We start from the raw sequence: 115,343 nt of genomic DNA on the forward strand, positions 1-115,343 counted from the left end.
TTGTTACGGGCAAATACTGCGATGCCTTACCGCTTTATCGTTTCGTTGACATACTGGGCCGTGGCGGCCTTGAACTATCGCGCGGAACATTAGCTAATTGGTGTATTAAAGCGGGCCTGCTAATCAGCCCCTTAGTGGCAGCCATGCAACGTCACTTGCTTAGTGAGCACAGTTTATGTGCCGATGAAACCCGTACACAAGTGTTAGATGAAGGTGACAACCCTAGCAGCAATTCCTACATGTGGGTTTATCGCAGCAATGAGGTCAGCCGTGAGCCTGTCGTGATTTACGATTACCAAGCAGGTCGAAGTCGCGCTTGCGCAAAAGAATTTCTTGCCGGTTATCAAGGCTATTTACAGTGCGACGGTTACCGTGTTTATGACGGTATTGAAGGCATTACCCCTGTTGGTTGCTGGGCACACGCTAGACGCAAATATAACGATGCCTTAAAAGCAGAGTCGAAAAACAAAGGTCGAGCGCATAAAGCCATCAGCTTTATCAGCCAATTATATAAACTGGAAACCCACGCTAAAAACAAACAGTTATCTCCTCAAGCGCGGTATCAGTTACGACAAGAAAAAGCCTTACCCATATTAATGCACTTTAAAGCGTGGCTTGATGAAGCCGAAGGTAAAGTAACGGCGGGGAGTTATATTGGCAAAGCGATAAAATACACGCTTAATCAATGGCCGAAATTAATGCGGTATAGTGAAGATGGCGAACTAGGGATTGATAATAATATTACTGAGCGAGATATTCGGCCGTTTACCACTGGTAGAAAAAACTGGCTATTCTCAAAATCGGTTAATGGTGCTCAGGCCAGCGCGATACTTTATAGTATTGTGATGACGTGTCGTGCTAATGACATCAATCCGTATTACTACTTTGTGCATTTATTTAAAACGTTGCCGAATCGAGATGAGGGTGATGATGATTTTACCGACCTAATGCCGTGGAATGTGCAGCTAGACTTCGATTATAGCTAAGCGCACTGCTTAAATGCGCGCTTACGTTACTACTATATTTTTGCGCCTGCGGGTGGGGTAGATTTAGGTTGGCAATCGGTATTTAGAGCAAAAAAAATTACCGGTCCCTATGAAGCCAAAGTAGTAATGGCGCAAGGTAATTCAGTGATCAACGGTCCTCATCAAGGTGCGTGGGTTCACACCCAATTTGATGAGGACTGGTTTATTCACTTTCAAAGCAAACAAGCGTATGGTCGAATCACCCATTTACAACCTATGCGCTGGGACAATGATTGGCCAATCATAGGCATAGATAAAAATGGTAATGGAACTGGGCAACCGGTTTTACAGCACACTAAACCTAGAAGCAAAATTAACCCACAGCCCACCAGCATAGTGGACAATGATGAATTCAACAGCGCTGAGCTAAGCTTATTATGGCAATGGAATGCAAATCCAAGTAACAGCTGGTATTCACTGACAGACAACCCCGGCTTTTTACGCTTATACTCGCAGCCAATTACAGCACAAAACAATACTAATTTATGGTCAACGCCTTCATTGTTACTACAAAAAATTCCCGCAGAGCAATTTGCTTTTACAACCACATTGCAGGTCAACAAAACAAGCTCAGCGAGTTCCTCAGGACTAATTTTATTTGGTGAAGACTATGCATGGATTGGTATCAAAACATCTACTACTGGCGAACAACAGCTAGTCTATGTGCACTGTTTTAATGCGAGAAAAGGCTGTAAAGAAAGTATCGTAGAACAACAACCACTGACACAACCCTATCTTGAACTAAAAGTCGTTCTACAACCAGGCGCCACAGCCATTTTTAGTTATAGAACCGCTGCAAGTGCTGAGTTTCAAATTATTGGTGAACACTTTCAAGCTAAAAAAGGCCGCTGGGTAGGTGCTAAGTTAGCCTTATTTAGCCTGTCGCAAACTCCTGGCGCTAGCAACTATGCCGATTTTGACTATGCCCGTTATGACACTTTGGATTAAAATGAATATGTTTAAATATCAAAAGTTGAACTTTTTTGCCGTATTATTGCTATGTGTTCAGCCATGCATAGCAGCTGATTACACCGTTGAAAATACTTATAAAAAACTAATCAAACACTATCCACACATGCAGGTGCCCGCAACGACACTTCCTGACTCTGTCATCGCTCATAAAGCACTGGTTTACAAGCAAACTAAAACCAGTGCACAGACTTTAGATATTTATCAGCAAAAGCAGCAAACGCAAACAGCGCCTTTGATCATATTGATCCACGGGGGTGGTTGGCAATCAGGCACCCCCGCATTAATGACAGCACTTGCAATTGCGCTGGTAGACCGTGGTTATATTGTTGCTGCGCCCAGTTACCGCCTCAGCGAGGAAGCGCCTTATCCTGCAGCAGTTGAGGATTTAGTTGATGCGTTTTATTGGCTTAAAAATAATGCTGATCAGTATAATATAGACAGCACTAAGATTGCTTTATCGGGCGGCTCTGCGGGTGGCCAATTAGCTGCGTTATTAGCCTACAGCGGCGGGGTTATTGATAATGCCGATACTGCCTCGAAGCGAATTAATGTCCAAGCGCTGATAAATATAGATGGCTTAAGTGATTTCACCTCAGCTGAAGCATTACCATTTGAAAACAATCCAGCTAAAGCCGTCACTTCAGCCAGTAAATGGTTAGGAGGCCGTTATGAAAGCATCCCACAGCGTTGGCGCGGTGCATCACCTATTTTCTATATTGATAAAAACGCGCCTGCGACACTCTTTATTAACAGCTCAGTGCCACGCTTTCGCGCAGGTCGAGACAGCGCAATATTAAAGCTAAAAGAGCTGCATATAACCAGCCAAGTTTATCAATTCGAAGACGCACCACATTCCTTTTGGTTATTCCAGCCGTGGTTAACGCCAACGACTGGTGTTATTGATGACTTTTTAACAGCACAATTCGCTAACAATCGTTGAACACTATTGAAGTTATAATCGAAAGCCATTTTGACTTAACAATTCTATTTAAGTCTTAAAGTGGCTTTTACTTTATTAGTTGCTAAGTGAGTTTAAATACGCCACTAAAACCTGCTCTTTAGTGGCATTTTTAAATTGTGGCTGATGTTGTTTTAGCCAGTCATCATCCACACCATCTTGATCTGTATCAGAGATTGCTGCAAAGCCTAAAAATTGCTTTTCATAAGTATCCCAATCACCTATTAATTCAAATTCGTGGTCAATTAAACCGTTTTTCTTGATTGACACAGCGTCTGTTAATTGCTGATAAACTAAGTTATCAACATTATCAATAAATCGACCATGTGCATTGCGACTTGCACCTATATCTTGCCCCTTAATGGCATCAGTAAATGCCTGCTCAGCACTAACATAAACCAGCGTTGTTTGCATAGGTGATGTAATGATTGCTTTATCACTTAACCACTGACTATTCTCATTACTGATGGTGCGTTTTGCTTTAACTGCTTTGCGATAATTTACACCTAAGTAATTATGCTCAGTAAGTTGTGGATTGTTCTCAAGTACATTCCCCATAATATAGGCTTGATTTTCTTTGATCTCCGGTGAGTACCAAATATCAGCAAACTGCATTCTCTTACTTGCTTTACCTGGCTTGTAGTAATTATTGATCAGGTTAAAACGACCATTTTCAGATCCATACACATTATTATGCCCCCAGTTAAAAATAATATTATTGATAAGCTCAACAAACTCTTCATTTTGTGGGTACGGTGATTTAAGCCGATGACCATTGATCCTTGGTGTTCTACTGGCATGATTGGCAATTATATTATTAATAAAGCTGGCATTTACGCCGCCCCAAATACCACCATAACCATGATCGCCTTTAGGGTGAATTGAATGGCTTAAACTGTGCGAAATCATTGAGTTTTGTAACGTAAAGTTACGGTTATTATAAAAGCTCGCAGTTTCATCCACGGACCAACTCAATGAACAATGGTCAATAATCACATTTTCACTGTTACGTACCGTTAAAGAATCATCGGCATAGCCAAAAGTACCTAAGCGAAAGCGTAAATAACGAATAATCACATTATCAGCGGCAGATACCGTAACCGGAGCCCCGACAATTGCAATCCCACCTGGCGAACTTTGCCCTGCAATGGTTATATTACCGTGTGATATTTTAAGCTCCCCTGCCAATTTGATCACACCCGATACCGCAAATACGATAGTGCGAGGATGTTTTTGTTTAATTGCATAGCGAAGACTGCCTGGCTGTGGCTTTTCAACGTTATCTTCTAATGTAGTCACTCTATAAACGGTGCCATCAACGCCGCCGGTCGCGTACTTACCAAACCCTTTTGCAGTTGGAAAAGCCAATGGCGTGTTAACTTGTACAGCGTATAAATTAGTCGAAACAAAAATCGTCAACACAGTAATGATGCTTATTAATACGATATTGAGATAGTTTAAATTATTATTCTTCAGAACTTGCATAATGTTCCTTGGCTATTTCGTTTTTAATGCTGGTTAAAATAAAAATTGTCAATATGTAAATTGACAGTTTCATTAATACAGTGTTAACTTCATGTTATTTCATTTTGCCACCGGTGGCAAGTTGGGATTTGAATCAACGGGAATCGCATATCTTGCACACACAATTAAAAGCCTGGAAAAGGAACAAAGATGAAGAGCATGAGATTAAGCACGATCGCAGCAGCATTAATGGTAGCTATGCCACTTTATGCGCAAACAGCTGATCCTGTACAGCCAAAGGTAGAAAGTGACAAACCAACAACAAACGCCGAAATAACAGCAGATAAAAAAAACGTAGAAGCTGAAGATGATATTGAAATCATTGCTGTAACAGGCGTTTATCAAGCAGATTTAAAAGCACGTGCTATGGAGCGCGATGCAAAAGCATTTAGCTCAGTGATTGCCACGGATGACATGGGAAATTTTGTTGACCAAAATGTTGCAGAATCACTGCGTCGAATTCCAGGTGTGACACTTGAACGCAGTGAAGGAGAAGGAAAATACATTGCGGTGCGTGGTTTAGGCCCTAAATTCGTATCAGTGAGCATGAATGGTGCAGAACTCTCTGGCGCGGGTGATGACCGTAAAATTGGCCTTGATGGCATCACCAGTGATTCACTCGGTGCCATTGAAGTATTTAAAACCCTTACCCCAGATATGAACCTCAATTCAATTGGTGGTGCAGTAAACGTTAAAGCCATCTCTGCGTATGATCGTGGCAAAAACACATTAAAAATGAAGCTTCAAGATTCATACAGTGAATTACGTGAAGAGCAATCGCCTAAATTTAGCATTGATGGCACACAACTATTTTTAGACGAGAAAATAGGGGTTGGTTTTGCTCTATCCTATGAAGATAGAAAAACCCAAGTAGATGAAGTACGCCATCATAGCACCCGCGAATTAAACTTTTTACAAGGGGGAATTGGTCTAAGCGAAGAAGAACTCAGTGTCGCGCCAGAAATTTTGATCCCCGCGCAACTCGAAAACCGCCGTGAAATAGCCGACAGAGAACGTACCACTGCAACACTTAATGTTGAGTTTAAACCAACCGCAGACAGTTTTTATTACATTCGTGGTAACTACTCAAATTACACCGATAATGACGTCGCCCAAAGAGAGTTTTATAACTTTTATAATGGCGACCAAGCAGATGAGATTATCTATGTAAATGCTGATACAAAAGAGTTTGCACTGTCTGATATCGATATTTACAACCAATTTTTCATTCAAGAAGGTGAAACAACTACAACCAATTACAGCATCGGTGGTGAAAACTATATTACCGATACTTTACGTGTAGATTATGAATACGCGTATTCTAAAACAGATGATAAATCTGTGGGTGATCGCCGCGTGCAATTTCGTGAGCGCGAAAATATTGTCTACGGTCAAGGTAGTAAAAATAATATTGTTGCGAAAGTGCTTACTCCTGAAGAAGCAGCTGCCTTAGGTGGTTTTGCGTTAGATCCAGATAATGATGTTTTTGCCGGTGAAGCCGATGGTGATATCAGCGATTTATCAAATATGGAATACGACAACTTATTTATGGAAGACAGTGTCCGAACAGACGAAGTCACGAGTATCAAGTTAAACTTACAAAAAGACTTTGATTTTGAGTACCTGAATTTCATTAAAATTGGTGGCACTTATAACGAACGCGAACACTTTCGTGATAAAGATCGCTGGAGCTATGCAATAAATCCACTGGACTGTGGCACAGATGAAACCTGTATTACCGTCGCCAACTCAAATGTGACAGATTATAACTTCGCGGTGCCTGAAGGTGGCTTATTTACCTACCCTTTTGTTAGCAACGAAGACCTTGAGTACATGGTTGACTCAACAAAAATTACACGCGACAGTGCCACCGGTGGCGAGGTATCAATCGACAGCACTAAAGAAGACTATACCTTATACGAAGATACCTACGCAGCCTATATTATGGCTGAGCTGCAGCTATCAGAGCAGGTAAGTGTTATTACCGGTGTTCGCTATGCACATACCGAGTTTTCATCAACCGGTTATATGTCATTATCAAATGATGATTGGAATTTTGGCGGAGATCACACCTTAGATATTTCGGTGCCTTTACCTGAAGCATCTATTACCTACAGTGAATTTTTTCCAAGTATGCATATACGCTACGAACCGAATCCTGAAATGTTAGTGCGTACGTCACTTTGGACTAGTTATACTCGCCCTTCATTTAAACAAGCCCGTGGTTTTGCACGTTTTGATAGTGATATTAGCTTATGTGATCCAACAACCAACGAATGCTACAGCACCCCTGACGGGCAAAGTGCCATTGATTTACAAGGCTATATTTTAGGGCCTGACAATGCGCTACAAGTAGGTAACCCAAATTTAGTGGCCATGACCTCAGATAACTTTGATGCCTCATTTGGCTGGTATCCATCCAAAGAGTTATTTATGGAAGCAGCGGTATTTTATAAAAATATTGATAACTTCATCGTCGATGTCACCGGTATTCAAATGAGCATCGATGAGCTACCGCTTACTTTACCTGTAAACCAAGTGTCTGATTTTGCTATTCCTCAAGATCTAGCTCTCAATCAGGTTGATATCACCCTCAATGGTGATAAAGCCACTGTGTACGGTGTAGAGCTCAGTTACAACCAATTCTTCGAAAATGGCTTATTTTGGCAAAGTAATATGACCTTTGTAAAAAGCGAAGCCGAACTCGACGCCACTATCCGTCAAGACAAAATGCAGTTACCTGGCCAAGCAGATATCACCGGTAATGTTGCTGTTGGTTGGGAAAATGAGACTTTCTCGTTCCGCCTAATTAGTAATTATCGCTCAGATATTCTTGAAGAGGTTGGCTCTTGTCCCGTATCAGCTTCCGTATCAGACCCCCACACCTGTAAGTCATGGGCTGATATATACCAAGACGATATCTTAACCTTTGATATGAAAGTGAAATATGACTTCACAAAAAGCCTCAGCGTGTACTTTGACGCGATTAACTTAACCGATGAAGCGGATTTACGTTACTTCAAAGGGAATGATTTAGCCGGTGGTGAAATTCTCTACCAACGAGAAGATTATGGCCGTACGTTCCAGTTGGGTATGAACTATAAATTTTACTAATAATAAAAAACTAACTTATTAATACCACACACAATTAACGCGTATAAAACACGCTTCATCCTTGGAGGGATGCATGAATAATACAATAAGAATACCATCGTGTTTGCTGATCAGCTTGATCTTAGCAGGCTGCGGTGAAGAAAGTTCAGTTAATGTCAAAGAAGCACCGCTGCCACCTATTCAAGGGGTGTTTGTTGACAGTCCAGTTGCCGGTTTAACTTACAATAGTCCGTCGGTCAGCAATGGCGTGACGACTGCTGAAGGTCAGTTCGATTACTTTAGAGGTGAAGCTATCGATTTCTCTATCGGTGCACTTACCTTCCCTACGGTTTCCGCTGCCAACGTACTTACTCCACTGGCTTTATTTTCAACAGATACCGTGTTTCACCCTGCTGTTATAAATAGCTTACGTTTATTGCAGTCACTCGATGTTGATGGCGATCCTAGTAATGGCATCACCATTAGCGCGCAAGCTGCGCAGGCAGCTCAAATGACGCTTAGTGAAGGTCAAACAGTGACTGATTATTTCAGCAGCGATGAATTTGAGGCTAACGTTAATGCATGGCTCGCTGATGCAGGCTCAGCCAACAGTACTTTAATTCCAGCTGATCAAGCTATTGTGCACTTTGTCGATTTTATTTTTAAGCAATACAACAGCACTCAGCCTTTAGCATTTAATACTGCTGATTTTACCGGCACCATTTACAACCCACTAGTACAAGGCAGTGAAGCAAGCATTGCACAGTTAGTGTTAACACCAGACGATGAAGCAAACCTTGCAGGTATTTTTAGTCATGTTGTAGATGGCAGTGAGACTACAACCGGTAGTTATACATTTTTATTCGGTAATCGTGTACTTGCATTAACATCTGGTGAAGGTGAGTCTGCTACCACTGAGTATATTATTTCTCGCTCCCACAATACGGTTAATAATACTTACAGCGTTTGTGCCACCAGCGATCCGGCAGAATTGGCAACACTGGTGCTTACTTGTGATAGTAATGATGATGCTAAAAACAATATTTTAGTGTTCTCCGAGCAGCAAGCGCAAGAAGAGCTCATAAAGCTTAACGATCTCGCAGAGCAAGCAGGCTTAGCCCTAATTGAAGAATTTGATACTGACACTGAAACGTTTTTCTCATCAAGCTATAAAAGCTTATCTGATGAGCAAGGCAGCGGCCCATTGTATTTTAAAAGCGGTGGTAGCGCAGAAATTGACGACATTGCAGGCCAACTAATTCTCGAAGGCGACCGTATTACCATCGGTAATACCCTGCCTGGTAAAGAATCAACAGCGGCTGATACCTCAGGTGTGGGGATTTATAATTTAAGCGAAGGATTTACCATCAGCTTTGATGTTATTTCTCACAATGGAGCCGGTGGCCTTTCGTTGTATGTTGATAATAATACCGCCAGCCAAAGTAATTCAGTGCATGGCGGTGCTTCAAAGTTTTATGGTAAAGACATAAACGAAACCAACACCCCTGCAGGTCAACGGTTTTCATATACCTACATTCCAGGCGAAGATATAAATACTGGCCCAGATCTGACTCATGTCGATGCCCGCGGTATTTTAAACCCAGATATTAAAAATTCGTACTTTCAAATACGCACTGATTCAGCTGCCATGATGGTCATTGATAACTTAACCATTGAAACTGTCGCTACAGATGTTCCTGATGTTGAACCGCCGGTTGAGCCACCCATTGTTCCTCCTGTAGAAGGTGAGATCCCAACAGTAGAATTACCAATCACCACTGACTTTACCACACTCACTGCAGATATTTTCTCTGTTGATCATCAAAAAATTATTGATGCTAACGGCGATGAAATACCCATGTTTAGCAAAACGGGTGGCTCAGTCACTGTGATTGATACCGGTTTAGAGCTCGATGGTGGTCGTTTCACATTAGGTAATACTACGCCAGGTATTGAAACCGCCGCAACAGATACCACCACCAGTGGTGCTTTAGATTTGTCTCGTCCGTATCAAGTGGTGATGGATATCGTCAGTGTGAGCGACCCTGAAGGGGATAATAAATTCCAAATCTATGTGGATAACAACTCATCAAGCAGCTCTAAATCAATCCATGGTAATTACTCTCGCTTTTATAATGAATTAATCAACTCGCTTACTGCTGGCCAAACTTTAACAGTCCCAGGTCAACTTGCGACTAAAAATTCATTTTTACAGCTACGTACTGAAACAGGTGGCACTGTGGTTATCAATAACCTCAGAGTTGAGTATGTTAAAGATCCATCAGTATTTAGCTGCGCAGATGCGCCAGAGCTGTATTTTTGTGATGACTTTGCCAATGGTGATTTAACTAATTGGCAAATTTTAGCCAAGCCAGATAACACTGAAGCCCCAATGGGTGAGTTTGATGTACTCGACATTATGGGCAATAGCATGATGCGTTACACAGCAGGTGGTGCTGGTGGTGAGCTGATTTTAGCCACTGAAGAAGCGATGGCTAACGTGCCGACTACAGGTAACTACTTTGTTGAAGCGAAAATCCGTCCACGCCAAAATAGCACCACGGCCAATAAGCAAATTTACTTAATGGCACGCTATTTAAATGCCGGTAACTGGTACGCTGGTGGCTTAAATGTGCAAAACTCATCAAGCAGTACCCAAGTGGAAGTTGCCGTGAGTAGCGAAGGCTCAATTGCGCGTCCAGTGCAAACAAAATCACCCATTTTACTCGGTGAAAAAGGTGCTACAGAAGATGGCGTTTGGTACACCACTCGCTTTGAGATGATTGATGATCAACTAACCGTATACTTAAACGGTGAAATAATGGGCACGGCTAGTGATACCAGCTATACCGCGCGTGGTTTGATTGGGGTGTTTACGAACAATCGATCGTTTGAAATTGATGATGTAAAAGTGGGCGACCCAAGCATCAAACCAATTCAGCTAACCCTTGATTATAAAGAGCCAGCTTGGGATACTAGTACCACTATGGACCCACTTGTGATCAATGTCACAGCAATCAAAAACGATGGCATCACAGCTGATACCTACACTGTCACGTCAAGTAATGATGCAGTGCTAAGTGTAAGCATCGATGCGAATATGATCACCCTAACGCCGATTGCTGCAGGTGACGCAATAGTCACGTTTGTATCAGATTCAGATCCAAGTATTACGCGTACTATTAAAGTATCTGTTGCAGAAGGCTTTGTAATGCCAACTACTGTCTACGGTGACTTAACAACTAAAGTAATGCCAGCGATTGCTAGCGATAATCAATTTGTTGACACTCAGTTATCTATCACTTTTGATAATGCCCCTACCTTTGGCAGTTTAGGTGAAGTACGTATTTATAAACAAAACGACAACACCCTAGTTGATACCCTCAAAGTGGGTAAAAGTGTCGATGTAATTGGCTACACAGGCCAAGATAGACTGCGCTCTGTGTATTACTTCCCGCTTAGCCTTGAAGGTAATACTTTAACGATCAAGCCACATAATAATGTACTTGAATATGGCCATACCTATCGTGTTGTCATTGGTGATGATGTGGTAATAGGCGCACAATTAAACGGAACTGACTTTGTCGGCTTAGGTGATAATAGCCAATGGACGTTCACCACTAAAGTCAATGCACCAGCGGGCAACCAACTATTGGTTGATGACGATGGTGTTGCTGACTTTAGAACCGTGCAAGGTGCCCTCAACTTTGCGATGGCAAGCCTTGGCAAAGACGAACAAACCACTATTTCTATAAAAGATGGTATCTATAATGAGTTGCTGTTCTTACGCAATAAAAATAACGTAACCATACAAGGGCAAAGCCAAGACAATACTGTTATTCAGTACGAAAACTACGAAACACTTAATGGTGGTTCTGGTGGCAGTGCGCCTGTAGGTTCTGGCACACCGGGTGGCGGTCGTGGTGTATTTTTAGTTGAAGGTGCCGATATGTTGACCCTCAACAACCTAACATTAAAAAATACTCACTTGCGTAACAAGGTTGATTCAAACCAAGCTGAAACGATTTACTTTAATAGTAATGGTCGTTTAGTGGCTAATAATGCCAGCTTTATCAGCGAACAAGATACCCTATTACTGAAAGGTTATAGCTGGTTCTATAACAGCTTAGTCGCTGGTAATGTTGACTTTATTTGGGGCTATCCAGTTACTGCGTTATTTGAAAATAGCGAAATTCGCACTATTGGTGACTCTAAAGATAATGATCCAACTAAAGACACCTCTGGAGGTTATGTATTACAAGCACGCGTACCAGTGGCGACTGATCCTGGGTTTATCTTCTTAAACAGTAGTTTTACCCATGGCCCAGGCCCAATTGGTAATGATGTGCTTGATAACTCAACCTATATTGCACGCAGTGGTGGCAGCGATACATATTTTGATAACATTACGCTTATCAATAATAAGTTTGACACTCACATTGCAACCTCAGGTTGGGCAGTGCAAGGGGTGAATGATCAACCGGCTCCAAACCCTGAAGTTGCAACTGCTACCAGTGGCTGGCGCGAGTATGGCAGCATGGACTTAGCAGGTAATGCCCTTGATTTAAGTGCTCGTGTTGGCGGTTACATTATGCAAGACGGCGACGTGATTAACTTACTTGACCGTAACGCTATTTTTGCCAGCTTTAACGATGGCCAAGGTTGGACACCTGAACCACTTGCCATCCCAGTATTACCCGATGAGCCAGTTGCAATAACACCGGTGAATAATAACCTGGGTTTTGCTGGTTATAATTTTAACCTAACCGGTGGCGCAGGAGGCACTGTGGTAACGGTCGATAATGGCACAGCGCTTAAATCGGCTTTAGCACAAGCAAAATCATCTGGTGTTCCAGTGACTATTTATGTGGATGGTGTCATTACTGATGCGAACAGCGGCGGTGACAATTCTTCCATCGAAATTAAAGATATGGATAATATCTCCATCATCGGTGTAGCAGATCGTGGTGAGCTAAGTGGTATCGGCATTGCTATTCGCCGTGCTAATAACATCATTATTCAAAACTTAAAAATCCACGAAGTACTTACCGGCGGTAAAGATGGTATTTCGATAGAAGGTGATGAAAATAAACCAACCGCGAATATCTGGATCGATCATAACGAGCTCTATTCATCGTTAAATGTTGATCAAGACTATTACGATGGTTTAATCGATTCTAAATCAGGAGCTGAAAACATCACTATCTCGTATAACTATATTCATGATAGTTGGAAAACATCGCTACATGGTCACAGTGATGATGACTCAAGTAGCAACAAGAATCGCCATATTACCTTTCACCATAACCGGTTTGAAAACATTGTATCGCGAGTTCCGTTATTTAGATTTGGTCAAGGTCATCTCTTCAACAACTATTATAACAATATCACCTCTAGCGCGGTTAACTCTCGAATGGGTGCAGAGCTACATATTGAGAATAACTACTTTGAAAATACTAAAAACCCTATAGTGTCATTTTACTCAAAAGTAATTGGTTATTGGAATACTTCGGGTAATTACTTAGGTGAAGGCGTGAGCTGGGGCGATGTGGCTGATGGTGATGTGGCAGCAGAAGTAACAGCTTCGGGCATAACGCCAACCAGCTCTTACCAAGCACCTTATGAGTATACTTTGACGCCAGTTATGGATGTTAAAGCCCATGTGATTGCCCATGCAGGTATTGGTAAAATTGATCAAAGCAATTTGGATATTCCAGAGGTTGATACGCCAACTGAGCCGCCAGTACAACAGCCTCTTGGTTTACCATTTACTGAAAACTTCTCAGCAGCGAATACTGACGAATTTTTTAGCAATAGTTACCGTGATTTATCTGGCGTAGCAGGCTCAGGTACCCCACTTTTCCACCGTGTTACTGGCACTGTGGAAGTATCTGCAGGGCAATTAACCATGACCGGTGCGCGTATTAGTATTGCGAATACTACACCAACTGTAAGTACAACCTCAGCAGATGCAAGCACGACGGGCTTACTTGATTTGAGTAACAGCTATCAAGTGAGCTTTACAGTGGCAGATGTAACAGGTAATACCGCCAAGAGCTTCCAGATATATGTTGATAATAATACCTCTGGCAGCGCAAATTCAATCCATAGCGGATCATCAAAGTTTTATTCAGTAAAACTTGAAGAACTCATCCCTGGTCAAACTTATACAGTCGATGGATTGGTAGCCACTGATACTTCATTCATCACTATCAGAACGGAAAGTGAAGCCACTATCACATTGGATGAAATTACCATTCAATAATTGTAATGAGAGCAGCCAAGTGCTGCTTTGAAACAATTTGATAGTTACCAATACCCTTGCCCCGCACAGCAAGGGTATTTTTTTATCCATCTCATTGTCCTAACTTTTAAACAATGAACATCAGATTGAAGGCATCATAAAGTTAAAGTTTTTGAATTGATATTAGAGTCAAACGTGGCAGGACTTGCACCACTCAAAATGTGTCCGAGACATTACAAAAAGTAAACGCCCTACTGTCAGTAAGGCGTATTGTATCTCTGCAAGCAAGAGGTTAAGGGGGTTTATCTATGCTATTTAACGCATCTATTAGTAGATTCACGCTTCACTAAATAGGGAGTGATCACTTCATCAAGCTTTACACGTTCGCTTTGAGTTGACTGACTTTTATTAATTAACTTTTGCACCGCTAAGCACGCCATATTCTGCACAGGCCTGCGAATGGTGGTTAACGATGGAATAATCCGTGAAGCCAAAATGTTATCATCAAAGCCTGCAACCGAAAGCTCATCCGGTACTTTGATATTCAGGTTATTAGCAACACGTAACACCCCTGCGGCCATTTCATCATTATTAGCAACAATGGCTGTTGGGCGCGGCTCGGTGCTTAATAAACTCATCGCACACTCAATACCACTTTCGTAACTGTTTTTACCTTCGACAATACGATGCGCGGGCAATTGCACATTGCACACTTGTAACTCGGCCAAAAAGCCCGCCAAACGCTCAATTGATGAACGATACACTTGCGGACCAGAGATAAAACCAATGTCTTTATGACCAAGCTCAACTAAGTAGCTGGCCATTTCTTTCATCGCCGCGCGCTCATCAGAGACAACAATGTTGTCAGCATCATCTAAATCAACGGATGCTAAACGCACATAAGGACAACCCGCATCGCGAATAGCAGCGGCAAGTTCTTTATTTTCTGATACCGGTGGCAAAATAATGACACCATCGAGTTTAGAACGCGAGATAAATGACAAACAATCATCAATAAATTCAGCGCTTTTAGAGTAACTTGGATGTACAACCAGCTCATACCCCAACTCGGAGCACACACTTAATGCACCACGTTGAACTTGGTCAATGTACAGTGCATCGGGGTTATCGTAGATCAAACCTAATAAGTAAGAACGACTAGATGCTAAGCCACGCGCTTGTTTATCTGGTGAGAAGCCAACTTCTTTTATTATTTGTAAAACCCGCTCACGGGTAGCCTCGCCAACTGCCCCAGAGCGGTTGATCACGCGCGATACAGTGCGTTTCGACACACCGGACAATTTCGCCACATCATTAATCGTTACTGACATAAAAGTTCCTGTTTTAGGATGTAATCAAAGTTTAACACTAACCCTAGGTTCATAAAAGTCTCTAGTCAGCGGTTCTCTCAATGAAAGTAAATAACCTGTACATCTAGATAGTTAATCCCTTAACAGTGTTCCGGTTAAGGAATAAGAATAGTCTGATTATAAAAGTAAAATGGAACTAATTTAGTTCCATTTAGTGCCGTTTTCAATTTCAGTTAATGTTACTCTATTAGCCCAAATAAGCGAGGTAACGTTTCACTAATTGCCGGCACATAGGTCACCAGCATTAACACCAAAAACATCACGCCATACAGTGGTAACATTGGCTTGATGATTTTATGCAGTGATGTTTTTGCCACCGCACAACTGACAAACAATACACTGCCTACCGGCGGCGACACTAAGCCAATTGATAAGTTAAGCACAATCATAATACCAAATTGAATTGGTGACATACCAAACTGCTCAGCTACCGGTAAAAATATCGGCGTAAATATCAACACAGCAGGTGTCATATCAATAAACGCCCCAACCAAAATCAATATCAGGTTGATCAGCAGTAAAATTAATAATGGATTATCACTGAGTGTTAAAAAGAACTCACTGACCAGTTGCGGAATGTGCGTGTATGACAATAACCATGACATGCCCGACGATGCCGCAATAATCAACATAACGATGGCCGTTGTTTCACATGCTTTTAAAAGCAAAGCTGGTAACTCAGCAGGGTTTATTTCACGATAAATAAACACCGACAGCACTAACGCATAAATAACCGCAATAGCCCCGGCTTCGGTTGCCGTAAATACGCCACCAATAATGCCGCCAATAACAATAAAAATAAGCAATAAACTCGGTAAAGCAGCGAGTATTTTTTCAAGCACAATCTTAAATGGTAAACGTGCGGTTACTGGGTAATTATTTTTAATCGAGTAGATTGCACAAACAATCATCAGTGCCAGCCCGACTAAAATCCCCGGTAAGTAACCGGCAATAAACAAAGCAGCAATCGACACCCCGCCGCTGGCAATTGCATAGATAATTAGAATATTACTCGGTGGTATTAGCATACCTGTGGTGGCTGCACTGGCAGTCACTGCCGCCGCAAAACTGGCACTGTAGCCATGTTTTTTCATTTCAGGCACCATAAAGCTACCAATCGCTGAGGTTGCCGCAACGGCCGAGCCTGAAATTGCCCCAAATAACATACACGACATAACATTCACCAGTGCTAAACCGCCAGGTAAAAAGCCGATCATCGCCATCGCACATTCAATTAGCCGTTTCGCAATGCCGCCTTGGCCCATTATCAAACCTGATAGAATAAAAAACGGAATGGCGAGTAATGCAAAGCTATCAATACCCCCTGCCATTTGTTGGGCGATGGTAGTGGTGGCTGGTGTGAAATCGATATGCATTAACAGCGCCGCTAAAGTTGACAGCGCAATACACAAAGAAATAGGCACATTGATAAATAACAATACAAAAAAACAAACGATTAATACAATTGCAGTTAAATCCATTATGCTTGCTCCTTGAATGTTTGCTGAGTGTAATTAACTAAGTTTTCGATGCAGTTTATTACAATCAGCACCCCACTTAGCGGTAACACGATATACACGTAACCCATGTTAATACCTAATGCTGCTGACGTTTGTTCTAACTCAAAGCTCAACATCATTAAACGACTACCACCATAAACCAAGATGCTCAATGCAGTGAATAACACGCAAATTTCAATCACAAAGGAGCATTTATACCTAAGTGATGGGATCATTTTCTGATAAAACAGATCAAGCCCTAAATGAGCTTTGGTGCGATACGCATAGGACGCGCCTAACACCCCGATCCAAATCAGTATAAAGCGGGCTAACTCTTCTGTGTATGAGCTGGGTGCATGTAAAATAAACCGTGAAAAAACTTGCCAACAAACGACGGTTACAATCGCTATCATGGCTAAAATCAGTAATCGCTCGATGATGCGATTTAAGTGTGTGTTTAGTTGTCGCATTGTGTGCCTCTACATGCTTTTTATTTTTTTAATATACTCTGCAACCGCTGTATTAGCGAACGAAGCATGAAAATCAGCCACTTTATCTTGAAACGCTTGCTTATCTGGGTAAGTCACTTCTACGCCTTCAGCAATCACCGCTTTAAGTGCTTCATCGGATGCGTTTTGCCACAGTGAACGTTGATACTCTACAGAATCAGCCATGGCTTGGGTTAACCACTGCTGTTGTTCACTATTGAGCGAATTCCACACATCTAGACTTGCTAAAATAACGTCTGGCACGAAAGTGTGCTCGTCCAGTGAATAATATTTAGCAATTTCATAATGACGAGATAGGTAATAGCTTGGCGGATTATTCTCTGCGCCATCCACGACCCCTTGTTGCAATGCGGCATATAATTCACCCCATGCAATCGGTGCTGCTGCGCCGCCTAACGCTTGTACTGTGGCGACTGCTGTTGGGCTATTTAATACCCGTATTTTTTTACCGATTAAATCATCCGGGGTATTAATCGCACCATTGGTAGTGTAAAAACTACGACTGCCCGCATCGTAATAACCTAAGCCTTTGAGCCTTGCTGTAGCTACTTTATTAAGTAACTCAGTGCCCAAGTCACTTTTTAACACCCGCCAAAAATGCTCGCTATCACGAAACAAATACGGGATACCAAATACTTTCATCTCTGGTACAAAGCCCTCGAGTGGACTTGCCGATACTTTAGTGATGGATAAACTGCCTATTTGCAGTAATTCAATAAGTTCACGCTCTGATCCTAGTTGGCCACCTGGATAAATAACAATTTCCATTGTGCCATTTGAATAAAACGCCAAACGTTCGGCCATATATTCCATTGCTTGATGCACCACATGGCGAGTATCGAGTGTATGCGCCATGGTCAGTCGCAGCGTTTTTTTATCATCGCTACAGCTACTAAGCAAAAATAACGAAAAAACCAGCATTATCTTTATGAGAAGATTTCTATTCATTATTATTTCTTCTTATCGCTATTTGATCTCAAATGAGCTGATTATCTCAGCTCGCTCGGTTGATATTTATCCATATCGTCGTAGTCAAGGTTTTCACCTGCCATACCCCAGATAAAGCTATAGTTTTGTGTGCCAGCACCAGAGTGAATTGACCATGGCGGCGACACCACGGCTTGCTCGTTATGTACCCAGAGGTGGCGAGTTTCACTCGGTTCGCCCATAAAGTGACACACAGCTTGCTGCTTCGGAAGTTCAAAGTAAAAATACACTTCGTTACGACGATCATGCTGATGAGCAGGCATGGTATTCCAGACACTCCCCGGCTTTAACTCGGTTAAGCCCATTTGCAATTGGCATGTTTGCACCACGGTATTGATCAGCATTTGATTAATATCGCGCTCATTGGAGGTTTCAAGCGCACCTAAATGCAATACATTGGCATCATCGCGAGTTACTAACTTGTTTGGGTATTTGTGATGAGCTGGTGCAGAATTAAGGTAAAATTTCGCTGGATGATTACTGTCATCACTTTTAAATACCACATCATTGGTATCTTTACCTAAATACAAGGCATCTTTATAGCCAAGCTCAAACTGTTGGCCATCGGCAGTTACAGTGCCACTGCCACCGACATTAATGACCCCAAGTTCACGGCCAGCTAAAAAGTTTGCGGCTTTTAAATTATCTACCGTCTCTAGTGTCAGAGGCGTACTTGTTGGTACTGCGCTGCCGACCATAAACCGCTCATAATGAGTGTATAGCCAATAAACTTTATTCTCTTGCATGAGTTTCTCGACCAAAAACTCATCTCTTAATTGTTGTGTGTCATAGCCTTTAACTTCATTTGGCCCGACAGCGTAACGTGACTCTATTTCTGTACTCATAACTTGCTACCTAAAATTAAAAATTATCGTGCTAACCAGCCACCATCAACAGCAAGAATATGGCCATTGACATAGTCACTGGCTGTTGATGATAAAAAGATGGCTGAACCAATTAAGTCTTCTGCTTCACCCCAACGCCCTGCAGGAATGCGTTTTTCAATTTCGCTATTACGGGTGGCATCATCTTGTAAGGCTTGGGTGTTATCGGTTCTAAAATAACCAGGGGCAATAGCATTAACTTGAATATTGTGCTGAGCCCACTCATTTGCTAATGCTTTAGTTAAACCCGCCACTGCATGTTTGCTTGCTGTATAAGCCGGCACTGTCATACCGCCGCTGTATGAAAGCATTGAAGCAATATTAACTATTTTGCCAAAGCCTTGTTTGATCATATTAGGTGCAACCGCTTGTGCTAATAAAAAGCTAGCGTCGAGATTTACTTTCATCACGTTCTGCCATTGATCATACGGATAATCTACCGCAGGGCTGCGAAATATTGTGCCGCCAACATTAACCAAAATATCAATACCGCCATGATTAGCTAAGGCTGTAGCTGCTAAGGCATTCACTGAATCCGCATTACTTAAATCAGCTGCATAATCATACGCCTCACCACCGCGCTCTTTGATCATTTGACACGTTGCTTGGCAGCCGTGCTCTTTACTACTACTGCAAATAACCTTGGCGCCAGCAGCAGCTAAGCCCACTGCGATTTGTTGCCCTAGTCCACGGCTTGCACCGGTCACCAACGCTGTTTTTGAAGTAAGATCAAATAAAGTGGCTGTCATTTTAAGTTCCTGTAAATTTATTTATTGCTTAATTACTAATTCAATGTAAATCGAATTAACCAAACTTGTTAACACCCATTCTTCGCTACCGGTGGCAATTTGTCAAATATTATTTGCCACCGGTGGCAAATTTAGCTAAGATGTAAAAATCAATCAGCCCATATCACGTTTATAGGTTCATATTATGCAAGCACTAAATAGAAAAAACTTTAATAAAAACAAATACCCAACAAAAATAATGCAATACGGTGAAGGAAATTTCTTGCGTGCATTTATCGATTGGCAAATTGATAAACTCAATGAAACAAGTGATCTAAATGCCGGTGTTGCAGTTATTCGTCCTATCGATTACGACGCAATTCCTTTACTTAATGTTCAAGATGGCTTGTATACCACCATTATTCGCGGCTTAAATGAGCAAGGTGAAACCGTAGCAGATCACCGTATCATCAGCTCAATCAATGAAGAAATTCCAGTTTATAAAGACTTCCCTCGCTATATGGCGTTGGCAGAAAATCCTGATCTGAAAATTATTTTTTCAAATACCACGGAAGCCGGTATTGAGTACATTGATACAGATAAACTCAATGACGCACCTGCTAAAGCATTTCCAGCTAAATTAACCCAATGGTTGTTTCATCGCTTTAATTATTTTAATGGCTCAACAGACAGCGGCATGGTGATCATCCCTTGCGAGCTAATTGACTATAACGGCGAGAAACTTAAAGAAATCGTATTTCAATACTGTCAGCTTTGGCAACTACCGGAGGCGTTTTCAAACTGGCTTAGTGAGGCTAACCACTTTTGTTCAAGCTTAGTTGACCGCATTGTCACGGGATTTCCACGTGATGAGCATCAACAACTGCAAGAGTCACTCGGTTACTTAGATAACTTTATGGTGACTGCTGAGTACTTCCATTTATTTGTTATTCAAGGCCCACAGCATCTAGCAGAATTACTCTGCCTACAAGACAGTGACCTAAATATAAAAATTGTTGATGATATTTCACCCTATAAACAACAAAAAGTGGGTATTTTAAATGGTGCTCATACCGCGCTAGTGCCGCTGGCTTATATGGCAAACATCGATTCAGTGGGCGAGGCGCTGGCTGATCCTTTGTTTGAAAAATACTTAACCCAGTTAATTTTTGCAGAGATTATTCCTACTCTTGATTTACCGGAAGATGAATTAAAGCGCTTTGCCAATGATGTACTAAACCGTTTTAGAAATCCGTATATTTGCCATTTATTACTGTCTATTTCGCTTAACAGTATGACTAAGTTTAAAACTCGTATTTTGCCGCAGTTACACAGTTATGTAGCAACTAATAACGCGGTGCCAAATATGATGGCATTGGCTATTGCAGGGCAAATTTTAATGTATAAAGGCCTACGTAATGACCAACCGATTGAATTGAGTGACGCACCACAATGGTTAGAATTATTTAATACCCTTTGGCATGACTTTGATAACAATGCATTGTCATTAACAGCCCTTGTAGAACAAGTGTTAGGTGCAAAATGGCATTGGGAAAGTGATTTAAATGAACTTCCTGAATTAACTGCCACCGTTACAACTCACCTACGTACTATGCTCACCGACGGTGTTGCCGCTACGCTTACTAAAGAATTAGGCCAATAACATGAAAGCACTAATAAAATTACATCCAACCGATGATGTTGCTATTGCAATGCGCAATATCAGTGCCGGTGAAATACTGCCCGTTGATAACGAAGAGCTCTTAGTCAATGAGAACATCGATAAAGGCCATAAAGTAGCGCTACGTGATATTAATAAACAAGACAACGTTATTAAATACGGTGCGCCGATAGGCTTTGCTCTAGAGAATATACAAAAAGGCGGTTGGGTGCATACCCACTGCGTTAAAACCACGCTTAATGATGAGTTAGATTATCAATATATTCCTGAGTTTATTGAGCAAAGTGAAGCAACGCCCTCACCTGCTGTTAATATTTACCGTCGTCAAAATGGCGAAGTCGGTATTCGTAATGAAATTTGGTTGATCCCTACAGTAGGCTGCGTTAATGGCATGATCAATCAAATGATCAAAGAGTTTAAACAACGTAACCCGCAGTTAGAGATAGATGGCATTTATGCTTTCCCTCACCAATTTGGCTGCTCTCAGCTAGGCGATGATTTAGACACAACACGGATACTGCTACAAAACATGGCACTGCACCCTAATGCAGGTGGTGCTTTAGTCGTTGGCTTAGGCTGTGAAAACAACCAATTACCTGCCTTTCGTGATGGTTTAGGTGATTACGATGACAGCCGAATTAAATTTTTGATCACCCAACAAGCTGACGATGAAATTGAAGAAGGCGTGGCTTTACTTGAACAAATTTATGCGCAAGTAAAACAAGATAAACGCCAACCAGGCACATTATCAGAGGTGAAATTTGGCCTTGAATGTGGTGGTAGTGATGGCCTATCGGGGATCACTGCTAACCCCATGTTAGGTTATTTTTCTGATTATTTAATTGCCCAAGGTGGTACCACAGTACTGACCGAAGTACCTGAAATGTTTGGTGCTGAAACCCTATTAATGTCGCGTTGTAAAGACGAAGAGACCTTTAATAAATTAGTTAGCATGGTGAATAACTTTAAAGGTTATTACAAAGCGCATAATCAACCTATTTATGAAAACCCATCACCGGGCAATAAAAAAGGCGGTATCACCACCTTAGAAGATAAATCATTGGGTTGTACGCAAAAAGCTGGCACCAGCAAAGTACAAGCGGTATTACATTATGGCGAGCGCTTACAAGTGCCAGGGTTAAACCTCTTGGATGCGCCAGGTAACGACCCTATCGCCACCAGCGCGCTCGGTGCGGCTGGTTGTCATATGGTGTTATTTACCACTGGCCGCGGTACGCCTTATGGTGGCTTTGTGCCAACGTTAAAAATTGCCACTAATTCAGAGCTTGCTAATAAGAAAAAGCGCTGGATTGACTTTGATGCAGGTGTATTAATTAACGATGTCACAATGGAACAAGTGCACGGCGAATTCGTGCAGTTATTAGTTGATATTGTTAACGGTAAACCAACTTGCAATGAAATAAACGATATTCGTGAAGTCGCGATTTGGAAAAAAGGAGTGACCTTATAAATGACCCCTAAGTCCATCGCAATTATTGGCGAGTGTATGGTTGAGCTAAGCGGCCAACCATTTACTGCTATGCAACAAAATTATGGCGGCGATAGCATGAATACCGCCATTTACTTAAAAAAACTCGCAGCCAATGAGGTAAATGTCAATTACGTCAGTGCTATGGGCACTGATCCATTAAGCCGCGCATTAATCGATAAATGGCAAGCTCATCATATTAATACCGATAATGTGCTGCTCAGTCATAACAAACAACCGGGTTTGTATATGATCCAAAATGATGCTTCTGGCGAGCGAACTTTTCAGTATTGGCGCAGTGACTCAGCGGCTAAATACTTAGTGCAACATGCTGACTTTACTAAAGTACTTACTAACCTTTCTGAAGTTGACGCTATTTATTTATCAGGGATCTCATTAGCAATTTTACCTGAGCAAGATTGCCATACCTTGCTCAGCCATCTAGCACAGCTAAAACAGCAAGGGATCATGATTATTTATGACAGCAACTACCGCCCATCACTATGGACAAGCAAAATGCACTGCCACCTTGCTAATAATAAAGCCTATGCGCTGGCAGATTTAGCATTAGTGACCTTTGATGACGAAGCACAATTATGGGGAGACAGCAGTGTTGCACAATGTACCGAACGTTTGCACCAACAAGGCGCTCATGAAGTCATTGTAAAACTCGGGAAAGATGGTTGTCAGTACAGTAAAAAACACCCAGATAACTCTATTTCAGTTGAGCTGTTTAGCACTGTAAAAATAGCAAACGTCGTTGATACCACTGCTGCGGGTGATTCATTTAATGCTGGTTTTTTAGCGCAGTGGCTCACAGATAAGCCCATAGCACAATGTGCGCAAGCGGGTAATTTACTGGCTGCCCAAGTGATCCAAAAGCGTGGGGCTATTGTCGAAATTGACACTGCAACAATCAAACAGACAATAAAGGGTTAGCTTTGACGATGAGAAAACAGTTTATTGTGTATCTTAGTTTAATGATTGCCTGCGCTCACTTAGTGACAGCAGCAATAGCGGCAACGCTACCCATTGGCACTGAATCAAGCAGCATCTTGTATGTAGATAAAAAACAGCCAACAGCGTTTAAAACAATTCAAAGTGCTATTGATGCCAGCAGCCAACTTAAATCTGTAATTATCTTGATTGCTCCAGGGTTATACCAAGAAAAACTGTACATCACCCGTAATAACCTCAGCTTAGTTGGCAGTTCGCTTAGCGATACCCGTATCGAATATGCGCAGCTGCGTAACAACTGGCGTGAAAATCACGACAGTGATTGGGGCGCGGCAGTGATCAATATAGCAGGTAGCGATATTAATATTGTTAATCTGAGTGTTACCAATAATTATGGTCGCTTACATAACACTCATGATCATCAGTTTGCTATTCGCGGTTTTGAAAACGCCACACGGATCATATTGCATCAATGTGATATTACCGCCGATGGTGCTGATACGTTAAGCTTATGGAATAAAGAAAATGGCCTTTATTACCACTCTTATTGCTCATTCACTGGGGCAACAGATATGGTTTGCCCTCGTGGTACAGCGCTTATCGAGCACTCAACGTTTTTCAACCTGAAACAAACAGCAACCTTGTGGCATGACGGTGAACTGGACTCGGAACAAAAACTAGTGGTCGCAAGCAGTACATTTGACGGTGTAGAAAATTTTTGGCTTGGTCGTCATCACTATGATGCGCAGTTTTATTTATTCAACAATCAGTTTTCTGAGCGTATGGCTGATAAGGCTATTTTTAAGAAAACCTATGACGATGTTTCACGTAATCGTAACAACTATTATGGCGCCCGTTATTACTTTTATGCCAACCAGAGCCCAATCAAGTTTCCTTGGCTAGCAACCAATATAACCCAAGCTCAACACACACAGTTTACAGAACCCTCATTAGAGCAATGGGTGTTTAAAGGTAACTGGCAGCCAACTAAAGTGCTTGCAGAGCTGCAAAAAGAGCTTCAAAAAGAAACACAAAACCATAAATTTACAAGCGAGCCGTTTAAGTTATAACACTCTTTAACGCTCGATAACCAAACCTGAGTGCATACCTAAGTATACTTATTTAAAATAAATGCTGTGAGACGCTTATTTTGTTTAAGTATACTTCCTCTCATGGGTATGCACTCGAATTCATCACGGTAGTCATCGCAACTTATTAGCGTTATCACTAAGGCGCTGGTTTACCATCCGCATCAATGCCACGCTTCCAATACGCAGAACACACTATTTTTGCACTCGGCACAGCAAACTGCTCTTTTGCAATACTTTGGATTGTGCGCACCAGTGAACCTTCAAGCCCCATAAAAATTAATGGCGTGTCAGTGTACTGATTTAAATAATTAGTGACTTGTTCCACTAACGCTATTTGTGGCTTGGTTGTAACCAGCCACTTAATACGGTGCTTAGTATGTGCCTCTATGGTATCTAGTGTGATGATATCTTGTGAGTCAGCAACATGGATGATCACATCAACAGCGGCACTTGCCGGTAGTTGCTGCAAATACCCATTAATTGCGTTCACAGAGGTTAAGTCAGCAATCATTAAATACTGAGACTGACTAAAATCAGTTAACTTTTTAGGACCCGGTCCTGCAATAGCTAACTTATCGCCAGGTTTGGCCTGTTTAGCCCAATTAGTTGCTATACCCTTATGTTGATTAACCACAAAATCAAGGGTAATTGTATGGTTAATATTATCTATCGCTCTAATCGTATATGAGCGTTTAGGTGCAGGATTAGTGGCTTTAAGGTCAATTTCGACCTCATCTTTACCATAATGCGGCAGTAATACTTTTACATAAGCACCGAGTTGATCCGCTGGAAAATCATAAAACTCATCAGATCCAACCACCAAACGTCTTAAATGCGGGGCTATATCTGCTGTGCTGATCACAGTTGCACGACGTACTCTTCTCGTCATTTTTGTCTCCTCATACGATTAATTCATTGTTTAATTGCACAACGCCCCATTGGTTGATAAAATCAACTATAACAATTTAATTGACATTGTCAACTACTTGGTAACTACTATGAAATCATCTCTGCCTAATACACTCTTTATGCTAATGCAAAGCTACCGCGTAACAACGCGTGATGCGATTAATGCAAACGACCTTGGTTTAAACGCTATGCATGTACGTTGCTTGCATATTATTGCAGCAACGCCGCAGTGTACTGCTAACGATATTGTGACCCAAACTCAACGCGACAAAGCACAAATTGCCCGTTTAATTAAAGAACTTTTAGCGTTAAATTTAATCAACAAATGTGCCAGTGAGCACGATAAACGCTGTTTTATTGTTTCTTTTACTGCCTCTGGCACTGCGCTTTTTAACAAATTACTAAGTGCCGAGCGCCAGGTTAACGAGCAAATGTGTAAAAATTTAAACTCGACGCAAATCAACGACTTCTTAAATACCGCACAAACAATGATCAAAAACATGCAGTGATCTTTCATTCATTACTTGGCAAAAGTAAAACAAAACGCATATACTGTATACTTGTACAGTGTATGCGTTTTGGTTGATCTTTATGTTTGTTATTCCCATTTATATAGAAGCGGGTGTGTGCGGGTTTGAATCGCCTGCTGCGCCATATAGCGAGCTTGGTGTATCGCTTGATGAGCTATTAATAAAGCACCCCGACGCCACTTTTATTGGCGTTGCCTCTGGCAGTTCAATGCAAGATGTGGGTATTTTTGAAGGCGACTTGCTAATAGTAGACCGCGCAGAACAGGCTAAAAATGGCGACGTTATAGTTGCTAATTTAAATGGCTTATTTGTGTGTAAGCTACTTGATAAAACCAATGCCCGGCTGCTCTCGGCATCACCTTTGTATAAACCAGTACAACTAACATCCTGCGATGAGTTTCAGCTTGAGGGCGTAGTTACACGCTCAATTCGTCTGCATCGCCAAAGCCCTGAGTTACAGCTATGTATGCCCTAGTAGACGCAGTGGCTTTTTATGCCAGTGCCGAAAAAGTATTCGACCCGGTTATTCGCTCAAAACCTGTGGTAGTGCTTACCAATAACGACGGTTGCATATGCGCGGTGTGCCCCATTGCTCGGCGTTTAAACATTCCTAAATTTGTGCCTTACTTTAAAGTTAAGCAGTTACTTGCGCAAAATAACGTAGTAATTCGCTCTAGTAATTATGAATTATATGCAGATTTAAGCGACAAAATGATGAACGTTATTGGCCGCTTTTGCGACGTGCAACACGTATACAGTATCGACGAATCATTTTTACACTTTAACGGTTACACCCCTATTATTAATGACTGGTTTGCATACGGGCACACTATTAGGCGCACCGTATGGCGCGAAACTAAGCTCCCCGTTGGTGTTGGCTTTGGCTCTACGGCTACTTTAGCAAAAGCGGCAAACCATGCCGCTAAAAAATTATCCGGATTTAATGGCGTTGCTGTTATTAACTGCGAAGCAAGCCGTAAAGCTATTTTACAAAGAATGAGTTGCCAAGATATATGGGGTATTGGTAAGCGTTTAGCCAAAAAATTAAAAGTAATGAACATACACACTGCATGGCAATTAGCGCAGCAAAACCCTAACAGTATGCGCCGTGCATTTAGTGTGGTGGTAGAGCGCACTGTAAATGAGCTTAATGGCATACCTTGCTTAAATTGGGACGACGTACGCCAAGATAAGCGCGAGATATTTTCGACCCGAAGCTTTGGTGAGCGTATATACGAGCCAACGGCACTTAAAACCGCGTTAATTAATCACGTTACTGTGGTTGCTAGTAAATTAAGAAAGCAAAAATCGCTTACCAAACAACTTTATATTTTTGCGGCGAGCTCGTCTCACGAAAACGTTTTTTATAAAAAGTCGTATATGTATACATTTGCCAGCCCCACTAACGACACCTGCGTAATGGCTAGTGCTGTATCTCAAGTGTTTGAGCAAATATACCAGCCGGGTATTCGCTATTATAAATGTGGTGTAGGTGCTTTAGAACTTATTGCGCAGCAATTTCAACAAGACGATTTATTTAATGAACGCACCGACAATCCACCATTAATGAATTGTCTTGATGAAATAAATAAACGCTATGGTAAAGGAATGCTAAGTTTAGCAAGCAGTAAATTAAATGAAGGTTGGCATATGAACAGGAATTTTTTATCCCCGCAGTACACCACGCGCTGGCGTGATATACCCAAAATATATTGTGAGTAAGTACAGCTTACCTATGCGTTACTGACTGTCGGGCACTTTTTTAAAAGTGCATGCAACGCTTGGCTGGCTTAAAGTATATTTAAGTGTGTCGTTAGCTAAAAAGTAAATGCTTTGGCTAATTATTTTTTCGTTAGCTGGATTTTCGCAGCGACTCATTCTTAAGCCGTTTTCAATGCCGTCGCTTTTGTATTTTAATGAGCTAGTAACAAAACAAAAATCGGGCTTTTTAACCGTTTGTGTTCCGTTATGTAATGAGTCAAAAATAATTTGCTCACCTAAAGTAAAACCGGCATCTTCATTATCTGGATTAACTAAACTCAATTGGCTATTAACGCATAACGCTGAATTAGCCGACACCACCTCATAGGCACCCAGTTTTGTTTTTAAAAGCGGAATAAAACGGCTTTTATTACTTGGGGTTGCAACTGCATGAGCGCTGGTAAAAGCAATAGCTAATAAAGCAAGTGTTAAGTATTTCATTAAGTGGTTGTATCCTCGAATTAGTGGGTTAAATAATAGCGAAATGCTTGGTTGCTTAATTTTTATAACTTTTATAACTATAACAGAGATTTACTTTAAAAGGAGAGAAGTCGTGTTGCTTTAAAAAGGCGCTACACACCCTAAGCGTCTTTATACGCAGTAAAAAATAAAACGATTAGGGCGTGAAAATATTACTGCCAGTACTTAGCAAATAACAGCGGATAGCTTTGCTTTAAAAACTTAGCTTTGTCTTTAAAGCGTTTGCCTCTTGGCTCGTCACTTCCTGAGGGAATAAATGGCAGTTCGTCATCGTTACGCTCCTCGTAAAGTAAACCAGCAATTAAGTCGTATTCATCAATGTACGGATAAGGCTGCTCGTTAACATGATACACAGGCGTACAGGCGGCAATTGAATCAGGGTTTAGTAAAGCGTTTTCGAACACGTCTGCACCGCGCGATATTAACCAGCATCTAAACTCACTAAAACCATATTCGTCGTTACAACCGGCCATTACAAATGCTGCGCCAAATAAATCCCAGGTGTAGCATTTACGCATACAAATACCAAAGAATTTATCAAACTCAATTAACTGCTGATCGGTTAAATCGTGCAGTTTAAGCTTTAAGTTATCACTCACATTTTGCGGATCGAGCCCTAAATCGGGGGCGGTTACTAAATCCCAAAAAGCCTGTTCTGTTAAAGTGCTCATTATAAGATCTCTTTCACTCGGCCTACTTGGCCATCGTCTAAACGTACTTTAATACCATGAGGGTGGTTTGGTGAATTTGTTAATAAACGCTCAACCACACCTTGCGTTAATGTGCCACTGCGTTGATCTTCTTTTAATACGATATTTACTTTTGTACCAGGGGAGATTTGCGAACGAGTAGGAACAGCCATAATTTATACTCTAAAAAATAATTTGGCCAATTATAGCCTTCAAGCATACACAAACCAACCTAACAAAGGTTAATCGACTAAAAACGAAATGTTCGCTGCTTTAATAGCCAAACCAATTGTTGCAAGCTGTTGTGTGATCTCATTTTTAAGCGCGTCAAAATGTAACTCGCTTTTTTGATACGCTAGGTCATCGTTAAAATAGCATTGGACTTTTAAGGTGTTAGCTTCGTTATTTAAATCAACGGTATGTGTTAAATAAGCAAAGCCAAAATCGGTTTGTTTTATATTTTCACAGGCAATTGTCAGTACTTGGCGTATTTGCTTATCACGCTGTTTTTGAGTTTTTGTCATAATCTTTTAGCCATAGCCTCTTAATTTATTAGTATTTGAAATTAAATAGTAATAACGCTTAATAGCCGTTATTTAATAAGAGTGATTGAATAAGCGTTACTGAGTGTTTTCGGCTCGTTGTTTTTTAAACTCTTCAAAATTAGCCTCTTGTAGTTTAAGGCATTCGTAATATTCTTTGTCTGCTTTGTAGTTACACTCATCAAGACGTGCAGATTGTATTTCATGAAAGCGTGCATCAGAGCTGCAGCCAGCGAGCAAATTCAAACCGGCTACAAACAGTAAACTCGCGTTTAGTTTATTGATAATCATTAAAATTCCTTACACTTTAGAAGGTAAAAACTGTATATTAAGTGCCTCAAAAAACCTTACTTTGTACAGGACTTATTATGATGTTGCCGCAGTTGCAAAAGCAGTTTCAGCGTATAGATAAAAGCAAACTATTTCAATCATTTGTTATTGCTGTAATTGTTGTTTCTGCTCTTACCGTAGGTGCTCACACCTATTCACTTCCGCCAACGGTAGAAATTGTCCTTAATTGGATGGATATAGGCATTACGGCGTTCTTTTTAATTGAACTCGTAATTCGCTTTATTGCCAGTAAAGGTATCAAAGATTTTTTCTCCAAAGGTTGGAATATTTTCGACACCCTTATTGTACTAGGTAGCTTATACCCTGCGGCAGGCTCAAGTATGCTAATTGCACGCTTATTGCGAATATTTCGTGTATTGCGGCTGGTGTCTATGGTCCCCGAGCTGCGCTTATTAGTTAACGCTTTACTTAAAGCTATTCCGCAAATGGGTTACATAGCCCTGCTGATGTTTGTTATTTTTTACATTTACGCCGCTGTAGGCAGTATGATGTTTGCACATATAAACCCTGTATTGTGGGGTGATGTATCAATATCTATGTTGACCTTGTTCAGAATTGCCACGTTTGAAGATTGGACCGACGTAATGTACGAAACCATGCTGGTTTATAAACTTAGCTGGATTTACTACTTAACCTTTATATTTTTAACTGCGTTTGTATTTTTAAATATGATGGTTGGCGCTATTTTAGAAGTGATGTCGCAAGAGCACAAAAATGCCCGCGATGAGCTGGCCGATAACGATTCACTGCCCGCGACACAAGGGCAAGTAAACGCCTTGCAAGCACAAATTGCTGATCTAAAATCATTACTCAAAGAAAAAGAGTATTAAATAAAAGGCTATTAATTATTCACAGCCACCAGCTTAATAGTCCTAAGTTGAAGAATAATTAATTTAGCATTTAAAATAAAAAAGGGTTAGCCAATGGCTAACCCTTTTTTTATAAAACAATGTGAGCGTTTATACGGTTACATTAAATTGCTATTATTCGCTGTCAACAATTATGCGAAGCATACGACGTAGCGGCTCTGCAGCACCCCATAACAGCTGATCGCCAACGGTAAAGGCGCTAATATATTTAGGCCCCATGGCTAATTTACGAATACGCCCAATTGGAATATTAAGTGTACCGGTGACCTTAACTGGGGTTAAGTCGGTAGTGCTAATATCGCGCTCATTAGGAATAACCTTTACCCACTCGTTATGCGATTCTAAAATTTGCTCTATTTTGGCAACGCTAATATCTTCGCGTAATTTAATAGTCATTGCTTGTGAATGACAACGCATAGCACCAATACGTACACATAAACCATCTATTGGAATAGGTTGTTTAGCCGAGCCTAAAATTTTATTCGCTTCAACTTGCGCTTTCCACTCTTCTTTACTTTGACCACTTGGCATAGGCACATCAATCCACGGAATTAAACTTCCCGCGAGTGGCACACCAAACTGATCCTGTGGCAATTGGTTTGAGGCCATTTTTTCACTGACTATTTTATCTATTTCTAAAATAGCAGCACTTGGATTTGCAAGTTGCTCGGCAACACTTTGATGAATTGCGCCCATTTGTGCAATTAACTCTTTCATGTTGCGCGCACCCGCGCCCGACGCGGCTTGATAGGTCATGGGGCTTACCCATTCTATTAAGTCTTGCTCAAATAAACCGCCCAGTGCAAGCAACATAAGAGAAACCGTACAGTTACCGCCTACAAAGGTTTTAACACCTTGTGATAAACCTTGCTCAATAACGTCTTTATTGACCGGATCAAGCACTATAATGCTGTCGTTAGCCATACGCAGTGCCGACGCTGCATCTATCCAATAACCATCCCAACCCGACTCGCGCAATTGTGGATAAACCGCATTGGTGTAATCGCCACCTTGGCAGGTAACAATAATGTCCATTTTAGCCAGTTCGGTAATATTGCTGGCATCGAGTAACGGCTTTGCTTCGCCCGCAATATCTGGGCCTAATTGGCCCGCTTGTGAGGTGGTGAAAAAGGTGGTGTCGATAAGTGCAAAATCACTTTGTTGCTTCATACGCTCTAATAACACAGAGCCAACCATGCCACGCCAACCGACTAATCCTACTTTTTTCATTGTGAGTTCCATTATTTGATTCATAAAAGTTGCCTGAAAAGATTAAAAATTAAAATTCATTGCGTGAGATTTAATTTTCATATCAAGCTTAAGCTAACACTGGTGGTTTAACAAAACTAGTTAATAAGTTACAACTTAAATATATTTCATACTAAGCCATAAAAAAGCAAAAGCCCCATACAAAAGCATGGGGCTATAATAATTACCTTTACGCTAGCGTGGCTAAAATGTGTAGCTGTAACTCACATCAAAGGTCATTCCCACTTCTTTAGAGCGTACTACAATATCTGACTGCGTAACTTGCTGCTCTTCATCAAGTAAGTTTGTCACTTTAAACTTAACGTTGGAGTTAAAGTCGGGGTACCAAGTATAAATTAAATCGAGTGAGTGAAAAGGCTGCTCGTAAGCATCATCACGCCCGGCTATTCCGGCTGCCAATATACGCTCGCCAAATACGTTATATACCAACGAGCTACTGTGCTGGCCATCAACAGAGTCGTAGTTTAGCTGTAAGTTAACCACGTATTTAGAATGCCCGGTCATGCGTTTAGTCGGGTTAGTTAAGTTACTCGCAAGTGCAGGATCGATATCTGCCTCTGAGTCACTTAAAGTAATGTTACCGCTGGTAAATAGCCCTTCGGTTAAATAAGTAAGATCTTTTAGCCATTCGGTTTCTATACCGTACACCTGCGCAGTTTTACCATTTACAAATGAGGCTGAGTAATCTTCATCGCCAATGCGTAATACAGTTTCAATCGGTTTATCTATGTCTTTATAAAAAGCGGCTACAGAGAATGAATCTCCGGTGTTGCCATAATATTCATAGCGTAAATCGTAATTTTTAATTGGGCTACTTTGCAAACCCACACGGCCAAAAGTACGAATGTCGGTTAGCGGATCAAAATACGACACTGGCACTACTTCACGTAAGTCGGGGCGCACTACTGTTTCGCCATACCCTAAACGTACTTGGTAGTTTTCGCCGCCTAAATATGTAAGCGATAGTGCCGAAAAAAAGTCATCTTCATTAATACTGCCTGCGGCTATTTTTTCTGGGGAATAGTAAATATTTAAGTCATCCGCAGTAAAAATTAAGCTTGAGGTGCCGATAGAGGTTTGTTTAAATTCTTCATAACGCACCCCACCACTTAAGCGCAATAAGTCATCATAAATAACATCAAACGAGCCATACGCAGCTGATACTTTTTGCCCAGCTATATAGTCATCGGCATCGGGGGCTGAGGGTTCATTAAAGTCGAGTAAAATACGTTCGCCGTCAATAAATTCATCGGTTAAATAATTGCCCGCATCAAGCGGATTATCTGCCACAGTTAACGCCAGGCCAGTGCCGTTATTTACGGCAAAACTAGAGGTGTTATAAATACGCGCTCGGTCGGCAATATCAAAGCCGGTTTTTAACTCTACCTCAACAGCATTAAAGCTTAAAGGAAGTGTTAAATTACCGCCGTATGAATTTACTCTGTCTTGCATATTTATATACGAGAACAGCGCACGGTTATCATCGCCGGTAATTTGCGAGTTGCTATAGTTACCGCTGTTATCGTAGTTATCTCTAAATTTAAACTCTACATTAGTTGGAATGTCAGTACTGGCTTTAGAGCGAGTATATTGCCAGTCGGCGCCAATACCCCAGTAATCTAAAAAGGTATGCTGACCCAATAACTGATTTACAGTAAGTGTACGCTGCTCTAAATTAAACTCATGAGTACGATTAGCTCGGTTATCATTTACTATGGTAAATACCGAGCTGCCTGCGGGGCTTTGCGACGTGGCTACCTCGGTTTCATCCTCGTTGTCGCGTAAATATAAGCTCATAAATGAAATACTATGGGTATTTAATCTATAACCTAAATTTAGCGTGGCGTTATAACGCTCGTTTTCTGTGGTGGTTACTGAGTCTTTAACTGTGTTAAAACACGATGTACTTACATCTTGCGCTGAATTAAGGGTGGTTGCACAATCATCACCAATATCTTGGGCTATAACAGCGGTTCTTCTTTTTGCCGAGTCCCAGCTTTTATCGTATTCACCTGAGAGTAAAAAGCCAAAAGTGCCGCCTAAAAAGGACTCATCAAAACTATTGCCTAAATGGCCTTTAATATCCCAATTTGGGTCTAGCGATTCATCTTTTAAAGCAAAATTGCGTGGTAGCGATTTTAACAATTGATTGTTAATGGCAATTGCTTGGTCTGAGCGTGACGCCTCGCTGTTATCAACCAAGTTATCTTTAGCAATAATGTTCCCCACATCAAAATTGCCTTTGTATTGCACTATGGCGTTATTTAAAATTTGGGGTATATCGCCATCGTTGCCTTTATAGGTAAAACCGCTGCTAGCCGATGTATCTTTAGATAAACCAACCGCAAATCCGGCAGTAAATTCTGCAGGAATTGATTTAGTACGAATATCGATATTACCGCCGCCAAACGCCGCTGGCATATCTGGAGAGTAGGCTTTTTGTACCGCCATACTTTGAATAATACTGGCAGGAAAAATATCCAACGGCACTACGTTGCGCGTTAAATCTGGGCTGGGAATATAAGCACCGTTTAAACGCGCGCTAGAATAGCGCTCACCTAAGCCACGTACGTAAATAAACTTACCATCTACTAAGGTTAAACCCGTTACACGGCGCAGCGCCGAAGCCGCATCGCTATCGCCGGTTCGCGCAAGTTGTTCAGCACCTAAAATATCGGCAACAAAGGCTTGGTTTTTACGCTCCTCAACTACAGCTGCGGCGCTACCTTGTAGCCGAGTACCAACAGCAACAATCTCTTCTATTTCGCTTTGCTCACTTTGTGCAGCGCTCAAATTAAGCGAGCTTGCTAAAAGCGAGAGACTAATTGCCAATGACAATTTATTCAATCTAGCTTGATTCAACATCTTTACAGATCCCTAATCAGTTAAAAAAGGGGCGCCTAAAATGCACTTTGCAAATGGCGCCCTAACTATTTAATGTGCGTTACTGAGGTATTAGTCTTGAGCTGATGCAGCGAGTGCTGTTTCTACCCACTTGTACCAAGGTGATGTGGTGTCTTGATCAGACACTGCACCAATGTAAGGAGCTGCTTCAAAAAAGCTCGCATCTAAGCCACTTAAGTCGTTAGCGGTAACAGTAATATCGGTTGAGGCAGTATTTGTAGCAAAGCCATTGCTAGCAAATACATCGGCCCCTTCGCCTATACGTTGATTACTGCCGTTATTATCAAACCAGGCAGTAAGTGTAGTGGCCGTTAATGCTGCAGGCTCTTTACCACTATTAAAGGTGCCATCGGCATCGTCAAATTCAGAGGCGCAGGTCATTACTGAGCTATTAAAAATAATTTTATCGGCTTGCTTTTCGCCATCGCTTGAAAAGCTAATACAGCTAGATTGCAAAGCTATGTCTTTGGTCATTAATACGTTATAAAAATTAGCATTAAATGAGTCATCAAATTTAAACGCATTTGAAGGGTCAGTATCGCGAACCGATAGGCCATCGGTGGTGATAATAGTGACATTAGCAATGGTTGGGTTTGATGGTGCCACTTGCGCACTTGATGTACCTTTTACGCCGTCTGACTCAAAGCCGTTATTACCCATATATACTGTGGTGCCTTCGCGGGTAATTACGGTGCCGTGTTTAACAAACAAAAACTGCGCTTTGCCCTGCCAACCTGCATCAAAGTCAAACGAATCATCTTGAGTGTCGGTTACAACAACATGCTTAATGGTGGTTGCGCCACCAAATATTTCAATACCATCATCAAAACCTTGGTGAATATGAATGTAGTCAAACTCTGAACCCGAGCCTACCGCATTGAGGGTTAACGAGTTTAAATCATCCCCTTCTCCGCCTACTTTAGGACCTGATCCGGCATACCAAATTTTGGTCCATTTAATATTACCGCTAGAGTCGCTATTATCATTACCACCAAAGTAACTGGTGATCCCTTCTGAGGGCACATTACACGTTGCCGCGTCGCGCTCTGCTTCAGTACATTGGTCAGTAATGCCATTACCATTAATAATTATGCCGCCCCAATCTGCATAGAGTGGGCCTTTACCTTCGGCATCAAAACGAGGAAACGCCTTAGCAGAGGTAAATACAATCGGTTTATCGGCAGTGCCAACAGCTTGAATTTTTGCACCACGGGCAATGCGCACAATAGCCTCACCCGATTTAAATGCAAGAGTTGCCCCAGGCTTAACCGTTAACGTAGGGCCGTTTGTTGGAATGCTAAAATCAGTAGTCGTGTCGCCATCTGTACCAATTAATAATGCGTCTTCGAATAAGTGAACACCGCCATCAGGTAATTCTTCAAAGGTTAAGTTAGCTGTAATTTGAATATTTTTACTGGCAAACGAGTCATTATATAAACAGTCTTTACCATCAAAAATACCAGCAACCGTGCCCGCATCAGTTTGATACTCGGTACAACTAATATCATCGTTAGTGCCACCGCTATTATTATTTGAATTATTAACACTGTTATCAGTACTGGTGCTGTTATCGTTCACCGTGGGTGTAATTTCGATATCGCCGCCACAGCCTGCTAAAGTCATTGCAGTAGCCACTAGACTAACCTTAAATAAGCCAGATAATTTCATTGTTCACTCCGTTAAAGTATTTAATTATTTTGTTAGCGCATTAAGTAATAACTTAAGTCACTTTAAGGCACGACACTCATGCATTAAGGTCACTTGAGTTATCGAATAGGAGTACAATACGGGAGAGATATGACAGTGCCGTTACATTTTAATAAACACTATGTGACAATAATAAATTAAATATATTCATATGGTTAACTTTACAGAAGTAAAAAAACCGCACTAAATTAATATTAGTGCGGTTTGGCGTTGCGATTATAAACTGTTTTTATGCGCTATTAATTTAGCACCTAGCGCAAAAGTAAAACATTAAAGTAATGCTGTTTTTAGGGTTTCAGCATGTATTTTTTCGCGCTTTACATATTTAATCCATTGCTTGGCTAAGCGCTGCGACTTTTTATGTATTTGCGCTTGTTCAAACGCTAAAATAGAGGCATCAAAGTTTTGTAAATTGAACTGTGCCATGCCCAAAGCTACAAATGCGTTTGATTCAAAATCAAGGTTGCCTTTATCAAGTGCTTTACGCGCAGAGTCGGCAGCTTCTTCATATTGCTCTGTATTTACATACACTTGTGCTAAGCGCTGATCGTAGTTACCACTGCTTGATAACTGCGCCGCTTTTACAAAGTATTTAATCGATTGCGCATCTTCTTTAGCTTGGATCATGGCTTCAGCTACAAAGGCATAGTTTTTAGCGGTTTGCTCTGCTATTCCTGCCTCAATTGCTTTACTCATCACTATGGCTGCTTTATAAGCCAAGCCATTGTATAAATACACCTGGGCTAATTGGCGTAAATCTGACTTGGAGGTTAAAAAGCCTTGCTGATATGCAGCTTCAATAATTGCTAGTTGTTGTTTTTCTTGACCTGTTTCGCCATACATACCTGCTAACTGCACCCAGTATTCTGGTTTGTTATACAGCTTAACCATGCGCTCTAGTACCTTTACCACTTTATCGGACTGATTAAGTGAGTAGTACATAGCACGCTGTAATACTAGCCAGTTCTCTTTTGGTACTTTGCCTTCGCTGTCACTTAGTGTAATAGCTTGCGTTATATAGTTAAGGCCTTGCTGGTAGTCTTTTAGCTGATAATAGGTTTGCGCTCTTAACACATAGTAGCTCTCTGGCTTATCTTTTGTATTAATAGCATCCCATTGGTCTAAAAACGTAATTACTTTGTTGTAGTCACTGTTAGCCATTGCCAATTGAGCCAAACTAAACGTAGTGCTTAAACGTAATGTTTCTGGAATACCCTCCTCAGCGACTACTTTTTCAAACGCGGCTATTGCTTTGGGTAAATCGTTTTCGTTGTAATAAATAAAGCCATAAAAGTTATGCATCATTGCAATTTCGTAGGAGTTCATGCTTGATGCGCGATCTTGTATAGAATCAAGCGCTTCAAGGCCTGCTTTAACATCGCCATCGTCGGCAAGCTTTTGGGCTCGCGCTAACTGGCTATATACTTTTTCACGCAGGGCCGGTACTCGTTTGGTTTTTTGCTCTGCGGCTTGCGCTGTAAAAGCACTCACACCTGGTAATAAACTAAGTGCACTGGGGGTTACAATACTTGCGCTTATTGTTGCGGTGCAAAAAAGTGTTAATTTAAAAATAACTGCTATTGGTTGTAATTTCATCATCGCCTCGCTTTTCTATCCATCGATAGATTGAATTAATAATAGGTTGAATTAATTAATCCAAAAATTAACCGCTTATCTGGAAAGATATTTTGTTCTGTACTCCCGCAACTTCAACGGCTTCACCATTAACTACGCGGGGCTTATATTTAAATTTAAGGGCTGCATCCATCGCCGCTCGGTCAAATAGCGATTCAGGCTCTGCCTTTAATACCTGAGGGTCGCGAACTGTACCTTGTTTGGTTACTGTAAACTCAACAATAACGTAGCCTTCAATCCCACGAGACAGTGCGCGCCTTGGGTACACTGGCGCCACTTTTACAATGGGCAGGTATTCACCATCACTTGATTCAAGGGCTAAACCACCGGCTAAATTCACCTCGGCATCAACATTGGCCGCAAAGTCAAAATTATTAGCTTTTGCATTGGCATCGCTGTTTTGCATTTTTGGTGACTCCATTGGTGGTGGCGGCTCTTTGGGTGTGGGTGGTTTTTGTGGTTTGCGCTGTTTTGTTTGTAAGCTTTCTTCTTTTTTAAGCCGTACAAAGTCAAGCACGTTCCCCTTTGCAGGTTCGCTCATTGCGCCCTCACCACCAGTAATAAGTGCCTGCATGCTTAAAAACAGCATAAAGGTTACTAAAATGGCTATTACAAATGCTATTAAATAACGCATGGCTAACCCTTAGGCTTCTTGGGCCGCAATCGACACATCAAACACACCCGCGGCGCGCGCTGCATCCATTACTTTAATTAAAGTATCCGTGGTCGACTTTTTATCTGCTTGAATAACCACGCTCCCTTGTGGGTTTTCGGCTTTTAAACGCTCAATATTTGCCTGCACCGCACGCACATCTATTTGGCGTTTATTAATCCAAATTTCACCTGTGTCTGAAATAGCGACCAAAATATTAGCGCGTTCTTTTTTAACTGCAGTGGCGGCTTCGGGGCGGTTAACATCAATACCCGACTCTTTTACGAATGAGGCGGTTACAATAAAGAAAATAAGCATGATAAATACTACATCTAGCATGGGGGTCATGTTTATTTCTTCTGCTTCGTCTTCTTGAAATAGGTTTCCTAATGGGGCTCTCATTTTTTATTCTCCTAAAATAAGTGACTATAGGTAGAGCCACTTATTAATAATTGCTTAATGGTCTAAAACCATGCTGTCTTCAAGTAGCGCTACTTCACGTTTAGCGCGGCGCTGTAAGTACGTTGAGGCAAATACCCCAGATAACGCACCGACCATGCCTGCCATAGTTGGAATAGTTGCTTTAGATACACCCGACGCCATAGAGCGCGCACTGCCTGTACCTGTAATTGCCATAACATCAAACACTTCAATCATTCCTGTTACTGTGCCAAGTAGGCCAAGTAGCGGACACAATGCAACCATCACATTGATAAGTGCTAAGTTAGCGTTAAGGCGCATACTGGCGCGTGAGATCATCGCTTGGCGAATTTGTTCTGCATTCCAGCTATTACGCTCGCTGCGGGTAAGCCAACTATTTTTGATGGTTTTTTTGTAACCACGAAAACCATTAAAAAAGTAAATAAATCGCTCGAGTATCAATAACCACATCGCGAAGATTAACACCCCAATGACCAAGAGAACTTGGCCACCAGTGTCGAGAAAATCACGGATAGCATTGATTGAATCAATCAATAGCACCATGGTTTATGCTCCTTTTTCACTTCGTTTTGCAATAATGCCCGCGCTTTGCTCTTGTAAAATAAGCAGTAAGCTTTTTGCTCGGGTGTTGAGTATGGTGTAAATAAATACTGTGGGTATTGCCACAACTAAGCCAAGTACTGTTGTTACAAGCGCTTGAGAAATACCGCCTGCCATGAGCTTAGGATCCCCGGTGCCAAACAAGGTAATGGCTTGGAAGGTATTGATCATCCCGGTAACTGTACCAAGTAAACCAAGCAGCGGAGCCACTACTGAAATAATTTTAATCAGGGTTAAGTTACGGGTTATTTTTGGCATTTCACGCAGTATAGCTTCGCTTAATTTAAGCTCTAGGGTGTCGTAGGCTACATTTGGGTAGTCGTCTTTTACTTTCATAACACGGCCTAGTGGATTATCGTCGCGAGCAACCGTGTCTTTAAGTTGACGGCGAATTTTGCCACCCACTAGCAATAAAGATACAAAACGCTCAATTGCAATTAACAGTGCTAATAAACCCACACCTAAAATAACGTAACCCACAGCGCCGCCTTGGTGAACTTGCTCAGCGGTATCTGGGGCTTGTACTAGTAAACCTAAAATTGAGCCACCGGTTGGGTCTAGTGCAAACTGTACAATACCGTTTTTAGCCTGCTGTAACTCGCCTGCGGTTGATGTATAGCGCGATACGGGCTGGCGAGTAAGCTCACTTAGCGTATTTGTACTTGGGCTGTACTCTAAATATTTACCGTTGGAAATAAGGTTAAAAGCACCAACACGCACAACTTCTTGCTCTGCTTTGTTACCACCTTCAATAATAACCTGAATATTAAAGCGGCTCACTTTGCCTTGCTCGGTCATTTCACGTTGTAGCTCGTACCACACTTTTTCAATATCTTCGATTGAAGCAAGCTGTGAAGTAGATCCCATTTTTTGTGCCAGATCGTCCATAAAAATACTTCGACCAGGTATTTCTGCCGATACCACAGAGGTAGCAAACTTATTGCTTGAATCGCCTGCCACTTGTTGCAACACACCAAACAATTCTTTAAGTGATCCCATACGCTTTGATAGAGTATCGGTTAAATTAGCCAGTTTAATTTCGTTTTCTTCAAACTGTGTTTCTAAACGCTCTGATTCACTAAGCATTTGGCTACGCTTTGCTTGCGTGTCTTTTAGCATTTTTACTTGCTCGTTTTGACGCGCAGTAAACTGTTGTTCACGCTGAGTATTTTGCACACTTTGCGCAGATTTACCTTGTTCAAGGTTTTTAAGTAATGAATCTAAATCCATTGGCTCTGCTGCTACACTTGCGCATGTAAAACTTATACTTGCAGCAAGTACGGCCATTTTTGTCATTTGAGTAAACAATTTCATTTTCGACCTCTTATCGTGCTGCGTGAACTGGCAGAGTTAACATATCTGGGGCAAGTTGCTTACGCGCAATGCGTAAACCTTTATTAATTTGGCTAATGGTTGAGTCTGGAAGTGCTGCAAACGTTTTTGTTTGTGTATCCCAGCTGCCAGCTAATTTACTATCACGGGTTAAGTAAATGAGCTCTAAGCGACCAATGCGTAAAAAATCGACTTCGCGCTCTTTACCATCTACCTCAAGCAGTGCGCTGTAGGCTTCAATAGTACGGCCATAATCAACTTCTACTTGGTAGGCTTCGAGTACGCGGCGGAACTTTTCGCTAGAGGTAATATCGGCACGTTCCATCATGGCTTTTAAAGAGGTTAAACGCTTTTCACGTTCGTCTTTTAAAAATGGTACATCGAGTAATACAAACTGTTCAAGGCCGGTGATCATGCGCATCATTAGTGGCGTAATTTGACGCTCAATAATTGAAACCTGATCCATAGAGAGATTCATCGATTGCATTTCTGCAATTTGGTTATTTAACTGTTTTGTAAGCTGAGCGTTATACACAGCTAAACCATCAATTTCTTTATTAAGAGTTTTAAACTGTTGCAGACGCCCTTGCATTGAATCTGCAATCTTGTCTATTTTTGTTTGTGATTGCGCAGCCGATTTAGTAATTTCACTGCTTTTATCAATAACCTTATTTAAATCGTTTGCGTGTACAGCGGCACTTGCGGCCACAATACCAGCTATAATTAATGGTTTAACGCCTTTCATCGCATACACCTTTACTCGTTAGTTAGCAGATTTGCTAGTTTGTTTTTGTTAGCTTTAAACGTTTGATACAAACAATTAAAAACTAAATATTTTCAATGAGCGAAAGTGTATAGATGAAAAATGACAAGCATGTTGCGCAAAGAAGTCGCTTTTATGACAGCGTTAATAAATAGCCTGTCTAAGGGGGCTGTCTAGGAAGTGCTGTGTAAGGAGTGTTGTGTAACAAGTGTTATAAGGGGAGTGAGTGTTTGGCAGCCAAACACGCATAATTTAGCAATACTTAACCTGAGTTCAGGCTATTTAGCTTAAAATAGCATTAATTTGGTTTAATGTTTTTTGCCAGTCGGTGTAGTTTATTGCTATTGGGTACGCGCTACCCTCATTAATAAGCACTAAAGATGGAAAACCCTGAATGGGTAAACTATGTACATAATTAATCTCTGCAATTAACTCATTATTAAGCTCTTTTGATTGAAGCCTATTTGCAAACTGCGCTTTATTTAAACCTATTTGCTCGGCTAAGCTAATTAATGTACTTTCATCTGAGGGGTTTTGAGCATTTAAATAATAGGCTTGTTGAATGGCTGCAACCATTGCACTTTCTTTGCCCGCTTTACGCGCAATAAGCGCCGCTCTACACGCTGGGTACGTTGAGCGCCTTGGTTTACAGTTGCGCCAAAAGTCAAAATTAAACTCAGTCCCCAATTGCGCTGCTATTTTATGCCAGGTGTTTTGTAGCATATCCTGCATGTTTTGTGGCATAGGATCTTGGCTGTCAGGTGCAAGCCCTCCCACTTTGTATTCAACTACTAGCTTACTCTCAAGAGCAGCTTTTAATTTATGCCAGCTTGGTGCATAACCCCAACACCAACTACACATAGGGTCGTGTACATAAACAAGTTTACTTTGAGCCATTTGCTCCTCCGTATTAACAGCCCGTGCTTAATGTAAGCCACCAGCATTTACACATACTATAATGGTTAATAGCTAAACTGTTGTTAGCGATTGTTTTTAAACTTTAAACTTTAAACTTTAAACTTTAAACTTTTTAACCATGCGCTCTAAATCACTAAATTGTTGTTTAAGCTTGGTGCATTCATCCAAGGTACGGTTTAAATTAGCTTTGCCCTGTATTGAAAGCTCACTAATATTATGAATGTCTGAATCGAGGGATTTAACAACCTGATTTTGCTCATCGGTTGCACTAGCAACAACATGATTCGCATCGCTAATTTTTTGTATTGCATCTATAATCTGTTGCATAACAACACCTACCGCATCGGCTTGTTGCACGCTTGTTTCACTGTCGCTTAAACTGGTTTTCATTAGTTCTACCGCTAAATTAGAGCCTTTTTGTAATTGGCTTACGGTGTCTTCTATTTCTTGGGTTGATTGCTGAGTACGATGCGCTAATTGGCGAACTTCATCGGCAACTACAGCAAAACCTCGCCCAGCTTCACCAGCCCGTGCAGCTTCTATTGCGGCATTCAGGGCAAGTAAATTTGTTTGCTCGCTTACGCCTTTAATTACCTCAAGTACTTGGCCAATACTGGCTGTATGCACATTTAAGCTATTAATAGTTTGCTGTGCCTGTTCCATATTTTTTGATAACTGATGAATACTGGCCACATTATTACTGAGTGTTTGCTGGTTTTGCGCTGAGTGCTGATCGGCATTTTTAGCTAACTTAGAGGCACGCTCAGCACTGTTTGATATTTCCATTGCGGTGGCAGAAAACTGATTAATAGCGGTTGCTACACTGTCGGTGCGTTTAGTTTGGTCTTCGTACATTAATAATGTTGAGTCGGTTTGCGCCACTAAACTCGAAATAGCCACATCTAATGACTCTGTGGTGTGCTTTACTTGCTCAATAGAGTGCTGTATTTTTTCAATGAATAAATTAAAAGAATGACTTAACTCGCCAAATTCGTCTTCATTTTCAACTTCTAATCTACACGTTAGGTCGCCTTCACCTTGGGCAATGTTTTTAATAGCGTCGTTTAATCGCTGCATTGGGCGCATTAAATAGCGCAATAATAGTTGCATCATAATAATGATAACAACGATACCAATAAGCATATATATAGCGGCCGTTTTGCCAAAGGCCGACACACTGGCAAAGGCTTTATCTTTATCGATTACCACGCCTAAGTACCAGTCAACGTTTTCTATACCGCGTATTTTTGTATACGATATAAGCTTACTTTGCCCTGCCACTTGATACTCTGTAAATTCGCTTTGCAAAGCAGTGTGGGTACCAAATAACTCAGTAGTATTTTTTAAATTAAGTGCTCTGTTAGGGTGGCTTAACACTTGGCCGTTACTGTCAATTAAAAAGCCGTAACCTAAGCCTAAAAAATCTATATCGTTAATAATTTTTGTAATAATGCTCATTTCTATATCGGCGCCCGCTACACCAATAAACTGCTCATTTTGCTGCATCGGCACAACCGCAGATATAGTAAGTTCATTGCTGGTTACATCTATATAAGGGGTAGTAAAGGCAGTATTTTCTTTGTTTTCTACTAGCTTGTACCAAGGGCGAGACGTGGCATCAAAATCAGCGGGCAATACTACGCTTTGATCGTTTAATATAAACACGCCATTGGATTTACCAATATAGGTATTTTTAAAGTTTCCGGCCAACTCAGCGGTATTAAGCTGTGTAAGGGTAAGCGTTTTGCTATCACTAGATTGGTGTGTTTTTGCTATGGCTATAACAATTGCCAGTTTGTCGTTTAGCCAATTAGCAATGTTTTGCGAAACAGATTCTGAACTTTGTTGCAGTACAAGAGCAAGTTGCTGCTCGGTTTGATTGCGCATAGATACATAGTTATTAATTGTAAAAACACCAAGTACCAATACTAATATCAGTGATGCAGCAATAGTGACCTTAGAGGTAAATTTTAACGAGCCAAACATAAGTGCCCTTTTTTAATTGTTATTATTAGCACCTACAGTTTTAGCAAATATTTAACTAAATGTCTTAGTTATTAAAGCTTACGAGCAACAAAAGAGCTAAAACAGTAATAAAGGCTTAATTATGATTATTCATGAACTTAGAAGGATCGGGAAGATTAAGGTGTGTTGTTTAAATTGTGTACTTAAAAATACAAGCCCCTTGCGAGGCTTATTACTGATTGGCGCTTAACTGCGGGGGATTTATGTCGTTTTAAAATACGCTGCACAGCGACTAAAGCGCTATGCTTTTTCCCATTTCATTTTATTATTGGTATCGCGCGAATTGATAATTGTAGTATCGCTGCTCTCTACGCCGCCTAGTTTTGCTAAACGGTCGTATAGCACCACGTTACAAGTGGCGGCGAGGTTCATGCAGCCAATAGTAGGAATATACACGACTTCGTCGGCCCACTTTAAAACGTCTTTAGACACTGAGCCATCCTCTGGGCCAAACACATAAAATGCGTTTTCTGGGTGGGTAAACTCAGGCAGTGGCGTTGCACCTTCAATTAGCTCAATAACCACAACCGTGGCACCTTGTGGCTTTACTTTTTCTAAATTATCGGTGGCAGTTAGTGAGATTCGCTCAACCACATTTTTTGTATCGGTATGAAACTTTTGTGCATTTAAATAACGGTTTCCGGTAAAAAACACCTGCTGTGCGTCGTAGCAACCTGCAGCACGTAATACACCGCCCACATTAGTTGGGCTTTTGGGATTTAATAAACCAATAACAGCCTGTTGCTTGCTCATTAATCACTATCCTTGGTTGGCCACTCTGCTATATATAGGTCAAAGTCATCGAGCTTAACGTCGCAATCTTTTACGGTTTTGTCTTTTACCGAAATGCCCTGCTGATGCATTTTTGTTTTGTCGCCATTATTTAACAGCGGATGCCACGAGGCCAACCCTCGCCCTTCGTGCAAACGGCGATAGCTGCAACTTTGTGGCATAAAAAAGATATCTTTGAGGTTTTCTTTGGTAAGTTTTACACAAGATGGTACCAGCGTTTGACGATTTTCGTATTCGCTACAACCACAGGTATTATTATCGAGATACTGACACACAATATTAGTAAATATTAACTGCTCACCTTCGCGTAGCTGATCGGTGGCGGTAAATTCATCTTCATCTTCGCTATCAATAAAGGTATTTAAGCAGCATTTCCCGCAGCCGTCACAAATGGCTTCCCATTCATTTTGGTTCATGTCGCTTAGGCTTTTTTTAAGCCAAAATTGTGTATTTGCTAATTGTTGATCAAACATAATGTACTCGCGCCCCTAAAGAGCGCGCATTCTACCGTATTGCTGCAAATGGCGCAAAGCCAATACCTTGCAGGTAAGGGCTTTGCCTAAGCATTATTGTACTGATTTAACCCAGCGTTTTATTTTCTGTTCTAAAATTGGCATAGGTAATGCGCCATCTATGAGTATTTGCGTGTGAAACGCTTTAATATCAAACTTATTACCTAGCTGTTTATGTGCGTAGTCGCGCAGCTCACTAATTTTAAACTCTCCTAATTTATATGACAGCGCTTGGCCTGGCCATGCTATGTAACGCTCAACTTCGGCTATTACATCACTTTTAGCCATAGACGAATTAGCTAGCATGTAATCAATACCTTGCTCACGCGTCCAGCCTTTTGCATGAAAACCAGTGTCGAGTACTAAACGCATAGCGCGTAATTGCTCATCTGATAAACGCCCATACCACATATACGGGTCGGTAAATAAGCCAAGCTCTTTCCCTAAACTTTCAGCGTACAACGCCCAACCTTCGGCAAATACGGTGTAGCCACCAAATTTACGAAAATCTGGCAGGCCATCTATTTCTTGCTGTAATGCTATTTGAAAGTGATGCCCAGGTGCTGCTTCGTGAATCGATAGTGTTTCGAGTAAAAACTTAGCCTGCGCCTTTAAGTTATAGGTATTAATATAAAAAACACCTGGGCGAGAACCATCGGGTGCTGGAGACGCATAAGATGCGCCCGCAGCCGACTGTGCTCTGTAAGCTTCTACTGCTTTTACAACGTATGGCGCTTTTGGTGCTATGTTAAAAAGCAGTGGCAAACGCGCATCAATTTTTTGTTTTACGTTTTCGTATGCCGCTATTAACTCTTGCGGCGTGTTGTAATAAAATTCGTCCGAATCACGTAAGTGGTCAAAAAATGCAGATAAGTCACCTTTAAAGCCAACTGTTTCTTTTACTTTTTTCATTTGCGATAAAATACGCGCTACTTCACTTAAACCAATGTCATGAATTTCGTTGGCAGATAAACTAAGCGTAGTGTGTTTTTTAATTTGGTATTCGTACCACGCTTTACCGTTAGGTAAATCGCTATAACCAACACTTTCTCGGCTATTAGGAATATATTGATTAGCTAAAAACTCGCTCATGCTGTTATATGCAGGTACTAAACGCTCTATAATCAATTTTCTATATTGTGCTGTAATTTGTTGCTTTTGCTGCGCTGTAAACGACTCTGGGAAGTTTTTAATTGGCGCCCAAAATAGTGAGTCTTCGGCATCAGTTACCACATGGGCTGCAAATTGTGGTTGCAGCTTTTTAGCCAGTGACGTTGGTAATACTACGCCCAGCTTTATGCCTTGCGCCATTGATTCTTGCACACTTACAAGCCAGTTAATAAAGCCCTCACTTCGGGCTAAAAAGTTGCTGTAATCTTCAACTGTATTAAAAGGTTGTGCACTTTGTCCCGAGCCAAAACCAGCAAAGGTATTATGCGCTCCTGCCATTTGATTAATTGGCAATAAATAATCTGGGTATTGTATTCCTTCAAGCTTAAGCGCTAAGTCTTGGGCTAATATTTCAAAGCTTAATAATGCTTGTCCTACTAGCTGCTCTTTATCTATAAGTGATAAGCGCTGTTGATATTTTTCATAAAAAGCGGCTTTTTTATCGCGATTAGCCGATGAAATAACAGGCGTAAATTGGTTATTAAACTCATTACGGCCATTGTAAGTGGCACTAAGAGGGCTAAACATAAGCGATTCATCGTAATATTGCGCTACCAGTACATCAAGCTGTTGCTGCGCTGAAAGCTCTGATACCACTGCTTTGGCAGTATTAGCCATACTTAATTGCACGTGGCTACTAGTGTTGTTACTTTCATACTTACTTTTATTAATATTAGCGCAACCACTTAAAGCAAGCAGTACACCACTGGCTATAACCGCCAAGTTTATTAATTTCATGCTGATACCTTGTTAAAATTTACTTATCGAGTATGCGTAGTTACATCAACTAAATAAAGAAATTACGATAGATAACAGCCATCGCTATTTATTTGCAGTTTGTGCTTAGCTTGGTAAAGTCGAGTTAATTTAAAATACTAATAAAAGACCCCCTAATATGAAAAAACAACTACTGTCTGCTTCTATCGCACTTTTATGTTTAAACAGTATGAATGCCTATGCTGTTACTTATGTATCTGCTAAGGCAATGCTTGATGTTCAAAGTGGTAAGTTAATACAGTCACCCCTTATTACCATAGATAATGGCGTGATCACCGCTATTGATAGCAATAAAACGCCTAAGCTTAATAAAGGAGATGAACATATTAAGCTGCCTGAACTGACACTTATGCCAGGATTAATGGACATGCACGTGCATTTAACCAGCGATCCAACGGTACCTCGCAGTGAGCGTGTAGGACAATCGGTACCGCGTATGGCTGTAAAAGCAGCGTACTTTGCGAAAAAAACCCTTGAAGCTGGGTTTACTACCGTGCGCAACGTAGGCGCAGAAGGTTACAGCGTAATTGCAGTACGCGATGGAATTAACGCAGGCGATATAATTGGCCCTCGTATTTGGGCAGCAGGCCCCTCTTTAGGTATTACCGGCGGCCATTGTGATAACAACCGTTTGCCACCTGAGCTTAAATATACCTCGCAAGGCGTTGCCGATGGTCCATGGGCGGTACGCGTTAAAGTGCGCGAAAATATTAAATACGGCGCCAACGCCATTAAATTTTGTGCCACAGGGGGAGTATTTTCAAAAGGGACTAAATTGGGCGCACAGCAGTACTCGTTTGAAGAAATGAAAGCCATTGTAGATGAAGCGCACCTTCGCGACTTACCAGTAGCCGCGCATGCTCATGGTACAGATGGTATAAAAACCGCAATTAAAGCCGGTGTTGATAGCGTAGAGCATGCCAGTTATTTAGATGACGAGGCAATTAAATTAGCTAAAGATCATGGTACTTGGCTTTCAATGGATATTTACAATACCGAATATACACTGAGTTTTGGTGAGCAAAATGGCGTAGATGAGGAAAACCTAGATAAAGAACGCCAAGTATCTAAAGTACAGCGTGATAGCTTTAAACGTGCAGTGAACGCCGGCGTAAACATGGTATTTGGCACCGATGCTGCTATTTACCCGCATGGCGATAATGCTAAACAGTTTTCTCGCATGGTTGAGTTTGGTATGACTGAACTGCAAGCAATTCAAGCATCTACTGTAAATAGCGCAAAGCTATTAAAAATGGATAAGCAGTTAGGCCAACTTAAAACCGGCTTTGCAGCCGATATTATTGCAGTAAAAGGCAATCCGCTTAAAAATATTGCAACACTTGAGCACATTCCTTTTGTAATGAAGGCAGGGGTAGTTTACAAAAATTAGTAACTCTTTTTAGATAGCTCTACATAAGGCCCGCTTTTAATTTATAGCGGGCCTTTATTTTAAGTCTAAACAATTTATAGCTGAAACTTTGGCCAACTTAGGCTGAAAAAGCTAATCGTACATTTAAAAAGCATAAGTTACGCTTACTAATTTCAACACGCTCAAAAAACCAGCAAACAGATTGTTATTAAAGTTTTTTTTGAACTTTTCATTTATTTTAATAACGATAACTATTATCATTCACGCAGCTTGTTAAATACGAATACTTACCATTATATGCATAACTTTAAATATTCTTTACTTACCCTTGCTTGTTTAAATGCACAATTAGTCTTTGCTAATGATATAAAAGTTGAAGACAACATAGAGCGCATTAGCGTTTACGAAAAACAAAATCGTGTTGTTATGAGCTCTGGCTTAGCTACTAAGTCAAACATGTCGTTAATGGAAACCCCAGCTCCTGTGGTTATTATTGACCGTGAACTTATTGAATCGCAAGGGGTTAATAGCCTGCAAGATTTAGTACGCAACGTAAGTGGTTTAACTCAAGCCGGCAATAACTACGGTATTGGCGATAATTTAGTTATTCGCGGCTTAGATGCCAATTACACCTACGACGGTATGTATGGCGGTGCTGGGCTAGGTAATACCTTTAACCCGACTCGTTCACTTACTAATGTTGAATCGGTTGAAGTACTAAAAGGCCCTGCTACTGGTTTATATGGCATAGGTAGCGCTGGTGGCGTAATAAACCTAATTGAAAAAAAGCCTGAGTTTAACGAAAAACATAAAGTGGGCGTAGAGCTTGGCCAGTGGGATAGTTATGCACTTTCGATTGATAGCACCAATGCTATAACCGATAATTTAGCCTACAGGGTCATGGCTAAAACAGCTTCAAGTGCCGGCTTTCGTGACTTAAAAGAAGATCGCGACGAAATTTATACCTCGCTTAAATATGTATTCGATAACAAACAAAATATTATGCTCTCCGCGGCCTACATTAAAGATGCCATTGCAGTGGATTCAATTGGTCACCCTATTCGTATTTACGATGCAAATTCGGTAAATGGCCTAACGTCAGATCAAGTAACCGGTGCTGATTTAGTAAATAATCCGTCTGGCAATGGCTTGCAATTATCTGAAGCGCAGCGCATTGAGCTTGCAAATTCATTATCGTCTTCAGATGGTTTAACGCCTTACAGCTTTGGTACTAATGGTATTATTTCACCTATGGCTAAAGATAACGAAGGTGAGGAGCTGCGTTTTAAATTAACCCACAACTACTTTATTACCGATGATTTATTTTTGAATCAACAATTGCAGTATCGTAATTACACCTCAAGCTTTGCTCGTCAAACCGGGGCTTATAATTACGTGTATTCAACTCGCAGTGGAGTAATAAACCAAGATCCGCGCGCGCCACTAGTTGAAGACGGGGTACTTTACCCGTTTGCAGCACGCCGCCAAGAGTATCGCCAAGTGGAGGCCGACGAAAAGTCATGGCAGTACTTTGCCGATTTGCGTTACGACTTTTCAGTAGCCGATATAGACAACGAGTTATTAGTAAACGCTAATTATGAAGATAGAGATATTGGCTTTAAACAATATTCTATTTATGATGCCGATAAAGTGATCAACGATAGCGACGGTAACTTACTTTACCAAGGCACACTGCCCTACATTTACGATATACGAGAGCCTAACTGGCCAACCGGTAACTTTGCCGATTACGACCCACTTAAAACCAGCGACTACAATAAAAAAGTACAAGCTTGGGGGTTAGGTATTCAACATGTAAGCTATATAAATGAAGCCCTTACTACACGTATTGGGGTTGCCTATAACCGCATTAAACAAAGTTACGAGCATTTAGGTGTAGATGAGCGCTACAGTTCAAGCCGTGCAAACCCAACCCCTGAGGCAAATACATCAGACAGTGGTTTAACCTATAATTTAGGTGCAACTTATCAGCCAACTGAAGATTTCTCGATATTTGTTAATCATTCTAAAGGGCGTACAGCCTACAGTGTTTTAGGCTCTGTAAGTGGTAACGAAGCCGACAGAGAAGATTCTGAATCGTTAAGTAACGATTTAGGATTTCGCTTTAAGGCTTTTGACGATCAGTTATTAGCGTCTATTGTGGTATTTGAAAGCGCGCGAACTAATTTAGAGTATGCTAACCCTCTTTATGAAGCGGGTGTATCTGCAGAGGGTATAGTTGAAAGCTTTTATAATGGTAAAGAAGAAACCAAAGGTGTGGAGCTTGATTTAAACGCTTACTTAAACGATAAATGGAAAATAAACGTCAACGGCGTATACCAAGATGCACGTGATCAAAGTAATCCTAATAGCAGCAGTTTCGATACTCGCCAAAAAGGCGTGCCCTATGTAACTGCCAGCACTTGGGTAACTTACTACGCAAACATGTTTAATTTACCAGAGGCGGTAAATATTAGCGGCGGTATTACTTTTGTAGATAACCGCAGCACTAACTCTAGCTCGTTTTCGATTCCGGATGGTTATGTACCTAGCTATACAATTTATGACACTGCCATTTCGTACACAACTGATAAATGGCATATGCAGCTAAATCTTAATAATTTATTTAATAAGCGTTATTACTCTAAAGCCATGTTTTTAGGCGGTATGCCTGGGCAAGAGCGCAATGCTAAATTAAGCTTTAGCTACACACTTTAACTAGGATTTGTCACTAAAATAATAAAAGGCGTACATACTTAATATGTACGCCTTTTATTGCCTTTTTTAACCGTTAAATAGTAACAACTATACGGCCGTTAATTTCGCCTTTGAGCATATCATCAAAAATTTCGTTAATATCCTCTAAGCGTTTTTCTTCAATAATTGCTTTTACTTTACCTTGTGCTGCAAATTCTAAGCACTCTTGTAAATCTTTTCGAGTACCTACAATAGAGCCCACAACTGACACACCATTTAATACTGTGTCAAAAATAGGTAATGGCATATCCTCTGGCGGTAAACCCACTAACACACACTTACCACCACGACGTACACTTTTATAAGCTTGCTCAAAACCAGGCTTTGAAACTGCAGTACATACGACTGCATGCGCGCCGCCTACTTGTTTAAAAATGGCTTCGCTTGGGACCACTTCTTTAAAGTCGAGGGTAATATCTGCGCCAAGCTCTTTGGCCAGCGCGAGTTTTTCTTTGCCGGTATCAACCGCTATAACATTAAACCCCATTGCTTTAGCATACTGTACAGCTAAGTGCCCAAGACCGCCCACTCCCACAATAGCCACCCATTGCCCGGGTTTAGCTCCTGACACTTTAAGTGCTTTATACGTAGTTACTCCAGCGCAAAATAATGGCGCGGCTTCTGAAAAGCCAAGCCCTTCGGGTATTTTTACCACGTAGTCACCGTGTGCTAAACAATATTCGGCGTAACTACCATCTATAGAGTAGCCGGTATTATGCTGTGACAAACACAGGGTTTCTCTGCCATCTAAGCAAAACTCACAATGCCCACAGGCACTGTAAAGCCAAGGCACACCAACGCGATCGCCTACTTCTAGGTGTTTAATATTGCTACCGACCTTTTCAATTACACCTACGCCTTCGTGGCCTGGCACTAAAGGCATTTTAGGCGCAACAGGCCAATCGCCATGACATGCATGTAAATCGGTATGACACACCCCACAGGCCGCTATTTTTACCAATACATCATTTATGCCAACCTCTGGGATAGGCATGTCTATTATTTGTAATTTACCTTTAAATTCATTATTAATTGCAGCTTTCATAATCATTCCATCGTTTAAGTAATACCTATAAAATAAGTATTAATGTGTATTAAAAATAAACTTCATTGCTTTATACCCATTACAACTTAAACCAATATAGCTGAGTGATTATTAATCTAAATCAAACTTTAGTCTGACAGTAATTACTTAACTCGCTGTAAAATCTTGCCATACTCAATAAGCGTGCTAGCATTAGTTTCTGAAATTACTAAAAATTAAGAAGTTATGAGTTTATCCGACAAAAATTTTTCCTTTGTAATGCACTGTGGTGAAATGGGTAGCCGCTGGGGATTCAATCGTACTATTGGACAAATGTGTGGCTTATTGATTATTACTAAAAATCCGATGACCGCGAACCAAATTGCAGAATCCCTCAGTATTTCACGCGGCAATGTTAGTATGGGCATTAAAGAGCTGCAATCGTGGCAGCTCATTAAAGTACAACATATTCCTGGCGACAGAAAAGAATATTATGCCCCTGCGGGTGATATTTGGGATATGGCTAACCGGGTGTTCGAAGAACGTAAAAAACGCGAAGTAGAGCCTACTCTAAGCTTACTGCGCGATAATCTATTAGATACTGCAAGCAACGAAGATGAACTTTACGCACAAAAACAAATGGGCGAAATTCATAACCTGCTTGAAACAGTGACTAAATGGTCATCTGAATTACAGCGTTTAACCCCTGAGCAGCTTAATAAGCTAATGAAGTTAGGATCTGGCATCGGTAAGGTAATTGACTTAAAAGATAAAATATTTAAAAAAGAGTAAGTAAAACCCAAAATTCAAAAAAAGCCGCAATTGCGGCTTTTTTTAGATACTTATTTAATCTGTATTATATTTTTGGATAGCCAATTCTGTCTGATAAATAACCTACACTGGTAGCAAAGTAATACGAGCGATTCCAGTGCATAAATACTTTATAGTTATCGTAGGCTAAGTACATACGACCATTTATATCATCTGGCATTACCAACGCTGCTCGTACATCTACATTTGGCAGATCACTACCATCTGCACGGCGTACACCTAGTGCTTGCCATTCAGCTAATGAGCGCTCTGAGTCATTCCAAAATTCTAACCATTGTTTACGCGTTTTAGTACCGCGCACTAGCACGTATTTACTATCAAAGTTTTCTGGTAACTTAACCTGACGACCCCATGTAAGCGAGTCGTTCCAGCCTTCTTGCTTTAAGTAATTAGCAATAGAGGCGAATGCATCTTCTTTGGTAGTCCAAATATCTTTGCGACCATCGTTATTATAGTCAACCGCGTAAGCGTTAAATGAGGTAGGCATAAATTGCGTTTGCCCCATAGCACCTGCCCAAGAGCCTTTAAACTTATCAAGGGTAATGTGCCCTGACTTTAAAATATCAAGCGCAGCCCAAAGCTGTTTTTTATACATGGTTTCGCGACGACCATCGAATGCGAGCGTAACGAGCGATGAAATTACATTATGGCCACCTTGTATAGCACCAAAGTTACTTTCAAGGCCCCAAATTGCCACAATAAAGCGCGCTTGAACGCCAAAGTCTTTAGCTACTTTTTCTAGCACGTCTTGGTTTTCGGCGTATAATTTACGGGCGCGATCAATTTTCCATTGCGGTACGCGTTTAGGTAAATAGGTTTCGAGCGTTTCTTTAACTTCTGGCTGATTTTTATCTGCAGATACTATTTTTTCTTTATAGCTTGCACCAGCAAAGGCTTGTTCAATAAGCTGGCTGTCGTAACCCTTTGCAATTGCTTCTTGCTTTAAAGCGTCTAAATATGTTTGAAATTCAGCTTGTGTTTTTGCCATTACAGATGTGCTTAAACATACTCCACATAAAATCATGGCTAATTTTTTAATCATTATCGGCTCCGTTTTCTTTTCGTAATTGGCTTAACAGATTCTCCTGCGGAGGCGGTATTTGTAAATAATACCCTTTTTCTGTCAATGCTGCTTTTACGGTTTCTAAATCAGCTGTGCCTAACATCGCACGTTTTGCTAGGTTTATCAGCATCACATATTTAGGTTGACCAAACATAGCCATTAAAGGTTCCGGAACTTTAGTAAAATCATCTCTTTTTTCAACAAATAAGAAGCTATCCGCTTTTTTCTTACTTTTATATACCGCAGTGAGCATTATGGCCCTATAAATTCTTGCTTAACAATGATTCACACTATAACATGAGAGCAATAATAAGTTAGAAAAATTAGATTGAAAATTTCAATAAAGGCCTTATTCAGCCTGCGTTTATCTAAATTTAATCTCTGATCAGATAATTCAATTGAGCGTGTATGTCAGAACAAATTTTTGAGTTAAAAGGGAATCTTTTTACGTTATCAGTTTTACATCTTTACAGTACTGATATAAACCTTTTAGCAGAGCAACTGTATATAAAAATAGCCCAAGCGCCCAAGTTTTTTGAAGGTGCGCCTATTGTTGTTAACTTAATTGAGATAAAAAATAACTCTCTCGATTTTGTCCATTTAAAGTCATTACTTGAGCGCATGAGCTTTAATGCCGTTGGTGTATGTAATGGCTCAGACGAGCAACATACGCAAGCCAAAGCTGCTGGCCTATCGGTATTAAATTATTCACAAGACGTTAAGAGTGAATCTGTTAAAAAAGAACCCAATACATCTATTGTTGAAAAAACAGTGCACTTGCCTGCACAAATAATTAATGGCACGGTACGCTCTGGTCAGCAAGTTTATGCAAAAGATCGCGATTTAGTGGTACTAGGTGCTGTAAGCCATGGCGCAGAAGTTATTGCTGATGGCAACGTACATATATACGGAACCCTGCGTGGCAGAGCAATCGCTGGCGCAAAAGGGTTTAAAAACGCACATATATTTTGTAATCGCTTAGAAGCAGAACTTGTTTCTATTAATGGCAATTACTGGATCAGTGATTCACTGCAAGGTGAACACTGGGGTAGCGCTGTGCAGATACAACAAAAAAATGAATCATTAGAAATTTCAGCTTTGGTTAAAGGATAAATCTCATGGCAAAAGTTATTGTCGTTACCTCGGGTAAAGGTGGTGTTGGTAAAACAACGTCAAGTGCCGCAATTGGTACAGGCTTAGCATTAAAAGGCTACAAAACAGTTATTATCGATTTCGATATTGGCTTACGTAATTTAGATTTAATTATGGGTTGTGAACGTCGTGTAGTGTACGACTTTGTAAACGTAATTAATGGTGAAGCAAATTTAAATCAAGCACTTATTAAAGATAAGCGCGTTGATAAACTATTTTTACTCCCTGCATCACAAACTCGTGATAAAGACGCCCTAACACGTGAAGGTGTTGAGCGCGTGCTTAACGAATTAAAAGAAGACTTTGATTACATTGTTTGTGATTCACCAGCGGGTATTGAAGCTGGCGCTATGATGGCTATGTACTTTGCCGATGAAGCAATTGTAACAACAAACCCTGAAGTATCGTCAGTGCGAGATTCAGACCGTATTTTAGGTATTTTACACAGTAAGTCTAAGCGCGCTGAAGAAGGCTTAGAAAACATAAAAGAACATCTATTAATTACTCGCTACAATCCAGATCGTGTTTCTAAAGGTGAAATGTTATCGGTTGAAGATATTCAGGATATTTTAGCGATTGATTTATTAGGCGTTATTCCTGAGTCTCAAGCAGTATTAAGCGCATCTAACTCTGGCCAACCTGTTATTTTAGACAGCGAATCTGATGCAGGCCAAGCTTATGCAGATGCGATTAGCCGCTTACTAGGTGAGACTGTCGACTTTCGCTTCTTAGATGTAGAAAAAAAAGGTTTATTCAAACGGATATTTGGAGGTTAACGTGTCTTTACTTGACTACTTCCGCTCAGAAAAGAAAAACAGTGCGTCATTAGCAAAAGAGCGATTGCAGATCATAGTCGCGCACGAACGTTCTCAACGAGGAACGCCGGATTACTTGCCACAATTAAAACAAGATATTTTAGATGTGATCCGTAAATACGTTAACGTGAGCAGTGACGCAGTCCAAGTTCAATTTGATCAGAACGAAGATGACTTAGCCGTACTTGAGCTAAACGTAACCTTGCCTGACGAAGAGCCAAAAGTATAAGGCAGTAATTAAGTATTAAATTACTGTTAGCATCGAGTAGGGTGAGGCTTTTGCCTCATCCCTCTCACAGAACCGTACGTACGGGCCTCGTATACGGCTCCTGTATTCTTCTATCCCTTCGGCTTATTTTCTAAACGCCGAGTGAGCAAGCCATCCTGTACTTACTTTTTCCATTGAATATAAACCTTGCTCCTCAAACCATTGGTTTGGCATCGCTACATTCGATAATGGACTTAGAGAGTTTCGCCATGAGTTCATTTTGATGAACTTAAATGGCGGCTTTTTCCCTAATTGTTTTAGTCGCTTATGCAACCTCGCTGGGTTTTTCCACAACCTTAACTGAATTGCCCTTAATCGTCGTCTCACCCACCTTGCCAACAAATTTAGCACTCGTTTACTATTGGCTATACTGAAATAATTTACAAAGCCGCGCACCACTGGATTGAGTCTTTTTATTACTTCAATTAAGTTCATGCCACTATTTCGCTTTGTTAATCGTTTTACTCTTTGTTTAAAGCCTTTGAGTTTTGTGGCTTGGATACGCGTCCAATTACTGCCTATCTCCACTCCCAAAAATTTTACGCCTTCACTACTATGCGCTATGTGCGTTTTCTTTTATCGGGTAATTCACCATTTTCTGAACTATTACTTGCTTTAACTATCACCATAACTTTCATTTTGCATACTCCTTGTGTTCTTACATGAATAAAAAATAGCACTTCATGTAGTAATCGAATGGCAAAACATAAAATCGACAAGTATTAAAAATTTTTTATAAATATTTTATAAGGCTGCTAATTTACGTTTTAGGTGTCGCTGTTCAGGGATTTGTTTGGTAAGAGTTAAAGCATGTTCAAGTGCTACGCGCGCCTCACTTTTACGCCCTACCCGTGCTAAAAACTCGGCATACGTGGCATAACAAAGATGGTATTTTTGCATCAATTTTTGCTGTAATAGCTGCTCAACTAATAACACTGCGGCCTCAGGGCCATGGTGCATAGCGACGGCAACAGCACGATTGAGCTCAATAACAGGTGAAGGTGCAACTTGTAATAACAAAGAATACCAAGCCAATATTTGCCCCCAATCGGTGTTGTTTGCATCTAACGCTTAGGCATGAACAGCTGCAATTGCGGCTTGAATAGTATAAAAGCCATATTCACGTTTAGCTGTGCTGCTTTGCACAAGCGCTACTCCTTCTTGGATCTGAGCTTGGTTCCATAGACTACGATCTTGTTCTGCTAACAGAATAATATCGCCCTCTTTATTAGTGCGCGCATTGCTACGTGACTCGTTAAGTAACATTAAGGCAAGTAAGCCCGTTACTTCTGTGTCGGCTAATAATGACTGCAGTAGCCGTGCTAAGCGGATCGCTCAATGGTAAGCTCAGTACGCGTGACACTTTCACCAGCAGAGGATGAATAACCTTCGTTATACACCAGATAAATAACAGATAGCACAGCCTCAACTCTGCTCTCTAGTTCTTCTTTTGAGGGGAGTTGAAAGGGAATGTTAGCGTCACGAATTTTCTGTTTACCACGCACAATACGCTGTGCCATGGTCGATACAGAGGTTAAAAATGCACTGGCAATTTCTTCCGTTGTTAAGCCACACACTTCACGCAAGGTCAGTACGACTTGAACTTTTATATCGATTGCTGGGTGGCAACAGGTAAAAATCAAGCGTAGCTGATCATCGCTAATTAACTCATCAACGCTATTTGATAAAGCAAACTCATCACTAATTTCAGCCTGAGCAGGGCTTTCATTTGCTAATTGCGTGACTATTTCACTATGTCGTTGTTGGCGTCGTAACTGATCGATTGCTTTAAAACGGCCAGTAGAAACAAGCCAGTTAGAAGGTTTATTTGGAATACCCTCAGATTTCCACTGTGTAAGCGCCGTGCTAAAAGCATCATGAAGTGCTTCTTCTGCCAGCTCAAAATCTCCAAGTAAACGGATCAAGGTCGCGTATATACGTCGTCCTTCATCACGATATATAGCTGCTAGCTTGTTTTTAACTGCTTCATTTGTGGTTGGTGTATTTTCTATACTCATCAATTGCCTAGCTCTTTAAGCTTAAAATTGACGCGCTGAAATTTCACAGCTAATGCCAGTGAAAAGCTACTCATTTACCCAAAACAGTAGCGCAGCAAAGCGCAATTATCAAACAAAACACACTAGCACAAGCAAGCTAATGTATGGGATAGTTACAATGGCAGTTCAGGAAAAGGCGAATAGCATGCAAAATCAGAAAATCTATAAAATGGCGTTTGCCAAGGTGTACCCTTTATATATTAACAAAGCACAACGAAAAGGCCGCAGTAAGGAGGAAGTAGACCGTATAATTTTTTGGTTAACCGGCTACAGTGAAACGCAATTAGAATTGTTACTGGCTAATAATACTGACGTTGAAGCATTTTTCCAACAAGCGCCGCGACTCAATCCCGCACGTAAGCAGATCACAGGGGTCATTTGCGGTGTTCGGATTGAAGAGATAACGCAGACGATGATGCAAGAAATTCGCTACCTTGATAAGCTAGTAGATGAATTAGCTAAAGGCAAAGCCCTAGAAAAAATTCTACGAGCTTAAGTTTTACACCATTGCATATGGTATTCAAACTGATCATCACCCGTTACAGCAAACCCAAGCTGTTGGTATAAATAAAAAGCGGGATTGTGTTTTAATACAGTCAAATTGATTTTAGCTGCGCGCGTTTTAAGAGTGTTAATAACCGCACTACCATAGCCTTGCCCCTGATATGTGGGGGCTATTTGCAATTGCATTAGCTCAATTTCAGTCTCGTTTTGTATAAATTTTACGGCCCCAATTAACGTTCCATCATGATAAATTAGCTGATACGCAGCAAAATTGTCCATTAAGCGCACATTATGCTCCTGAGCAGTTAAATAAATCCCCTCTCGCGCTAAGTGCTCAACCATAGTCGCTAAACGCAGTGCCATTAAAAATGACTTATCACTTTCATTTGCTTGTATAAATTCCAACGCCAACATTCATTCCTTATGTCTCTTTAAAGTATGCTCGAAGCATCAAGTAATTGACTTCCAACTTTTGATGTCACGGCATAGTTAAAACCAGGCTGAATACAAAATGAGCCATATTCACCGGATTTACTCAACGCTAAAAACCCTACTTGAAACTGTTTATAATCGCCTAGTTTATTTGCAATGCGCTCAACTGCGGCCTTACACGCTTGCGTGGGAGTCATGCCTTGGCGCATCATTTCAACGACTAAATGACAGCCCACCGTTTTGATCATCAGCTCTCCCATACCTGTGGCTGTTGCAGCCCCCACTTCATTATCAACATACAGTCCAGCGCCGATAATAGGTGAGTCCCCCACTCTGCCAGACATTTTAAACGCCGCGCCGCTAGTGGTACAGGCACCCGACAAATCACCATTACTATCAAGGGCTAACATACCGATTGTGTCATGATTTTCAATATTGATCACAGGTGCATATTTTGATTCCACCAACCAATCTTGCCAGGCTTTTTTGGCTTTACTAGTCAATAGGTTTTGCTCTTGAAAACCCTGAGATTTAGCAAATTGCAGCGCGCCTTCGCCCACTAGCATTACGTGCGGGGTTTTATCCATCACTAATCGGGCAACAGAAATTGGGTGCTTAATATGTTGTAAAAATGCAACAGCGCCACAGTTTTGATTTTCGTCCATAATGCAAGCATCAAGCGTTACATTACCTTCTCGATCCGGGTAACCACCATAACCTACCGTCATCACATCTGGATCCGCTTCAGGGATACGCACACCCGCTTCCACTGCATCAATGGCTTTGCCGTGCTTGACGAGAATACCCCAGGCTTCTTGATTGGCAGCTAATCCATGTTGCCATGTCGATACTACAATCGGTTTAACCTGTACGTTTGCAACAGCTGCAGGTTTATTTAACGGCTGTTTTTGAGCAAATCCCTTAGCAGTCAAAGCGCTTGCACCTAAGGCAAGCATCGTTGTGAGTGATTGCTTTAAAAACTCTCTTTTACTATTCATGGCTAAATCTTTATGTAATTTGAAACATAAAGGCCAACAGGTAAACTGCTGGCCTTGGGTCTGTTAAAACTATTTTTCTAGTCCGAGTAACTCTATTTCAGCTATTTGTAATAGGCCGTCGTTATTGGCATTTTTACTGACACTAAGACGATAGCTTAAAAAAGCAAAACCATTATTAAACTCAAATGAGCGCCGCTCTAAACGTTCATCCCAGCTTTCACCAATCCACTTCGATACGAGTGTCCATGTTTGCCCACCATCATTTGAGCCTAATAAACTAAAGTTTTCAGGATCACGCTCTGGTGCATCATTAGCACTGGTGATAGCAAGTCCACTAACCGTTTGAGCTTCGCTGAAGTCAACTTGGATCCAAGCAGGATCTTCTGCTGTTGGCGGACCTTGCCAATCGTTGTGATCAAGCCATTTGGTTTCTTTATCATGATCAAATGCTTTATCTGCACTTTCTGCGTCCCCAATACTATAGCGGGCGCTAAAAACATTGCCAGCTAGTGTGCTGAGATCGCTAAATGCATAATCAGGGCCAACCAAACCAACTTCTGCTAGTTGCACTAACCCATCATTATTAGCATTTTTGCTAATGGCTAATCGATAGTAACTATATGCCAGCGCATTTGCTACCGGGAAACTTCTTTGTTCAAGTCGTTGCGCAAAACTTTCTCCAACCCAAGCACCTATACTAGACCAGTTTTCACCATCATTTGATGCTAATAACATAAATGAATCAGGATCACGCTCGGGAGCATCACCGGCACTGGTTAGTGTTAACGTATTAACTGCTTTTGCTTGTGGCAGCATCACTTGTATCCAAGCAGGATCTTCAGCTGTAGGTGGACCCTGCCAGTCATTATGATCGAGCCATTTGGTATTTAAATCACCATCGAATGCCTGAGCGGCACCTTCGCTATCGCTAATACTAAAACGTGCGCTATAGCTTGCCCCTGACATTTTACTGTGATCGGCTCCAGGTAATTCAGGACCAATTAAACCAACTTCAGCGATTTGTAATAAACCATCATTATTCTTGTTTTTGGTCACTTCTAATCGATAACTATCAAAAGCCAATTGGTTTTGAAAAGAGAATGTTTTCCTCTGACCTCTTTCTTCGAATGATTCACCCACCCAGCTTGCAAGTTTTTGCCATGTTGTACCGGCATCGTTTGAAGCTAAAATAGCGAAGTTTTCAGGGTCACGCTCTGGTGCATCATTTGCACTAATAATCATTAACTGATCAACCGCGACAGGGCTTGCAAAGTCCATTTGTATCCATGATGGTTTCTCTTCACTTGGCGCTCCTTGCCAATCATTATGGTCTAACCATTTCGTTGCAGCGTCATTATCAAATGCTTTATCGTGATTTTCAGCATCGCCAATACTGTTACTTGCACTAGCTGTACCGCTGCTTGTATCGGTATGATCCACACTACTAAAAACAGGGCCAACCATTTGAATTTCTGACAATTGAACTAAGCCATCATTGTTTTTATTTTTAGTAATGTTGAGGCGGTAACTCGAATACTTTTGTCCATTGATAAAGCTAAACTCTTGACGAGTAAGGCGCTCATCAAATGATGCACCTACGATATTTGCAAGTGTTAGCCAAGTTTCTCCGCCATCATTAGAGCCAACTACAGTGAAGTTTTCAGGGTCACGCTCAGGAGCGTCATTGGCACTGGTAATAAACACACTATTAACCGCCTGTGGCGTAGCAAAATCAACTTGTATCCAAGATGGTTCTGCCTCTGTTGGGGCACCAAGCCAGTCATTATGGTCAAGCCATTTAGTGTCAAGGTTGTTATCAAATGCTTTACTCGCGCTTTCTGCATCACTGATTGCATTTCTTGCTGAATAAACAGCATCGACTAAATTGGCTGACGTTGTCACTTCCTGCAGTGGGCCGGTTGAAAGCGCTTCATCGAACAATGGCAAAGACAAATCAACGATTGAATCTGCGCTCAAACCCAACTCAGTTGTTAAAGGATGAATACTGATGGCATCATAAATACGCTGGCGAAACGCTTCTAATGCTTCGCTATCTTCTAAAAGTGCAGCGCTGATATTTTGTTTTGCGTTGTCCATTATCAATTTTAGACTTTCAGATTCACTAAATTGAGCAAATGACGCATTTAACAGCGAAAGTTTAATTGTTGCTTCATCGGCATATTGAGGCGGGCATTGTTGCTCAGCACTGTCGCTATCTTCACACGTTTCATCGCTGATGAAGTTTTCAAGTTTATCGGCACTGATCACCGGCATCGAAAAAACATTGGTATTACCGGTTTGCCAGCCCATAGCCCGCAGTAATAACGCTGACATCTGCGCTTTTGCCAACTCCATTAGCTCAGGCGTTGATACATTGCGCCCTTGTGCAATTTGCTGTTCAACCAGCTCTGTTGCTAGTGTAGTTAACGCGTTCACTTGCAAGTTAGTATCTGCAACTGCATCCGCATTATTTCCATAGGGCACTTGCAATAACCCCAATGTTGAAAATTCGGTTCCTGCAATTGCTGCACTGCTGGTTGCTTGTGTGAATTCTGCATCACCACAACGCATAGCATCACAAAGCATTGTAGCGTCTTCGCCTGTAGCAATCGTCAGTTTAACGGTGGCATTGATACCAAAACCTGCGTCGCTAGTCAGCTCAATAAAAAAGTCACCTTGTTGATCTGTTTTATTAACCGAGCCTTGTGCCAGATTACTGCCATTAAGTGCTGTGACTGATACATCCGCATTGGTGACAACGCCTTTGATTATGGTTCCTGCGATTTGTGCATGTGTTATGTCTGGCGTGACGGGAACATTGTTTGCTTGCGGATCATTGCTCGAACCACCACATCCGCTCAGTAAACTTGCTGCAAGTAACGAGGTTCCTGCAAGTTGAAATAGATTAAATTTATACATAATTTTGCCTTTAATAATCAGGTGCCGATATTAATTACTTATCAAATTTTGTAATGATCAGAATCGATAGGTAAGCCCAGCATAATAACGACGACCACTGTAGCTACTGCTGCGAAGCCGTGCCTCGCTATCGTCACCGTAGTAAGTGCGTGATTCTTCTTTTGTTAAATTGATGACGGATGCTGAAAGCACTAAATTTTCCATCACACTGAATGACGCATTTAAGTCAACTTGCTGATAAGGCTCTTGCGATACGGTTAAGCCATCAGCTAACCCTAAAGCCATTTTTCCACGACGATTATACGATGCACGAACACTATAATTATCGTCTTCAAAATAAGCTGAAAAGTTAAATTGGTCATCAGCACTGCCTACTAAAGCTGACTCACCGACTTTTTCACCATCAACACTAACGTCTGCTTGATTGGTATCATTGAGAGTGTAATTGGCATTAATACCAAAGCCATTCTCAAATGCGTGCTGAGCAAATAATTCAATGCCGCGTGAGGTTGCATTCGTGCCATTAGCTGTGGTTGTAAATGGCGATACAGTGATAGGTCCTGACGGAACAATTTCTTCACCTGTATAAGGGTTTGTAAAACCATCAAATGGGCGTTCAGAGGTAATGATCAAAGGCACTATGAAGTTATCAACGTCCTTGTTAAATAATGCGATCCCTACAGCAGAGCCCATGCCATAATAATATTCAGCAGACAAATCTAATTGTACTGATTCAAACGGTTGTAATGCTTTATTACCACCAGAACCACTCCAACCTTGATCAACTGGGTTCCCTCTAAACTCTAGTCTGTCGTCAGCCCACTCTTGTGAAATAAAAGTGAGTTGTTCAGGCGCGCCTAAATCATTAAAAGGAGCCCGTGACATTGTTTTGGCCGCGGCAGCACGTATTACAAGTGAGTCACTGGCTTCCCAAACAAGATTAAGGCTAGGTAGAAAACGATCGTCTTTAACAGAGCGTAATGTAGTAGTTTCAACATCAACTAAACGTTCATCGCCTAAAATATCCTCTCCCGTGGCATCATTTATATCGTCTAAGAAGTAGTTAATTTTGTCTGATGACATTATTTGTGTTTGCGTTTCTACATAACGTACACCAACATTGCCGCGAAAATCGCCAAACGAAAAATCGGCTTGCAAGTAAGCGGCTGTAATTTCTTCTTCTATATCAAAAACAAAATCGGGTTCACGGCGGGTATATTTAACATATTCATTAGTGACAATATCTCGGTACTGCTGCCAATTGATGGTTGGCATAGTATTGACTTCAAAGCCGCCGGCAATATTCTTTTCAGACTCCTTGTTTAATATATCCTCAAGGTTTGGCATTCCGCCAATCCATTGATAAGCTACTTCATCCATTGCCCCTTGGCTAAATGGATCTAGATCACCACTGGCAATACGATCCGCACCATCTTGAGTAATAAAGAATGTGTTATTAGTTTCACGGTGCAAACTGGCTTTACGATGCTTAACCCCTACGCGTAATGTATCAACAATGCCATAAGCAATATGGTAGTCTAAATCAAGTTGGCCATAATCTTCTTTTAAATCACTGACGATAAAACTTGAACCTGTCGAACCTGGATCAGGATCGCCAGCAATGCCTGCTTGTAAATTTGCCAGTAATGCAGGATCTGCATACATAGAAACACGATCGCCTAAGCGCCAACCTGCAAATGAGGCTGCATTTTCATTTTTACCCGAATCACTACGACTGCCAGGCTGGCCACTTTTATATGCCGCATTAAATGATTCTGATGGTCCACCGCTTGCTTCTGTACGTCCAAATTTACCTTTAAGGTCAAAAACATCACCTGCGTATTCAAATGCAAAATCATAGGTATCTGAGGTATCTTTTTCCTCAGTGTAACCACCTACGATCCAAGGAAACTCTAAATTACCTTCACTGCCACTTGCGCCACTGGTAAAGTCCATGCCAGTTACAATTGAGCCTGTTTCATCAAGGGTCACGCCCGTTAAATAATCAGGGTTATATTTCCACTCAGGGATCCTCAGTTGAGAAGTCGTGCGATCTTGACCTAATTCAAAATGAAAATGATTAAATGTGAGCTCTAAGTTATCTGTTGGACGCCATTGCAGTGTTGCTTGTATACCCACCCTTTCACGTTTTTCTTTAGTAACGCCAACCCCTGCGACTTGAGGTGCCCAAACACCATCATATATATTGCCATAAGCATCTTCTAATGCATCAAAACGTCGAGTACTGTCAGTTATTTCTTTACCATTTGTATCCGTTGCCGGTAAATCACTACCTGTTGCCCAGCGCCAACCTCCTGCACCAGACATATCACCTGTGAGAGTACGATTTGTACGGTCTTGCTTTGTATAGCCTAGTAATAGACCGAAGTTTTCATCGTCGTTTTTCCATGAGTAAACACCACTAAAATTAGGCTCATACTCTTCGGTTACATCTGCATATGTGTATTCGACATTAAATGCACCAGAGTTTGCGTCCATATCTAATGGTGTACGACTATTTAGAATTACCGTACCACCTACACCACCTTCATCTAAGCGGGCTTCAGATGATTTAAAAACTTCAACCGATTGCACCATAGTCGAAGGCAACAAAGAATAGCTAAAAGAGCGAGATGGTGAGCCCGGTGATGAAGCAATAAAGTTTCCGTTAAGTTGTGTAAGCGTTAGGTCAGACGACAAACCGCGAATGCTCACATTTTCACCTTCACCACCACTGCGGGAAATCACTACGCCTGGAACCCGTTGCAATGAGTCAGCAACATTTTTATCGGGGAACTTGCCTATATCCTCTGCTGTGATCGCGTCAACAATCGAATTGGAAAGACGCTTAATTGATAAATTCTCCGCCATCGAAGCGCGGATCCCACGCACTTCAATCACTTCCAAATCATTATTTTTTTCACTTTGCTCATCATTTGCAGATACCGCGCTACAGCTTGCCATGACAGCGAGTAATAATGCTGATTTCTTGAATCGCCGTGAAAGACCTGAAGCTCCCCGGCTGTTATTATTATTCATGTCTATCTCCAGTTTTATTGTGCGTTCTTTGTTGTCTTGTTATTGAACACGCGCTGTTAAACAACTGATAAGTCTCAGATGGCTTAGAGCGTGGTTAATATATTGTTAAACTACATTTCCAGAATAGGGTTCTGTTAAAGAAAGTGATAATAGAAATTCGGTTGCTAGCAGGACAAAATCGGCGTTTAGCTAAAAAACAGATCCAATTTATAGTCAGCTCATTTATAGTTACAAACTTAAGAATTAGTTAGTTACACATTTTTACAGTATAAAAAACACGCAAAAAATAAAAGTTAACCGATTGAATTTTAATGCTATATTTTATTATTTGAATTACAATTTGAATGTTAAATAATTTATCGAAATCGGTCAGCTCAAGATTATGGAATTACTCGATGGGTAAAAATTTAGAAATTTGTTTAAATGCAGATGATCATATAAATTTAGCGAATAATGTTAAAACAGCATTTAGAGCAGGTGCACGGCGCATCGAATTGTGTGCTGCAATGCATCTAGATGGGCTAAGTCCAGCGGCTGCTGAAATTGAAATTACAGCAAAAGCATTGCCCGCAAATGGTGAGTTACTTGTCATGGTTAGGCCAATCGCGGATCACTTTAACGTTGACGCTGCGTTACTTAAAACGATGACTAGCGAGATAGCGCGCGCAGCGCAATTAGGTGCCACAGGAGTCGTTTTTGGCGCAATTGTTGGCAATCAACTTGATGTAGCAGCTACATCAACATTGATTCAGTGCGCTAAACACTATCAACTGGCCACCACTTTTCACCGCGCTTTCGATTGTATTGCTGATAGACGTAGTGCGATCCGCATTTTAAGCGAACTCGGGGTTGACCGTATTCTAACCAATGGCACACCCTGGACTGATAATAAAAATGTAATGCAGGGGATCGAGCAGTTAAAGTGCATCATCGCAGGCGCTAAAGGGCAAATCGAGATAGTAATAGGCGGCGGTGTAACACCACAAAACGCGCATATTTTGTGGCAGCTTGGCAGTGAAGATACACTCTCATTGCATACTTACTCAAGCGTACTTAATAGTGATTCTTTAGGGGCTGTTGATCTTTGTAGTACATATATCAATCAGCCCACATTGGTAGCCACATCATAGTAAATGCTAAAGCGAGCATTGAATGATAATTTCGTTCAAGCTTTTCATACCGCGTGGCTATCCCTCTATATTGCTTAATACGGCCAAATGCATTCTCAACCAAGTGCCGATATTTGTACATGCACCAGTCAATATCTTCATTGCCTACTAAACTGTTGCCCTTACGTGGAATAACGGGTGTAGCGTTATTATCACGAACAAACGCTCTCAGTTTTTCACTGTCGTAGCCTTTATCTGCGACAACCATATTACTTGTTGGGCAATTAGCTACGAGTGACTCTGCATGGACGATATCATGCGTATTTCCACAGGATAATTCATAATAAACAGGCAACCCTCCGCTATCGACTGCAAGATGAATTTTCGTAGAATTTCCACCTCGGCTCTTTCCAATTGATTCATTGTCAGCAGTTCTTGCACCGCAACTATGTTGATGAGCCCTGACAATACTGCCATCAATGAAGACCCAATCCATGTCCGCATCACGAGATAATGCGCGAAACAGTTCATTCAAAATCCCTTTTTTGGACCATAAATTAAACCGTCTGTAGATAGCACTCCAACGGCCAAAATCAGAAGGTAAATCTCGCCATGGAATACCTGTGCGCATCTTATACAGTATGCCTTCGAGCGTTTTTCTATGGTTGGGCTTATTATAAATTCGACCACTTAAGTACATTACTTTTGATAAGACATTCCATGTCCCGTCTGTTAACATTAATCTTGGCATGTAGGTTCGGTGTAAAGTTTTCTGGCGAATTCAATTATACCTTATCTTCATGCTGTTTGTTTTTCATACCACAAAGATCAACACGCCCTAGTGGATCCAGTATTAATTAACTCAATTTTACAAAAATCGCATAACGAGCAGACTAAACATGACTAATCAATCTCATACCCCGTTGTTTTTAGGTATTGATGGCGGAGGCACTAAATGCCAAGTAAGACTCGAAAACGACTGCGGTGTGTTACTTGCGCATGCGCAAAGTGGCCCTGCAAATATTGCCACTTCAGTTTCTGTTGCTCAACAATCAATCCTTGCGGCTACGGCACTTGCGTTGCAAAAAGCCAATTTACCAGCCACTGACATTGCTAGGATTAACGCCTATGCAGGTCTTGCTGGTGCGGGGATCAATAGCGCAAAAAACACAATGGCGCAATGGCAACACCCATTTGCACAGTTTAATTTTTCAACTGATTTACATATCGTCTGCCAAGGTGCGCATGGCGATAACAATGGTGCAATTATCATATTAGGCACAGGTTTTTGTGCAGGCGCGATAAAAGATAATGCTGTCATTGAATTAGGAGGTCATGGGTTACTCTTAAGTGATGGAACTAGCGGTGGTTGGATTGGTTTAAGTTTATTTAGGTATGCACTGGAAGTATTAGACGCGATGTCTCCTTCAAGTCCATTAATTAAATGTCTACTTACCGAGCTGGGTTGTGACACTAGCAGCTCGCTTACTGAGCTTGCACTCAACTAAAAACCAGCCTACTTTGCAAGTTTTGCTCCTTTGGTTTTCAAGATGCAAGATGATCCCGTAGCACATATTATATTAACGCAAGCCGCGCAATTTATTACCCGCTATATCGACCATTTAGCTCAGCTTGGCTATCAACGTATTACCTTAATGGGCGGCACCGCAAAAGTAATTACCCCTTGGTTATCAAGTAAAGCACAACGCTATCTTTGTGATGCACAGTATTCTCCTGAGCAAGGTGCAATTCAATTAGCCAAAATGCACATTTAACGCTCAATATGTGCACGTATTTGCGATGGAATTTCACCAAATAAGCGTCTGAACTGCTTGCTAAAATAGCTAGGTTCAGCAAAACCACACTGATACGCTATTTGTGAAATAGGTAAACGTGTTTCAACTAATAACTTACGTGCATTTTCGAGGCGTATCTCATTAATAAATTGATTCGGTGTTTTCGCTAAGTGCTTTTTAAAACGGCGCTCCAATGCACTAACAGATAAGTGAGCAAGTTCTGCTAACTCTTCAACGCAGATATTTCTATGATAGTGTTCTCGAATATAATTAACCGGGCCTTCAATGGCTCTTACATGAGAAAGCTCCTTGGAGGTTTTCTGTAAATGGCGTGTAATGCCATACGTACCGAGTAGATTGCCGTCATCATCACAGATCATTTTTTTAGACGTTGAGAACCAAGCTAATTCACCATTTGAGGTCTGATTTAATTCCAATCGATCGCTGACAATATAGCCGTTCATAACGCGTTTATCGTCATTCACATATTGAAATGCAAGGTGCTTTGAAGAAAAATCAAAATCGGTTTTAAGCAATATTTGCTCTAACAATTTATAGCCTTGGTGCTCAACAAAGTGCTGATTAGCATATAAAATTCTACTTTCAGTATCTTTTACCCAGAACAGAATATCCGGTAATAAATCAAATGCAGCAATCAATTGCTTTACACCTGCCTTATCAATAATCGTCTCAACATCCATACTATAAATCTCTAAAAATCAGAATTTGTTACTAATATATAAAACGCCGATTTTATTGCATTGTCAACCGAATTTATATTAGCCCTACTGCCAGGCATTCCCTATTATTAATAACATGATATTAACTAACTTCAGTTGTCAGTTACTGAAATGGAACTTTTAATGAATAAAACAAAGATCCGTATGGGCATGGTTGGTGGTGCTGAAGGTGCATTTATTGGTGCTATTCATCGTATTGCAGCGCGTTTAGATGGCTTAATTGAGTTAGTTGCGGGTTCTTTTAGTTCAGATCCAGCACGTAGCCAAGCAACAGCAGCGATGTTAGGAATAAATCCAACTCGCAGTTATGACAGTTATCAGCAAATGTTTATCGAGGAAGCTAAGTTACCCGCAGATCAACGCATTGATTTTGTCGCCATTGTTACCCCTAATCATTTGCATTTTCCCATCGCAAAGCTTGCCATTGAAAGCGGCTTTCATGTTTTATCAGATAAACCAGCGACCTTGAATCTACAAGAAGCCTTGTTATTAGAGCAAATCGTGCAATCAAGTGATTGCTTGTATGGCTTAACACACACTTACACGGGTTACCCGATGATCAAAGAAGCACGTCATCGTATTGCTCAAGGTGAGCTGGGTACTATTCGCAAAGTAATTGTGGAATACAGTCAAGGTTGGCTTTCGAGCAATGAAGACGAGCAAGCTAAACAAGCAAAATGGCGTTTAGATCCACAACAAGCAGGTATTAGCTGCTGTATAGCCGATATTGGTGTCCATGCTGCAAACTTAGCTGAATATGTCAGTAACTTGGAAATAACAGCGTTATGCGCAGATTTAAACCACGTTGTACCAGGGCGCACCCTTGATGACGATGGTACGGTATTACTGCGTTTTAACACAGGTTGCAAAGGTGTGTTATTAGCCAGCCAAGTTGCTCTTGGCGAAGAAAATAATCTTACTCTGCGTATTTACGGCGATAAAGCAAGTATCGAATGGTCGCAAATGGAACCCAACAGTTTATGGCTAAAAAGTCATAATGCGCCAACAACTTTGCTGCGAGCAGGAGTGGCGCTAAAAAGCCAAGCCGCTCAAGGTGCTTTACGTGCCCCCGCCGGTCACCCCGAAGGTTACCTTGAGGCATTTGCCAATATCTATGTCAATTTTGCAAAGCAGATCGACGCGAAAAAAGCAGGTGGCCTCGCAAGTAACGCTGACTATGACGTACCGGGTATTAAAGAAGCCATTCGTGGCATGGCATTTATTGAAAATGCTGTAGAGGCATCAAGCCAAGACACGAAATGGCAACCATTTAAAATAGGATAAGCAAACTATGAATAACATAAAAGGCCCGGCAATATTTTTAGCCCAATTTATCAGTGATGAGGCCCCTTTTAACGACTTTAAAAGTATTTGTCAGTGGGCGGCAAGTTTAGGCTATAAAGCAATTCAACTCCCCACCTCAAATCCCGAGCTGTTTGACTTAGAAAAAGCAGCTCAAAGCCAAGATTACTGCGATGAGGTGACTGGTATTGCAGCACAAGCAGGGCTTACAATTTCAGAGCTATCTACGCATTTACAAGGTCAATTAGTTGCCGTACATCCAGCTTACGATGAAATGTTCGATAACTTTGCGCCCGAGAAATTACGCGGCAACCCCGCTGACAGAACAAAGTGGGCTATCTCTCAACTGATGATGGCCGCCAAAGCGAGTAAACAGTTAGGGTTGAACACCCATGTTACTTTCTCTGGCGCGTTGCTTTGGCATACTTTCTACCCTTGGCCGCAACGACCACAAGGTCTAGTCGAGGCTGGGTTTACTGAACTGGCTAATCGCTGGCTACCAATACTCGATTACTTTGATGAAATGGGAGTGGATGTTTGTTACGAGTTGCATCCTGGTGAAGATTTACATGATGGGATTACTTTTGAGCGCTTTTTAGCGGCGACCAATAACCATCCTCGGGTAAATATTCTTTATGATCCAAGCCATTTTGTATTACAGCAACTTGATTATCTTTCGTTTATTGATATTTATCACAAGCGTATAAAAGCATTCCACGTCAAAGATGCGGAATTTAATCAAAATGGTCGTAGCGGCGTCTATGGCGGCTATCAAAATTGGCAAGACCGCCCTGGCAGATTCCGTTCGTTAGGTGATGGCCAAATTGATTTTAAGAGTATTTTTAGCAAATTAACCCAATATGGGTTTGATGGTTGGGCCGTTTTAGAGTGGGAGTGCTGTATTAAACACCCAGAAGATGGCGCCCGTGAAGGCGCTAAATTTATTCAAGATCATCTGATCCGCCCAACAGCTAAAGCATTTGATGACTTTACTGCACTGGCAACCAATGATGAGCGTAATAAGCGGATATTAGGCATTAAATAAACAGGAACACACACAATGAATAATAACAATAACCACCGTATTATTTTTCGGCTTTGCTGTATTGCACTCATTGTTACATCAATGACGTTTGCGATAAGAGCCGGAATTTTAGGGCAATTAGGCGAGCAATTTGGTTTAACTGGCGCTCAGCTAGGCTGGGTCAATGCGATGGCATTTTTGGGTTTTCCGGTTGCGACTATGCTCGGAGGCATTATTTACAATGCAATTGGCGCTAAGAAATTAGTGGCTTTAGCATTTGTTTGTCACTTAGCGGGGCTGCTTTTAACTATCATCGCCGAAGGTTTTTGGGGATTACTTATCTCAACCTTTTTAATTGGCTTTGCCAATGGCTCAGTTGAAGCTGGATGTAATCCGCTTATTGCGCAAATGTATCCCAAAAACACCACAACAATGTTAAACCGCTTCCATGTTTGGTTCCCTGGCGGCATTGTTATTGGTGCTCTGGCGTCAAACGCGATGACCTCTTTTGGTTTGAGTTGGCAATGGCAAGTGGCGTTAATTCTAGTACCAACCATTATCTATGGCCTGATGATGGTAAAAGCGCAGTTTCCACAATTTGATGCTCAACAAAACTCAACTTCGAGTAACTTAAAACACTTACTTTCGCCTTTATATCTGTTTTTAATTATTTGCATGACCCTAACCGCAGTGACCGAGTTTGGTACTCAGCAGTGGATTGAACAAATCCTCGGCTCGTCGGGTGCCTCGCCTATGGTTATTCTCGCGCTTATCACCGGATTAATGGCGCTGGGTCGCTTCTTTGCAGGCCCTATTGTGCATCGCTTTAGCCCATCGGGCGTGTTACTAGGTTCAGCTGTATTTTCAACCATTGGCATATTTTTAATGAGCCAAGCACAAGGCAGCGCAATTTATTTTGCCGCCGCCCTATTCGCCATCGGCGTTACTTATTTTTGGCCTACCATGATTGGCTGTGTTGCTGAGTACACACCAAAAACGGGGGCGTTAGGCATGTCATTAATCGGTGGCGCGGGCATGTTCGCAATGAGTCTGTGGAACCCAGTAATAGGCTATTGGATTGACACTGCGAAACAGCAAGCTCAACAAACACAGATCTCAGCAGAGCAAATAGAAGTCGTTGCCGGTCAGGCTGTTTTGCAAAACCTATTAATCTTTCCAATTGTATTGATAGTTGTATTTATCGGGCTTCACCTGTTTATAACAAAACAAAAAATGTAGAAAAATACGTTTAATAGCAATACGTCGCACACAAAATAAAGGGGTACTTTATGCTTAAATCACTTTCAGCATTATCAATTGCTTTAGCTTTCACTAGCACTGCATTTGCTAAGAATATTGATAACCAACTTTCTAAAGAAGAACAAAATGCCGGTTGGCAATTACTATTCAACGGTCAAGATATGTCTCATTGGCGCAATTTTAAAAGCGATACACTCAGCCCAAAATGGACTATTGACGATGGTGCTATGTTACTTACTAAAGGCGGTGGTGACATATTAACTAAAAAGAACTATGAAAACTTTGATTTAAAGCTTGATTGGAAAATCAGTGAAGTTGGTAATAGCGGCATTTTTGTTCTAGCCGATGAACTGGGTAAATATATTTACTCGCATGCGCCTGAAATCCAAATTATTGATAATGAGCGCCATTCAGATACCAAAATCGACTCTCATTTATCGGGGTCAATTTATGACTTGCTAACAGCTCCTGCAGCAGCGCATAAACCTGCAATGCAATGGAATACTGTGCGCATCAAAATGCTCAACAACCATTTACAGGTTTGGCAAAATGGAGTAAGCACGGCCAGTATTGTAGTGGGCAGCAGCACGTGGAATACCTTAGTTAAAAACAGTAAATTTGCAACATGGTCAGATTTTGCTACTGCAAAACAAGGCAGTATTGGCCTGCAAGATCATGGTGACAAAGTGTGGTTCAAAAATATAAAAATTAAGGAGCTGTAATTATGTCAACATTTGACCATAAAGTGTTAGTTGTCGGCTCAGGTGCAGGTGGTGCAATGGCCGCCTATACTCTTACAAAGCTTGGCCACAAAGTATTATTACTCGAAGCGGGCCGTAATTACGACCCGAAAACAGAAAGCCCTATGTTTCGCCGTAACAGTGAAGCGCCATTAATGGCAACCAGTACTAAAGATAAAAATTTTGGTTTTTATGATGCCACTGTTGATGGCGGTTGGCAGGTGCCCGATGAGCCTTATACTAGCGCGAAAGGCTCAGAGTTTTTATGGTGGCGTGCACGCATGCTCGGCGGACGTACTAACCATTGGGGTCGCTATTCACTTCGTTTTAGTGAACATGACTTTAAAGGTAAAAGCCGAGACGGCCAAGGTGCTGATTGGCCATTTGTATACGAAGATATCGCTCCTTGGTACGACATTACCGAAGAGTTAGTCGGTATTTGTGGCACTAACACCGGCTTAGATGACATGCCTCCTTCACCTGAGGGTGTATTACAGCCGCCACCGAAGCCCCGCGTGCCAGAATTATTAATTGCAGCCTCAGCGAAGAAGCTTGGCATTACCGCCGCTCCTATGCATCGCGCGGTATTAACTCGCCCTAAAGATGATCGGATGGCTTGCTTTTACGCCACTCCATGTGGCGCGGGTTGCTCAATTGGTGCTGCTTTTCAAACCACCACATCTTTATTACCGATGGCACAAGCCACAGGTAATTTAAAAGTGATCACCGATGCAATGGTAAAATCGGTGGCTGTGAATGATGATGGCAAAGTTACTGGTGTAAGTTACATAGACAAGCACTCAGCTCAAGAACACGCTATTGATGCCGATGTCGTTATTTTAGCGGCCAGCGCCTGTGAATCGGCACGTATTCTACTTAATTCTAAACACAAAAAGCATCCTAAAGGTTTAGCTAATTCAAGTGATCAAGTAGGTCGTAATTTAATGGATTCAACTGGTGCCTGGTTAGGCGCGCAAATACCTGCACTAAAGGGCCGCCCGCGTTATAACGAAGATGGCCACACCGCCAATCATTTATTTATTCCTTGGTGGGGACACCAAGCCCAAGCCAAAGGAGAACTTGATTTCCCGCGTGGTTATCACTTTGAAATAGGCAGTGGCTTTAACCAACCAGGAGCCGGTGTATCCGGTAATAAACAAGGTTATGGTAGTCAATTAAAGCAACAAATACGTGATGCTTATGGCTCATACGTTGGCTTTGCTCTGCGCGGCGAAATGCTACCTAATAAAGATACCTATATGGAAATTGACGAAACCGTAAAAGATAAATGGGGTATCCCTGTCTCTAAATTTCACTTTAAGTGGTCTGATCGAGAACTTAAGCAAATTGAGCATGGTTTAAAAACAGCGAAGCAAATCCTTGAAAACATGGGTGCCAAAGTAGGCAAATTACCTTCTGCTGAGCAAGCGATTTCAAAGGGCGGCGAAATTATCCATGAAGTTGGCACAACCCGTATGGGCAGCTCAGCAAAAGACTCGGTAACTAATCAGTGGGGACAAACCTGGGATTGCAACAATTTGTTTGTTATGGATGCCGGCGTGTTCGCTTCTAACCCGCATAAAAATTGTACCTTAACGATTATGACACTGGCGATGCGTAATTCGACTTGGTTAGCTAAACAGATCAGTGAAGGAGTATTGTAATGAACACCAACGACCGTATGGATTCATACAAATATATTTCTGGTATGACACGCCGAGAATCACTTAAGTGGTTGGGCTTACTTGCTGCAGGTTCAACTGTTGGTTTAACCACAGGTTGTACTAAAGTACTTGAAGATACGCCAAGCAGTTCAGGGCATTGGCCTGATATTGAAATAGCTCCCATTACAGCAAAAGGTTATGGCACCGATCCTAACCTAGTAATGCCACCGGCATCGCCTTGGCCGTTAACCTTAACCCAGTCACAGCTGACTTTAGTGGCTATTTTATCTGATCTGCTAGTGCCAAAAGAAGGTAATATCCCAAGCGCATCGGAGCTTAATGTGCCGAGTGTTATCGATGAGTGGGTCAGCGCGCCCTATCATGGCCAACAAAAAGATCGTGTTACTATTTTACATGCATTAGCGTGGATTGATGACGAATCTAAAATCCGTTTTGATAAGCTTTACAGCACTCTCAATAAAGCACAGCAACACGCTATATTGGATGATATAGCTTATTATAATGACGATACGCCAGAGCATTTCCAGCGTATTGCTAAAGCATTCAATCGCTTTAAGGAATTAGTTTTGGCTGCGTTCTTTTGTACCCCACAAGGTTGTAAAGATATCGGCTATTTAGGCAATGTGCCCATTGCAGGCGATTACCCTGGCCCTTCAACCGAGGCTAAAGCCCATTTAGAGCATATTTTAGATGAGCTTGGCTTGAGCGAATATGCTTACAAAGAGGATTGATCCACAACACATTGTTAGTTAGCCCAGACCAAAGCAGGGAGTGATCTCTGCTTATTTTTAGGTATTTTATTATGTTTAAAGCCATGTATTCATTCTTAATTAATGCTGTCGCAAGCATTTTAGTCATACTCGCACTACAATCTTCCCCTGCCATCGCTAATACGAGCGACTCCGTTAAAGTAAGCGTTCAATTGTGGTCGGTTAAAGAGGCATTAAAAGCAGACTTTAACGCAACCATCACAAGCCTTGCTGACATGGGATTTCAAGGACTCGAGTTTGCTGGTGATTTTGGCCCCTATGAAAATAATCCTCGGGCGCTTAAAAACAAACTCGCAAGCTTAGATTTAGTGGCCAGCAGTGCGCATATTGGCTTTGATGCATTAACTGACACCCGCTTAATGGAAACCTTATTATTTTATAAAACACTCGGTGTCACTACTTTATTCGTGCCGTGGGATGAGCGTGCATGGGACCCTGAAGGTGTTATGTCACTAACAAAACAATTAACAGCATCAAACGAAATAGCACAAAAGTATGAGATGAAAATTGGCTTTCATAATCATAATAGAGAGTTCGAACAATTTAACAGCGCAACCTATTGGGATGCGATTGCCAGTAATACACCCACAAATTTGCCATTACAACTTGATATTGGCTGGGTGCATTACGCAGGAAAAGAACCAATCCATTTCATAAAGAAGTATGCAGGTAGAACCTATGCGACACATTTAAAAGTTCGCACCCACGAAAATGACGGCTTAAGCCCTATATTCGGGGAAAATAATTATCCATGGCAAAAAATAATTCAGGCACTCATAACCGATGGCGTCACGCAGTGGTTGGTTGTAGAGCAAGAAGAATACCCTGCTGGTTTAACGCCTTTACAAAGCGTTGCTAAATCAAAAGCCAACTTAGATAAAATACTTCACAGCATGTGAGACTGAAGACTAGGGTCTGTTTACCTTTCAAGGTTAAATTTGCAGCAGTCTGTTTGGTATTCAGGCAAGGCAGCGCCTATGTGGTGTGGTTATTCCCCATAAATAGGCGATAACGCAGCATCAATGCCAAACAGGCACTGCCCTTCGGGTTCTGCCTAGGGGCGATTGACTCTTTGTTGCTCGGTTTTTACTTAGCCCACTAGGTTACAAACCTCGCGCCGTGATTAAACCGCTCCTAGTTTGAACAAATTTTAATCCGCAAAGATAAACAGATGTATGGACTCCCACTTCCATCAGAAGTAACGTAATAAGTGTTCAAACTTTTACTAAGGAGCCCATACATGTTGAATTGTAATGTGATAGCGATTGATTTAGCAAAAAATTTATTTCAAGTTTGCAAAACGCAAAGCAATGGCAAAGTTATTTATAACAAAACAATAAGCAGAGCCAAGCTTAAAGAGTTATTAATTAAAGAACAGCAATCTTTAGTTGCTATGGAATCATGTGGTGGTACGCATTATTGGGCGCAATTTGCTAAACAGGCAGGGCACCAGATCAAAGCGATCAACGCGCGACAGGTAAAAGCGTTTCGTCAAGGGCAGAAAACCGATGCAAATGATGCGCTGGCTATTTCAGTTGCAGCGAGACAGCCTCATATAAAAGGAAGTCGTTTACTTTCAGTGCAAGAGCAATGCTTACAAGGCATTGAATGTATGCGTGATTTATTAGTCAAACAAAAAGTCAGCTTAGGTAATCAACTAAGAGCTTTATTGTTAGAGTTTGGTTACCCAATTGCTCAAGGGGATACGAAGTTTCATTTCTTGATCAAATGCATCTAGGTAGATATTCGCCAACAATGGACTGATAACACCACCTTGTGGACTTCCTACCTCACTCGCTTCCCAATTATTGCCTATCATTACTCCGCTTTTTAAAAACTGTTTGAGCAGTTTTAAGATGCTACCGTCTGTCACTTTGCGTTTGACGCTGCTTATGATCAAGTCGTGATCGAGTAGGTCAAAACACTTCGACAGATCCATATCAACCACCCACTCACGGTGATATTTACGAATAAATACCGTGGCTTTGCTGATGGCGTCATGACAACTTCGTTTCGGCCTGTACCCATAACTTGATGGGTGAAAGTCGATGTCGAAGAGCGGTTGGAGAATGTTCAATAGTGTTTGTTGTACTATGCGGTCGCGAACTGTTGGAATTCCCAGCAGTCTCACACCACCATCATCTTTCGGTATTTCTATCCGTTTGACTGGCTGTGCGCGATACTGCTTGCTTTGCAGTTCACCTTGCAGTTGTTTCAAGTTTTCTTCTAAATTCAAGGCGAACGCGGCTATGGACTGCCTATCTATTCCGGCCGCTCCTTTCGCTGCTTTCACTTTTTTGAATCCCTTGTACAGGTTATTAATGTCTAATAATTGTCCGTACAAGCTGTAGTAAACTGTCATTTTCTGCCTTTGCTTGCGGTATGTCTGCTCGTGTCATTCTACTTATCGCTGAATCTTCATGATGACATTAGGTGTGCTAGCCTTTTTTTTTGGCAATCTGCCTAAGTGGTCAGCCATTACTCCATTGCTCGCCCTTCAATTCTCAGCGTCTACATTCCTGCTTGGCCGTCATGTCTTGGCTATTTCCGTCGAAATACTTGTGAGCCGATAAACAAAAGTCTTCGTCTTTCATACGCTTAAAGAATACTTCCCCCCTTCGCAATCAATTAAAACTTTTGATTAAAATTGACCCTATCAAACATTCTGTTGATAGTCGGCTTGGTTTTGTCCTCCACACCATCACTGGCTTTCATCGGCCTAGCCTTACTCACTACTACGGGTTCATCTGCCACCTCACACCGACGTTAAACCTTGGGTTTCCCCTTGAGTTTAGGCCACTTATTTACACTAAGTTTAGATGCCAGGCTTCCCCAGTTACTGCACTAGCTCCCTGTTAGAAATCTCACCCTCAAACACGGTATTGATCTGACTAAGTATAGGGCTTCGCGCTATTTTGGACGCTTACCCACCAATACCGCCGAAACAGATTACGGTTAGTTGTGTGCCTCTAACTTCCTATGGCTTCCTTCAGACCTCACCGTTAGCCAGTGACGCCCTTGCCATTCGGATTATCTTCCCCTTAGTCGGGGTGATAAGGCATCTTTCAGCCTATCGGGTTTGCCAGCTTCGCTGGGCAAACAAAAAAGCCGTTCATTAAAATGAACGGCTTTTTATTTTATAGCTTTACCCTAAAATGGAAATAAGAGAGTCATTTAAGCTTTTTTATTTCAACTTAATGTTGAACCAGTTTAGCTAACACTTAGGGTTATTATAATAAATAGTTAAACATTGGCCTGAGTAATTAGCCGAGCTTATTCTGCATCACCAAAGAACAACTTAGTGATTAGTTTATTATCAATAGTCTCCCCCTTTAGGGTTCTCACTAACAATTCACTGCCGAGTAATTGCAATGAAAATACTACGTCAGGTTTTACGCGCTTAATTTGCGGAATATGTTTACTTGAATTAACCAAAGTAATTGTTTTGGTGTCCTCGCCAGCAACTTCTTTAGCCGCTAAAATACTAAACGCATTTTCAGCATCATCATTGCGTAACGCTAAAATATAATTTGCCTTTTTAGCGCCCGCTTCTATTAAGATATCTGCTGAGCTTGAGTCGCCATAAACAATGTCTGCATCTACCGGGTATTGGTGTTCAGACCCTGTTGGGCACACTAAAGTAACTGCATCGCCACGCTCTACCAAACCGGCATAAACACTGTGTGCGGTGGGTGAAATACCTAAAATAATAAAATGATTTTTTCTCATTACGTTCGAAATCCTACCTTTAACAATTTTTTTAAGATTACCACCAATCACAGGGCCAATAATAGCACTGATAGAAGTAGCAAAAACGGTAATACCCATAACAATAATTGATGCTGTAAATAGTCGCGCCGTAGACGTTACAGGGTAAAGATCGCCATAACCTACCGTCGACATACTCACAATAGAAAAATAAAATGCAGTGGGTAAATCGGTAATAGGGGTACTAAACTCGCTGCCTAAATACAAAGTGCCAAACACAGCATAAAGCATTAATGCGCCTGTACTCGTTAGAGCAAACAAACTACCTGCGGTAATACTAGAGCCATCAAAGCTTTTCCAGTATACGAGTAATAACATGCTCACAACCATAGTGTAAGACAATAATATTAGCCCAGAGCTTGACGATGAAATACTAATAACCGCGACCACTATTAATAGTATCAGTGAAAAAGCCCACGCTAAACGTGCTTTTAAAGCTAAGCCAACCGACATTATTATTAAGCCTGCACCTAAAATAAAGCGCGGTAGTTCTGTTATTCCTATTTTATCAATTAAATTTAACCAATCGAGCGACCAGTTTAATACACCAGGTAGCATTTCGAGCATACGTGCAACAACCGGTTTAATTAACCAGTAACCATTAAAAGCAACCAAAATGGCTAATATCCAAGCTGGTTTACACTGTTCTAGTAGTTTACGTTTTATTGTTTCAACTTTCATAAAAAGCACTTTAGTAACAGTGGCATATACACAATACCACTCGATGAATAGCAAATAAATTAATAAAGCTATTATAACTGCCACCCAATATTAGGTGTACTTATAATAGCTTAGTATTTATACCTGTTAGCTCACTACACTATTAAGTAAGTTACCTCTGTAAGCTAGCCTAGTGACTTAAATACGCTCAAACATCCCATTCTTTTAGTGTATCTTTTACAAAAGAATAGCGCCAAGAGCTAAGTAAATCTGGTTTAATATGCTGCTCTTTTTGTGTTGCAGATAACTTCCAATTCCAACTAATTAATTGATTAACCTGCTTTTTAGAAGCCATTACATCTTCTGGAATATTATGTTCTTTGGCAACTTTATTAATTTTTTGTTTTATTTCTTTCGCTACTTTTTTATAACTAGGAAAGTCTATTAAACGCTTTAAAATTGCCGGGTGTTGCTCCTCAGGCAATGCTTTTGCTTGCTCTATACACTTTAGTATTTCGACTCCCGAGCGGTTCACTTCTATCACCTCAACGCCCGGAATTTGCCTTAATGCATTTAAACTTGCAGGGCCTCGTTTAGCAATTTCTGTCATATTATGTTCTTTTAATACAAAGTTAAGTGCTAAATTTTTACGAATTGCTTTATTTCGACGCCATACTGCCAGCTCTCTTAATACAGCGAGTTCATGTGGTCTTAGTTGCCATGCATTTTTAATGTCTTTGTAGAGCAGCTCATCTGGGGTTTGAAATTCACGCTTATTAGCTACTAACTCACTTTCGCTAATAACAATATTAAATAAATCGGCGGCTTTTACACTGTCAATAATAAGATTAAAACAGGGTAATAAATGATAGGCATCGGCAGCGGCGTACTCTAATTGTTTATTTGTTAATGGGCGTTGCAACCAATTTGTACGTGATTCACTTTTATCTATTTCAATATCCAGTAAGGTTTTTACCATAAGTGCAAAGCCCATGCAGTTTCCTTCGCCTAAAATTTGCAGTGCAAATTGAGTATCGAATAATGGCGTAGGAACAAACCCTGCGTACTTTTGAAAAACTTCTATGTCTTCTGAAGGGGAATGAAATACTTTTAAAACAGCAGGATCTTTTAAAATTTGCCAAAAATCGAATAATGACAGTTCTGCCAGTGGATCTATAAGTGCTAAATGCTCGCCATCATAAACTTGAATAAGTGCAACTTCTGGGTACAAAGTACGACGACGCATAAACTCTGTGTCTATGGCTAAAACGGGCTTGTTTTTAATTTGCTCAACAAAAGTATTAAGCTGATTTTGGGTTTCAATTAATTGGTAGTGCACTTAGTCTCCTACAATAAAAAAGCCGACATATGTCGGCTTTTTTAATGGTTGCTAATCTTTCAAGGCTCTTCTGAGTATTTTACCTACGTTAGTTTTAGGTAACTCATCCCTAAACTCAACAAGCTTAGGCACCTTATAATTAGTTAAATTATCACGACAGTGTTTTATTATATCTTTTTCAGTTAAAGAAGGGTCTTTTTTTACAACAAAAACTTTAACTTGTTCACCACTCGTATCGTGAGGGATACCAATAGCTGCTACTTCAAGCACCCCGTCGTGCATAGCAACAACTTCTTCAATTTCGTTAGGGAATACATTAAAGCCCGAGACAATAATCATATCTTTTTTACGATCGACAATATAAAAGAAACCTTCGTCGTCATAAGTTGCTATGTCACCGGTAGCAAACCAGCCATCTTGTAAGCTCTCAGCGGTTGCATCTGGGCGTTTGTAGTAACCAAGCATAACTTGCGGGCCTTTAACCCAAAGTTCTCCTGGTTCACCTTTTGCTGCTTCTTGGCCATTATCAAGAATTAATTTGATTTCGGTACTTGGAGCCGGTAAACCAATTGAGCCATTATATGCCGTTAAGTCATAAGGACTAACGGTAACTAAAGGAGAACACTCGGTTAAACCATACCCTTCCATTAATTTAGATTTTGTAACTGTTTGCCATTTTTCAGCAACTGGGCGTTGTACAGCCATACCGCCGCCTAATGACATTTTTAAGTGACTAAAATCAAGTTCGGCAAATCCTGGCGTGTTTAACAAACCATTAAATAAAGTATTTACACCCGTAATAGCAGTAAATTTAGCTTTACTTAATTCTTTAATAAAACCAGGCATGTCGCGTGGATTAGTTATAAGTACATTTAATCCGCCGTACTTCATAAATGTTAAGCAGTTAGCCGTTAATGCAAAAATATGATAAAGCGGCAACGCAGTTATTACTACTTCTTTACCACGCTCAAGCACTGGGTCTAAACATCCTGAAACTTGCTCAAGATTACCTACCATATTACCGTGGCTTAACATTGCGCCTTTAGATACACCCGTTGTTCCGCCGGTATATTGTAAAAAAGCTAAATCACTTAAGTTAACCTCTGGACGTACATAGGCATTTTCGTCGGCTTTAAGTAAGTCGCAAAATTCTATGGTATTTGGCAAAGTGTAGCTTGGCACCATCTTTTTAATGTACTTAACAACAAAGTTTACAACATGCTTTTTAATGCCACCCATCATGTCACCTACTTGGGTAACAACAATATGTTTAACATCGGTATGGGGTAATGCCTTTTCGAGTGTATCGGCAAAATTAGCCAATATAAAAATTGCTGAAGTATCAGAATCTTTAAGTTGGTGCTCAAGTTCACGCACTGTGTAGAGTGGGTTTACATTAACAACAACACAGCCTGCACGTAAAATACCTAAAATAGCAATGGGCGTTTGTAACAAATTAGGCATCATAACTGCCACTTTGTCACATTTTTTAAGGCCTAAATCATTTTGAATATAAGACGCAACTTTTTTAGTTGCAGTATCAATTTCATCATAAGACAAGGTTTTACCCATATTTGTAAATGCGGGTAAATCTTTGTAGTCGGTAAAACTTTTTTCAAACACTTCGAGTAATGAGGCATAGTGCTCAGGATCGATAGTTTCAGGCATACCTTCTGGGTAGCGCTTAAGCCAAATTTTTTCCACTCTTAGCCCCTGTTTATAGTTATATTTTTATTAACCTTAATCTAAGTAAGGCACTTTGACAATTGAGCAAATACTCTAATGAAGAATAATCCCACATTTAACGCTAATATACAATTAACACACGCTACTTTGCACCATAAATGCTTGAATCTGTTCAAAACAGTGCGCACTGCTTTGCATATGACAGTGATGCCCGCCCTCTACAGTTATTACATTTAAGCTATTGTAATATTTAGCATAGTTTTCTAAATTTTGTTTTACAAAAGTGTAGCCTGTATCCCCTAGTATTAACTGACATGGCGCAATTAAATTTTTTATTGCACCAATACATTGCGCCTCATCAAACCTAAAACCTGAATGATTTTTAAGCTTTGGGTCGGTTGTTAATGCAAATCCATTTTTAATTGTTTTAATATTGCGCGCCATTAATACCTCAATAAGCTGGCTACTTAAGTCTGTTGTTTGCGCACGTGCTTGGTGTATTTGCTCTTTCGATTGATACACTCTTGGCTTTTTATTTTTTAGCCTGTCTCGGTTTAAAATAGCACTTTTAAGTTGTTGCGTTACTTCTTCACTTGGGGTTGTTACGCACCCTATTCCTTCTATAAATGTTACAGACGTTACATAGTCACTAAAGCAGCTTGCAAACAAACCCGCCACCATAGCGCCCATAGAGTGCCCTACTAGGTGTACTTTTTTTACCCCTAAAGCATTTATAAACTGATATATATCATCAATATAATCTACAAAATAATAGTGTGCGTCGTCGCTACGCCATGACGACAATCCGTGTCCGGCAAAATCAAGGCAATACCACGTTTGCTGCACTTTGGCATTTGCTAACATAGGGATATAACTTGCACTATTATCAAGCCAGCCATGTAGCGCAATTACAACTTCATCTCCACTTCCCGTTTTTAAACCATGAATATTTAAATTATTGATTTGAATATTAAATGGTTCCACAGCACACCCCTATTAATTTTATTAATGATTATTTATAACTGTTAGCTCTAAGGTGTTTTTAAATCTATCCATCAGTAGTTATAGACAATGTAACCTTTAATGATAGGTATTTGCTACCAACTAATTTAAAACAAAGGAGTAATTATAACTAAGCAAGTAAGTTAGTTTATGTGATCCTGATTTAATAAAGCTTAAGCGCAATATAACTTTAACACTTTGCTTTAGTCGTTCATCGATATTAATTTATTTATCATATTAACTGTATACAATAACTCCAAGCTATTAAATTAAGTACATTTAAAAGGTACAAACATGAAAAAACAGTTCAGTTTATTGGCGCTTTTATGCAGCGCAACAAGTGCTTATGCAGATTCGGCACCAAAAAATATTATTTATATGATTGGCGATGGTATGGGTCCAGCTTATACAACTGCTTATCGCTACTTTAAAGACGATTCGAACACAAAAGCAATTGAAAGCACTGTATTCGATACTATTTTAACTGGTATGGCACACACCTACCCAGACGATCATACTTATGTTACCGACAGCGCAGCAAGCGCTACAGCGTTAAGCAGCGGCCATAAAAGCTATAACGGTGCTATTGGCGTAGATACCAATAAAAAGCCCGTTAAAACGATGTTAGAAATTGCAAAAGAGCGCGGTATGACCACGGCACTTGTCGCTACTTTGCAAATTAACCACGCCACACCGGCAAGCTTTGCAGCTCATAATGAATCTCGCGGTAACTACGATGAAATTGCTAATGATTACATTGACAATAAAATTGCGGGCAAGCTACCCGTTGATTTAATGCTAGGTGGAGGGACTAAATATTTTATTCGTGAGGACCGTAACTTAATTGAAGAATTTAAAGCCGCTGGTTATCAATACTCCGACGACATTAATAACCTAGGCCAAATTACGCAGCTCCCTGCCATTGGTTTATACGCCGAAAAAGGCCTTCCATACGCAATTGATGAGCACCCTAATCGCCTTGCACGATTAACCACTAAAACACTTGATTTATTAGATGGCCAAAACAAAGAAGGCTTTTTTGTGATGATTGAAGGCAGCCAAATTGACTGGTGTGGCCATGCTAACGATATAGCCTGTGCTATGGCAGAAATGGACGATTTTGCTAAATCGGTCGAAAAAGCAAAAGCATACGTTGATAAAAACCAAGACACGATTTTAATTGTTACCGCAGATCACTCAACAGGTGGTTTAACACTTGGTGCCCACGGACAATACAAGTGGGATACCGAAATAGTTAAAGGCGTTAAAGCCTCGGCTGGTAAATTAACCTCGCTTTTAATGGATGCCAGTGATTTAAAAACAGTTTGGTCGGCTAATACTAATATTGAGTTTAGTTCTGAGCACCAAATTAAACTTGAGCAAGCTAAAAAAATGGGTAAAAAGCCTTTAAATTTAGCCATTAAAAGTATTATTAACGATGCCAGCTTTACTGGCTGGACAACTGGTGGCCACACAGCAGTTGATGTACAAGTATTTGCATATGGTAAAGGTAGCGAGCAATTTACGGGCTCACAAAACAATACTGACATTGCCGATAAGCTAATTGCATTTATAGAAAAATAACGTATTAGAAACAATGAATATGTAACAAACAAAAAGCCCGAGCATATAATATGTTCGGGCTTTTTATTTTTAAATTTTATATTTGAGTAATTTAAGCGTAAATGTCTACACCAATTAAATCTTGCACTTCAGCACGTCGTTCTAAATTTGCAAATTCGGTATAAGTGGAAATAGCCTTGCTTACTTGTGCTGAGGGTTGGTCGTAAATAGTTTGATTATATTGTGTATTTGCTGCGCTCGCTTTAAAAAATTGATTGGCTAACTCTACGCCTTCACGACTGTTTTTAACATAATCGGTATTCGTTTTTGGCGCAGCAGTGTGCTCTAACAAACCTTGTGGTTTATTAGTAACTACTTTAGCAGAGCTAACTCTACCCGGAATATCTCCGGTAAAAAAACCTGAACCAATAGGCAGCGTCATTACGCGTCTCCAATCTTAATCTATTTAAAATTATGATTTAAAAACAACCAATTTGCAAATACTCGTTATTTAATTTTCACTCTCGACCTGGAAGCTTTTTCCAAGTAACAGTATCGCGTACATATTTAGGCTGTGCATCGCTTGCTTTTACAACGTTACCCGCTAAAAAGCCTGCCTCTACAAATGCTAGCATGTAGCGTGCATCAGGCAGTGTGATCTCGCTATTAATAGTTACGTTATTAAAATCATTCAACGCATCAGGGTATGTTTTAAACCCTGTACCTACAGCAACCGATTGTGGTGCACTATTGGCTATATAATCTTGATTTAACAACTCAGGTTTAATTACGCATTCTTGATTAGCTAATTGCATTAAGCCATTTTGTGCTTGGTAATGCGCAAAGTAAATCTCTCCCATGCGGGCGTCAATACTAGGATAAACACTTTCATGGCCGTGTTGCTCAAACGCTTGTTGCGCCATAATAGCTAACGTAGATACCCCTACAAGTGGTAATTTAGTTGAATATGCAAGGCCTTGTGCAATAGCTACACTAATACGTACTCCCGTAAAACTACCTGGACCTTGACCAAAGCCAATTACGTCTAAGTCTTTTAATTTACAGTTTGCGCTGGTTAATAGCTGATCTATTAATGGCAGTATTTTTTGACTATGCTGCTGCGGGCATTCTTCAAAATGATGAAATGTTTGCCCCTTAAAATGTAAAACAATTGATAGCGCTTCGGTAGACGCATCAAGGGCAAGAATATTACTTTTGATCATTTTATTACTCTAATTAATTTGTTGTAAAAATTTATTGGCATCTTCTAAGCTTCGCGTGCGGCGCATTGGCGGTAAGCTCTTTAAAAATACTTGCCCGTACTGGCGTGTAACTAAGCGATTATCGCATATTACAAGTACGCCTTTGTCTTTACTGTCGCGTATTAACCGCCCTACTCCTTGCTTAAGCGCAATAACTGCTTGTGGTAATTGTATATGTGCAAAGGGGTCTTTTCCTTGCATTTGGCAGTCTTGCATTTTAGCTTGTAGTAAAGGGTCATCTGGTGCGGCAAATGGAAGCTTATCAATAATAACACAGCTTAGTGTACTGCCGCGTACATCAACCCCTTCCCAAAATGAAGCAGTCCCTAATAGCACTGCGTTACCATGACGGGTAAACTTTTCTAAAATAATACGTTTCGACATTTGTCCTTGCATATAAACTGGGTAGTCTATTTGCGTAGTAAGCCCTTCGGCTACTAAATGCATCATACGGTAACTTGTAAAAAGCACAAAACAGCGTCCTTTAGCCGACTTAATCAGTTCCAGCGTTAATTTTACAATTGCGTGGGGCATATTGTCTGCGTGCGACTCAGGTAAGTAACGCGGCAAACACAGCAGTGCTTGGTTTGGATAATCAAACGGGCTATCTACCATCATGCTTTGTTTGGGTGTTAGTCCAAGGCTGGCGTTAAAGTGGCTAAGCTGATTATCGACGGACAATGTAGCCGAGGTAAATACAAACCCTGCGCCTGTATCGGCCATCATTTTAGCAAATTTAACTGATACATTTAATGGCGTTATATTAATAGTTAAATAACGGCGGGTGGTTTCATACCAATAACTAAAACCTGTTTGCGTGGTATCAAATACGCGCTCCAACTGGCCTTTAAATGCCAGTGCACGTTCAAACGGGTGCTCTATTTTATCGCTTCTGTCTAAGCAAAGTTTTAATACCTGATAAACAAAGTCTAGGTCGCTAATAACCCGATGCAACGCGGCGCAAATTTGCTTATCGCTGAGTTTAGCGCGCCAATCACCACGGCTGCCATCAACGCCAAACTGCAGGCGTAAATCGGCAACACTGGTTTCGAGTTTATTTAAGCTTTTACCTAGCTGCAGCATGTCAGGGATTTCGGCTCGATAAATGGCGCGTAAATCGTTTATTAAATCCACCAGCTTTTTAGTGCTAACGCTTTCGCCAAAGTAATCACTAGCAATTTCGCTTAATTGGTGTGCTTCGTCAAATATATAAGCATCTGCTGTTGGCATCAGCTCTGCAAAACCACTGTCTTTTACCGCCATATCAGCAAAAAATAAATGATGGTTAATTACCACTATATCGGCATCAGCCGCATTTAAGCGTGCTTTTCTTATATAACAAGCCTGAAAGTCGGGGCATTCTTTGCCTAAACAGTTGTCTGCGGTGGAGTTTACATAAGGTAATACTTTTGCATCGTCTTCTATACCAATACAGTCGGCTAAGTCGCCTGACTGTGTTTCGCTGGCAAACTTAGCCACCATAGCTAATTGGTGCATTACATCAGAATCGTCGGTAGGTACATGAGCCACATGCTGATTAAGTCGATAAGTACATAAGTAGTTTGCTCGGCCCTTTAATAATGCCGTTTTTTTAGAAGCACTTAACGCTTTTACGAGTTGAGGTAAGTCGCGATGATATAACTGCTCTTGCAGGGCTTTAGAGCCCGTAGATATGATGGTTTTACCTTTTGATTTAAGCGCGGGGGCTAAGTAGGCAAAGGTTTTTCCTGTGCCCGTACCGGCTTCAACTACTAGTTGTGAGCTGTTTTTTAACGCATCAGCAACGGCAACGGCCATATCTATTTGTGGCTGTCGTGGTGTATACCCATCTAAAGATAACGCCAAAGGCCCGGTTGCACTAAACAGCTGTTTGATAATACCAATCACTTTACAATAAATAATAGCGCGATTTTACGTAAGCTAACCACCAAGGGCAAGTAATTACAAAGTAGTTTTACTTTTATGACGCTATTTATAAAATAAAATCTTCATTTTAATTATTCATCCTAAATTACCAAGACACGTTATTACTAACTTAGCTTTAAAGTTATGACAACACTATTAACAATGGCTCATTTACTATTAACCAGTTGCGATAGTAAAGTTAAATTAAACGCCTAATTCGCCTATAAATATTGTGACACTATAATATGACAGGAGTACCATAGCAGCCTTGAAACTCGCTTTTTGTGTGTCGCTTATAATTAATTAAGGTTAATCGATGAATGCTTGGTACCTCATTTGCTTTCTTTCTGCACTTGCTATTTTTATTGCATTTGCAAATCAATATATTCTTAAAATGCAAACCACTATTGCCATTACCACAGGCTCGGTTGTCATTTCATTATTGTTGATCATTGCCGTTAAGCTTTTGGGCGATCAAAACGCGTTAGCTATGACCCAAATTGTCTCGAGTATTAACTTTAATGAGTTACTTCTTAAAGGCATGCTAGGCTTTTTGTTGTTTGCCGGCGCACTGGAAATTAACCTGCAAGCTCTTAAAAAACAACGCTGGGAAATAACCGTTTTAGTCTTGTTTTCTACCTTGGTTTCTACTTTTATAGTTGGCTATTTAAGTTTTTACTTATTTGCAGCCTTTGGCTGGCCAGTGCCTTTTATATACTGTTTATTATTTGGTGCATTAATTAGCCCCACCGACCCAATTGCAGTACTGGCTATCATTAAGCAAATGCGTGCACCTGAGGGTATTTCGGTACAAGTTGAGGGCGAATCGCTTTTTAACGATGGGATTGGTTTAGTTATATTTACCACTATTTTTTCAGTAGCCTTTTATGGTACCGATGCAAACTTTAAAGATATAGCCGAGCTGTTTTTTGTTGATGCCCTTGGTGGTATAGCGTTTGGCTTGGCTATTGCACTGGTTGGCCACTTTTTAATTATTAATAGTCGCGACGTAAATATTCGCTTGCTTATTACTCTCACTATCCCAAGCGCAGGATTTGCAGCGGCTAATTTATGGGAAATATCGGGCGCGCTTGCTATGGTAACCAGCGGTATTTTGTTAGGTAATATTACTCGCTCTAAAGCCACTGAACGCACCGGGCCCGATGATACCCGTTATGTAAAAGACTTTTGGCATGCCACGGACAGCTTTTTAAATGCGCTACTGTTTTTAATTATTGGCATGCTCATAGTGACCATGCCCATTACGCTAAGTGAAATTGGCGTAGGCTTGCTGATGATACCTGCTGTGCTTATAGCCCGTTTTATTAGTGTAGGTGCCCCTTTTGTATTGTTTAAACAATTTAGAAGTTACGACAAGCATAGCGTTAAAATATTAACCTGGGGCGGATTAAGAGGTGGCTTAGCATTAGCCATGGCAGCGGCCATACCCCGTGAAGAAGTTTTTATTGGCGGCTCTGATTTACATAACCTAATTGTAATTGTGACCTATGTAGTGGTGATTTTTTCAATTATTATTCAAGGTTTAACTATTTCACCACTTATTCACAGCAGTATTGCATCTGCAGAGCAAACTAAAAAAACGGCTAATTAAGCTATTACTTTGCTGCGGTTAACTGGTTATATACATGATCAAATAGCGCCTACTTTGGGGCGTATTTGATCTGTTTTGTAGCTGCGCTTAATAACGCAGCTTAACAACTTATGCCCATGTATCTAGGTGCGGCGTACCGTCTTCATCTTTTTTAATACCCGAGTTATCGGTGTTTTCGTTGATAAGTGAAAGCTTTTGTTTTTTTTCTAACTCACGTTTTTTACGCTCGTCTAATGCGACTTTGTCAGTACTCGCACCTTGTTTTACGCCCGCAATATAAAAAGCCCCTTTAGGCTCGAGCGCTAAACGCGTAATTGGCCCTAAGTAGGGGATCATAATATCCATACATCCTCCTTCAATACCAAAATCAATTTATGGTATGAGCTTTTAAAGCTTAAGTTAATATACATTAATCTTAGTTTATATCGGCGGTTATAACATATTCTTTAATTATGCAAAAAAAGGCTTGCCATATTATGCTGCTTTATGTTTTTATAATACGCACAAATCGAGATACATAACAACACACGTTAACTATATAAACGTTTGTTAAATAGGACAATAAAATGCGCTTAAACCTGACATCAGTACATCACCACCATTCATCGGAATAACCTGTCAGGTCTTTCGCTGAGAGGTTATTCCTAAAAGGAACCTCTGGCGAGTCATAAAAAATTGATTCATTTTCGCCCTGAGGTTCCGCCTCGGGGTTTTTAGTTTTTAAATTAAAGGAAAATGAATAATGAACAACAGTAATCGTCTACGTATCGCCATCCAAAAGGGCGGCCGCCTTTCAAAAGATTGCCAAGAGCTACTTAAACAGCTAGGTATCAAACTTAACCTTCGTGAACAACGCTTAATTGCACACTCAACTAATATGCCAATTGATGTATTACGTGTGCGCGATGACGACATTCCAGGCTTAGTAATGGAAGGCGTATGTGATTTAGGCATAGTGGGTGAAAACGTACTAGTAGAAGTGCAAGCTGAGCGTTTACGCCAAGGCATCCCAAGCGAAGTAACTAAACTGTCTAAACTAGACTTTGGTTACTGCCGCCTAGCACTAGCGTGGCCACAAGAGCTTGGTAAGCAAGACAAGAGCTGGTTTGAAGGCAAGCGTATTGCTACCACCTACCCTGAAATTTTAAAACAGTACTTAAAACGCGAAGGCATTAACGCCAGCACGGTTATGCTTACCGGATCGGTTGAAGTAGCGCCACGTGCAGGCCTTGCTGATGCAATTTGTGATTTGGTTTCTACTGGCGCAACGCTTGAAGCGAATGGATTAATGCAAGGCGATACTATTTTAGAATCAAACGCTTGTTTAATTCAAAATAAAGACCTACAAGATACCGATAAATTAGCACTTATTAATAAGCTTATGCCGCGCCTACGTGGTGTTAGACAAGCTAAAGAAAGCAAATACATCATGCTACACGCTCCAAAAAATAAGCTTGAAGAAATTTGCGAAATTTTGCCTGGCTCTGGTCAACCTACCCTACTTGCCCTTGCCGGTAGTGATGATTATGTAGCACTGCACATGGTAAGCAGCGAAACTTTATTTTGGGAAACCATGGAGCAGTTAAAAGCCCTAGGTGCTAACTCAATTTTAGTTATGCCTATTGAAAAAATGATGGAGTAAGGAACATGCTTCGTTGGAATGAGGAATCTTCACAAGCACAAGCAGCGGCGCTAACACGCCCTGCGGTTTCGGCCAGCGCTAAGGTTGAAGCTATATGTAAAACTATTTTAGCTAAAGTAAAAGAGCAAGGCGACGAGGCTTTACTAAACATGGCTAAAGAGTTTGATAATAGAGCGAATCCACGTTTACGTGTGCCGCTTGATGAAATAAACGCATCTGAGCAGGCGCTCAGTGCAGAGCTTAAGTATGCCATTGATACCGCTTATGCAAATGTAAAATGTTTTCATGAAGCGCAATTACCTAAAGATATTAAATTATCGACCCAACCGGGCGTTGTGTGTGAACTGAAATATCAAGCCATCGAAGCTGTTGGTATATATGTACCCGGTGGCAGTGCTCCACTGCCATCATCGGTTATTATGCAAGGTGTATTAGCCCAATTAAGCGGTGCAAAAACCGTTGTACTTGCTACCCCCGTACAAGGCGATAAAGCCATTAACCCCGCTATTTTATATGCAGCAAAATTATGCGGCATTACCACGCTAATAGAAAGTGGTGGCGCAGGCGCAATTGCAGCAATGGCTTATGGCACAGAGTCAGTGCCTAAAGTGAATAAAATTTTTGGCCCAGGTAATAGCTTTGTCACTATGGCTAAGCAACTTGTGGCGCAAACTGTACCTGGCATGGCCATTGATATGCCAGCAGGTCCCTCAGAAGTACTGGTTATTGCAGATGAACGTGCAAACCCAGAATTTATAGCCGCCGATTTACTCTCACAAGCAGAGCACGGTGCTGACTCGCAAGTTATTTTATTATGTAACAGCGAAAGTATTATAGAGCAAACTCAGCAGGCGCTTACTCGCCAACTTGCTAAATTAAGCCGCAAAGAAACCGCCGAGCAAGCCTTGGCTAACTCGTCACTTATTTTAGTTGACTCAATCGCACAAGCGTTTGACGTATCAGCGCAGTACGGCCCTGAGCACTTAATTTTGCAACTAGCAGACTCCACACCCTACTTAAATAAAGTTAAAAATGCGGGCTCTGTATTTGTGGGCGATTATACGCCTGAATCGGCAGGCGATTATGCATCAGGTACTAATCACGTATTGCCAACCTATGGTTATAGCGCAAGCTATTCTAGCTTGAACTTACTTGATTTTTTTCGCACCTACACAGTGCAAACAATTACTAAAAGTGGTTTAACCCAGCTGTCAAAAGCTATTTTACCCCTTGCAAATGCCGAGGGCCTTGATGCTCACGCAAATGCGGTTTCAATTCGCTTAGAGGCAATTAAAAATGAGCAATGAGAGCACGCAAGCTAATAGCTTATTACCAGCAAATATTGCAGCACTTGCTGCCTACAGCTCAGCTAAAAGTGAAAAGTTAAGCGGCACAACGTGGTTAAATGCCAACGAAAGCCCCTATGCTAAAACCATCCAGCTGAGTGTTGAAGATTTAAATCGCTATCCAGATCCACAACCACAACTGGTTATTGATCGCTACGCTGCGTATGCAGAGCTTGAAAGCGAAAACGTGCTAATGACCCGTGGTGCCGACGAAGGCATAGAGCTTTTAGTACGAACATACTGCGAAAGCGCAAAAGACAGCATTGCACTATTTTTGCCAACTTACGGTATGTATAAAGTTACTGCCGATACCCACAACGTCGCCATTAACGCACTAACACAAGCGCTATTATTAAATGGCAGTGTTGATGAAATAGTAGATGCGGTTGGTAGTTCAAAACTGGTATTTATTTGTAACCCAAATAACCCCACAGGCAGCTTAACCCCTCTTGATAAAGTGACAGCAATTGCCACAGCACTTGCAGATAAAGCATTGGTTATTGTTGATGAAGCCTATATAGAATTTTGCCCAGAGCAAAGCGCTACAAAATTAATAAACCAATTTAGTAATGTAGTGGTGCTACGTACCCTTTCAAAAGCATTTGCACTAGCAGGCCTTAGAACCGGTTTTACGCTTGCACAAGCAGCAACTCTTGCGCCAATTCGTAAAGTAATAGCGCCGTATCCGGTATCTGGTGTAGTAGCGAGTATTGCAGCGCAAGCAATTGCCCCAGACGCAATTACCTCAATGCGTCGCCAAGTGATTATTTTAAACGCTTTAAAAGCTAAACTTATACAGTGGCTAAGTGAATCGCCAGCTGTATTAAAAATTCTCACTGGTGAAGGTAACTTTGTTACTTTAAAGTTAGCCGATAAAAACTATTTTAAAATCGCACTTGAGCAAGGTTTGGTTATGCGCGCTTTTACCTTATATGGTGAAAACGACTGGCTACGCATTTCAATTGGTAGCGAACAAGAACTTAAACAAGTAAAAATTTGGCTCGATGGCCTAGCATTGCCAACAGCCTCAGCAATTTCAGCACAACAGGAAGTATCATGAGTAACCCCTATTTATTTATTGACCGCGACGGCACTATAATTGAAGAGCCAATTACCGATAAACAGGTAGATAGCCTTGAAAAGCTGGCGTTTTTACCCGGTGTAATGCCCGCATTATTACAATTACAAGCAGCAGGCTATCGCTTAGTAATGGTATCTAACCAAGATGGTTTAGGCACCGACAGCTTTCCTACACAGGATTTTGACCTAGCCCAAAACAAAATGATGGACATACTACAAAGCCAAGGCATTAACTTTGACGAGGTATTAATTTGTCCACACTTTGACGAGCAAAACTGCGATTGCCGTAAACCTAAAACAGGTTTACTTACCGAGCTAATGCGCTCTGGCAAAGTAGATTTAGCACGCTCTTTTGTAATTGGCGACCGTGAAACTGATATAGGCCTGGCACAAAATTTATGTTGCGAAGGTATTTTGTACGATGGCGATTGGAGTGCAATAGTTACTAAACTAACTACCGCAAACCGCGAGGGCCGCGTTACACGTAATACCAAAGAAACTCAAATAGATGTAGCAATAAACTTAGATCAAACCAAAAACGGCAGTATAGATACCGGCCTTGGCTTTTTTGATCATATGCTTGATCAAATTCGCACCCACGCCAACATTGGTTTAAACATTAAAGCCAAAGGCGATTTGCACATAGACGAGCACCACCTTGTTGAAGACATAGGTATTGCTCTAGGTGTTGCACTTAAACAAGCCTTAGGCACTAAATCGCAAATTGCTCGCTATGGTTTTGCCCTGCCAATGGATGAATGTAAAGCCGAAGCACAAATTGATTTATCGGGGCGTGCTTCGTTTGTACTTAACGCTAATTTTAGCCGCGAAAAAGCAGGCGATTTAGATGTACAAATGGTTGAGCATTTTTTCAAAAGCTTAAGCGATAACGCCGCAATTAGCCTAATTTTATCGGTAAGCGACGGTAACTGCCATCATCAAGTAGAGGGTTTATTTAAAGCTTTTTCTCGCGCACTGCGCATGGCAATAGCGCAAGATATTAGCCAGCAAACTGCTAGCTCTAAAGGGTGTTTATGATTGCGATAATAAATACCGGGTGCGCTAATATAAACTCAGTGCGTTTTGCCTTTGAACGTTTAGGACAAACGCCAACTGTAATTACCTCTCCAGAGCAGTTAGCGGGTTTTGAGCGCGCTATATTACCCGGTGTTGGCCATGCTTCGGTTGCCATGAAACGCTTAGTAGATAACGGTTGGCAACACGCTATAAACGAATACCAGCGCCCGCTAATGGGTATTTGCTTAGGTATGCAGTTACTGTGCGAAAGCACCGAAGAAGGTAACGTGCTGTGCTTAGGTAAAATACCTGGGCATGTAACAGCGCTTGATGTAGGTCAACTTACGTCACCGCATATGGGCTGGAACAATTTAACCATAAATAAAGAGCATGCCTTAACAAAAGGACTAACACCAGACGAGCAAGTGTACTTTGTACACAGCTTTGCGCACACGGTAAACAACGCCACATTAGTAAGTGGCGAGTACGGACAACGTTTTTCGGCCATAGTGGCCAAAGATAACTATGCCGGCATGCAGTTTCACCCAGAGCGCAGCGCTAAAATAGGCGCGCGTTTATTACAAAATTTTGTTGATTGGCAGTTGTAGGCTGCCCCTCATCTATTAATAAAGAGACACACTGTGATTATTCCAGCATTAGACGTATTACAAAATCAAATTGTGCGCTTATACCAAGGCAAATACGAGACTGTACAGTTTTACCCATTCGAGTTAGGCGCGCGTTTAAAAGAATACGCCGACAGCGGCGCAGATAAACTTCACTTAGTTGATTTAGAAGGTGCCCGCGATCCAAGTAAAAAACAGTGGCAACACATTCAAGCGGCTACAAAAGCACTTAATGTGCCGTATCAAGTTGGCGGTGGCATTCGCTGTGAGCAAGATGTAAGTGATTGGCTAAAAGCCGGCGCAAACCAAGTGGTTATTGGCTCAATGGCGGTTGAAAAACGCGAACAAGTTAAAGCCTGGATTGAGCAGTTTGGCGCAGAGCACTTTGTTATTGCCCTTGATGTAAATAAAACAGCCACTGGCTGGGCTCCGGCCACCCATGGTTGGCTAACTGAATCTGAGTTTGGTTTACTTGAGCTAGTAGATTTTTATGCTAACTTAGGTGTTATCGATTTTTTATGTACGGACATCAGTAAGGATGGCACCATGACCGGCCCATCGTTCGCGCTGTACGAGGATTTAATTAAGCATAACTCAACTATTAAAGTACAAGCATCTGGTGGCGTAAGCTCACTTGATGACATTAAAAAGCTCAAAGAGTTGGGTATTGGCGGTATTATTTTAGGTAAATCACTGCTCGATGGCGCCTTTAGTGTGGAAGAAGCACTAGCAGTAACACGCTAAGAATCTAATATATATACAAAAAAGCACAGTACCTATACTGTGCTTTTATTCATTAACTTAATTATTAAGCAACACCTCAGGTAAAGCCCTTAACCTAGCCTCATACAGTACTTAAAGTAGCCCTAGCAATATAGTAAGCTCTTTCAAACTCGCAATTTTGCAACATAATATACTTACCTGTATCACTGAGTTACACAATCGCACAAACAAAAACATTAACGCACAGATATATTAACGCATTGAATTTACAATGATATTCTTAATAATATGCGCTAAAGTATACTCTTTGTATAACAAATATTAAGTTAACATTATAATAACAATTATAATTGCAGTATTTGGCTTTATTTTGACGCGTTTTTCCAATCAATGGCGGTTGTATTAGTATTTGGCCTACTCTTTGCCACATTACTAACCTTAATTGTTATACCTGTGCTTTACGCTATTTTTATGGGCGTTAAAAAGGATGAACGTACGCCAGTTAATGCCTAAGGTAATAAACTAAATATTGCAAAGTAAATAAAATATACGGCCAGCTAATGTAAAATATTATCTGGCCGCATGCTTTTTTATACCCAACCCACAACATAAAATATCGCTCTATGCTGTTGATAAATAACTAGCTTCATAACTTTAATAAAGTGCCCATCGGCGTACTTGTTAACACTGTTGGCGGCGATGGTACAGGTAAATAAAACCCTTGCGACATTAAAGTAGCCAATTTAAACGCGTATTTGATATGAATGTGTTTACCATGTGCCGACTTTGTCAATTAGTGGCTCCTCACATGAAAAATAGCGATTATGGCAGCATAATTAATATCTCTTCTATGGCGAGCGTTAACAACAGCCCCGCTATTAGCGCCATGGCCCACGCGCTGTAAGTACTGATGCACTTAAAAAGTGCTTACCTCTGAAGTATTAAAACAATGTTACTTCATACTTTTATTATCAATACGTTAAAGCTAACTCCATAGTTAATCCAACAAACTCATTTTATATCGCAACTTACTTAACATAACCAACTTGCTTAACCCTATTTCCCCGTTATAAAACCTCTAAAAACCCTCATACTAACGGTACTAAAATAACCCAAAGTAATATTTTTCAGTTAAGCATTTAATGGTCAACACTATATTTGTATACTATACTTAAGTTATTCATAAATAGGCCCTTAGAGCTTATAATTAAGGTGAGGGACCGCATTGACTAATCATTTAACGCTACATTTTGTAACGCCAGAAATGCTCAAAGCAGCGGTGAACACAGCCAAATATGACCCCATACTTGTTTTAGCATCTGTATTCACAGCGGTATTTGCATCTTATATTTCATTTTTACTTTCTGCTCGTATTAAAGGCGCGCAACTTAAAAACGAAAAGCTTTTTTGGACCCTACTGTCATCATGCTTTTTAGGTGCAGGTATTTGGGCAATGCATTTTGTTGGCATGTTAGCCTACCAACTCCCTATTCCTGTAAGATACAATATACCTATAACACTAGTTTCAATTTTACCCAGTATATTTGCTAGTTATTTTGTTATATCCCCTAATTTAGAGCGTTTTAAACACTTATGGTTTAGAAGTATACTTATGGGCTTAGGTATTTGCAGTATGCATTACGTAGGTATGATAGCCATGATAATGCCAGCGCATATGGCTTATGAGCCCATTCTGTTTACGTTCTCTGTATTTGTTGCCGTAGCACTTTCGGGTTTAGCTTTAAAAATAAATGAATTACGCCAAACAACGCAAAATAAACAAAAGCGGGTTAACTTCTTAGCAGCGCTGGTAATGGGCAGTGCTATTTCGGGTATGCATTATATTGGTATGCTCTCTATGTATGTATTTGAATCTAGCCATACAACCTACCTTGCAAATGACAACAGCGCACAACTAGCTCAAACCGATTATTTAACAGGGCTTGCAAACCGTAACAGCCTAACAAAGTTTGCTGAATGTGAGTTTAGAAAAGCTAAACAAGAGAACAGTAAAGTAGCTTGTTTATATGTAAGCGCGCATTTAAGCAGTGCGCTTAGTTATAATCGAAGTCTAGCTGCACATTCCACGGCATTAGGTCGGTAAAATCATCATCACCCTCATCTCGATTCGGCAACGTTTTAAATAAATGCACAAAGTAGTAATAAGGATTGATGTCATTGGCACGGCAGGTCATCACAATACTATAAAGTATCGCGCTGGCCTGAGCACCATTAACCGATTTTGAGAATAGCCAGTTTTTTCTACCAGTGGTAAACGGCCGAATATCTCGCTCAGTAATATTATTATCAATCCCTAGTTCGCCATCTTCACTATACCGCATTAATTTCGGCCATTGATTAAGCGTGTATTTTATCGCTTTGCCAATATAACTCCCCGCCGTTACTTTACCTTCGGCTTCATCAAGCCACGCTTTAAAGTGCATTAATATGGGTAAGGCTTTTTCTTGTCGTAACTGATACCGCGCTTGAGGAGATAACTGTTTGTTTTTAGCGTGGGTTTCCAGTTTATATAATTGGCTGATAAAGCTGATGGCTTTATGCGCTCGACCTTTGTTTTTCGACTCTGCTTTTAAGGCATCGTTATATTTGCGTCTAGCGTGTGCCCAGCAACCAACAGGGGTAATGCCTTCAATACCGTCATAAACACGGTAACCGTCGCACTGTAAATAGCCTTGATAACCGGCAAGAAATTCTTTTGCGCAAGCGCGACTTCGACCTGCTTGGTAATCGTAAATCACGACAGGCTCACGGCTGACCTCATTGCTGCGATAAACCCACATGTAGGAATTGCTGCTAGGGTTGTCACCTTCATCTAACACTTGTGTACGGGTTTCATCGGCACATAAACTGTGCTCACTAAGCAAGTGACGTTGCATGGCTGCCACTAAGGGGCTGATTAGCAGGCCCGCTTTAATACACCAATTAGCTAATGTTCCGCGCGATAGTTCAAGGCCGCCACGGCCCAGTATGTCAACGAAACGATAAAGCGGTAAGGCATCGCAGTATTTGCCCGTAACAACCGCCGATAACGCTTCTGGACTCGCAATGCTGCCAGGAATAGGCTGCTTGGGTTTAGGCGCGGTGATTATTTTACTGGCCAATTGTTCATGCTCGCAATGTCTGCAAGCATATTTAAATTGTTTGTGCTTAATGACACTGACTTTCGCCGGAATAATCTTCACTTGCTCGCTGTCTTCACTACCACATTGATGTAGTTGTTCACCGCAACACTGACACGTTAACTCGGTTAAGGTGTGCTCAACCTCTTCTCGTTCAAAGTGCTCAGCCAGTATTTGTTTACCTTTCTTATGGTGTTTAGGCGGCTCAGTCGTTTTATGCTGCTCCGCTTCATTGAAGGTGCCCCGTGGGGCTTTTTCACTTTTTTTACCGTATTTTTGGGATTTACTTAACTTAAGCTCAGCAAGCAAGTGGTCAATCCGCGATTGCATTTCAACCTTATCTTCTTGCAGTGAAATTTTATCTTTTTCTAAGCCATCAAGCTTAGCCTGCATAAGTGCAAGCTGATTTTGTAGTTCGGTGATGAGAATAGTGTCTGGCATTTTAATAGCATGACACATGGGAAAGATCGTTCAAGTAAAAAAAACGTTCTGGTTAATTTATATCACTGATAACCCTGATAAAGTTGAGTGGCGGGTTTTATTATTTACCGGTAAGCCAGATAATAACCATTGTAACTGCCGTTGTTCAATCCCCATGGCTACGTGTGCTTGAGCATGATTTGGCCATTGAAATCGTCCTTGCTCTAAGCGACGATAATAAAGCCAAAAACCATTGGTATCCCAAAACAAAATTTTTAATTTATCGCGTTGTTTATTACAAAAAACGAACCACGCTTGGCTTAAAGGATCGAGAGATAGGGTATCGCTGACAATAATACTTAACCCATTGATTGATTTTCGCATGTCGGTGAATCCCGTGACCAAGTAAACTTGGTGGGTGCAAGGTGTCACAGTACGCTCAATAATTTGGCTAGCGTTTGGTTAGCTAATGTCGACTCGAAGTCTATTTGATAGCCGTTTGGTGTGGTGAGTTTAATGATTGAAGGGTGTGTAAAGGCTTGCTCATGAATAACAAACGGGATCACCTGTTGCTTTTTAACCCTTATCGTTTCGTCAGAAAGGCGTTTACGCCAAACATAGAAAGTCGATGCGTTAATGTTGTTATCACGACAAAATTGAATGATGGCTAAACCACTCGATTTTTGCTGCTCAAAAATGCCTTGCCAGTGTTTTATTTTTTGCTGTTTATTCATAATTACCTCAGGTTAATATGCTGAGTAAATTATGCATAGGTAGCATTAATATTGGTATGTGGGTTTAATTGCGCGCTTACGTTTATATTTTGACTTAGATAAACTTAAGCCAATAAACGATACTCACGGCCATATAGTTGGCGATTTTGTATTAACCGTAATAGCCGATCGTTTAAAGGATATTACCCGTAAAACAGACTGTATCGCGCGTATTGGCGGGGATGAGTTCGTTGTTATAAGCACCGATATTGAAAACGTCAACCAAATAGAAAAACAAATAACCAGATACTTAAACGCTATTGAGTTACCTATTGTGTTGCAAGATAACGAACTCTTAATTACAGTGAGCATTGGCTATGCGTTATATCCCGACGAAGCAGCAAACTTAGATGAGTTACTTAACAAAGCGGATAAAAGAATGTATGAACATAAAAGTAAAAAGCATGATCATGCTAATAACAGCCAACCACAAGTCAATTTAAGTTGAGCATTTAATTTTAACAATACATAACTTAAATGAACTGAACTGAAAAACTCAAATATTCCTACAGCTTCACTATGTATATCCTAAAAAGCGCTAAGTTAGCGGCTGCTTAGAGCCGTTCATTATAGGTTAACGCATTAATACAGCACGTAATTAGCATCCGTAAACACGCACTTTTTGTTATTTATACAATCCTCTGAATAGCTTTAAAAGTAATTAACTATAAGATATTTCGCCTATAAATAACGCTTAGATATATATATACTGTAGGTAATTATTAATATGACTTTTTGCTGACAATAATGTTTTTAGTGTTGTTGTTATTAATGCAAAATATTAACGAAAAGAATAGTAGCTATGACTTTCAAAAATAAACACACTACCTGCGAGACTTTCCCATGTTATCAAAACGTATAATTCCATGTCTCGACGTTAAAGACGGCCAAGTAGTCAAAGGCGTAAAGTTTAAAGGCCATGAAGTAGTTGGTGATATTTTAACTATGGCAAAAGCTTACAGCGAAGCCGGTGCAGACGAACTGGTTTTTTACGAAATTAGTGCCAGTGTTGAAAAACGCTTACTCGATGTAAATTGGGTAGAGAGTATTGCCCGCCATATTGATATTCCTTTTTGCGTGGCAGGCGGTATTAAGTCGGTTGCCGATGCAGCTCGCGTACTTGAACGCGGCGCAGACAAAATCAGCATTAACAGCCCTGCTATTGCCCGCCCTGAGCTAATAAAAGAGCTGCACGATGAATTTGGTAAGCAATGCGTAGTGGTCGGTATAGATAGCTTTTACGATGAAGTGACCGGTGAATACTTAGTGTACCAACTTACTGGCGATCCTAATGCGTCAAGCCGTACCCGCTATAAAACGCAAGAATGGGTTAAACGTGTACAAGATCTTGGTGCTGGCGAAATAGTATTAAACTGTATGAACCAAGACGGCGTACGTAACGGTTATGATATTGAGCAATTAAGTAAAATACGCGAACTGTGTAATATTCCTCTTATCGCCTCAGGCGGTGCTGGATCTATGCAAGATTTTGTAGATGTGTTTAAACAAAGTGAAGTTGATGGCGCACTTGCAGCCAGTGTTTTTCATAAAAATGTGATTAACATTGGTGAACTAAAACAATTTTTAACTAATAACCAAGTGGCAGCAAGATTATGATATTAACACTCGACAACCAAACTCAAGTTGATTTCACTAAAAGTGAAATGATCCCTGCTATTATTCAAGATGCACGCTCTGGTATTATTTTAATGCAAGGCTTCATGAACAGCGAAGCACTTAACGTGACATTAAAAACTGAAAAAGTAACCTTTTACTCGCGCTCAAAAGAGCGTTTATGGACCAAAGGCGAGTCATCTCAAAACTATTTAAATGTTGTGTCAGTGCATACCGATTGTGATAACGATTCTATTTTAGTACTTGCCAACCCAGAAGGCCCAACGTGCCACTTAGGCACACAAAGCTGTTTTGGCGATGATGCAAAACCAAGCCTAAGCTTTTTAGCGCAACTTGAAGATGTTATTGTAGCGCGTAAAAACGACGACCCAGCTAAAAGTTATACAGCGTCTTTGTTTGCAGAAGATTTAAGCCGTAGTTGTCAAAAAGTAGGCGAGGAAGGCGTAGAAGTTGCCCTTGCAGCAATGAAACACGATAACGATGAGCTAACAAACGAGTCTGCTGATTTAATTTATCACCTTACAGTGTTATTACAACGCCAAGGCTTAGCCCTTGAAGACGTAGTAAAATGCTTAATAGGTCGCCATAAGTAAGTTGTAGCTTTAATACCAACAACTTCCTATAAAAAGCACACTTAAATTATTTAGTGTGCTTTAGCACATAGCGCACTAAATTCATTAATTAAAAGGATATATTGAATGAAGAAGTTAGCCTCTGTAGTATTTACTGGCTTGGTAATTTCAGGTTGTTCTAGCGTTGTTACTGAGCAAACAGCCGCCATAGATCAACTTACACCATGTAATAAAATTCAAACCCTACTAGGTGCATACGATACCCGTTTTGAATCGCTAAAAACAACCAAAGTAACCACAAAATTTATGGATAGCTGGAGCACTAACTATCACTTAGTGGGTCAACAGTGCCAAATTACTGCGTTTGATCATGACAATGTTATTTACCGCTGTCAAAATAGTTACAAAGAGCAAATGGCTGCTGTAACAGATCATCAAAAAGCTGTCGCTTTTACTCGCCAATGCTTGCTTGAAAGTAATTGGCATGAAAGCCAAAAAGAGTCAAAAAACTCGATTCGTACTACTTTCGTACTTGATGAAAACACCCCTGTTATTTCAATCTACACAGGTAAAACGTTATCTAGTTTAAAATCGTGGTCTACCTCATTAGAAATTGGCAAATCAGTGGCTACTAAACAATAATTTTTTTATAGGGTTTTATGGGTTTTCAAACAAAAACTAGCAAGTCTAAATTTAAAACCGATTGTATTGGAGTTTGCCAACGACGCAGTGGGCTATGTACCGGCTGCGGACGTACCAATGATGAAATTTTTGAGTGGATTATTTTATCTGAAGATGAAAAAAAGGTGATTTTAGCAACCCCACGAGCCGATTAAGCAATGAATAGCTGGGGTTTTAATAGGTAAGCTAACCATCTGGGTTATAAAACTTTAACTTCAATAATAGACTAAAACTAACTGTTGTTAAATTTAGCCTGTTATTGAACGTTTGAAATAAATGGCATCTACTTTATTACTCATTATTTTTGTATTTATACCTTATAGGTTACCCGCTAGCTAAATTTATATCGGTTTGCGTAGCTTGAAAACAAGCGCTTACAACCTGCTTAAATGATTTATTAATGTCGATACTAATTACATTTAACTCATCTGCTTGGGGGATTTCCAATGTCTCGAATTGACTTTTTAATAGCTCAGTAGGCATAAAATGGCCTCTTCTATCTTGCATTCGCTGCTTAACTAATTCAAAACTTCCCTGTAAATGTAAAAAAGTAATATTCACATTTCCTTCGCATATTTGCTCTCGGTATTTTTTCTTTAAGGCTGAACAAACAATAACGGCCACTTCATTTTTTTGCTCAATACTAAACGCAGCGTCACGAATTCTTTCTAACCACGGCACACGATCTTCGTCATTTAGAGGTTGCCCTGATGACATTTTCAAAATATTTGCTTTGGGGTGTAAATCATCGCCATCAATAAATTTAGCGTCCATCTTTTTCGCAAGCGCATAACCAATACTCGACTTTCCGGTGCTTGATACACCCATAATAATAAATATTCGACCCGCGTTTATTTGGCTCATTTAGCTAATCTCACTCTATTTTTTAAAAATTCATTAGCTTTGAATGAATTTTTATATTAAGTTACTGGCAACATGTTACGCGTAACTTAATATAATATGAAATTAAACACAAGTTAACCGCCATAATTTGAGTTGGATTTAAGTAGGAAATATATGTCAGATTTATCTTTAATACTAACCGCGGTAGGCTCTATTCTACTGTTACTTTTTTTAGTCATGAAAGTAAGGCTACACGCGGTTGTTGCTTTAATTTTAGTTTCGATGATAGCCGGACTATTCTCTGGAATGAGCCCACAAATGATCGCAGAAACTATCCAAAAAGGAATGGGCGGCACTTTAGGCTTTGTTGCTGTCGTGGTTGCATTAGGTGCTATGTTTGGCAAAGTAATGGAAGAGACTGGAGCGCTTGACCGTATTGCTCATACGTTATTACATCGTTTTGGCGAGAAAAACGCTAACTGGGCGCTCACCTTTACTGGTTTTATATGTGCTTTACCACTATTTTTTGATGTTGCTGTGGTACTTTTAATTGGTATTGCATTTGCAGTGGTACGTAAAGGCGGTGGTAGTGTTATTAAAATAGGTATCGCATTGCTTGCTGGTATCGCTGCTTGTCAGGCATTTCTTATCCCTGCGCCAGGCCCTATTTTAGTGGCATCTCAACTTGGTGCCGATTACGGTTATATGATTTTATTTGGTTTGCTTGCTGCTATTCCAGCTATGATCATTGGCGGCCCTCTTTGGGGATCGCTAATTGCTAAGTCAATTCATGTTGAACTACCTGAACACGCCCAAAACAATGATAATACTAGAGACGGTGAGGGCGAGCCTAGTTTTGGCTTAGCTATAGGTTTAATTGCACTGCCATTATTAATGATTGCCTTAAATACGATTGGCTCTCGTTTTGTTGAGCAACAATCTAACTTACATCATTGGTTAGAGTTTATCGGTCACCCATTTACTGCAATTCTTGCAGCTTGTTTAATGGCATTTTATTTACTGGGTGTAAAACGTGGTGTGCCTCAAGATCGTATTATGGAAATTTGCAGTAGTGCCTTACAACCTGCTGGCGTGATCATTTTGGTAACAGGCGCTGGGGGAGTATTTAAACAAGTATTGGTTGATTCGGGTGTAGGGGAAGCGCTTGGTAATATGCTTGCGGGATCTGGCTTACCGATTGTTATGTTAGCTTTTATATTAGCAGCCGCAGTACGCGTAATTCAAGGCTCTGCAACTGTTGCTATGCTTACAGCATGCGGTTTAATTATACCTATGTTAGAGCCCCTTGGACTAGATGGCGCTCAGCTTGCTGCGGTTACTATCGCCATTGGTGGAGGCTCAATCGTTTTATCGCATGTAAATGACTCTGGCTTTTGGTTAGCTAATCGCTACCTTGGCCTAACTGAAATGCAAACGCTGAAAACATGGACGGTGATGGAGACCATTATTGGTACAACGGGTGCTATTGTAGCTATGATTATTTCCCTCTTTTTATAAATTATTTTTATTCAAAACCCTGAATATGTCCGGTGCTGTGCTTAAATAGCAGCATCGGTGTTTACTTCGAGTGTTATAGCTTTTACTGTTTGATGGAGGCAAGCACCATATTTCACTTACAACTCAATATTCTAGGTTTAATATTTGGTTGCTTTATGAGTGACATAGTTAATCAAACACTTTCACCTAAATGAATCACGTAACCGGTATCACATATTTGCTCATCGGGTATTTCAATATCTGCTGTTGAACTAATACGACTGAGTAATTTAGCCCCCGCAAGGTTACCAATCTGATAACGCGGCGTGATCACACTGGCTAGCTGAGGCACCATAGATTGACCAATATCATGGCCATGAAAGCCTGCAACCCCCATGTGTTGAGGAACAGAAATATTATTTCTTTGACACTCAAAAATAGCACCAATAGCCAAATCATCATTAGTACAAAATATACAGTCAGTATCTGGGTGTTCAGTACGTGTTTTTTGCAATAATTTAGCGCCCAAACTAAACGACGAAGCTTCATTTGTCATCACACTTTTAGGAGTAAGCCCCCTTAGTAACATTGCGTCGCTATAGCCTTGAAACTTCAATTGTGTGCGCATATCTAACCTTGCACCAAGGTAAACAATATTCCGGTAGCCCTTATCTAAAAGCGCATTGGTCATCTCAAAAGCAGCTTTAGCGTTATCAAAACCAACCGCTTGTTGTATTGGAGTGTGATGAATATCCATTATTTCAACCACAGGAATATCCGCCATAGCAATCATTTTTCGGGTTCTGTCGGTATGCGTTGTTTCCGATAATATTAACCCATCAACATGATATGATAATAAATATTCAACTCTCTTTTCTTCAATGTCGGGGCTATAGCCATAATGCGCGAGCATTGTTTGATACCCAGCAGGCTCAGTAATATCTTCAATTCCGCGAATAACTTGCGAAAACACTTGATTAGTTAACGATGGGACAAGCACACCTATAGAGTAGCTTTTGGCATTGGATAATAAATCAGGGGCTTTATTAGCAATATAACCAAGTGAATCTATGGCTGCTTTAATTTTGATTTGAGTTGTTGCTGATACTTTCTCTGGGTTACGTAAATAACGACTTACCGTCATTTTAGTTACCCCTACTGCATCCGCTATATTTTGAAGTGAAGAGCGTTTATTTTTTTTCATCACAGGTAATTAATTTATTATGTTACAAGTAACATAACAATTATAATCGCGGTTAGCCACTTTTAAGCTATTTTTCTAGGTAAATTTAACCTTATTGATAATATCTATACTGCCTAGGCTTACTTAAATCAACTGATTATCAAATTAGATACTTAATTATATGCTTTTCAATGAAAAAAATACAAATGCCTCAGTGTATAGAGGCATTTTAAACGATGTTATTACTTATTAATAGCTTACGCTTTATCGAGCGCTTGACTTACATCTGCAATAATATCGTCGATATTTTCAATACCAATCGATAAACGCACTAAATCACGGCTCACACCCGCATTAGCGAGTTCTTCATCATTAAGCTGACGATGCGTGGTTGATGCAGGATGACACGCTAGCGACTTAGCATCACCGATGTTTACCAAACGCAGTATCATATTGAGTGCGTCGATAAAACGAGTGCCTGCTTCCAAGCCACCTACAATACCAAAACTTAATATACCCGATGCTTTACCATTAGTTGTTTTTTTACACATTGCGTTGTATGGACTTGACGCTAAGCCTGCATAGTTAACCCATGAAACTTTAGGGTGCTTTTGTAAATACTCAGCCACCTTTTGTGCATTTTCGCAGTGACGTTCCATTCGCAAACCTAAGGTTTCAAGGCCAATTAGAATGTCTGATGCATTTTTTGGTGCAAGTGCCGCACCGGTATTTCTAAGCGGAACCACTCTACAGCGACCAATAAACGCGGCTTCTGCAAAGGCTTCGGTATAAACAACATTATGATAAGACGGATCGGGCTCGTTCATCATGGCAAAGCGTGTTGCATTTGCTTTCCAATCAAATTTACCTGAGTCAACAATCATGCCGCCAATGGCAGTGCCGTGCCCGTTTATGTATTTAGTTAATGAATGCACCACTATATCGGCACCCAGCTCGAATGGGCGGCATAAGTACGGCGTTGCTACTGTGTTATCAACAATAAGGGGCACACCTTTACTGTGTGCTATTTTGGCTAATCGGGCAATATCAACAATATTACCTGCAGGGTTGCCAATTGATTCACAAAATACTGCTCGAGTATTATCATCTATTGCGTTTTCAAAGGCCTCAAAGTCATCTGCTTTGATCATCCGTGCTTCAATACCTTGGCGTGGTAATGAATGTGCAAATAAGTTGTAAGTGCCGCCATATACTTGGCTAGTACTAACAATGTTGGTGCCAACTTCACATAAACATTGAATTGCGTAAGTAATTGCTGCCATGCCAGAGGCTACAGCCAGTGCGCCTACGCCCCCTTCCATAGCCGCGATACGCTGCTCTAATACTGCGTTAGTTGGGTTCATAATACGGGTGTAAATATTACCAGGTACTTTTAAATCAAATAAATCAGCACCATGCTGGGTGTTATCAAACGTATAAGATGACGTATTATAAATTGGCACTGCTGCAGACTTTGTGGTTGATTCTGATTCGTAGCCATGATGCAGCGCTAAAGATTCTAGTTTCATTAGTATATTCCCTGTTATTAATTCACTTAGCGTTAAATTAGCACTTATATGCTACTAAGTGCACTTGAAATATACTAATGACAATTGAAATTTTTAACCTTTAAAAACAACCACTGTTAACTTTTAAAGCTATAACTAGTTTAGCTATAAACTAAAACCAATAATAAAGAGTATTACGCCTAAATAAATAATACATGCAGATTCATATTTTTTGATGTCTCACCTGCAATCAGGTCGCACGTGCCTGTATATATCCCTTTGCACACAAATAATACTCCCACTGTTAGTCTATAGTTATTTAAATTTATCAACTTTTGCCGTAAAACACCGTTCCTTTAGGTCGGTGATATAAGGCAATAGTCGCGAAGCGACTAAGTGGGTTGTTCCTTTTTGATTGACTGTATATAATAACAGTATGATTATTCGCAAAGCTTATAAATTTCGTTTAAAAACAACACCCGATATTAACGCTAAAATGGCGCAATATGCGGGAAATTGTCGATTCTTGTGGAATAAAGCCTTAGCGATTAACTTATTTAAGTTACAGAATGAACAAAAAATTTGCTACTACCAAGAGTTGGATTTCTTTTCCAAACTTTGGAAAAAAAGCGAGGAGTATGGCTTTTTAACACTATCGCCCGCACAAACTATCCAACAAACTGGTTAAGTCTACACCGCAAGTATTCGATAAAGTCCCTGAGCGTAGCTCTCCTTGTTTATGCGGTAGTGGTAAAAAGTATAAAAAGTGTTGTGCTTAAATTATAGCTCACAATTTAACCTCCTTTCTCATTCTTTAATATAAAAATGCCACCTGTTAATAACAAGTGGCATTTTATTATTTGCTATAAAGTTCAGCTAAAATAAAGATTCGGCTTTATTTTTACGCTTAACTTATTTTACTATTTTCATTTCATCTAATAAATTTTGGGCATTATCTACCTTGTCCATTACCCATAGCATGTAACGAGAATCTACGTGAATTGAGCGGTTTAGTTCTGGGTTATAATCCCAATCGCCAATGATGCTTTCATATACGCCATCAAACAATAAACCCACCAGCTCGGCTTTACCATTGAGTGTTGGCGAGCCTGAGTTACCGCCGGTTGTATCTACGTTTGATAAAAAGTTAACAGGTACTGTGTTCATGCCGCCGGTGTAATCACCATAAAGCTTGGCTTTAATTTGCTCTTGTAACTTTTTAGGTGCATTAAATGGGTCAACATCGGTGTTTTTAGCTAGTAACCCTTCAAGCGATGTAAAGGGTGTTGCTACCAAGCCATCTTGAGGTGAGTAGCCACCTACTGTGCCGTAAGTTACTCGTAATGTGCTGTTTGCATCTGCATATACGGCCTTATTTTGTGCTTTATTAAAGGCAATAATAGCGCTCATTAACTGCGGGCGAGCAGCTTGTAACTTGCCTGCAAGTGCTTTTGATTTATCTTCCTCAGCTTTCATTACTTTAAATATTGCTTTAGCATATTGCACAAATGGGTCTTGGCTTTGGTTTAGCTGGCTAAACGATTGCTCAAACAATGAATTGCGTACAACTTCGTTATCAAGTGTTGATTTAGTATACATTTGCTCAAGCAATGCACTTTGTTTCGCTTTATCAAAACCATTCTGTAGTTTAAATGCCTTATCAACCTCGCTAAAGCGCTCTTCTTTCGGAAGTGCAGCATAAAGCTCTAAAAAGTGCAGTAAAATAGCTTTATCTACATTGGCATCAAAGCGACGCGTCATACGCTCAAGCCCAGCTTTAATGCGCGGTAAGTCACGCTCTTGGTATCCAGACTCTCGCTCTGCATTTGGCTTTTGTTGCTCATACGCTAAACGGTATAAGCTGCGAGCGGTACTGATCATTTGTGATCTGTGTACATAACCTAACATACGATCGCGCTCGCTATGCAGTTGCGATTGCGCTACTAATGCCGATAGCTCATTTAAAACATCGCCATATTGCTGCTTGCGTGTTTTATCACTATTAATCCATTGAGTTAGTTCTTGCTCAAACTGTTTTTTGCGCTCAAACATGGTGCCTTTTTTAAAGCTTTCTATCATTGAGCCATAGTTTTTAATGTAATTATTGTAACCTGCAATAGTGCTTTCGTAAGCTATACGCGCTTTACTGCCGTCCTCTGCGTTTTCTTCAATAAGTGCTACGTATTTTGAATTATGTTCACGCGCTTTAGGATAGCTGTCGTTAAATACGTTATCTACTTCTGCAGCAATACGGTAACGGTTAGTACGCCCTGGATAGCCTGTTACCATTACAAAGTCGCCCTCTTGCACACCTTTAGCACTTACACTTAAGTAAGAATCGGGTTCATAAGGTACGTTATCTTCGCTGTACTGTGCTGGTTTACCATCTTTTCCTACATACGCACGGTAAAAACCAAAGTCGCCGGTATGGCGCGGCCACATCCAGTTGTCTATATCACCGCCATATTTACCTACGCCCATAGCGGGAGCGTATGCTAAGCGTACATCTTTTATTTCTAGCGACTTAATGAGGTAATACTCTAAGCCACCATGAAACGAATACACATTACAACGATAGCTCTCATCGGCTTCACACTGAGCCACCAGTGCTTTTTCATTTTTTTCAAGGGCATCGTAGCGTGCTTTAGCACTTAACTGTTGAGTGTCTTTAATTACTTTGTCGGTAACGTTAGTTACGGTTTTAGTAACATAAACACGAGAGCCAGGAGCTGCGGGTAAATCTTGCGCTGGAGTTTTAGCTAAAAAGCCATTTTCTAAAATATTATTATCGGTTGTTGAGTTGTATTGAATAGAGCCATAAGCACAGTGATGGTTTGTTACCACCAAACCTTTTGGCGATACAAATGATGCCGTACAACCACCTAGGCTAATTACCGCATTCATCGGGAATTCGGTTAATTTTGAAATAGATTTAGCATCTATTTCAAGCCCTTTGGCTTTTAATATTGATTCTAATTCTGGAAGCTGATGTGGTTGCCACATGCCTTCATCTGCAATTGCAGTGCTTGAGAGTGTAATTGCTAAAGTTGATGCTATTGTAGCGACAAGAGGTGTTAAACGCATTATAGAGTCCTTTTTATTGTTTCTATAACAGGTTACTCGTGAAGTGTTATGCAGGTCAATACCGTGGTAATAAATTGTTACAATGTGCCCTATAAACCCTCATATATAGCGTTAATAGCAAACTGTGGCAGCTATATTTTGTATTTACTTATAACTACTTTATATAATATGTGATTATTTATAAAAACCTTGGTGAAAAATCCAATAACAACTCCTCAGGTAATGGCTTGCTAAAATAGTAACCTTGAACAAAATCACAATTTAACTCACCAAGTAAAACAAGCTGCTCTTTCGTTTCCACTCCCTCTGCAACCACGGTTAACCCTAAGCTATGCGACATGGCTATAGTTGCTTTGACTAAATTACAGTCTTCTTTTTTGGATGTAATGCCATTAATAAACATGCGATCTATTTTTAAAACATTAAAAGGGTACTGCCTTAAATAGCTTAATGATGAATACCCACTACCAAAGTCATCCATTG

103 protein-coding genes and 2 pseudogenes (2 of these 105 running past the window's edge) are annotated in these 115,343 nt (G+C 40.7%); 49 read left to right on the forward strand and 56 right to left on the reverse strand.

Translation table 11 applies throughout. The features are described 5' to 3' along the window. The 3 genes in view from CIK86_RS17180 to CIK86_RS17190 are tightly spaced (at most 36 nt apart) and all read left to right on the forward strand, a layout consistent with a single transcriptional unit that may run on beyond the window. Positions 1 to 986: the 3' portion of an IS66 family transposase gene (locus tag CIK86_RS17180; RefSeq protein WP_086960352.1), read on the forward strand. Its footprint begins 559 nt before the window's first position; only the last 986 of its 1,545 coding nucleotides appear in the window; its start codon lies beyond the left edge, outside the window; its stop codon occupies positions 984 to 986. Between the two features lie 36 nt (positions 987 to 1,022). Beyond that, the gene (locus CIK86_RS17185; RefSeq protein ID WP_096317114.1) at positions 1,023 to 1,973 is read left to right on the forward strand and encodes a family 43 glycosylhydrolase; all 951 of its coding nucleotides are present in this window, start codon (positions 1,023 to 1,025) and stop codon (positions 1,971 to 1,973) included. Position 1,974: 1 nt separating this feature from the next. Then, complete coding sequence (locus CIK86_RS17190) at positions 1,975 to 2,937, forward strand: alpha/beta hydrolase (protein ID WP_254910780.1); 963 nt, start codon at positions 1,975 to 1,977, stop codon at positions 2,935 to 2,937. 75 nt (positions 2,938 to 3,012) lie between these two features. On the opposite strand, the gene CIK86_RS17195 is transcribed toward CIK86_RS17190, so the two are convergent. Then, positions 3,013 to 4,377: a hypothetical protein gene (locus tag CIK86_RS17195; RefSeq protein WP_257010477.1), complete on the reverse strand. Its 1,365-nt coding sequence runs from the start codon at positions 4,375 to 4,377 to the stop codon at positions 3,013 to 3,015. 252 nt (positions 4,378 to 4,629) lie between these two features. Between CIK86_RS17195 and CIK86_RS17200 the strand changes: the two genes are divergently transcribed. Together CIK86_RS17200 and CIK86_RS17205 are read left to right on the forward strand one after the other, a co-directional pair. Further along, positions 4,630 to 7,593, forward strand: a complete 2,964-nt coding sequence (locus CIK86_RS17200; RefSeq protein WP_086999173.1) for a TonB-dependent receptor — start codon at positions 4,630 to 4,632, stop codon at positions 7,591 to 7,593. Between the two features lie 73 nt (positions 7,594 to 7,666). Further along, positions 7,667 to 13,837, forward strand: coding sequence for a pectinesterase family protein (locus tag CIK86_RS17205; protein WP_086999171.1), 6,171 nt, complete (start codon positions 7,667 to 7,669; stop codon positions 13,835 to 13,837). 290 nt (positions 13,838 to 14,127) lie between these two features. Here the strand turns inward: CIK86_RS17205 and CIK86_RS17210 are convergent, their stop codons facing one another. The 6 genes from CIK86_RS17210 to CIK86_RS17235 form a co-directional block, all read right to left on the reverse strand. Next, positions 14,128 to 15,147 (reverse strand): LacI family DNA-binding transcriptional regulator, encoded by a 1,020-nt coding sequence (locus CIK86_RS17210; protein ID WP_086999168.1) that lies wholly within the window; start codon positions 15,145 to 15,147, stop codon positions 14,128 to 14,130. Between the two features lie 218 nt (positions 15,148 to 15,365). Next, the gene (locus CIK86_RS17215) at positions 15,366 to 16,667 is read right to left on the reverse strand and encodes a TRAP transporter large permease (RefSeq protein WP_086999165.1); all 1,302 of its coding nucleotides are present in this window, start codon (positions 16,665 to 16,667) and stop codon (positions 15,366 to 15,368) included. Beyond that, complete coding sequence (locus CIK86_RS17220) at positions 16,667 to 17,155, reverse strand: TRAP transporter small permease (protein ID WP_086999162.1); 489 nt, start codon at positions 17,153 to 17,155, stop codon at positions 16,667 to 16,669. The genes CIK86_RS17215 and CIK86_RS17220 overlap by 1 nt, the downstream gene beginning before the upstream one ends. Positions 17,156 to 17,164: 9 nt before the next feature. Beyond that, entirely contained in the window at positions 17,165 to 18,142 is a 978-nt protein-coding gene (locus CIK86_RS17225) for a TRAP transporter substrate-binding protein (RefSeq protein ID WP_254910779.1), read from the reverse strand. Positions 18,143 to 18,183: 41 nt separating this feature from the next. Continuing rightward, the gene (gene kduI, locus CIK86_RS17230; protein ID WP_086999156.1) at positions 18,184 to 19,026 is read right to left on the reverse strand and encodes a 5-dehydro-4-deoxy-D-glucuronate isomerase; all 843 of its coding nucleotides are present in this window, start codon (positions 19,024 to 19,026) and stop codon (positions 18,184 to 18,186) included. Positions 19,027 to 19,049: 23 nt separating this feature from the next. Continuing rightward, positions 19,050 to 19,814 carry an SDR family oxidoreductase gene (locus CIK86_RS17235; protein ID WP_086999153.1) on the reverse strand — a complete coding sequence of 255 codons (765 nt, stop codon included), beginning with the start codon at positions 19,812 to 19,814 and terminating at the stop codon, positions 19,050 to 19,052. 184 nt (positions 19,815 to 19,998) lie between these two features. On the opposite strand from CIK86_RS17235, the gene CIK86_RS17240 reads away from it, so the two are divergent. Genes CIK86_RS17240 through CIK86_RS17255 form a run of 4 tightly spaced genes read left to right on the forward strand, consistent with a single transcriptional unit; the run spans position 19,999 to position 24,990 of the window. Then, positions 19,999 to 21,456, forward strand: coding sequence for a tagaturonate reductase (locus tag CIK86_RS17240; RefSeq protein WP_086999150.1), 1,458 nt, complete (start codon positions 19,999 to 20,001; stop codon positions 21,454 to 21,456). 1 nt (position 21,457) lies between these two features. Continuing rightward, entirely contained in the window at positions 21,458 to 22,945 is a 1,488-nt protein-coding gene (locus CIK86_RS17245; RefSeq protein ID WP_086999147.1) for an altronate dehydratase family protein, read from the forward strand. Further along, complete coding sequence (locus CIK86_RS17250) at positions 22,946 to 23,902, forward strand: sugar kinase (protein WP_086999144.1); 957 nt, start codon at positions 22,946 to 22,948, stop codon at positions 23,900 to 23,902. It abuts the gene before it with no gap. Between the two features lie 8 nt (positions 23,903 to 23,910). Further along, on the forward strand, positions 23,911 to 24,990 hold the full coding sequence (locus tag CIK86_RS17255) for a pectinesterase family protein (RefSeq protein ID WP_254910778.1): 1,080 nt from the start codon (positions 23,911 to 23,913) through the stop codon (positions 24,988 to 24,990). A gap of 157 nt (positions 24,991 to 25,147) precedes the next feature. Here CIK86_RS17255 and CIK86_RS17260 read toward each other — a convergent pair whose 3' ends face one another. Further along, on the reverse strand, positions 25,148 to 25,900 hold the full coding sequence (locus CIK86_RS17260) for a siderophore-interacting protein (protein WP_086999141.1): 753 nt from the start codon (positions 25,898 to 25,900) through the stop codon (positions 25,148 to 25,150). Between the two features lie 109 nt (positions 25,901 to 26,009). Between CIK86_RS17260 and CIK86_RS17265 the strand changes: the two genes are divergently transcribed. The 3 genes from CIK86_RS17265 (at position 26,010) to CIK86_RS17275 (ending at position 28,172) form a co-directional block, all read left to right on the forward strand. Next, positions 26,010 to 26,429, forward strand: a complete 420-nt coding sequence (locus tag CIK86_RS17265; RefSeq protein WP_086999137.1) for a MarR family winged helix-turn-helix transcriptional regulator — start codon at positions 26,010 to 26,012, stop codon at positions 26,427 to 26,429. A gap of 82 nt (positions 26,430 to 26,511) precedes the next feature. Beyond that, positions 26,512 to 26,925: a translesion error-prone DNA polymerase V autoproteolytic subunit gene (umuD, locus tag CIK86_RS17270; protein ID WP_086999133.1), complete on the forward strand. Its 414-nt coding sequence runs from the start codon at positions 26,512 to 26,514 to the stop codon at positions 26,923 to 26,925. Next, on the forward strand, positions 26,913 to 28,172 hold the full coding sequence (locus CIK86_RS17275; RefSeq protein WP_086999130.1) for a Y-family DNA polymerase: 1,260 nt from the start codon (positions 26,913 to 26,915) through the stop codon (positions 28,170 to 28,172). The genes umuD and CIK86_RS17275 overlap by 13 nt, the downstream gene beginning before the upstream one ends. Before the next feature lie 18 nt (positions 28,173 to 28,190). Here CIK86_RS17275 and CIK86_RS17280 read toward each other — a convergent pair whose 3' ends face one another. The 5 genes from CIK86_RS17280 to CIK86_RS17300 all read right to left on the reverse strand — a co-directional run bounded on the left by CIK86_RS17280 (position 28,191) and on the right by CIK86_RS17300 (position 30,213). After that, positions 28,191 to 28,652, reverse strand: coding sequence for a hypothetical protein (locus CIK86_RS17280; protein ID WP_011330158.1), 462 nt, complete (start codon positions 28,650 to 28,652; stop codon positions 28,191 to 28,193). Positions 28,653 to 28,843: 191 nt separating this feature from the next. Continuing rightward, positions 28,844 to 29,362, reverse strand: coding sequence for a DUF4240 domain-containing protein (locus CIK86_RS17285; RefSeq protein ID WP_086999126.1), 519 nt, complete (start codon positions 29,360 to 29,362; stop codon positions 28,844 to 28,846). Beyond that, complete coding sequence (locus CIK86_RS17290; RefSeq protein WP_086999123.1) at positions 29,362 to 29,553, reverse strand: YwbE family protein; 192 nt, start codon at positions 29,551 to 29,553, stop codon at positions 29,362 to 29,364. The genes CIK86_RS17285 and CIK86_RS17290 overlap by 1 nt, the downstream gene beginning before the upstream one ends. A 69-nt stretch (positions 29,554 to 29,622) precedes the next feature. Continuing rightward, positions 29,623 to 29,904 carry a hypothetical protein gene (locus CIK86_RS17295; RefSeq protein ID WP_011330155.1) on the reverse strand — a complete coding sequence of 94 codons (282 nt, stop codon included), beginning with the start codon at positions 29,902 to 29,904 and terminating at the stop codon, positions 29,623 to 29,625. 96 nt (positions 29,905 to 30,000) lie between these two features. Beyond that, positions 30,001 to 30,213, reverse strand: a complete 213-nt coding sequence (locus CIK86_RS17300) for a hypothetical protein (RefSeq protein ID WP_086999120.1) — start codon at positions 30,211 to 30,213, stop codon at positions 30,001 to 30,003. A gap of 80 nt (positions 30,214 to 30,293) precedes the next feature. Here CIK86_RS17300 and CIK86_RS17305 point away from each other — a divergent pair, with 80 nt between their 5' ends. Further along, positions 30,294 to 31,103 carry an ion transporter gene (locus CIK86_RS17305; protein ID WP_176359708.1) on the forward strand — a complete coding sequence of 270 codons (810 nt, stop codon included), beginning with the start codon at positions 30,294 to 30,296 and terminating at the stop codon, positions 31,101 to 31,103. Between the two features lie 153 nt (positions 31,104 to 31,256). Here the strand turns inward: CIK86_RS17305 and asd are convergent, their stop codons facing one another. From asd to CIK86_RS17375, 14 genes are all read right to left on the reverse strand, one after another. Further along, positions 31,257 to 32,396, reverse strand: coding sequence for an aspartate-semialdehyde dehydrogenase (gene asd / locus CIK86_RS17310; protein ID WP_041454945.1), 1,140 nt, complete (start codon positions 32,394 to 32,396; stop codon positions 31,257 to 31,259). A 198-nt stretch (positions 32,397 to 32,594) separates the two neighbouring features. Next, a complete protein-coding gene (locus tag CIK86_RS17315) occupies positions 32,595 to 35,276 on the reverse strand; it encodes a TonB-dependent receptor plug domain-containing protein (RefSeq protein ID WP_086999115.1) in 2,682 nt (893 codons plus the stop codon). Between the two features lie 90 nt (positions 35,277 to 35,366). Continuing rightward, on the reverse strand, positions 35,367 to 36,983 hold the full coding sequence (locus CIK86_RS17320; RefSeq protein ID WP_086999112.1) for a hypothetical protein: 1,617 nt from the start codon (positions 36,981 to 36,983) through the stop codon (positions 35,367 to 35,369). A 309-nt stretch (positions 36,984 to 37,292) separates the two neighbouring features. Then, positions 37,293 to 38,618, reverse strand: coding sequence for a CDC27 family protein (locus CIK86_RS17325; RefSeq protein ID WP_086999109.1), 1,326 nt, complete (start codon positions 38,616 to 38,618; stop codon positions 37,293 to 37,295). Between the two features lie 67 nt (positions 38,619 to 38,685). Continuing rightward, positions 38,686 to 39,291 (reverse strand): energy transducer TonB, encoded by a 606-nt coding sequence (locus CIK86_RS17330; protein WP_086999106.1) that lies wholly within the window; start codon positions 39,289 to 39,291, stop codon positions 38,686 to 38,688. A gap of 9 nt (positions 39,292 to 39,300) precedes the next feature. Beyond that, entirely contained in the window at positions 39,301 to 39,711 is a 411-nt protein-coding gene (locus tag CIK86_RS17335; RefSeq protein ID WP_011330147.1) for a biopolymer transporter ExbD, read from the reverse strand. Positions 39,712 to 39,765: 54 nt separating this feature from the next. Beyond that, positions 39,766 to 40,293: a MotA/TolQ/ExbB proton channel family protein gene (locus tag CIK86_RS17340; protein WP_086999103.1), complete on the reverse strand. Its 528-nt coding sequence runs from the start codon at positions 40,291 to 40,293 to the stop codon at positions 39,766 to 39,768. Positions 40,294 to 40,296: 3 nt separating this feature from the next. Beyond that, complete coding sequence (locus CIK86_RS17345; protein WP_086999100.1) at positions 40,297 to 41,664, reverse strand: MotA/TolQ/ExbB proton channel family protein; 1,368 nt, start codon at positions 41,662 to 41,664, stop codon at positions 40,297 to 40,299. Positions 41,665 to 41,674: 10 nt separating this feature from the next. After that, complete coding sequence (locus CIK86_RS17350) at positions 41,675 to 42,427, reverse strand: DUF3450 domain-containing protein (RefSeq protein ID WP_058375113.1); 753 nt, start codon at positions 42,425 to 42,427, stop codon at positions 41,675 to 41,677. Between the two features lie 300 nt (positions 42,428 to 42,727). Then, positions 42,728 to 43,342, reverse strand: a complete 615-nt coding sequence (locus CIK86_RS17355; protein ID WP_086999098.1) for a DsbA family protein — start codon at positions 43,340 to 43,342, stop codon at positions 42,728 to 42,730. Positions 43,343 to 43,459: 117 nt separating this feature from the next. After that, on the reverse strand, positions 43,460 to 45,349 hold the full coding sequence (locus CIK86_RS17360) for a methyl-accepting chemotaxis protein (protein ID WP_086999095.1): 1,890 nt from the start codon (positions 45,347 to 45,349) through the stop codon (positions 43,460 to 43,462). Positions 45,350 to 45,628: 279 nt separating this feature from the next. Further along, the gene (locus CIK86_RS17365) at positions 45,629 to 46,141 is read right to left on the reverse strand and encodes an RNA methyltransferase (protein WP_011330140.1); all 513 of its coding nucleotides are present in this window, start codon (positions 46,139 to 46,141) and stop codon (positions 45,629 to 45,631) included. After that, positions 46,141 to 46,653, reverse strand: coding sequence for a YcgN family cysteine cluster protein (locus CIK86_RS17370; RefSeq protein ID WP_086999091.1), 513 nt, complete (start codon positions 46,651 to 46,653; stop codon positions 46,141 to 46,143). The genes CIK86_RS17365 and CIK86_RS17370 overlap by 1 nt, the downstream gene beginning before the upstream one ends. A gap of 93 nt (positions 46,654 to 46,746) precedes the next feature. Further along, on the reverse strand, positions 46,747 to 48,600 hold the full coding sequence (locus tag CIK86_RS17375; protein WP_086999088.1) for a DUF885 domain-containing protein: 1,854 nt from the start codon (positions 48,598 to 48,600) through the stop codon (positions 46,747 to 46,749). A 157-nt stretch (positions 48,601 to 48,757) separates the two neighbouring features. Between CIK86_RS17375 and CIK86_RS17380 the strand changes: the two genes are divergently transcribed. Both CIK86_RS17380 and CIK86_RS17385 read left to right on the forward strand, forming a co-directional pair. After that, a complete protein-coding gene (locus CIK86_RS17380; protein WP_011330137.1) occupies positions 48,758 to 50,029 on the forward strand; it encodes an amidohydrolase family protein in 1,272 nt (423 codons plus the stop codon). Positions 50,030 to 50,305: 276 nt separating this feature from the next. After that, positions 50,306 to 52,726, forward strand: coding sequence for a TonB-dependent receptor (locus CIK86_RS17385; protein WP_086999086.1), 2,421 nt, complete (start codon positions 50,306 to 50,308; stop codon positions 52,724 to 52,726). A gap of 73 nt (positions 52,727 to 52,799) precedes the next feature. On the opposite strand, the gene adhP is transcribed toward CIK86_RS17385, so the two are convergent. Then, positions 52,800 to 53,810, reverse strand: a complete 1,011-nt coding sequence (adhP, locus tag CIK86_RS17390; RefSeq protein WP_086999083.1) for an alcohol dehydrogenase AdhP — start codon at positions 53,808 to 53,810, stop codon at positions 52,800 to 52,802. A 225-nt stretch (positions 53,811 to 54,035) separates the two neighbouring features. Between adhP and CIK86_RS17395 the strand changes: the two genes are divergently transcribed. After that, the gene (locus CIK86_RS17395) at positions 54,036 to 54,581 is read left to right on the forward strand and encodes a MarR family transcriptional regulator (RefSeq protein ID WP_011330134.1); all 546 of its coding nucleotides are present in this window, start codon (positions 54,036 to 54,038) and stop codon (positions 54,579 to 54,581) included. A 64-nt stretch (positions 54,582 to 54,645) separates the two neighbouring features. On the opposite strand, the gene CIK86_RS17400 is transcribed toward CIK86_RS17395, so the two are convergent. Further along, positions 54,646 to 55,662 (reverse strand): lytic murein transglycosylase, encoded by a 1,017-nt coding sequence (locus CIK86_RS17400; RefSeq protein ID WP_086999080.1) that lies wholly within the window; start codon positions 55,660 to 55,662, stop codon positions 54,646 to 54,648. Further along, complete coding sequence (locus tag CIK86_RS17405; RefSeq protein ID WP_011330132.1) at positions 55,655 to 55,936, reverse strand: YcgL domain-containing protein; 282 nt, start codon at positions 55,934 to 55,936, stop codon at positions 55,655 to 55,657. Before CIK86_RS17405 ends, CIK86_RS17400 begins: the two co-directional genes overlap by 8 nt. A gap of 155 nt (positions 55,937 to 56,091) precedes the next feature. On the opposite strand from CIK86_RS17405, the gene minC reads away from it, so the two are divergent. Genes minC through minE form a run of 3 tightly spaced genes read left to right on the forward strand, consistent with a single transcriptional unit; the run spans position 56,092 to position 57,879 of the window. Then, positions 56,092 to 56,796: a septum site-determining protein MinC gene (gene minC / locus CIK86_RS17410; protein ID WP_011330131.1), complete on the forward strand. Its 705-nt coding sequence runs from the start codon at positions 56,092 to 56,094 to the stop codon at positions 56,794 to 56,796. A gap of 5 nt (positions 56,797 to 56,801) precedes the next feature. Continuing rightward, positions 56,802 to 57,611 carry a septum site-determining protein MinD gene (gene minD, locus CIK86_RS17415; RefSeq protein ID WP_011330130.1) on the forward strand — a complete coding sequence of 270 codons (810 nt, stop codon included), beginning with the start codon at positions 56,802 to 56,804 and terminating at the stop codon, positions 57,609 to 57,611. A 1-nt stretch (position 57,612) separates the two neighbouring features. After that, positions 57,613 to 57,879, forward strand: coding sequence for a cell division topological specificity factor MinE (minE, locus tag CIK86_RS17420; protein WP_024604840.1), 267 nt, complete (start codon positions 57,613 to 57,615; stop codon positions 57,877 to 57,879). A gap of 123 nt (positions 57,880 to 58,002) precedes the next feature. Here the strand turns inward: minE and CIK86_RS17425 are convergent, their stop codons facing one another. From CIK86_RS17425 to CIK86_RS19440, 3 genes and pseudogenes are all read right to left on the reverse strand, one after another. Continuing rightward, a complete protein-coding gene (locus CIK86_RS17425) occupies positions 58,003 to 58,446 on the reverse strand; it encodes a group II intron maturase-specific domain-containing protein (protein ID WP_254910781.1) in 444 nt (147 codons plus the stop codon). Positions 58,447 to 58,662: 216 nt separating this feature from the next. Beyond that, a complete protein-coding gene (locus tag CIK86_RS19430) occupies positions 58,663 to 58,953 on the reverse strand; it encodes a hypothetical protein (RefSeq protein ID WP_254910777.1) in 291 nt (96 codons plus the stop codon). 36 nt (positions 58,954 to 58,989) lie between these two features. Then, positions 58,990 to 59,936 (reverse strand): annotated as a pseudogene (locus tag CIK86_RS19440) (sigma-70 family RNA polymerase sigma factor). A 184-nt stretch (positions 59,937 to 60,120) separates the two neighbouring features. On the opposite strand from CIK86_RS19440, the gene CIK86_RS17435 reads away from it, so the two are divergent. Continuing rightward, the gene (locus CIK86_RS17435; protein WP_086999183.1) at positions 60,121 to 60,471 is read left to right on the forward strand and encodes a DUF2200 domain-containing protein; all 351 of its coding nucleotides are present in this window, start codon (positions 60,121 to 60,123) and stop codon (positions 60,469 to 60,471) included. On the opposite strand, the gene CIK86_RS17440 is transcribed toward CIK86_RS17435, so the two are convergent. The 4 genes from CIK86_RS17440 to CIK86_RS17455 form a co-directional block, all read right to left on the reverse strand. Then, the gene (locus CIK86_RS17440; RefSeq protein WP_254910774.1) at positions 60,468 to 60,893 is read right to left on the reverse strand and encodes a GNAT family N-acetyltransferase; all 426 of its coding nucleotides are present in this window, start codon (positions 60,891 to 60,893) and stop codon (positions 60,468 to 60,470) included. The genes CIK86_RS17435 and CIK86_RS17440 overlap by 4 nt on opposite strands. A gap of 17 nt (positions 60,894 to 60,910) precedes the next feature. After that, positions 60,911 to 61,909 (reverse strand): N(4)-(beta-N-acetylglucosaminyl)-L-asparaginase, encoded by a 999-nt coding sequence (locus CIK86_RS17445; RefSeq protein WP_086999074.1) that lies wholly within the window; start codon positions 61,907 to 61,909, stop codon positions 60,911 to 60,913. A 69-nt stretch (positions 61,910 to 61,978) separates the two neighbouring features. Then, complete coding sequence (locus CIK86_RS17450) at positions 61,979 to 64,828, reverse strand: discoidin domain-containing protein (protein ID WP_086999072.1); 2,850 nt, start codon at positions 64,826 to 64,828, stop codon at positions 61,979 to 61,981. 57 nt (positions 64,829 to 64,885) lie between these two features. Further along, the gene (locus tag CIK86_RS17455; RefSeq protein ID WP_086999067.1) at positions 64,886 to 67,867 is read right to left on the reverse strand and encodes a TonB-dependent receptor; all 2,982 of its coding nucleotides are present in this window, start codon (positions 67,865 to 67,867) and stop codon (positions 64,886 to 64,888) included. 395 nt (positions 67,868 to 68,262) lie between these two features. Between CIK86_RS17455 and CIK86_RS17460 the strand changes: the two genes are divergently transcribed. Continuing rightward, the gene (locus CIK86_RS17460; RefSeq protein WP_086999064.1) at positions 68,263 to 68,997 is read left to right on the forward strand and encodes a copper homeostasis protein CutC; all 735 of its coding nucleotides are present in this window, start codon (positions 68,263 to 68,265) and stop codon (positions 68,995 to 68,997) included. Here the strand turns inward: CIK86_RS17460 and CIK86_RS17465 are convergent. Then, a complete protein-coding gene (locus CIK86_RS17465) occupies positions 68,966 to 69,727 on the reverse strand; it encodes an IS5 family transposase (RefSeq protein WP_089367531.1) in 762 nt (253 codons plus the stop codon). The two genes, CIK86_RS17460 and CIK86_RS17465, sit on opposite strands and share 32 nt — an antisense overlap. Before the next feature lie 148 nt (positions 69,728 to 69,875). Between CIK86_RS17465 and CIK86_RS17470 the strand changes: the two genes are divergently transcribed. Further along, a complete protein-coding gene (locus CIK86_RS17470) occupies positions 69,876 to 70,484 on the forward strand; it encodes a BadF/BadG/BcrA/BcrD ATPase family protein (RefSeq protein WP_086996735.1) in 609 nt (202 codons plus the stop codon). 42 nt (positions 70,485 to 70,526) lie between these two features. Beyond that, on the forward strand, positions 70,527 to 70,751 hold the full coding sequence (locus tag CIK86_RS17475) for a hypothetical protein (RefSeq protein WP_086996732.1): 225 nt from the start codon (positions 70,527 to 70,529) through the stop codon (positions 70,749 to 70,751). Here the strand turns inward: CIK86_RS17475 and CIK86_RS17480 are convergent. Then, on the reverse strand, positions 70,748 to 71,473 hold the full coding sequence (locus CIK86_RS17480) for an AraC family transcriptional regulator (RefSeq protein ID WP_086996729.1): 726 nt from the start codon (positions 71,471 to 71,473) through the stop codon (positions 70,748 to 70,750). The two genes, CIK86_RS17475 and CIK86_RS17480, sit on opposite strands and share 4 nt — an antisense overlap. 162 nt (positions 71,474 to 71,635) lie before the next feature. On the opposite strand from CIK86_RS17480, the gene CIK86_RS17485 reads away from it, so the two are divergent. The 8 genes from CIK86_RS17485 (at position 71,636) to CIK86_RS17520 (ending at position 80,031) form a co-directional block, all read left to right on the forward strand. Continuing rightward, positions 71,636 to 72,796, forward strand: a complete 1,161-nt coding sequence (locus CIK86_RS17485) for a Gfo/Idh/MocA family oxidoreductase (protein ID WP_086996726.1) — start codon at positions 71,636 to 71,638, stop codon at positions 72,794 to 72,796. Between the two features lie 7 nt (positions 72,797 to 72,803). Further along, entirely contained in the window at positions 72,804 to 73,859 is a 1,056-nt protein-coding gene (locus CIK86_RS17490; RefSeq protein WP_086996723.1) for a sugar phosphate isomerase/epimerase, read from the forward strand. 15 nt (positions 73,860 to 73,874) lie between these two features. Continuing rightward, positions 73,875 to 75,077 carry an MFS transporter gene (locus CIK86_RS17495; protein WP_140391191.1) on the forward strand — a complete coding sequence of 401 codons (1,203 nt, stop codon included), beginning with the start codon at positions 73,875 to 73,877 and terminating at the stop codon, positions 75,075 to 75,077. Positions 75,078 to 75,127: 50 nt separating this feature from the next. Further along, positions 75,128 to 75,820, forward strand: coding sequence for a DUF1080 domain-containing protein (locus CIK86_RS17500; RefSeq protein ID WP_086996721.1), 693 nt, complete (start codon positions 75,128 to 75,130; stop codon positions 75,818 to 75,820). Between the two features lie 2 nt (positions 75,821 to 75,822). Then, positions 75,823 to 77,502 carry a GMC family oxidoreductase gene (locus tag CIK86_RS17505; protein WP_086996718.1) on the forward strand — a complete coding sequence of 560 codons (1,680 nt, stop codon included), beginning with the start codon at positions 75,823 to 75,825 and terminating at the stop codon, positions 77,500 to 77,502. Further along, positions 77,502 to 78,254, forward strand: coding sequence for a gluconate 2-dehydrogenase subunit 3 family protein (locus tag CIK86_RS17510; RefSeq protein WP_086996715.1), 753 nt, complete (start codon positions 77,502 to 77,504; stop codon positions 78,252 to 78,254). Before CIK86_RS17505 ends, CIK86_RS17510 begins: the two co-directional genes overlap by 1 nt. Before the next feature lie 71 nt (positions 78,255 to 78,325). Next, a complete protein-coding gene (locus CIK86_RS17515) occupies positions 78,326 to 79,192 on the forward strand; it encodes a sugar phosphate isomerase/epimerase (protein ID WP_254910744.1) in 867 nt (288 codons plus the stop codon). 341 nt (positions 79,193 to 79,533) lie between these two features. Beyond that, the gene (locus CIK86_RS17520) at positions 79,534 to 80,031 is read left to right on the forward strand and encodes a transposase (RefSeq protein WP_096317116.1); all 498 of its coding nucleotides are present in this window, start codon (positions 79,534 to 79,536) and stop codon (positions 80,029 to 80,031) included. On the opposite strand, the gene CIK86_RS17525 is transcribed toward CIK86_RS17520, so the two are convergent. From CIK86_RS17525 to CIK86_RS17550, 5 genes are all read right to left on the reverse strand, one after another. Further along, on the reverse strand, positions 79,966 to 80,655 hold the full coding sequence (locus CIK86_RS17525; protein WP_086993477.1) for a reverse transcriptase domain-containing protein: 690 nt from the start codon (positions 80,653 to 80,655) through the stop codon (positions 79,966 to 79,968). The two genes, CIK86_RS17520 and CIK86_RS17525, sit on opposite strands and share 66 nt — an antisense overlap. A 911-nt stretch (positions 80,656 to 81,566) precedes the next feature. After that, entirely contained in the window at positions 81,567 to 82,742 is a 1,176-nt protein-coding gene (gene kch, locus CIK86_RS17535) for a voltage-gated potassium channel protein (RefSeq protein WP_086993479.1), read from the reverse strand. A gap of 187 nt (positions 82,743 to 82,929) precedes the next feature. After that, positions 82,930 to 84,060: a ribonuclease D gene (gene rnd, locus CIK86_RS17540; RefSeq protein WP_086993475.1), complete on the reverse strand. Its 1,131-nt coding sequence runs from the start codon at positions 84,058 to 84,060 to the stop codon at positions 82,930 to 82,932. Between the two features lie 51 nt (positions 84,061 to 84,111). Next, positions 84,112 to 85,764: a long-chain-fatty-acid--CoA ligase FadD gene (gene fadD / locus CIK86_RS17545; RefSeq protein WP_086993473.1), complete on the reverse strand. Its 1,653-nt coding sequence runs from the start codon at positions 85,762 to 85,764 to the stop codon at positions 84,112 to 84,114. A 114-nt stretch (positions 85,765 to 85,878) separates the two neighbouring features. Next, complete coding sequence (locus tag CIK86_RS17550; protein ID WP_086993470.1) at positions 85,879 to 86,730, reverse strand: alpha/beta hydrolase; 852 nt, start codon at positions 86,728 to 86,730, stop codon at positions 85,879 to 85,881. 312 nt (positions 86,731 to 87,042) lie between these two features. Between CIK86_RS17550 and CIK86_RS17555 the strand changes: the two genes are divergently transcribed. Next, on the forward strand, positions 87,043 to 88,332 hold the full coding sequence (locus CIK86_RS17555; protein ID WP_086993468.1) for an alkaline phosphatase: 1,290 nt from the start codon (positions 87,043 to 87,045) through the stop codon (positions 88,330 to 88,332). 91 nt (positions 88,333 to 88,423) lie between these two features. On the opposite strand, the gene CIK86_RS17560 is transcribed toward CIK86_RS17555, so the two are convergent. The 3 genes from CIK86_RS17560 to CIK86_RS17570 form a co-directional block, all read right to left on the reverse strand. Further along, positions 88,424 to 88,753, reverse strand: a complete 330-nt coding sequence (locus CIK86_RS17560; protein ID WP_086993466.1) for a hypothetical protein — start codon at positions 88,751 to 88,753, stop codon at positions 88,424 to 88,426. A 76-nt stretch (positions 88,754 to 88,829) separates the two neighbouring features. Continuing rightward, a complete protein-coding gene (gene tsaB, locus CIK86_RS17565; RefSeq protein ID WP_086993464.1) occupies positions 88,830 to 89,534 on the reverse strand; it encodes a tRNA (adenosine(37)-N6)-threonylcarbamoyltransferase complex dimerization subunit type 1 TsaB in 705 nt (234 codons plus the stop codon). Between the two features lie 9 nt (positions 89,535 to 89,543). Next, complete coding sequence (locus CIK86_RS17570; RefSeq protein WP_058375083.1) at positions 89,544 to 91,460, reverse strand: ATP-dependent DNA helicase; 1,917 nt, start codon at positions 91,458 to 91,460, stop codon at positions 89,544 to 89,546. Positions 91,461 to 91,794: 334 nt separating this feature from the next. Between CIK86_RS17570 and CIK86_RS17575 the strand changes: the two genes are divergently transcribed. Then, entirely contained in the window at positions 91,795 to 93,090 is a 1,296-nt protein-coding gene (locus tag CIK86_RS17575) for a sodium:proton antiporter (protein ID WP_086993462.1), read from the forward strand. Between the two features lie 108 nt (positions 93,091 to 93,198). On the opposite strand, the gene CIK86_RS17580 is transcribed toward CIK86_RS17575, so the two are convergent. Then, a complete protein-coding gene (locus CIK86_RS17580; protein WP_011330119.1) occupies positions 93,199 to 93,435 on the reverse strand; it encodes a hypothetical protein in 237 nt (78 codons plus the stop codon). A gap of 397 nt (positions 93,436 to 93,832) precedes the next feature. Here CIK86_RS17580 and hisG point away from each other — a divergent pair, with 397 nt between their 5' ends. The 8 genes from hisG (at position 93,833) to CIK86_RS17620 (ending at position 101,628) form a co-directional block, all read left to right on the forward strand. Further along, positions 93,833 to 94,732: an ATP phosphoribosyltransferase gene (gene hisG, locus CIK86_RS17585; RefSeq protein ID WP_011330118.1), complete on the forward strand. Its 900-nt coding sequence runs from the start codon at positions 93,833 to 93,835 to the stop codon at positions 94,730 to 94,732. 5 nt (positions 94,733 to 94,737) lie between these two features. Next, positions 94,738 to 96,039, forward strand: a complete 1,302-nt coding sequence (gene hisD / locus CIK86_RS17590; RefSeq protein ID WP_086993459.1) for a histidinol dehydrogenase — start codon at positions 94,738 to 94,740, stop codon at positions 96,037 to 96,039. Beyond that, positions 96,029 to 97,138, forward strand: a complete 1,110-nt coding sequence (hisC, locus tag CIK86_RS17595) for a histidinol-phosphate transaminase (protein WP_086993457.1) — start codon at positions 96,029 to 96,031, stop codon at positions 97,136 to 97,138. The genes hisD and hisC overlap by 11 nt, the downstream gene beginning before the upstream one ends. After that, positions 97,135 to 98,196 carry a bifunctional histidinol-phosphatase/imidazoleglycerol-phosphate dehydratase HisB gene (gene hisB / locus CIK86_RS17600; protein ID WP_011330115.1) on the forward strand — a complete coding sequence of 354 codons (1,062 nt, stop codon included), beginning with the start codon at positions 97,135 to 97,137 and terminating at the stop codon, positions 98,194 to 98,196. The genes hisC and hisB overlap by 4 nt, the downstream gene beginning before the upstream one ends. After that, positions 98,193 to 98,783, forward strand: coding sequence for an imidazole glycerol phosphate synthase subunit HisH (gene hisH / locus CIK86_RS17605; protein WP_086993455.1), 591 nt, complete (start codon positions 98,193 to 98,195; stop codon positions 98,781 to 98,783). The genes hisB and hisH overlap by 4 nt, the downstream gene beginning before the upstream one ends. A gap of 33 nt (positions 98,784 to 98,816) precedes the next feature. Continuing rightward, positions 98,817 to 99,545: a 1-(5-phosphoribosyl)-5-[(5-phosphoribosylamino)methylideneamino] imidazole-4-carboxamide isomerase gene (locus CIK86_RS17610; RefSeq protein WP_086993454.1), complete on the forward strand. Its 729-nt coding sequence runs from the start codon at positions 98,817 to 98,819 to the stop codon at positions 99,543 to 99,545. 369 nt (positions 99,546 to 99,914) lie between these two features. Beyond that, positions 99,915 to 100,037, forward strand: coding sequence for a hypothetical protein (locus CIK86_RS19445; protein ID WP_254910703.1), 123 nt, complete (start codon positions 99,915 to 99,917; stop codon positions 100,035 to 100,037). Between the two features lie 712 nt (positions 100,038 to 100,749). After that, complete coding sequence (locus CIK86_RS17620; RefSeq protein ID WP_254910702.1) at positions 100,750 to 101,628, forward strand: MHYT domain-containing protein; 879 nt, start codon at positions 100,750 to 100,752, stop codon at positions 101,626 to 101,628. Here the strand turns inward: CIK86_RS17620 and CIK86_RS17625 are convergent. Genes CIK86_RS17625 through CIK86_RS17635 form a run of 3 tightly spaced genes read right to left on the reverse strand, consistent with a single transcriptional unit; the run spans position 101,579 to position 103,818 of the window. Continuing rightward, positions 101,579 to 103,123 carry an IS66 family transposase gene (locus CIK86_RS17625; RefSeq protein ID WP_096317117.1) on the reverse strand — a complete coding sequence of 515 codons (1,545 nt, stop codon included), beginning with the start codon at positions 103,121 to 103,123 and terminating at the stop codon, positions 101,579 to 101,581. The two genes, CIK86_RS17620 and CIK86_RS17625, sit on opposite strands and share 50 nt — an antisense overlap. Before the next feature lie 39 nt (positions 103,124 to 103,162). After that, the gene (tnpB, locus tag CIK86_RS17630; protein WP_254910727.1) at positions 103,163 to 103,516 is read right to left on the reverse strand and encodes an IS66 family insertion sequence element accessory protein TnpB; all 354 of its coding nucleotides are present in this window, start codon (positions 103,514 to 103,516) and stop codon (positions 103,163 to 103,165) included. Next, the gene (locus CIK86_RS17635; RefSeq protein ID WP_013465796.1) at positions 103,513 to 103,818 is read right to left on the reverse strand and encodes a hypothetical protein; all 306 of its coding nucleotides are present in this window, start codon (positions 103,816 to 103,818) and stop codon (positions 103,513 to 103,515) included. The genes tnpB and CIK86_RS17635 overlap by 4 nt, the downstream gene beginning before the upstream one ends. 58 nt (positions 103,819 to 103,876) lie before the next feature. Here CIK86_RS17635 and CIK86_RS17640 point away from each other — a divergent pair, with 58 nt between their 5' ends. The 5 genes from CIK86_RS17640 to CIK86_RS17660 all read left to right on the forward strand — a co-directional run bounded on the left by CIK86_RS17640 (position 103,877) and on the right by CIK86_RS17660 (position 106,900). After that, positions 103,877 to 104,305: a GGDEF domain-containing protein gene (locus CIK86_RS17640; protein WP_254910753.1), complete on the forward strand. Its 429-nt coding sequence runs from the start codon at positions 103,877 to 103,879 to the stop codon at positions 104,303 to 104,305. Between the two features lie 395 nt (positions 104,306 to 104,700). Further along, positions 104,701 to 105,474, forward strand: a complete 774-nt coding sequence (gene hisF / locus CIK86_RS17645) for an imidazole glycerol phosphate synthase subunit HisF (RefSeq protein WP_011330107.1) — start codon at positions 104,701 to 104,703, stop codon at positions 105,472 to 105,474. Then, positions 105,471 to 106,085 carry a bifunctional phosphoribosyl-AMP cyclohydrolase/phosphoribosyl-ATP diphosphatase HisIE gene (gene hisIE / locus CIK86_RS17650; protein ID WP_086997536.1) on the forward strand — a complete coding sequence of 205 codons (615 nt, stop codon included), beginning with the start codon at positions 105,471 to 105,473 and terminating at the stop codon, positions 106,083 to 106,085. The genes hisF and hisIE overlap by 4 nt, the downstream gene beginning before the upstream one ends. A 105-nt stretch (positions 106,086 to 106,190) precedes the next feature. Then, positions 106,191 to 106,706 (forward strand): hypothetical protein, encoded by a 516-nt coding sequence (locus CIK86_RS17655; RefSeq protein ID WP_086997539.1) that lies wholly within the window; start codon positions 106,191 to 106,193, stop codon positions 106,704 to 106,706. A gap of 17 nt (positions 106,707 to 106,723) precedes the next feature. Further along, on the forward strand, positions 106,724 to 106,900 hold the full coding sequence (locus CIK86_RS17660) for a DUF1289 domain-containing protein (protein ID WP_086997542.1): 177 nt from the start codon (positions 106,724 to 106,726) through the stop codon (positions 106,898 to 106,900). A 169-nt stretch (positions 106,901 to 107,069) separates the two neighbouring features. On the opposite strand, the gene CIK86_RS17665 is transcribed toward CIK86_RS17660, so the two are convergent. Then, positions 107,070 to 107,609: a gluconokinase gene (locus tag CIK86_RS17665; RefSeq protein ID WP_011330104.1), complete on the reverse strand. Its 540-nt coding sequence runs from the start codon at positions 107,607 to 107,609 to the stop codon at positions 107,070 to 107,072. A 153-nt stretch (positions 107,610 to 107,762) separates the two neighbouring features. Here CIK86_RS17665 and gntU point away from each other — a divergent pair, with 153 nt between their 5' ends. Then, complete coding sequence (gene gntU / locus CIK86_RS17670) at positions 107,763 to 109,106, forward strand: gluconate transporter (RefSeq protein WP_086997545.1); 1,344 nt, start codon at positions 107,763 to 107,765, stop codon at positions 109,104 to 109,106. Positions 109,107 to 109,278: 172 nt separating this feature from the next. Here the strand turns inward: gntU and gntR are convergent, their stop codons facing one another. Beyond that, positions 109,279 to 110,289 carry a gluconate operon transcriptional repressor GntR gene (gene gntR / locus CIK86_RS17675; RefSeq protein ID WP_086997549.1) on the reverse strand — a complete coding sequence of 337 codons (1,011 nt, stop codon included), beginning with the start codon at positions 110,287 to 110,289 and terminating at the stop codon, positions 109,279 to 109,281. 236 nt (positions 110,290 to 110,525) lie between these two features. Further along, positions 110,526 to 111,797 carry an aminotransferase class I/II-fold pyridoxal phosphate-dependent enzyme gene (locus CIK86_RS17680; protein WP_086997553.1) on the reverse strand — a complete coding sequence of 424 codons (1,272 nt, stop codon included), beginning with the start codon at positions 111,795 to 111,797 and terminating at the stop codon, positions 110,526 to 110,528. Between the two features lie 415 nt (positions 111,798 to 112,212). Here CIK86_RS17680 and CIK86_RS17690 point away from each other — a divergent pair, with 415 nt between their 5' ends. Together CIK86_RS17690 and CIK86_RS17695 are read left to right on the forward strand one after the other, a co-directional pair. Further along, positions 112,213 to 112,464: a helix-turn-helix domain-containing protein gene (locus CIK86_RS17690; protein ID WP_257010479.1), complete on the forward strand. Its 252-nt coding sequence runs from the start codon at positions 112,213 to 112,215 to the stop codon at positions 112,462 to 112,464. Next, positions 112,457 to 112,555 carry an SEC-C metal-binding domain-containing protein gene (locus tag CIK86_RS17695; RefSeq protein WP_254910752.1) on the forward strand — a complete coding sequence of 33 codons (99 nt, stop codon included), beginning with the start codon at positions 112,457 to 112,459 and terminating at the stop codon, positions 112,553 to 112,555. The genes CIK86_RS17690 and CIK86_RS17695 overlap by 8 nt, the downstream gene beginning before the upstream one ends. A 133-nt stretch (positions 112,556 to 112,688) precedes the next feature. On the opposite strand, the gene CIK86_RS17700 is transcribed toward CIK86_RS17695, so the two are convergent. After that, a complete protein-coding gene (locus CIK86_RS17700) occupies positions 112,689 to 114,860 on the reverse strand; it encodes a S46 family peptidase (protein ID WP_086997434.1) in 2,172 nt (723 codons plus the stop codon). A 178-nt stretch (positions 114,861 to 115,038) separates the two neighbouring features. Then, positions 115,039 to 115,343: pseudogene (locus CIK86_RS17705) on the reverse strand (EAL domain-containing protein) (it continues 1,780 nt past the right edge of the window).

Origin of the sequence: Pseudoalteromonas sp. JB197 (genome assembly GCF_002332205.1) — a bacterium.
Classification (GTDB): Bacteria; Pseudomonadota; Gammaproteobacteria; order Enterobacterales; family Alteromonadaceae; genus Pseudoalteromonas; species Pseudoalteromonas nigrifaciens.

Bases quoted from the DNA above. Each gene is read 5' to 3' on its own strand.
- CIK86_RS17190 (WP_254910780.1), top strand. From the start codon at position 1,975: ATGAATATGTTTAAATATCAAAAGTTGAACTTTTTTGCCGTATTATTG.
- CIK86_RS17200 (WP_086999173.1), top strand. From the start codon at position 4,630: ATGAAGAGCATGAGATTAAGCACGATCGCAGCAGCATTAATGGTAGCT.
- CIK86_RS17205 (WP_086999171.1), top strand. From the start codon at position 7,667: ATGAATAATACAATAAGAATACCATCGTGTTTGCTGATCAGCTTGATC.
- CIK86_RS17210 (WP_086999168.1), bottom strand. From the start codon at position 15,147: ATGTCAGTAACGATTAATGATGTGGCGAAATTGTCCGGTGTGTCGAAA.
- CIK86_RS17215 (WP_086999165.1), bottom strand. From the start codon at position 16,667: ATGGATTTAACTGCAATTGTATTAATCGTTTGTTTTTTTGTATTGTTA.
- CIK86_RS17220 (WP_086999162.1), bottom strand. From the start codon at position 17,155: ATGCGACAACTAAACACACACTTAAATCGCATCATCGAGCGATTACTG.
- CIK86_RS17225 (WP_254910779.1), bottom strand. From the start codon at position 18,142: ATGAATAGAAATCTTCTCATAAAGATAATGCTGGTTTTTTCGTTATTT.
- kduI (WP_086999156.1), bottom strand. From the start codon at position 19,026: ATGAGTACAGAAATAGAGTCACGTTACGCTGTCGGGCCAAATGAAGTT.
- CIK86_RS17235 (WP_086999153.1), bottom strand. From the start codon at position 19,814: ATGACAGCCACTTTATTTGATCTTACTTCAAAAACAGCGTTGGTGACC.
- CIK86_RS17240 (WP_086999150.1), top strand. From the start codon at position 19,999: ATGCAAGCACTAAATAGAAAAAACTTTAATAAAAACAAATACCCAACA.
- CIK86_RS17245 (WP_086999147.1), top strand. From the start codon at position 21,458: ATGAAAGCACTAATAAAATTACATCCAACCGATGATGTTGCTATTGCA.
- CIK86_RS17250 (WP_086999144.1), top strand. From the start codon at position 22,946: ATGACCCCTAAGTCCATCGCAATTATTGGCGAGTGTATGGTTGAGCTA.
- CIK86_RS17255 (WP_254910778.1), top strand. From the start codon at position 23,911: ATGAGAAAACAGTTTATTGTGTATCTTAGTTTAATGATTGCCTGCGCT.
- CIK86_RS17260 (WP_086999141.1), bottom strand. From the start codon at position 25,900: ATGACGAGAAGAGTACGTCGTGCAACTGTGATCAGCACAGCAGATATA.
- CIK86_RS17265 (WP_086999137.1), top strand. From the start codon at position 26,010: ATGAAATCATCTCTGCCTAATACACTCTTTATGCTAATGCAAAGCTAC.
- umuD (WP_086999133.1), top strand. From the start codon at position 26,512: ATGTTTGTTATTCCCATTTATATAGAAGCGGGTGTGTGCGGGTTTGAA.
- CIK86_RS17275 (WP_086999130.1), top strand. From the start codon at position 26,913: ATGTATGCCCTAGTAGACGCAGTGGCTTTTTATGCCAGTGCCGAAAAA.
- CIK86_RS17280 (WP_011330158.1), bottom strand. From the start codon at position 28,652: ATGAAATACTTAACACTTGCTTTATTAGCTATTGCTTTTACCAGCGCT.
- CIK86_RS17285 (WP_086999126.1), bottom strand. From the start codon at position 29,362: ATGAGCACTTTAACAGAACAGGCTTTTTGGGATTTAGTAACCGCCCCC.
- CIK86_RS17290 (WP_086999123.1), bottom strand. From the start codon at position 29,553: ATGGCTGTTCCTACTCGTTCGCAAATCTCCCCTGGTACAAAAGTAAAT.
- CIK86_RS17295 (WP_011330155.1), bottom strand. From the start codon at position 29,904: ATGACAAAAACTCAAAAACAGCGTGATAAGCAAATACGCCAAGTACTG.
- CIK86_RS17300 (WP_086999120.1), bottom strand. From the start codon at position 30,213: ATGATTATCAATAAACTAAACGCGAGTTTACTGTTTGTAGCCGGTTTG.
- CIK86_RS17305 (WP_176359708.1), top strand. From the start codon at position 30,294: ATGTTGCCGCAGTTGCAAAAGCAGTTTCAGCGTATAGATAAAAGCAAA.
- asd (WP_041454945.1), bottom strand. From the start codon at position 32,396: ATGAATCAAATAATGGAACTCACAATGAAAAAAGTAGGATTAGTCGGT.
- CIK86_RS17315 (WP_086999115.1), bottom strand. From the start codon at position 35,276: ATGTTGAATCAAGCTAGATTGAATAAATTGTCATTGGCAATTAGTCTC.
- CIK86_RS17320 (WP_086999112.1), bottom strand. From the start codon at position 36,983: ATGAAATTATCTGGCTTATTTAAGGTTAGTCTAGTGGCTACTGCAATG.
- CIK86_RS17325 (WP_086999109.1), bottom strand. From the start codon at position 38,618: ATGAAATTACAACCAATAGCAGTTATTTTTAAATTAACACTTTTTTGC.
- CIK86_RS17330 (WP_086999106.1), bottom strand. From the start codon at position 39,291: ATGCGTTATTTAATAGCATTTGTAATAGCCATTTTAGTAACCTTTATG.
- CIK86_RS17335 (WP_011330147.1), bottom strand. From the start codon at position 39,711: ATGAGAGCCCCATTAGGAAACCTATTTCAAGAAGACGAAGCAGAAGAA.
- CIK86_RS17340 (WP_086999103.1), bottom strand. From the start codon at position 40,293: ATGGTGCTATTGATTGATTCAATCAATGCTATCCGTGATTTTCTCGAC.
- CIK86_RS17345 (WP_086999100.1), bottom strand. From the start codon at position 41,664: ATGAAATTGTTTACTCAAATGACAAAAATGGCCGTACTTGCTGCAAGT.
- CIK86_RS17350 (WP_058375113.1), bottom strand. From the start codon at position 42,427: ATGAAAGGCGTTAAACCATTAATTATAGCTGGTATTGTGGCCGCAAGT.
- CIK86_RS17355 (WP_086999098.1), bottom strand. From the start codon at position 43,342: ATGGCTCAAAGTAAACTTGTTTATGTACACGACCCTATGTGTAGTTGG.
- CIK86_RS17360 (WP_086999095.1), bottom strand. From the start codon at position 45,349: ATGTTTGGCTCGTTAAAATTTACCTCTAAGGTCACTATTGCTGCATCA.
- CIK86_RS17365 (WP_011330140.1), bottom strand. From the start codon at position 46,141: ATGAGCAAGCAACAGGCTGTTATTGGTTTATTAAATCCCAAAAGCCCA.
- CIK86_RS17370 (WP_086999091.1), bottom strand. From the start codon at position 46,653: ATGTTTGATCAACAATTAGCAAATACACAATTTTGGCTTAAAAAAAGC.
- CIK86_RS17375 (WP_086999088.1), bottom strand. From the start codon at position 48,600: ATGAAATTAATAAACTTGGCGGTTATAGCCAGTGGTGTACTGCTTGCT.
- CIK86_RS17380 (WP_011330137.1), top strand. From the start codon at position 48,758: ATGAAAAAACAACTACTGTCTGCTTCTATCGCACTTTTATGTTTAAAC.
- CIK86_RS17385 (WP_086999086.1), top strand. From the start codon at position 50,306: ATGCATAACTTTAAATATTCTTTACTTACCCTTGCTTGTTTAAATGCA.
- adhP (WP_086999083.1), bottom strand. From the start codon at position 53,810: ATGAAAGCTGCAATTAATAATGAATTTAAAGGTAAATTACAAATAATA.
- CIK86_RS17395 (WP_011330134.1), top strand. From the start codon at position 54,036: ATGAGTTTATCCGACAAAAATTTTTCCTTTGTAATGCACTGTGGTGAA.
- CIK86_RS17400 (WP_086999080.1), bottom strand. From the start codon at position 55,662: ATGATTAAAAAATTAGCCATGATTTTATGTGGAGTATGTTTAAGCACA.
- CIK86_RS17405 (WP_011330132.1), bottom strand. From the start codon at position 55,936: ATGCTCACTGCGGTATATAAAAGTAAGAAAAAAGCGGATAGCTTCTTA.
- minC (WP_011330131.1), top strand. From the start codon at position 56,092: ATGTCAGAACAAATTTTTGAGTTAAAAGGGAATCTTTTTACGTTATCA.
- minD (WP_011330130.1), top strand. From the start codon at position 56,802: ATGGCAAAAGTTATTGTCGTTACCTCGGGTAAAGGTGGTGTTGGTAAA.
- CIK86_RS17435 (WP_086999183.1), top strand. From the start codon at position 60,121: ATGCAAAATCAGAAAATCTATAAAATGGCGTTTGCCAAGGTGTACCCT.
- CIK86_RS17440 (WP_254910774.1), bottom strand. From the start codon at position 60,893: ATGTTGGCGTTGGAATTTATACAAGCAAATGAAAGTGATAAGTCATTT.
- CIK86_RS17445 (WP_086999074.1), bottom strand. From the start codon at position 61,909: ATGAATAGTAAAAGAGAGTTTTTAAAGCAATCACTCACAACGATGCTT.
- CIK86_RS17450 (WP_086999072.1), bottom strand. From the start codon at position 64,828: ATGTATAAATTTAATCTATTTCAACTTGCAGGAACCTCGTTACTTGCA.
- CIK86_RS17455 (WP_086999067.1), bottom strand. From the start codon at position 67,867: ATGAATAATAATAACAGCCGGGGAGCTTCAGGTCTTTCACGGCGATTC.
- CIK86_RS17460 (WP_086999064.1), top strand. From the start codon at position 68,263: ATGGGTAAAAATTTAGAAATTTGTTTAAATGCAGATGATCATATAAAT.
- CIK86_RS17465 (WP_089367531.1), bottom strand. From the start codon at position 69,727: ATGCCAAGATTAATGTTAACAGACGGGACATGGAATGTCTTATCAAAA.
- CIK86_RS17470 (WP_086996735.1), top strand. From the start codon at position 69,876: ATGACTAATCAATCTCATACCCCGTTGTTTTTAGGTATTGATGGCGGA.
- CIK86_RS17475 (WP_086996732.1), top strand. From the start codon at position 70,527: ATGCAAGATGATCCCGTAGCACATATTATATTAACGCAAGCCGCGCAA.
- CIK86_RS17480 (WP_086996729.1), bottom strand. From the start codon at position 71,473: ATGGATGTTGAGACGATTATTGATAAGGCAGGTGTAAAGCAATTGATT.
- CIK86_RS17485 (WP_086996726.1), top strand. From the start codon at position 71,636: ATGAATAAAACAAAGATCCGTATGGGCATGGTTGGTGGTGCTGAAGGT.
- CIK86_RS17490 (WP_086996723.1), top strand. From the start codon at position 72,804: ATGAATAACATAAAAGGCCCGGCAATATTTTTAGCCCAATTTATCAGT.
- CIK86_RS17495 (WP_140391191.1), top strand. From the start codon at position 73,875: ATGAATAATAACAATAACCACCGTATTATTTTTCGGCTTTGCTGTATT.
- CIK86_RS17500 (WP_086996721.1), top strand. From the start codon at position 75,128: ATGCTTAAATCACTTTCAGCATTATCAATTGCTTTAGCTTTCACTAGC.
- CIK86_RS17505 (WP_086996718.1), top strand. From the start codon at position 75,823: ATGTCAACATTTGACCATAAAGTGTTAGTTGTCGGCTCAGGTGCAGGT.
- CIK86_RS17510 (WP_086996715.1), top strand. From the start codon at position 77,502: ATGAACACCAACGACCGTATGGATTCATACAAATATATTTCTGGTATG.
- CIK86_RS17515 (WP_254910744.1), top strand. From the start codon at position 78,326: ATGTTTAAAGCCATGTATTCATTCTTAATTAATGCTGTCGCAAGCATT.
- CIK86_RS17520 (WP_096317116.1), top strand. From the start codon at position 79,534: ATGTTGAATTGTAATGTGATAGCGATTGATTTAGCAAAAAATTTATTT.
- CIK86_RS17525 (WP_086993477.1), bottom strand. From the start codon at position 80,655: ATGACAGTTTACTACAGCTTGTACGGACAATTATTAGACATTAATAAC.
- kch (WP_086993479.1), bottom strand. From the start codon at position 82,742: ATGAAAGTTGAAACAATAAAACGTAAACTACTAGAACAGTGTAAACCA.
- CIK86_RS17555 (WP_086993468.1), top strand. From the start codon at position 87,043: ATGAAAAAACAGTTCAGTTTATTGGCGCTTTTATGCAGCGCAACAAGT.
- CIK86_RS17560 (WP_086993466.1), bottom strand. From the start codon at position 88,753: ATGACGCTGCCTATTGGTTCAGGTTTTTTTACCGGAGATATTCCGGGT.
- tsaB (WP_086993464.1), bottom strand. From the start codon at position 89,534: ATGATCAAAAGTAATATTCTTGCCCTTGATGCGTCTACCGAAGCGCTA.
- CIK86_RS17575 (WP_086993462.1), top strand. From the start codon at position 91,795: ATGAATGCTTGGTACCTCATTTGCTTTCTTTCTGCACTTGCTATTTTT.
- CIK86_RS17580 (WP_011330119.1), bottom strand. From the start codon at position 93,435: ATGGATATTATGATCCCCTACTTAGGGCCAATTACGCGTTTAGCGCTC.
- hisG (WP_011330118.1), top strand. From the start codon at position 93,833: ATGAACAACAGTAATCGTCTACGTATCGCCATCCAAAAGGGCGGCCGC.
- hisD (WP_086993459.1), top strand. From the start codon at position 94,738: ATGCTTCGTTGGAATGAGGAATCTTCACAAGCACAAGCAGCGGCGCTA.
- hisC (WP_086993457.1), top strand. From the start codon at position 96,029: ATGAGCAATGAGAGCACGCAAGCTAATAGCTTATTACCAGCAAATATT.
- hisB (WP_011330115.1), top strand. From the start codon at position 97,135: ATGAGTAACCCCTATTTATTTATTGACCGCGACGGCACTATAATTGAA.
- hisH (WP_086993455.1), top strand. From the start codon at position 98,193: ATGATTGCGATAATAAATACCGGGTGCGCTAATATAAACTCAGTGCGT.
- CIK86_RS19445 (WP_254910703.1), top strand. From the start codon at position 99,915: ATGGCGGTTGTATTAGTATTTGGCCTACTCTTTGCCACATTACTAACC.
- CIK86_RS17625 (WP_096317117.1), bottom strand. From the start codon at position 103,123: ATGTGTCATGCTATTAAAATGCCAGACACTATTCTCATCACCGAACTA.
- CIK86_RS17635 (WP_013465796.1), bottom strand. From the start codon at position 103,818: ATGAATAAACAGCAAAAAATAAAACACTGGCAAGGCATTTTTGAGCAG.
- hisF (WP_011330107.1), top strand. From the start codon at position 104,701: ATGTTATCAAAACGTATAATTCCATGTCTCGACGTTAAAGACGGCCAA.
- hisIE (WP_086997536.1), top strand. From the start codon at position 105,471: ATGATATTAACACTCGACAACCAAACTCAAGTTGATTTCACTAAAAGT.
- CIK86_RS17655 (WP_086997539.1), top strand. From the start codon at position 106,191: ATGAAGAAGTTAGCCTCTGTAGTATTTACTGGCTTGGTAATTTCAGGT.
- CIK86_RS17660 (WP_086997542.1), top strand. From the start codon at position 106,724: ATGGGTTTTCAAACAAAAACTAGCAAGTCTAAATTTAAAACCGATTGT.
- CIK86_RS17665 (WP_011330104.1), bottom strand. From the start codon at position 107,609: ATGAGCCAAATAAACGCGGGTCGAATATTTATTATTATGGGTGTATCA.
- gntU (WP_086997545.1), top strand. From the start codon at position 107,763: ATGTCAGATTTATCTTTAATACTAACCGCGGTAGGCTCTATTCTACTG.
- gntR (WP_086997549.1), bottom strand. From the start codon at position 110,289: ATGAAAAAAAATAAACGCTCTTCACTTCAAAATATAGCGGATGCAGTA.
- CIK86_RS17680 (WP_086997553.1), bottom strand. From the start codon at position 111,797: ATGAAACTAGAATCTTTAGCGCTGCATCATGGCTACGAATCAGAATCA.
- CIK86_RS17690 (WP_257010479.1), top strand. From the start codon at position 112,213: ATGATTATTCGCAAAGCTTATAAATTTCGTTTAAAAACAACACCCGAT.
- CIK86_RS17700 (WP_086997434.1), bottom strand. From the start codon at position 114,860: ATGCGTTTAACACCTCTTGTCGCTACAATAGCATCAACTTTAGCAATT.